The sequence below is a fragment of the Streptomyces sp. NPDC014891 genome (assembly GCF_043081085.1).
GTDB lineage: Bacteria > Actinomycetota > Actinomycetes > Streptomycetales > Streptomycetaceae > Streptomyces.
In genome coordinates, this window is the sequence record NZ_JBIBWF010000005.1 from 248,847 (window position 1) to 354,447 (window position 105,601).

The window sequence follows — 105,601 nt, forward strand, 5'->3', positions numbered from 1 at the left end:
CGTCCCGCTCCGCGAGCTCGAACAGCGAGTGCAGGGCGGCCTCTTCGAGGTTGGCGCCGACGGCGCAGCCGCTGGACGACTCGTAGAAGTAGTGCTTGCGGCCGGGTGTGCCGGCGGCGCGTGCGGCCCGGCGGTCGCGGCGGTGGTTGTACTCGTACTGGTAGAAGGCGTGGTCGGCGGGGACGAGCAGGGCCCGGCCGTCGTCCAGGTCGTGGCCCCACACCCAGTCCATCGGGGTGTCGGCGTCGAACGGCGTGGCCCGGCTGGTCGGGTGGGCGAGCTGCTCGGCGGTGTACTGCCCGAGCCCCGCCGGGTCGACGGCGTGGTCCGCGACCTCGGTGTACGAGCGGTGGGTGAGGACCGGGATGTCGTACGGGAAGCCCGCGAGCCGCTCGTACGCCTCCAGGACCGCCACGGGTCCGGTCTCGGCGAAGGTCCGGGCGCGGCCGTGGCCCATCGCCGGGGCGTCCGGCACGACGGCCATGCTCATCGCGAAGGGGGCCCGGGACTCGCGCAGGAGGGCGCGGACGGGACCGAAGCGGTCGTCGACCAGGCGGTCCTGGAGCACGCCGCGCTCGACGAGCCGGCTCGCGGCGGTGCGGGTGCAGTCGTCCGGGAAGGCGGGCCGGTCGGTCGGGGTGAGCGGCGCCGGGGTCCGGGTGCCGTCGAGGAGGGCGTCCGCCGGTCCGCAGAGCGGGCAGTGGAAGCTGCGGGCGATCCGGTGCCGGCGCAGGCCGCGCGGCGAGACGGAGAAGAGTTCGCCGGGCCCGAGCGGCCGCCTCGCCAGGTGCTCCAGGGTCGCCCGGAGCAGTTCGGGGAGGAGCGGCGCGCCCGGCCCGGGGGCCGCGGTCGCGTGGCGCAGGTCGCCGGCGAGCGGGTGGTCGGGGACGGTGCGGTCGCGGACCTCGGCGCAGCCGGCGCAGCCGGCGTCGGTGCCGGGCCGCCAGAGCGGTCCCACCAGGACCTCGTCGGCGAGGACGCGGACGGAGAGGTGGGGCCGGCCGGTGGCGGCGGCCTCGTCGAACCGCGCCCGCTCCCAGTCGAGGTGCCAGCCGCGGTCGACCGCGACGGTGCCCTCGGGGAGGAGGCCGGCGAGGGCGTCGAGCGCGGGGCGCCACGCCTCGTCGGCGGGGTGGACGTCGAGCCCAGGGCCCCGGGCGAGGGCGGGGGCGGGGGCGGGGACGGGGGTGAGCGTGTCAGTGGGCATCGTGGGCCTCCACGGGGCCGTACCAGAGGGGGAGCTCGCCGAGCACGGGGTCGTGGCGGTGGGCCTCGCCCCGGTAGGCGGTGCCGGTGCGGGCGGCCAGCTGGGCGCGGAGGGCGTCCAGGGCGGCGCGGTCGGCGAGGAGCAGGGCGTCGGTGGAGAGCGGGTCGACGGTGCCGGGGGCGTCCGCGGTCTGGACGCGGGCGAGAGCGGTGCACAGGGCGTACCGGGCGGCCTCGGCCGCGTCGGCGCCCCAGGCCCGGCCGAGCGCGGCGCCGTCGGCGGTCACCTCGGCGAGCCGCCAGTCGAGTCCGGTGACGGCGTGGAGCCGTATCGCGGGTTCCGTGGGCAGCAGGGCGCGGAGTCCGGCGAGGATCCGCAGCCCCTCCGCGTCGAGGCCCTCGCACGCCACGCCGCCCGCGGCCGCGGCGGGAGCGCCCGCCGGGAGGGCCGCGGGCGGCACGTGCGGGGTGTCGGTCTTCGCCGGAAGGGGCGCTGTCTCCTCGGCGAGCAGGCGCAGTGCGCCGTCGAGGAGCCAGTGTTCCCTCGTGAGCCCTGCCGCCGGGGTGGGATCCCCGGGGATGCGGGCGGGCGGGCCTGCCGCCGGGGTGGGAGCCCCGGGGATGAGGGCCCGCAGGGCCTGCAGGACGGCCGCCGCGGTGGCGGTCTCCTGGTGGGCGGCCCAGGCGAGGACCGTGGTCGTGGTGCCGCCGGTGCGGAGTTCGGCGGCGCGCAGGGCGAGCGGCATCTGGGGCAGGTCGGCGCCCTCGGCGAGGGCGAGCGGCCCGGTCCAGCGGGCGGTGAGCGGGGTCGCCGTCTCGCGTGCCTCGTCCGGTTCGGGGCGGGGATCGGCGGGGGCGGAGCCGAGGGTGTACGGACCCTCGGGGAGGGAGCCCGGTCGGCCGGTCGCGGCCGCCTGGTGGGCTCCCCCGACGGTGACCCGGTCGGAGGTCAGGTCCGTCCCGTGCACGACGTGGGCCTCGCCCGGGTCGGCGGTGCCGGTGAGGACGTCGACGAGGAGCTGTGCGCCGAGGGCGCCGGCGAGCGCGTCCGCCACGGGTCGGGGTGCGGGTGCGGTGGACTCGGCGTCGGCCCAGGCGCGGGCCCGGGTGTGGAACGCGTCGCGGACGGTCCGGTCCGAGGGATCGGTGAGGGCGGGGCCGACGAGGGTGACGCCGGTGCCCCCGAGGCGTACGGGGACGACGAGGGGCGCGTCGGCGGACGGTGCCGGGCTTCCGTCGTCCTCGCGGATGTCGAGGACGGCGTCCGGGACGGCGGCCGGGTCGCGCGGGTCGGTGAGGACCGTGCCGACCCCGGCCCGGCGCAGGCCGCGGGCGGCCGGTCCGGTGGCGGTGGGCGGGCCGGTGACCAGGACGGTCGCGGCGCGCAGCCGGGCGAAGGCCCCGTACGGGTCGTCGAGGAGGCCTTCGAGGCGGGCGAGTGCCTCGGCGTGCCGGGCCCGGACGTCGGCGGGCGGTTCGGGCGCGGTGTGTGCGGCCGGGTCGAGGAGCAGTCCGTTCTCGCGGAGCCTGTCGACGAGGAGGCGGACGGCGGGGCGGGCGCGCTCGGTGCCGATCTCGGCGACGAGCGCGTCCTCGTCGGTGCCGCCCTCCAGGAGGGGGACGCAGCCCTGGGCGACGGCGTGCAGGACCTCGGAGCCGCGCAGGACGAACCGGGCGCGGACGCCGCTGAAGTAGACGCCGCCGGGGACGGGCGCGTAGTGCAGGTCGGGGCGCGTCCTGAGCGCCTTCGCGGGCGTGGTCATCGCTCCTCCGCCTCGGTCGTCGGGTGGTAGGTGAAGCGGCCGCCGGCGGTACGGCCGACCTCGACGACCCACTCGGTGGCGTGGGTGCCGTCGACGACTCCGGGCAGCGCCTCCTCCAGGTAACTGCCGCCGGTGTCGGCGCCGCGGCGCTCCAGCATCCGGGGCAGGACGCGGGCGCCGAGCGCGCTGCTCAGGTCCACGTACTGGGGCTTCTGCTGGAGGCGCTTGGACTGGATGTCGGGGGCTCCGACGGAGAGCGGGCCCTCGTCCTCGGGGACGGTCTTGACGACGACCTCCTCGGGTACGCCGTACTTGGCGCGCCAGGCGTTGAGGGCGAGCAGCCGTTCGTGCTCCTCGGGGCCGGCGGCGAGGGCGGTGCCGAGTTCCTCTCCGCCGTACCAGCGTCGGCGGCCGATGAGGACGTCGCCGACGGCCATCCGGGGCGCGACGCGGGTGGCGGTGCGGTCCCAGGGGGTGGCGGCGTGCCAGCTGTTGGGGAGGGCGTTGAAGAGGCGGCCGCTGATGGCGAGGCCGGAGGCGACGGAGAGCGGCGGCGGGAAGAGGCCGGGGTGGCCGGTGCCGAGCGGGAGGACCCGCAGCGGGGCGCCGTCGGCGTCCTCGACGCGCAGGGAGTCGGTCTCGGGGTCGTGGGCGAGCCGCAGTCCGAACCAGTCGTCGGGGGTGAGGCCGCCGGGCAGGATCGGGGTGTGGGCGTTGACGTTGAGGCGGTGCAGGCCCAGGTCCTCGGTGACGCGGGCGCCGTCGTAGCCGTACACCCGGCGTACGTGGTCGGCGAGGCGGGGCAGGGCGCGGCCGCCGAGGCGGCGGTCGGCCTCCAGGAAGCGGGCGTAGAGCATGCCGTGGCCCGGCAGGCCGTCGTTGAGGACGAGGTGGCCGTCGCCGCGCTGGAGCAGGATGCCGTAGATCAGCGGGTCGCGGCGGAAGCGCTCCGGGAGGTCGCCGGTGAGGCCCGCGACCTGCTCCGGGCTGATGCGGAGGGTGTCGTCGCCGCGCTCGACGGCCTCTCCGATGAGGGCGTGGAGCGATGCGGTGACCTCGCGGCGCAGTTCGTAGATGCGCTCCAGTGAGCCGTCGGCGGGGCCGATGCCCTTGAGGGCGGTCGGGTCGCCGGGGCCGTCGGGGCCGTAGACGGCGGCCATGGCGGCGGCGCGGCGGGAGACCTCGCCGACGACGAAGGGGGCGTGGGCGGCGAGGGGGACGTTGGCCCCGGGGCCGAAGCGCTCGACGAACGCGGCGGTCATGAGGACGCGGACGTCGTGCAGCCAGTCGAAGACGGTGAGGAGCTCGACGGCGGGGCCGAGGTCCTTCAGGGACTCCTTCCAGGGTTCCGTGGCCACCTTGAGCGGTGGCATCACGTAGTCCTCCTCGACCGTGACGTGGGCGGGGCGGCCGGCGGCGTGGCTGAGTTCTCCGAGGGCTCCGCGCAGCTCGGCCAGGGCGTCGCCGCGTCCGGCGGCGGGTGCGGCGGTGAAGGCGGGCAGGCCCGCCTTGACGCGGTCGGTGAGCAGCTTCGTCACGGGACGGGGGTCGTCGGGGGTGAGCAGGACGTCGTAGTCGGTGGAGCCGTCCTCGGCCTCGTGGAAGGTGCAGAGGAGGCCCTGTGCGACGGCGCCGCGGACCTTCTGGTCGGCGTCCGCGGCGGCGATGCCGGAGCGTTCGGCGACGTGGGCGACGACGGAGACGAAGGGTCGGGGGCCCATGGAGACCGCGTCGAGGAGGTCTCCGGCGGGTCCGTCGAGGGCGACGGCGGCCCGGCGCATCCCCTCGGGCGAGGGCTTGAGGAAGAAGAGCTTGCCGGCCGCCGGGTCGGGGGCGGAGGTCGGCGGGAGGCCGATCCACAGGTCCTCGATCGCCCGGTCGGCGGGGTCGGGCAGGCCGCCGAGCACGTAGTTGAGCATCACGCGGTCGAGACCGGGGAAGGCGGTCGCGCCGCCGAAGCCCGCCTCGTCGGGGCCGGGCGCGGCCGGGTCGGGCTCGGCGATGCCGACGGCCGTGAAGCGGGCGAGGGGGCTCGTGCGGACCATGGCGCGGGTGACGTACTGGATGAGTCCGCGCTCGGACTTGCGGCTCTTGGCGGGGACCCGGCCGGGGGCCCGGACGGCGGCGCGGTAGCGTTCGGCCTCCTGGTGGACCTCGGGGGCGACGAGGGCGAGCGAGCGCAGCAGGTCGGCGTCGCCGAGGAGTTCGGCGAGGACCCCGCGCTCGCGTTCGGCAGCGTCGGGGTAGCCGTCGACCAGTTCGGCGCGGATCCGGTCGCGTTCCCGGCGGGCTTCGAGCCAGGCGCCGATCACGGGGCCGGCCTCCTCCGGGGTCGCCTTCGGGGCCTTGCCGCTGTTCACGGCGCGGCGCAGGGCGATGAGCGCCCGCCGGTCCGCGTCGTCGGTCGCGGCGCCGATCCGCTCGTACAGCTCGTCGGAGGCGGCGGCCGCGGCCTCGGCGAGGGTCTGCTCGGCGGCGGTGAGGAGGACGAGCTGCCGGCGCAGTCCGGCGTCGGCGAGCCGGGCCCGGCGCAGCGGGTTGACCCGCAGGAACCAGAGCGGCTCGGGTACCGGCGCCGACCGCGCGGGCGCGGAGGTCGGGGCGGGTGCCGGTGCGGTGGCCGGCTCGGGCGGCACGGCCCCGCGCGGGTCCGTCGGGCTGCCGATCACGGGGGCGGTCATCGAAGGGCTCCCTCGGGGGCGGTGCCCGGAGCGGCGCTCGGGGCGTGGGCGGCGGAACTCGTGCTCCCGGCGGGGTGACGTGCGGCGATGCGCTCGCGCCAGGAGACGCCGAGGACCTCGTCGACCGTCTCGGCGACGGCGAAGCAGGTGTAGTAGCGCTGCATCGGGGAGACGGTGAGCAGCGGCAGCTGCTCGTAGAAGAGGTTGGTGAGGAGGCGGAAGGAGGCGAACCACGGGGACGGGGCCGAGGTCACGCCGGCCTCGCCGACGGTCCGGTGGAAGTCGCTGTCGGGCTGCTCGCCCTGGGGGACGACGGTGGTCGCTCCGGGCGGGCCCATCTCCGAGCGGTCGAGTCCGGCGGTGGCGCCGTCGAGGAGGTCGAGGGTGAGGGTCCCGGCGGCGACGGCGCTCTCCAGCGCCCCCGCGCCGTAGGCGAGTCCGGTGCGCCAGGCGGCGGCGGTCGCGGAGACCTCGCCGCTGAGCCGCTGCTCGACGACCCGGCGGAGCACGGGCGCGTCCTGGGCGAGGCGCTGCTGGAAGACGGGGCGGACGTCCTTGGTCGGCGCGGCCCAGGCGAGGAAGGCCTCGACGTGGGACCGGGGGGAGAAGACCCCGTAGCCGAGGCCGAGGGTGTGGGTGTCGGCGAGGGCGACGAAGGCCTCGGCGAGCCGGAGCGTGCCGGAGCCGGTCTCGCCGGCGAGGTCGTCGATCGTCCGCAGGAGCGCGGGCGTCAGGGCTCCGTGCACGACGGTGCGGAAGCGGTCGAGGCGCGGGTCGCGGGTGACGGCTCCGCCCTGGCCGGCGCGCTCGATCCGCTCGACGGCGCCGTGCTCGCGCAGCGGCAGGTAGGGGGGCTGGACGGCCTCCAGGCGGCCGAACTCGCGGGCCTGGTCGAGGTAGGTCTCCTCGGTGAGGGCCCGGGGCGGGTCGAGCGGGCCGGCGTCCAGGGACCGGGCGACGCCCTCCCAGTCGGGGCCGCCGCCCGGGACGCCGGCGGCGTCCCGGGCGAGGATGTCGACGTGCGGCCCGTGCAGCCACCCGCGGCGCAGCTGGACGGCGGGAGCGCCCGCCTCGTTCAGCGCGCGGGCGACCGGTACGACGTACCGGGCGAGCCAGGCCGGTGTGACCGGCATCCGTGTGTGCAGCCGCACGCCCGTCAGGCCGTCGGAATCCGGCTTCACGGCAGTGCGCTCCAGCGCATCAACCCCCATGCTTTCGCACCTTCCGAGAATTCGAGAACAACGTCCTGGGCTTTCTTTGACTTCCGGCCGCAATCATGTGCCGGGGAATTGCGCGGGAAAAGGGGAAAGGGGCTCGGGCTGACATCTGTCACCCATTCCGTGACGCTCGGGCCATGGCTCGGTTCGCGTCGCCCCCGCGGCGGCCTGGCTGAAAACAGACAACGCGGTCGGATCATCGAGGAGTGTGGTTGTAGGGTCCGCGCCATGACTACGGAAACCACCGACGCCGAGTGCCTCGCACTCACGCGCAACCTGCGCCGCCGCGGGGCGATCGTCCTCGCCGTCTTCGCCCTCGTATGGGCCTTCGCGGGCGGTTCGGGAATAGCGGCGGTGCCCGTGTCCGTCGCGGTCGGGGTGGTCGCGGCCGCCGTGACCGCCGGCGCGGTGGTGCTCGCCTTCCGGGGCACCTCGGGTCCGGTCACCCGCCTCGTCCGCCTCCCGGAGAAGTGGAACCGGGGGGTCGGGCTGGTCAACGTGGCCGAGCTGGTGGCCATCTTCGCGGTGATCGCCGCGTCGAACGCCTCGGGCCACCCGGAGTTCATCCCGGTCGGGATCTGTCTGGTCGTGGGCCTGCACTTCTTCCCGCTCGCGCGCCTCTTCGACCAGGGTCAGTACACGTGGACCGCGGTCTTCCTGACGGCGGTCGCGCTGGTGGGGTTCGTCGTCCTGGCGGCCGGCACCACCGCGGAGACGATCCGCACCGTGGTGGGTCTGGGTGCGGCGGTCGTGCTCTGGGCCTCGTCCTTCCACGTGGCCCTGCGCGGCTGACGGGGCCGTGCGCGGCCGGAAGGGCCTGAGGACGCACGCCGGAAGGGCCTGAGGACGCACGGCGGAAAGGGCCCTGAGGGCTGACGGCCCGCACCCCCGGAAACACCGCGACGCACGCGAGGATGCGCCACCCGGCCTGAGCCGGGCGGTCGCATCCTTCGTGCGTCGTGCGTTCAGCCCCGGTTACTCGGTCAGCAGGCCGAGCAGGTCGAGGAGGACGACGACGAGGTGCCGATCGAGCCGCTGGAGGCACCCATCTCCGGGAGGGCCACGCCCTGGGCGACCTCGAGGGTCTCCAGCTCCGCGACGTCGAAGTTGTCGAAGGCCGCGTCGTCGCCGTTCTTGATGTCGTCGATGCTCATGGTGTGTTTCCTTTCAGCGTTTCGGTTGGGGGATGTTCAGCAGGCGGAGCAGGTGGAGGAGCTGGAGGACGAGGTGCCGATCGAGCCGCTGGAGGCACCCATCTCGGGGAGGGCCACGCCCTGGGCGACCTCGAGGGTCTCCAGCTCGTCGACGTCGAAGTTCTCGAACGCCTTGTCCGCGTCCTGGCCCTGCTTGATGTCGTCGATGCTCATTCTGAATTCCTTTCCGAATTCTTCTCGGCAACCGTTCGGCTGCAACACCAATAATGCTGACCCGCCCTGCCCCGCACCAGACTTTCCGAGTTCCGCCTGACGTTTATCACGCCCGGAATAACCGGCGTCATGCCGGAAGGGCTCAGGCGTTCTCGGGAAGGGACCACTCGGGGCTGTTGAGCATCCGCCACCCGTCACCCGGCTCACCTGCGACGGAGTCGTCCGGGCGCCGGCTGCCGAGCAGGAAGTCGCCCACCGAGGACTCCTGGAGGTAGTCCAGGCCGAGCACCCGCGCGGACATGTCGGCGTCGCCGTTGCCCAGGGCGCAGGGGGCCAGCCCGAGGGCCGTCGCGACCAGGTACATCGTCTGGTAGAGCACCCCGGTGTGCCGGAGCGTGGTCGCGTAGGCGATGGCCCGGTACTTCCACGACATGCGCTGGAAGCGGGCCGTGACGGTGACGAGGACGTCGGGACGCGCCTCCATGCCGGTGGCCCGGGAGGCCACGTGGAAGAGGGACTCGCGGTCGGCCTCCTCCTCGTTGCGCAGGACGAGCCGGTGGCCGACGGGGTCGTAGTAGTAGATGCCGGGGGCCAGGCCCGTGCAGCGCCGCACGGTGACGTACAGCTCCAGTTCGTAGCCCTGGCCGCCGCTGGGGTAGGGGCGGGAGACGACCTCGTCGCGGTCGCTGCCCGGCTCCGGCGTGTAGTGGGCGCGGACGCGGGCGACGCGGTAGAGGAACGCGCCGAGCTGGCGGGCGGTCATCTCCTGTTCGCCGTAGCCGCGGATGGACCGCCGGGTCTCGATCGCGGTGGTGAGGGACGGGTCGTGCGCGGCGATCTCCTCCCGGGTCGGCCGGTGGAGGGGGACGGCGGGGCCCTCCGGGACGGGGCGCACGGCCGGCCGGGGCTCGATGGCTCCGCGGTGCGGGTAGACGGCGCCGAAGACGTCGTCGTACCGGCCGGAGCGGATGCGCGAGTGGAAGAGGAGGTCGTGGAAGTCCCACTGGCGCAGCACGGGTTCGCCGTCGGAGGCGAAGACCCCTTCCTCGTCCGCGAGTTCGGCGAACCCGGCGCCCACGAGGTGGCCGAGGACGTCGGCGGTGCCGGCCTCGTCGAGTCCGGCGTCCGCGCCGAGCCGGGCGGGGGTGCCGGGCTCGCCGAGCGCGGCGGCCAGGGTCCGGGCCGCCGGGTCGGTGAGCACCGCCCGCAGCTTGACGAGCGGCGACTCCAGGACGAGGGCGCCGTCCCGGGTGCGGCAGAAGGCGAAGCGGGAGAGCCGCACGGTGGCGCCGGCGGGGACGCGGACCGGCTCGTACGCCGCGTCGCGCGCCACCGGTTCCAGGCGGAGCAGCTCGCGGCCGCCGCCGCGGGCGAGGACGGCGTGGGCGACCAGGTGCCGGGCGCGGTCGAGGACCCGGTCGAACTGGACGCGCTCGGCGGGGCGGAGTCCCTCGTACAACTCCGCGGCGGGCAGCGGCCCTTCGGCGAGCCGCTCCAGGGCGGTCCGGACGCCGTCCCGGATCGGGCGGAGAGCGAGGGAGGTGGCGGGTCCGGCGAGGGTCGCGACGTCGCCGTCGCCGGCGGTGAAGAGGACACGGACGCCGCCGGTGAACGCCGGTACGGCGTGGGCGGGTTCGAGGGGGCGGGGGCCGGTGTCCGAGGGGGTCTGCGTGGTCTGCACGGTGCCTCCGTGGGCGCGAGGATGACGGTCCGGCGCCGGGGCCGTGCGGGCCCCGGGGGCCGGCGGACGGAAGGGGCGCCGTACGCAGGGCAGACGCCGGGCACCACTCTCGCGCGGGGAGCCCGCGCCCGATCCGCGGCCGCCGGATCCGGTGACATTTCCCGGCGGGGGCGTGACGGACCGCATTTCGCGCCGTGACTCCCGTCATCCCGGAGTGCCTGATTCCCGTACCGACCGGCGGATATGACCGAGGTCATCGATCGCGTGACACATGCAAGAACCGGGGCGCCCGCGCTCGGAGTTCCGGCGATTCGCGCCCATGCTCGGAGAACGAATTCACCACCGTTCCCGGAACCCCGTCACGTTAGGAATCCGCTGTGTTCTCTCGCCGCAACGCGATACGACTCGGACTCACGGCCGGTGCCGTCGGCGCTGTCGGCGCGGCCGGCGGGGTGTTCCAGAGCCTCACCTCCGGTACGCAGGCGGTGGCCGCAGAGCCGCCCGCCGGCCCGCCCGCGGTCACCCCGTTCACCGTGCCGCTGCCGCGCCCCCGGGTCCTCGCCCCGTACCGGCGGACCCGGTCGGCCGACTACTACGCGGTCACCATGCGCCGGGCGCGCGTCGGGATCCTGCCCGGGCTGCGGACCGAGGTCCTGACGTACAACGGCACGTTCCCCGGCCCCACGATCCGGGCCCGCAGCGGGCGCACGACGGTCGTGAAGCAGATCAACGCCCTGTCCGCGCCGACCTCGGTCCACCTGCACGGCGGCAACAACCCGCAGGACCAGGACGGCGGGATGATGGACCTGATCCAGCCGGGCCGTTCGAAGACGTACGTGTACGCCAACCGCCAGGTGGGCGCCACGCTGTGGACGCACGACCACGCGCACCACATGGAGTCCGAGCACGTCTACCGGGGCCTGTCCGGGCTCTACCTCCTCGGCGACGAGGCCGAGGACGCGCTCGGGCTGCCCTCGGGGCCGTACGAGGTGCCGCTGATCCTCCGGGACGCGCACTTCGACGCGGCGGGGCAGATGGTCTACACGATGGACGACGCCCTCAACCGCACGACCCTCCTGGTCAACGGGGCTCCGTGGCCGTACATGAAGGTCCAGGCCCGCAAGTACCGCTTCCGGATGGTCAACTCCTGCAACCTGCGGATCTTCGTGCTGGCGCTCTCCGACGGCGGCCCGATCATCCACGTCGGCTCGGACGGCGGCCTCCTGCCGGCGCCCGCGCCCTCGCCGGTGGTCGTCCTCTCCCCCGGCGAGCGCGCCGACTTCGTCATCGACTTCTCCCGGTACGCCCCGGGCACCCAGGTCACCCTGGCGAACATGCTGGGCCCCGGGCCGACCGAGCTCGTCGGGCAGGTCATGCGCTTCGACGTCGGGGAGAAGGTGCCCGACACCAGCCGGGTGCCGGACGTCCTCGCCACCCTGCCGCCGCTGCCCGCGCCGACCGTGGAGCGGACCTTCGAGCTGCGGATGGACGAGCCGGGCACCGGCCACCTCGCCTACATCAACGAGAAGACCTTCGACCACGACCGGATCGACACCGAGATCGCCTGGGGGTCCACCGAGGTGTGGACGGTCAAGAACACCAGCACGACCGTCCCGCACAACTTCCACACCCATCTGGTGCAGTTCCGGATCCTGGAAAGGGACGGAATGCCGGTCTATCCGGCGGAGGCCGGCCTCAAGGACACCGTGCTCCTCTTCCCGGGGCAGACCGCGAAACTCCAGCTGACCTTCGACACCCACCGCGGCGTCTTTCCCTACCACTGCCACATGATCGACCACAGCGCCATGGGAATGATGGCGCAGATGCGCATCTCCTGAATTCTTCCGCACCACCGAACTCCTCGTTCCGGAAAGGAGGAACCATGTACGTACGCCGCATTCTCGACGCCCTCGGAAAGGACCCGGGGCGCGTGGTGATCCACCGCGCCGACGAGGCCGTCACCGCCGGCCGGCTCGCCGGCTCGGTGCGGGCCACCACGGCCCTGCTGCACTCCCGCGGCGTCCGCCCCGGTGACACCGTCGCCGTGCTGACCGGCCCCAACCGGCCGCTGATGCTCGGCGCCCGGTACGCCGTCCATCTCCTGGGCGCCACCTCCGTGTACGTGCGGTCGATGAACCCGCGGACCGACACGGAGACCTTCTCGGTCTCCACCCAGGCCCGACTCCTGGAGGACCTGCGGGTGTCGGTGCTGCTCGTCGACGACGAGAGCGCCGAGCGCGGCGACTGGCTCACCCGCCGCGTCCCGGCCGTGACCGCGCTGACCGTCCCCTGGGGGACGGCGGCCGGATCCGCCGAGGCGCTGCCGGCCCGGCTCCCCGAGCCGCGCCCGGAGGACCTCGCGACCGTCGAGTTCACCAGCGGGAGCACCGGACGGCCGAAGATGGTCGCCCAGCGGTACGACACGCGGGAGGAGCTCGTCAGCCGCCTCGCCCATGGCCTCGATCCCCGGGGACCCGCGACGCTGCTGTCCGTCACGCCGATCAGCCACACGACCGCGCCGATGGCCGACGCGGTGCTCGCGAGCGGCGGACGGGTCGTGCTGCACGACGAGTTCGACGCGGGCGGCGTCCTGGACGCCTTCGAGCGGCACGGGGTCACCGACGTGTACCTCGCCGTCCCGCACCTCTACCGGCTCCTGGACCATCCGGCCGCCCCGCGGACCGACCTGTCGTCCCTGCGCCGCATCACCTACAGCGGCACCCCGGCCGCGCCGGCGCGGGTGGCGCGGGCCGTCGAGCTCTTCGGCGACGTGCTCATCCAGGTGTACGGGACGACGGAGGCGGGCGGCATCAGCAGCCTCAACCCGCTGGACCACCGGGAGCCCGAGCTGCTCGGCTCGGCGGGCCGCCCCTTCCCCTGGGTGCGGGTCGAGATCCGCGGTCCGGGCGGCGGCCCCCAGGTGGAGCGGGGGGTGTCGGGCGAGATCTGGATCAGCTCGCCGACGGTCACGGCCGGCTACCTCGGCGACGAGGAGCGCACCGGGACGGTCTTCCGCGACGGCTGGCTGTGCACCGGGGACCTGGGGCACTGGGACCGGTACGGCTACCTCCGGCTCGACGGCCGGGTGGGCGACGTGATCAAGCACGGCGGGCTCAAGCTGGACCCGGCGGCCATCGAGGAGGCGCTGATGCGCCATCCGCAGGTGCGTCAGGCGACGGTGTTCGGGGTGCGGGACCGCGACTGGGTGGAGCAGGTGCACGCGGCCGTGGAGCTGTACTCGGGGGCCGGGCACACCTCCTGCGACCTGCGGGGCTACGTGGCCGCGGCGCTGACCCCGGAGCACACTCCGGTACGCGTCTCGGTCTGGCCGCGGCTGCCCCTCACCCCCTCGGGCAAGCCGGACCGCGCCTACCTCCGCTCCGTCTCGCCGCCGGACCCCGTCGCGTCGGGCGCCCTCGGCACCGCCGCGGGCGGACCGCGCGGCGGCGGGCCGGCCCTCAGCTCCCCGCGCGGAGCCACCGCGCGGGACGACCCCGTCCGCGTGAGCGGCGCGGGTCACCAGCCCGATCACGCCTCCTCGCGAACCAGAAAGGGCGTTCCATGACCGGTTTCGGCCACTTCGCCCGGTCGCTGCGGCTTCGGCGGCTCTACCGCCACAGCACGGCCGGCCTGATGATCACCCCTCTCGACCATTCGATCCACGACGGTCCCGTCGTGCCCAAGGGCACGACGCTGGACCAGCTCGCCGCCCGGATCGCGGCCGGCGGCGCCGACGCCGTCGTCGTCCACAAGGGCAGCGTCCGGCACATCAGCCCGGAGCGGTTCGCCGCGATGTCGCTGATCATCCACCTCAACGCGAGCACCAGCCAGGCGCTCGACCCCAACGCCAAGTACGTCGTCGCCGGCGTCGAGGAGGCCCTGCGCCTCGGCGCGGACGCGGTCAGCGTCCACGTCAACCTCGGCTCCGACGACGAGCGGCAGCAGATCGGCGACCTCGGCCGGATCGCCGACGCCTGCGACCGCTGGAACCTGCCGCTGCTCGCGATGGTGTACCCCCGCGGGCCGCGGATCAGCGACCCCCGGGACCCCGCGGTCGTGGCGCACGCCGTGACGATCGCCGCGGACCTGGGCGCGGACCTGGTCAAGACCGTCTTCCTCGGATCCACCGCGGAGATGCTCGACCTGACCGCGGCCTGCCCGGTGCCGGTGCTCGTGGCCGGCGGACCCGCCCTGGAGAAGGAGGAGGACGTCCTGGCGTACGTCCGGGACGCCATCGCCGGAGGGGCGGGCGGGGTGGCCATGGGCCGCAACATCTTCCAGGCCAAGGACCCGCGGGCGCTGGCGGCGAAGGTCGCCAGGATCGTGCACCACTTCCCCGAACAGCACTTCACCACCGGCCCGTTCAGCGAGGCGGGCGACCGGGAGCGGCTTCACAGCGAACGCCTCACCCCCGACCACCTCGACGGCACCCCGCTCGACGACCCGCACCACGACGACACCCACCACGACGGCCCGTCGCTCGACGGCACGTCTCTCGACCATCTGACAGGAGGTCCGCATCATGACGGACGCCAAACTGTGCTGGCTTGACATCCGTGAGGCCGGCGCCGCCACCGCCGCCGTCCTCGAGGAGGCCGTGCACCAGAAGATCGACGGCATCGTCGCCGCCGACCCGGCCGTGTTCGCCGGACTGCCGCCCACGGTCCGCAAGGTCCTGCTCTTCGAGGACGGCGCCGCCACCGTGCCCGCCGACCTCGGCGAGGCCGACGTCGTGATCGTCCCCGGCCCGCGGGACGCCCGCGCCGAGCTCGAAGCGGCCCACCCGGACGTGCAGTTCGGCCGGTACGTGGAGATCGTCGACGCCGACACGCTGGAGGACGCCTGCCTGGCGGCCCGGCTGGAGGCGTGGAGCGTCCTCGACTTCCGCGACCCGACGAAGATCCCGCTGGAGATCGTCATCGCGGCCGCCTCGGGCGCGCCCGGCTCCATCGTGACGACGGCCGCCGACACCGAGGAGGCCGAGATCCTGTACGGCGTCCTGGAGCACGGCTCGGACGGGGTCCTGATGCGGGGCCGCACCGTCGGCGACGCGACGGCCCTGCGGACCGCGGCGACCGCGCACGGCGGGGAGATCTCCCTGGTCGAGCTGGAGGTCACGGCGACCACGCACATCGGCATGGGCGAGCGTGCCTGCGTCGACACCACGACCCACTTCCGCAAGGACGAGGGCATCCTGGTGGGCTCCCACTCCAAGGGCATGGTCCTGTGCGTCAGCGAGACCCACCCGCTGCCGTACATGCCGACCCGCCCGTTCCGGGTGAACGCGGGCGCCCTCCACTCGTACACCGTGGGGCAGAACGGCCGCACCCACTACCTGAGCGAGCTGCACGCCGGCAGCTCCGTCCTGGCGGTCGACGTCGACGGCCGCACCCGGCCGGTCAGCGTCGGCCGGGTGAAGATCGAGACCCGGCCGCTCATCTCGATCGACGCGGTCGCGCCGAGCGGGCAGACGGTCAACCTGATCCTCCAGGACGACTGGCACGTCCGGGTCCTCGGCCCCGGCGCCTCGGTGCTCAACAGCACCGAACTCAAGCCGGGCGACCGCATCCTGGGTCACCTGCCGACGGCCGACCGCCACGTCGGCTACCCGATCAACGAGTTCTGCCTGGAGAAGTAGGAGCGCACGGAGCGCCCTGCTCCACCTTGTCGTGAAGCCCCGCCCCGGCACGCCCCGTGCCGGGGCCGGCGCGCGTCCGGGCCCCGCCGCCGCCCTCACAGCAGCCCGCATTCGGCCGCGATGCGCGCCGCGTCGAACCGGTTGCGCCCGCCCAGCTTCTTGATCGCCGCCGAGGTGAGGTTCCGTACCGTCCCCGCCGCGAGGTAGAGCTCGCCCGCGATCTCCTTGACGGTCGCCCCGCCGGCGGTCAGCCGCAGCACGTCCGTCTCGCGGACGCTGAGCACCGTCTCCCCCGCCGCCGGCGTCCGCAGCAGTCCCGGGTCGACGGTGAGGCAGCCTCCCGCGACCCCCACGAGGGTGGTGATCAGCTGCGGCAGCCGGGCCGTCTTGGGGACGACGCCGAGGGCGCCGGCCGCCACCGCCCGGTCCACCACGGACGGCGTGGCCGAGCCGACCATCAGCGCCACGCCGCAGGCCGGGTGGTGCGAGCGCACCTGGGTGGCGGCGTGCAGCGCCTTGCCCCCCATGGTGCTCTCACCGAGCAGGAGCACCGTGGGCCGGTGCCGCTGGACGGCCGGGAGCACCGCCTCGAAGGTCGTGGCGAGTCCCACGACGTCCAGGCCGTTGGTGCCGTTCAGGGTCTCGGCGAAGGCTTCCAGGACCAGTTGGTGGTCACCGGCCACGACGACGCGAATGGACATGTCTCTCCCCGTGGTGACTTCTGTGGCGGCGGCCCTCGCGGACCGCCGGTCTCAGCGGCTGGTCGCCCGTGCCGCGTCGGCGGCCAGGCTGTCGACGACGGAGCGGAGCCAGGTGCGGTCCCCGGCCGTCGTCGTCTCCGGTCCGGCCGCGGCGGCCGGGGTGCGCTCGATGTGCCGGGCACCGGGCGGCAGGGCGGCCGCGAGGGCGGCCGACACGGCGCGGAAGGCTTCCGTCAGTTCGCCGGGGGCGTCCGGCGCCGGCAGGACGACGACCGCGGCGTTCACCGGCGCCGCGTCGGCGGCGATCAGCGCGGGCAGCCGGCCGGCCTCGGCGGGATCGCGGACGTCGATCCGGTACGGCAGGGCGAGCAGCCCCGCGTCGCTGAGCGCCTTGCAGAGGAAGGCGGCGTTGGTGGCGGCGTCGTCGCCGCGGTCGGGATGGCCGGCGCCGACGACGGCGACGACCGCTCCGGCGGCGCTCAGCCGGGTCGCGAGCTCCCGGCCGACACCCGTGGTGGCGTCGACGACGAGGACGACGAGGCCGTCGAGCCGCGGCGGGGAGGAACCGGTCTGGAGCACGTGACGTCCCTTTCGAGGAGATCGTCGAACAGGTAGCGTGATGATCTGGTGAATGGGGTGGACCGGGGCGCTCGGGCGCATGGGGCACCGGCCCCGGTTCGGAACTCCGCCCCGATCGACCCCGGGGCGGTACGACCGTTGGGGGACACCGTGGACGAGGTCTCGTCGCTCGACCAACACACGCTGGGCGTGTACCGCGCGATCCTGTTCCACAAGGAGCACGATCCGGAGCGTCTGGCGAAACTGCTGAGCTGTACGACCGAGCAGGTCGCGGAGGCGCTCGACCTGCTGACGAGGCTCTCCCTGCTGGCCCCGTCCCGGGACACCCCGGGCCGGATGCGCGCGGTGAACCCGTCGCTCGGGCTGAAGGTGCTGCTCCAGCGCGAGGAGCGCGAACTCGCCTCGCGGCAGCAGCGGATCGAGCAGAACCGGGCCGCGCTCGCCGCGCTCGCCGCCGAGTACACGGCCTCGGGCCGGTCGGGCGGTCTGGACGGGGCGGAGCACCTCGACAACGTCGACGACATCCGCACCCGGCTGGAGGCCCTGGCCGAGTCCTGTACGCGCGAGTCGCTCGCCTTCCATCCCGGCAAGGCACTGACGGAGGAGTCCGTCGAGGCCGGCCGGCCCCTGAACGAGCGGGCCATGGAGCGGGGCGTCCGCTTCCGGACCATCTACCTGGACAGTGTCGCCGGCGACCGGGTCACCCGGGCGCACGCCCAGTGGATGGCGGAGCGGAGCAGCGAGATCCGCACCTCGCCGACGCTTCCGATGCGGCTGCTCATCGTGGACACGACGGCGGCGGTCGTGGCCGGGCTGCCGGGCCAGGCCCAGCCGTCCGCGCTGCTCTTCAGCAGCCAGCCGGTGGTCATGGCCATGCGCGCCCTGTTCGAGGCCTACTGGGAGCACGCCTCGCCGCTGAACGGGCCGGGGGACGCCCTTCCCGGCGGGCTCACCCCGCAGGAGCGCAAGCTGCTCCAGCTCCTGGCGAGCGGTCTCACCGACGAGGCCGTGGCGCGGGCGCTGGGCATCGGCGTGCGGACGGAGCGGCGGATCGTGGCCGACCTGATGGAGCGGCTGGGCGCGTCGAGCCGGTTCGAGGCGGGGGTGCAGGCGACCCGCCGGGAGTGGATCTGAAGCGGGGCGGCGGCCGTGGCGGCGGTCATGGCGTTCATGGCGGTCAGTCCCGGGGGGCGATGGGCCAGACGAAGTCGTCCGGGAGGTCGATGACGCAGGGCATGCCGGGCAGCGTCGGGACGCACGGGAGGTCGGGCATCTGCGGGTGCGGCGGGGTCGGCCAGACGAAGTCGTCGCCGCGCTGGGCGACGGTGTGCGGGGCGGCGGGGGCGGCCTCGGCCGGGGAGGCAAGCACCAGTCCGCCGAGGACGGCGGCGGCGACGGCGGCGAGGACACTGCTTGCGCGGCGGGAGCGACAGGACATGTGGGTCTCCGTTCCGGGTGCGGTACGAGTGCGGCGTACGTGCGTGTCTGGAGGTCCTTGGCGGCCGGTGGCTTTTCGGCCTCCCCGGCTGCACACCTAGAGGTAATCACCGGGGGGCCCCGGCTGTCCGCTTCCGGACAGGCCAGGAAGCTGCCTGGCAATGAGCTGCCTCACGACCTGCGCGGGAGCACGGGCCGAAGCCCTGGGCGGACCCTCGTCTTCCGGCCAAAAGGCCAGGTGGGGAGCGCGGCGGAGATCGTTCGCGCGCCGGGCCCGGATCCGGCCACCGGCATGTGATGCAGCGACGTGCCACGGGCACGGGGCGGACGGACGGGCGGCGGGGTCGCGCGGGGGTGTCCCGGAAGGCGTCACGGGAACGCACGGGGAGAGACGCCGTGCGGATCGGCGGAGTGCCGGGGGGTCAGGGGGCGGAACACGTCCGTGCGCGTCCGGGAGGTGTCACCGGACGGGCGTCACCGGGCCCCGGACGGGCGGCAACGCGGTGTTGCGGCCCGTCGGGGCGGGTGGGTCAGGCCTTGCTGTAGTGGGCCCAGAACTCGTCCCAGGAGAGGACGCCGTCGCCGTTGTCGTCACGCTGCTTGATGAGCACCTCGGCGACCGACTCGGTGACGTGGAAGTCGCCGTGCTGCGCCATGAGGCTCTTGTACTCCGCGGCCGTGATGAAACCGTCCCCGTCGGCGTCGAACCTGTTGAATGCCGTACGTGCCGAGTCGATGTCCGCCACTGCTTCCGCCCCTTCTTGGTGCTTCTCTGACGGGGGTCAGATTAGCTGGCCCGGCCCTGCCGGATGCGGGCGGTACGAGCGAGGCGGTGGCACGGCTCCCCCGGCGGTCCCCGGGCGGCGCCCGGGGCCGGTCAGCGGAAGACCCCCGTGTGGCCGAGCGAGTAGCGCCCCGGCTGCGGGTAGACGGCGAGGCCGTGCGGTCCGCTGCCGACCGGGATGCGGGCCAGCTGCTTCCCGGTCGCGGTGTCGATCGCGTACACCTCGGAGTCGTAGCGGCCGGAGAGCCAGAGGACCTTGCCGTCCGCGGAGACGCCTCCCATGTCGGGGGATCCGCCGTCCGGCAGCCACCACTTCTTCGTCAGCCGGTTCTTCTCGAAGTCGAAGACCGAGACGGAGCCCTCGCCGCGGTTGGGGACGTACATCTCGCGGGAGTCCCGGCTGACGTAGAGCCCGTGGGCGCCCTTGCCGGTGGGCATCAGGGTCGGGGTGGTGAACTTCTCGCCGTCGAGGACCCACATGCCGTGGGCCATCATGTCGGCGATGTAGAAGGTCTTGCCGTCCGGGGAGATCTTCACGTCCTGCGGCATGGCGCCCTGGAAGGGCAGCTTCTGCTGGCCGATCACCTCCATCTTCTCGGTGTCGACCTTGAGGAGTTCGCCGGAGAACTCGCAGGAGACGACGAAGTAGCGGCCGTCGGCGGAGAAGTCGGCGTGGTTGACGCCGTAGCAGCTGACCGGGACGGACTTCCTCCGCTCCATCGTGTGCGGGTCGCGGAAGACGAGTTCGCGGTCGAGGGAGGCCATCACGACGGCGTACCTGCCGTTGGGCGTGAAGTAGAGGTTGTAGGGGTCGTGGACCTCGACGGGCTTGCCGGCGCGGCCGGTGGCCGGGTCGATGGGGGTCAGGGTGTGGCCCCGGTTGTTGTTGACCCAGAGGGTCTTCAGGTCCCAGGAGGGCACGACGTGCTGGGGCTGGTCGCCGACGGGGATGGTCTCGACGACCTGGTAGGTGGCCGGGTCGATGACGGAGACCGTGTGGGAGTTGGTGTTGGGGACGTAGACCCGGGAGGGGAAGTCCTTGACGACCGGGGAGAGCTTCCCGGGCCGGTCGGCGGCGTACACGTCCTTCGGGTCGAGGAGCGGCGGCATCCCGGGGAGTCCGGCGGGGACCGCGGCGCGCTGAGGGACGGCGGGCGCGGCCTTCCTCACCGGGGCGGCGCCGCCCGGGTCCCCGCCGCCGCAGCCGGCGAGCGCGGCGAGCAGGGCGGCGGCGAGGAGGACCCTGGTCCGGCGCGCGAGGGGCGGCCGGGTGCGGTGGGGCCGCGCGGGGTGTCTCTGCGGGGGGTGTGCCATCAGGTCAGCAGCTCCGTGGTGGTGACCGCGCGCAGTCCGCGGCGGTCGAGTTCGGCGAGGAGGAGGGGCAGCGCGGCGGCGGTGTCGGGGTAGCCGAAGTGCAGGCTGACGACGGATCCGGCGCGGACGGACCCGGTGACGTTGCGGACGACGGCGGGGGCGCCCGGCGAGGTGAAGTCGAGGGAGTCGACGTCGTACGAGAGGACGTGGGGGTATCCGGCGCGTCGGGCGGCGCGCAGGACGGCGGGGGCCGCGTGCCGGGTGCGGGAGGGCCGGAACCAGGTGCCGATGGAGCCGGTGAGCCGGCGCAGCCGAACGGCGCAGGCCTCGATCTCGGCGAGGGCCTCGGTCTCGGTCATGTCGTTGACGTCGATGTGCCGCTGGGTGTGGTTGCCGAGGTCGTGCCCGCCGTCGAGGACGCGGCGGGCGAGGCCGGGGTGCTGGTCGAGCCAGCTGCCGACGGCGAGGACGGTGACGCGGGCGCCGGCCTTCTCGGCCTGGCCGAGGAGGGTGCGGGCGAGGGCGGGGTCGCCCTGGCCGTGGAAGGTGAGCGCGACCCGGGGCCGGTCGCGGGGGCCGTGGACGATCTCGGCCGGCTGTCCGGGAAGGCTGCGGGGGGCGGGGGCCGCGACGGGTGCGGGGGCGGGGCGCCGGGGGGCGGGCCCGGCGGGGCGGGGGTCCGTGCCGCAGGCGGTGGCGAGGGCTCCCGCGAGGGCCGCGGTCGCGCCCGCGCGGAGGACTCCGCGGCGGTCGATCGGCTTCACGCGACCATTTAAGGGCGGTACGGCCGGTTTCGTAACGATTACGCCAATTCAGGACGTTTGCGGTCACTCGGCGGACGTCCAGTATGCGGACGACCCCGAGGAACAATCATCGAACCGCATAGTCATTCATTGTTTGTAAGGTGAGTGCCACACGTCACCAACGATTCACTGTTAAAGTGTCCACCTTTAGACCGTTTTGCACCAGTAGGGACTTTTGGCGGTCGGGCCACCTGTCTGCCATAGTCGAGGGAACGACCCCCATTGACCCGGGCCAGGTCGACAGAGCGGCCGTGGATACACCCCCCCGTCCACGGCGCATCACACGAGAGCCCCCAGGGCGCCCCACCACGGCGCACGGGGGCTCACGTGCGTTCCGGGGGCGCTCCGCATCAGGGGCGCGCGGCTCAGGGACGGTCGGCGACCCGCATCTCGAACCAGGTCGTCTTGCCGCGGGGCGCCAGGTCCACGCCCCACCGGTCCGAGAGCTTGTCGACCAGGAAGAGGCCCCGGCCGCTCGTGTCGAGCTCGTGCACCGGCATCAGGCAGGGCAGTCCGCGCGAAGGGTCGCGCACCTCGACCCGGATCCAGCCGCGCCGCCGCTGCAGGCGCAGCGCGAAGACCCGCGCGCCGGTGTGCCGGACCGCGTTCCCGACCAGCTCCGACACCAGGAGCACCGCGTGCTCGGCGATCTGCGGGCCGAGCGCCCACTGCCGCAGCACCACGTGCTGGGTGAGCCTCCGGGCCACCCACGCGGACTCGGGCCGGGACGGCAGCCGTACGTCCTCCTCGGCCGGGTTGCCGTACAACTCGACTGTGTGGGCGGCCTGTTCGTCTTCAGCGGCCGGTGACCACCGCGCCGCGGCGGCGCCGGTGCGCTGCCACGGCTGTTCTCTACCCTCCAGGCCCGCCATGCCCCCCATCATGGCCGCACGGAGCCGGTCGCGGGGGCCGTTCCGGCGGAATCGGCCCCCACGGATGATGGTCTGTCACCTCAGGCGAACTTCGCCTTCCCCGGGCCCTCCTCGACGAAGCTGCGCATCCCGTTCTCGCGGTCCGCGGTCGCGAACAGGCCCGCGAACCAGGTGCGCTCGATGGCGAGGCCGGTGTCGATGTCGGCCTCCAGGCCCTGGTCGATCGCCTCCTTCGCGGCCCGCAGCGCGACGGCCGGGCCCTGCGCCAGCTTGGCGGCCCAGGCGTGCGCCTGCTCGTACACCTCGGCGGCGGGGACGACACGGTCGACCAGGCCGAGGGTCAGGGCCTCCTCGGCCTTGACCATCCGGCCGGTGAAGATGAGGTCCTTGGCCTTGGAGGGGCCGACGAGCCGGGCCAGCCGCTGCGTGCCGCCGGCGCCCGGGATCAGGCCGAGCAGGATCTCCGGCTGGCCGAGCTTGGCGTTGTCGGCGGCGATCCGGTAGTCGGCGCAGAGGGCGAGCTCGCAGCCGCCCCCGAGGGCGTAGCCGGTGACGGCGGCGACGACCGGCTTGGGGATGCGGGCGACGGCGGTGAAGGAGTCCTGGAGCGCTCGGGAGCGCTTGACCATGGCCACGTGGTCCATGACCTGCATCTCCTTGATGTCCGCGCCGGCCGCGAACACCTTCTCGCCGCCGTAGATGATCACGGCCCGCACGTCGTCGCGGTCGGTCGCCTCCTGGGCGAGTTCGCGCAGCCGGTCCTGGGTGGCGACGTCCAGGGCGTTCATCGGGGGGCGGTCGAGGCGGATCGTGCCGACGCCTTCGGCGACTTCGAGGTTCACAGTCATGGGAGGAAGGTTAGTGTCCGTTAACGCGGGAGGGCCCGGTGCCGTTGCTCACAGCACCGGGCCCTCCCGGACGGATCACGGGTGGACTACTTGATCCACTCCGACCAGTCCATGTTCCAGCCGTTGAGACCGTTCTCCGGCTGGATCTGCTTGTCCTTCGAGTTCTTCACGACGACCACGTCGCCGATGATCGAGCGGTCGTAGAACCAGGCGGCCGGCATCGAGCCGTCGCCCGCGCCCCGCGCGTCCTGGAGGCCGACGCAGCCGTGGCTGACGTTGGCGGAACCGAACGTGCCCGCACCGGCCCAGTAGTTGCCGTGCACGAAGGTGCCGGAGGTGGACAGGCGCATGGCGTGCGGGACGTCCTTGATGTCGTACTCGCCGCCGAAGCCGACCGTGGCCCCGTTCATGCGGGTCACCTTGTACTTCTCGCTGATGACCATCTGACCGTTGTAGGTGGTCGTGGACGGCGCGCCCGCGGTGATCGGGATGGTCTTGATGATCTTGCCGTCGCGCTCGACCTTCATCGTCTTGGCGCTCGCGTCGACGGTGGAGACCTGACGGCGTCCGATGGTGAAGCTGATCGTCTTCTTCTGCTTGCCGTAGACGCCCGGGCGGCCCTCGACGCCGTCCAGGTTGAGGTGCACCGTCACCTTGGTGCCCGCGGCCCAGTAGTTCTCCGGGCGGAAGTCGAGGCGGTCGTTCCCGAACCAGTGGCCCTCGATCGGCACGGACGGCACGGCCGTCACCTTGATGGCCTTCTCGACGGCCTCCGGGTCGGTGATGCCCCGGGTGAAGTTGATGGACACCGGCATGCCGACGCCGACGGTCGAACCGTCCTCCGGCGTGTACTGGCCGATGAAGGTGTTCTTGGGGACGAGGGTGGTGAAGGTGGTGTCCTTCGCCGACTCGCGGCCCTCGGCGTCCTTCGCGATCGCGTGGACCTTGTACTGCGTCGCCGCGGCCAGGTGCGCGGTCGGCGTCCAGCTGGCGCCGTCGGCCGCGATCCGGCCCTCGACCGCGGTGCCCTTGGAGTCGGCGACGGTGACCGTGGTCAGCTTGCCCTGCGCCGCGGTGACCTTGAGGACCCCGCTGGTGGCGACGGCGTCGGCACCGTCCTTCGGGAGGATCGTCACGACCGCCTGCGAGGCCGCGTTGTCCTGCTTGCCGCCGCCCTGCGCGGCCGGGCCCTGGCCCCCCGCACCGCCGTTCGCCGTCTCACCGCCGCCGCAGGCCGTGAGCACGAGGAGCAGCGCCCCCGCCGCCAGGGCCTGCAGCCTGACGCCCCCGCGCCGGCCGCGCCGCCCGGTCGCTCCGACCGATGCCCCCGATATCGGCTGCCCGTTCACTGTGGTGTTCTCCCCTCGCACGGCCCGGCACCGCCCGGCCCCACCCCCGTGCGCATCCGCTCGCGCACACGGCGCTAGATAATCACACCGCAGGACACGAAAGATCCTCGTGAATGTCACCGTTCCGTCCCGATCGACCTGCTAAGACGACGGGAGGGGCCGGAAGCGCCGGAGGGTGCGCGGGGGGCCGGAGGGGACGCCCCCCGGGTCAGTCCCGCGCGGAGCCCGCCCTCCATTCGTCCCAGGGCATGTTCCAGCCCCCGAGACCGTTGTCGGCGGCCACCTTCCGGTCGCGGGAGTTGACCACCTCCACCACGTCCCCGATCAGGGTGCGCTCGAAGAACCAGCCGGCCGGCGAGTCGGCGCTGCCGCCCTTGTCGTCCCGGAGGCCGACGCAGCCGTGGCTGACGTTCGCGGAGCCGAAGGTGCTCGGATCGGCCCAGTAGTTGCCGTGCAGGAAGGTGCCCGAGTCGGTCAGCCGGATGGCGTGCGGGACGTCCTTGATGTCGTACTCGCCGCCGAAGCCGACCGTGGCCCCGTTCATCCGGGTCACGTCGTACAGCTCGGTGACGACCATCTTCCCGTTGTACGTGGTCGTCTTCGGCGCCCCCGCGGTGATCGGCACGGTGGCGAGGACCTCGCCGTCCCGCCTGACCTCCATGGTGTGGGCGGCCGCGTCGACCACGGAGACCTGGGAGCGCCCGACGGTGAAGCCGACCTTCTTGTTCTGGATGCCGTAGACGCCGGGCGCCCCCTCGACGTCCCGCAGGGCCAGCTCGACGGTGACCTCGGTGCCCGGACTCCAGTAGGAGGCGGGCCGGAAGTCCAGCCGCTCCTTGCCGAACCAGTGCCCGACCACCTCCACCGGCGGAACCGAGGTGACGCGGATGGCCCGCTCGACCGCGGCCCGGTTCTCGATCGGCATGTTGAAGCCGAAGGAGACGATCATGCCGGTGCCGACCGTGGAACGGTTCTCCGGTTTGAAGTAGCCGATGAACCGGCTCTCGGGCACCGCGGTGGTGAAGGTGGTGTGCCGGGCCGAGCGGCGTCCGTGCGCGTCGAGCGCGACGGCGTCCACGCTGTACTTCGCGGCCAGCGCGAGCCGGGAGTCCGGCCGGGGCCGCCAGCGCAGCCCGTCGGCGGAGACCTCCCCGTCGACCCGGGTCCGCCGGCCGTCCTCCACCTGGACGACGGTCACCCGTTCGAGCCGCCCGCTGTCCACCTTCACCTCGACCGGACCCTCGGCCGGCACCCCCCGGCTGCCGTCCTCCGGACTGACCCGGATCACGTCCCCGGGAGCCCGCGCCTTGCCCGGCAGGCCGAGGTCGAGCCCGCCTCCGCCGCCCGCCCCGGTGCAGCCCACGAGGCCCGCCAACAGTCCCGCCACCACGAGGGCGTACCTCGCCCGCTTGCATACGAATGTCACGCTCGGCCCAACGACGGCCACCCTCCAGGGGAAACGTGCGTGCGGGTCATGTTGGGAGCCGCACCTGCCGGGCAGAACAGGGGGGAGAACCACGCGCGGGAGCGGCGGCCGGGACGCCGCCGCTTCCCCGCGTGCGGGCCCGACGAGCCGCTGGAGGCCGGGACGGTGACGAGCGCAGCCGAGCAGGAGGCGGTACCAGAGCATGCCCCGGAGCGGGCCGGGCCGCCGGTGTGGCCGGGCGCGCCCACGCCGCTCGGGGCCCGCTGCCGGGTCGGCCCCGACGGGGTGGCCGGGACGAACTTCGCCCTGTGGGCGGGCGGCGCGGAGGCGGTCGAGCTGTGCCTCTTCGCCCCGGACGGCACGGAGCTGCGGCTGCCGCTGACGGAGCTGACCCACGAGATCTGGCACGGGTTCGTGCCGGGGATCGGGGCCGGGCAGCGGTACGGCTACCGGGTCCACGGCCGCTGGGACCCCTGGACCGGGGCCCGCTGGAACCCGGCGAAGCTGCTCCTCGACCCGTACGCGAGGGCCGTGGACGGCGACTTCGCGCTGCCCCCCGAGGTCTACGGGCACGTGAGGGACTGGCCGCAGCAGCACGTCGCCGACACCGTCCGCGACGAGCGGGACTCGGCGCCGCACGTCCCCAAGGGGGTCGTCGTGCAGGACGACGACGACTGGTCCGACGACCGCAGACCCAAGACGCCCTGGCAGGACTCGGTCATCTACGAGCTGCACGTGAAGGGCTTCACCCGGCTCCACCCGGGCATCCCCGAGCACCTCCGCGGCACGTACGCGGGGCTGGCGCACCCGGCGGCGATCGACCACCTCGTCCGGCTCGGGGTGACGGCGGTGGAGCTGCTCCCGGTGCACCAGTTCGCGCACGAGGACCACCTCCTGCGGCGGGGCCTGCGCAACCACTGGGGCTACAACTCCATCGGCTACTTCGCCCCGCACGCCGCCTACTCCTCCTCGGGCACGGCAGGACAGCAGGTCGGCGAGTTCAAGCGGATGGTACGGGCCCTGCACGCGGCCGGCATCGAGGTCATCCTCGACGTCGTCTACAACCACACGGCGGAGGCGGGCGAGCTCGGCCCGACGCTCTCGCTCAAGGGCATCGACAACCGCGGCTACTACCGGCTCCAGTCCGACGCCCGCCGCTACGCCGACTACACCGGCTGCGGCAACACCCTGCACGTCGTCCAGCCGCAGGTGCTCCGCCTCATCACCGACAGCCTCCGCTACTGGGTCACGGAGATGGGCGTCGACGGATTCCGCTTCGACCTCGCGGCCGCCCTGGCCCGCTCCATGCACGACGTCGACATGCTGTCCCCCTTCCTCGCCGTGATCGCCCAGGACCCGGTGCTCCGCCGGGTCAAACTGATCGCCGAGCCGTGGGACGTGGGCAACGGCGGCTACCAGGTCGGCGCCTTCCCGCCGCTCTGGACCGAGTGGAACGACCGCTACCGGGACGCCGTACGCGACTTCTGGCGGGGGGCGCTGCCCGACGTCCGCGACCTCGGCTACCGGCTCTCCGGCTCCAGCGACCTGTACGCCTGGGGCGGCCGCAGACCGTACGCCTCCGTCAACTTCGTGACCGCGCACGACGGCTTCACCCTGCGGGACCTCGTCACCTACGAGCGCAAGCACAACGAGGCCAACGGCGAGGGCAACCGCGACGGCACCCACGACAACCGCTCCTGGAACTGCGGGGTGGAGGGCGAGACCGACGACCCCGGCGTCAACGGACTGCGCCTGCGCCAGCAGCGCAACCTCCTCACCACCCTGCTGCTCTCCACCGGCGTCCCGATGCTCGTCTCCGGCGACGAGATGGGCCGCACCCAGGGCGGCAACAACAACGCCTACTGCCAGGACAACCCGATCGGCTGGGTCGACTGGACCCTGCCGGACTCCCCCGGCCGGGCCCAGCTCCTCGCCCTGACCCGCCGGCTGCTCGCCCTCCGCCACGACCACCCGGTCCTGCGCCGCCGCGCGTTCTTCTCCGGGCGCCCGCAGGGCTCCGACGGGCTGCGGGACCTCGCCTGGTTCACCGCGGAGGGGACGGAGATGACGGAACCCGACTGGTACGCGCCCACGGCCACGCTCGGCCTCTACCTGTCGGGCCGCGACATACCGGGCCGGGACGAGCGCGGCGAGCAGATCACCGACGACAGCTTCCTCGCCGTCCTGCACGCGGGCCCGCGCCCGCTGGACTTCCGCCTCCCGGGCCCGCCGTGGGCGGAGACGTACGAACTGGTCGTCGACACCTCCCGCGAGGACCAGTCGGCCCCACCGGGCACGGAGCACGCGGGCGGCGCGGTGATCGAGGTCGGGGCCAGATCGGTGGTGCTGCTGCGGGTGCGGACGTAGGGGGGCGGCCCGGCCGGGGGCCCGGGGGCGGCTCAGCCGCGCCCGAGGATCCCCCGGTCGTAGCCGGCGGCCACCGCCGAGGCGCGGTCGTTCACGAGCAGCTTGGCGTAGATGTGGGTGAGGTGGGTCTTCACGGTCGCCTCGCTGATGAAGAGTTCCGCCGCGATCGCCCGGTTCGGCGTGCCCTTCGCGACGAGCGCGAGGATCTCGGCCTCGCGGGCGGAGAGTGTCCGGTCGACGGGTGCGGGCCCGCGGACCGCGCTGACCAGGCGCGAGGCGACGGCCGGGGAGAGGACGGTGCGGCCCTCGGCGGCGGCGCGGACCGCCGCGAACAGCTCCTCCCGGGGCGCGTCCTTGAGGAGGTAGCCGGTGGCGCCCGCCTCGATCGCCGGAAGCGTGTCGGTGTCCGTGTCGTACGTGGTCAGGACGAGGACGCGCGAACGGGCACCGCGCCGGGTGAGCTCGGCGATGGCGTCGACACCGCCGCCCCCGGGCATCCGCAGGTCCATGAGGACGACGTCCGGGTCGAGTTCCAGGGCGAGTTCGGCTCCCCGCACGCCGTCCGGCGCCTCGCCGAGGACGCGGAAGCCGGAGCCCTCCGCGGCGAACATGCCACGCAGGCCGTCCCGTACGACGGGGTGGTCGTCGACGATGAGCAGGGTGATGTCGGTCATGGTGCGCCCAACGGTACGCGGGCGGAGACCGCCGTGCCCTCGCCCGGGGCGGTCTCCACGGCGACGGAGCCCGCGAGCCGTTCCGCGCGGGCCCGCATGCCGGCGAGCCCGAAGCCGCCGCCGTCACCGCGTGCGGGGCGGGCGAGCGGGTCGAAGCCCCGGCCGTCGTCGCGGACGTCCAGGGTGATCTCGTCGCCCATGTAGGAGAGGGTGACCCCGGCACGGGCGGCTGCGGAGTGCCGGCCGGCGTTGGCCAGGGCCTCCTGGGCGATCCGCAGCAGCGTGGCGGCCACCTCGCCGTGCAGCGGCGCCTCGGTGCCGGTGACGGTGAACCGGGTCTCGACGCCCGTGCGTTCGGCCCACTCGGTGACCGTCTTGCGCAGGGCTTCCGGGAGGGTGTCGTGCTCCAGGGCCGCCGGGCTCAGGTTCCGCACCGAGCGGCGGGCCTCGCCGAGGCTCTCCCGGGCCAGGTCGGCGGCCCGCCGAAGATGGGTGTCCGCGCGGTCCCGGTCGGGGGCGGCGGACGCGGCCTGGAGCTGGGTGACGACACCGGTGAGCCCCTGGGCGATGGTGTCGTGGATCTCGGCGGCGAGCCGCCGCCGCTCGTCGGCGACCCCCGCCTCCCGGGCCTGGAGGAGGAGTTGTGCCTGGAGGGCCGCGTTCTCGGCGAGGGCCTGTTCCAGGCGACTGTTGGCGCGGCCGAGTTCGGCGATGGTGGCGGAGCGCTCGGCCGCCTGCTCCGCGTCCCTCGTGGCCAGGTGCGCGAAGCCCGTGACGAGCCCGGCGTTCAGGGCGAACAGGCCGCCGAGCGCGACCCACTGCGTGAGGGAGGCCGGCGGCAGACCGCCGGACTGCGATCCGGCCATGGTGACGGCGGTGGCGAGGAGCCCGGCGTGCACGAGGCGGCGGGGCAGCAGATGGGCGGCGTCGAAGTAGCCGACGCTCGCGTAGACGGCGAAGAAGGGGTTGAGCCAGGTCAGCGCGAAGGCCAGGGCGGTGCGGAGGGCGAAGTGGACGACGGAGGCGGGCCCCGGCGCGCCCGGCACCAGGACGGGTCCGCCGTCCGGCCGCTCGCCGACCGGGCCGGAGCGCGCCGCCGCCCGGCGGCAGTGCCCGTTCCAGACCAGGTGGAGGAGGAGGGCGGCCGCCGTCAGGACGACGGCGGCCGGCCGCTCCGCACCCGTCATGAGGGCGTCCGCGGACGCGGCGGCGATGGCCGCGCCGAGGCCCAGCAGTCCGTACGGTCCCCAGCGGAGGAACTGGCGCCAGCGTTCCTCGACGGTGGTGGCCACCCCGCCCCCTCTCACTCCCAGCGGAACCAGCGCACCGAGGCGCCGGTCAGCACAGCCGTCCACAGGGCCATCACCCCGAGTGCCGTCCACCCCGGCCAGCCGCCCGAGGCGGCCGCGTCGAGGGCCTCCGAGGCCGCCCCGAACGGGGTGAGCCCGACGATCCGCTGCAGCGTATCCGGCATCGCCTGGACGGGGACCCAGACGCCGGCCGTGAACATGGCGGGGAAGGCGACGGCGGAGCCGACGGCGTAGGCGACGCCCTGGGTCCGGGAGACCGCGCACACGGTGGCGCCGAGGGCGAGCCCGCCCGCCACCGTGAGCAGCAGGGCGAGGACGTACCCCGCGGGGTTTCCGGGCAGGGCGACGCCGAAGGCGAGCCGCCCCACGGTGATCACCAGCACCGAGGAGACCAGTGTGGCCGCCGCGTACAGCGCGATCTGAGCGGCGAGCAGCGTCGCGGGCCGGACCGGAGTGGTGGACATGCGGCGCAGGATGCCGCGTTCGCGATAGCCGGAGAGGACCGCGGGCATCGCCTGGACCGCGGCCATGATGAGGGCGAAGAGGACGGCGACGGGCACGTAGAGGTCGATGACGCGACGGCCGCCGAGGTCCTCGGACGCCTCCCGGAAGGAGGGGATCAGGCCGAGGATCACGATGAGCACGGTCGGCGAGACCATCACCCAGAACAGGGTGCCGGGTTCGCGGGTGAAGAGACGGACCTCGGTCCGCAGGACGGTGACGGCGGGGCTGCCGGTGGTCATCGGGGTTCGTCTCCCGTCAGGTCGAGGTAGGCGTCGTCGAGGGTGGCGTCGGAGACCCGGAGCTGCCCGGCCGTGACGCCCCGGCGGGCGAGGAGGGAGACGAAGGCGGCGACGGTCTCCTCCGTACCGCCGACGACCGTCCTGCGGTCCTTCGTCGTGACGCCGGCCACCCCGGGCAGGGCCCGCAGGTCGGCCGGATCGAGCGGGGTGTCGGCGGCGAAGGAGATCTCCCTGGCGGCGGCGGACCGGCCGATCAGCCCCTCCGGCGTGTCGAGCGCGGCGATCCGGCCCCCGTCGAGGACGGCGATCCGGTCGCAGAGGCGCTGGGCCTCCTCCATGAAGTGGGTGACGAGCAGGACGGTCACCCCGCTGTCCCGGATCGACTCGACGAGCTCCCAGGCCTCCCGGCGGGCCCGCGGGTCCAGGCCGGTGGTGAGTTCGTCGAGGACCACGACCCGGGGGTCGCCGATGAGGGCGAGGGCGATGAAGACCCGCTGCTTCCGGCCGCCCGACAGCTTCCCGAACCGGGTCCCCAGATGGGGCAGCAGCCCCAGCCGCTCGGCGAGCGCGTGCCGGTCGGCGGGGCGCTCGTAGAAGGAGGCGTACAGTTCGAGCGCCTCCCGGACGGTCAGCCTGGCCTGGAGTTCGCTCTCCTGGAGCTGGACCCCGAGGACCCCGGTGAGCTCGGAGCGCTGGGTCGTGGGGTCGTACCCGCAGACCCGGACCCGCCCCTCGTCGGGGGTGCGCAGGCCCTCGACGCACTCCACGGTGGTGGTCTTGCCGGCGCCGTTGGGGCCGAGGATGCCGAACACCTCGCCCTCGCCGACCTCGAAGGAGACTCCGTCGACGACCTTCCGGCCGCCGTACGCCTTGTGCAGTTCCCGCACCTCGATCGCTGTCATGCTCCCAGGCTGGCGGCCGGGACGCGGCGCCGGTATCGGCCGTACCGCTCGTCCCGGCCGTCAACCGATCGGTGGATGGCGGTACGACCCGCCGGCCGGCGCGAGGTGCTCCGGGGCGACCCGCGGGTGCTTCCGGTCGGCCGGGCCGTGCCTCCTTCCGGACGGGCCGTGCTCCCTTCCGGACGGGCCGTGCTCCCTTCCGGACGGAAAACGGGATGAGACGTGTCAGTGGTGAACCGTAGGGTCGGACCTGATGCCCGAGAAACCTGTCGCCCCAGAGCCCCCCGCCCCCGACTCCGACTCCGCGGGCCCCCGCGCCGACCGTGAGCGCTCCGCGGTGCGGAGTCTGCTGCGCCTCTGGCCGTACGTGCGGCCCGTGCGGGGGCGTTTGTTCACGGCCGCGTTCGTCGCGATCGTCGCGTCCTGTCTGTCGCTCGTCATCCCGCTCGTGCTGAAGTGGCTGGTCGACGGGCCGGTCGCGGACCGGGACCCGGGCGGCGTGTGGCTGGGCGCGCTCTACCTCCTGCTCCTCGGCATCGCCGAGGCGGTCCTCTTCGGGTACCGGCGGTGGCTGGTGGCCCGTCCCCTGGCGGGCGTGGAGGCCCGGATGCGGGCCGAGCTGTACGGCCGGCTCCAGCGGCTCCCGATCTCCTTCCACGACCGGTGGGCCTCGGGCCAGCTCCTCTCCCGCGGTACGACCGACCTGATGCTGGTCCGGATGTTCCTGGCCTTCCCGCTGACGTTCCTGCTGGTCAACGGCGTGACGATCATCGCGGGTTACGTCCTGCTGCTCGCCCAGGACTGGTCGCTCGGGCTCGTCCTCCTCACCCCCGTGATCCCCCTCGTCATCGTCTGCTCGATCTTCGAGGGCCGGTACGGGCTGGTCGCGCGGCGCGCCCAGGACCAGGTCGGCGACCTGACGACGGTGGTCGAGGAGAGCGTCCTCGGCATCCGGATCGTCAAGGGCTTCGGCCGCCACCGCAGCCAGGCGACCGCCTTCCGGGAGCTCTCCGGCCGGCTGCGCGGTACGGAGCTCGTCAAGGCCCGGCTGCTCGCCATGATCTGGGCGGTCATCACCTTCGTACCGGAACTGGCCATCGGGGCGGCGCTCGTCCTCGGCACGGTCCAGGTGGCGGACGGGGACCTCTCGGCGGGCACGCTCGTCGCGTTCCTGTCGACGGCCCTCGCGCTGCGCTGGCCGGTCGAGTCGATCGGCTTCCTGCTGGCGATGAGCCAGGAGGCGGCGACCGCGACGGAGCGGTACTTCGAGGTGATGGACGCCGAGGAGGAGCCCGGGACGGCCGCGGCCGGACCGGCGGCGGCCGGCGGCCCGGCCGGGGTGCGCTTCGAGGGGGTGTCCTTCCGCTACCCGGACGCCCCGGCCGACGCGCCGCCCGTCCTGGACGGCGTCGACCTGCACATCCGCCCCGGCGAGACGCTGGCCCTGGTCGGCGGCACGGGCTCCGGCAAGACGACCCTCACCGCCCTCGTACCCCGGCTGCACGAGGCGTCCGGCGGCCGCATCCTCCTGGACGGCGAGGACATCGCCCTGATGGAACGGGAACGGCTCCGGTCCCTGGTCTCGATGGCCTTCGAGGAGCCGACGCTCTTCTCCGCGAGCGTCGGGGACAACGTCCTGATGGGCACGGACGGAGCGGCGGGCGAGCCGGAACTGCGCCGCGCCCTCGGCGTGGCACAGGCGGAGGGCTTCGTCGGACGGCTGCCCGAGGGCGCCGCGACCCAGGTCGGCGAGCAGGGACTGAGCCTGTCCGGCGGCCAGCGGCAGCGGCTCGCCCTGGCGAGGGCGGTCGTCGGACGCCCCCGCTTCCTCGTCCTGGACGACCCGCTGTCCGCGCTCGACGTCCACACGGAGGCGCGGGTCGAGGCGGCCCTCCGCGAGGTCCTGCGGGACACCACGGCGCTCGTCGTGGCGCACCGCCCGTCGACGGTGATGCTCGCCGACCGCGTGGCGCTGCTGTCCCGGGGCCGGATCGCGGCCGTGGGCACCCATCACGAACTGCTGCGCAGCAGCGAGGAGTACGCCTGGCTGATGTCCGGCGAAGGCGAGGGCGGGAACCGATGACCGAGCAGCAGACCAGCGACCCCTTCGACCGCGACGACCTCCCGGCGCCCCCCGGGGCGACGGGCGCCCTGCTCCGTTCGCTGCTCGGGTCGCACCGCCTGCGGGTCGCGGTCGCGGCCCTGGTGCTCCTCGTCAAGGAGGCCGCGGTCCAGGCGGGCCCGCTCCTCGTCGCGTACGCCATCGACCGGGGCGTCCCGGCCTTCCGCGCGGGTGACCACGGCCCCGTCCTCGCGGTGGGCGTCGGCTACCTCCTCTGCGCGGCGCTCTCGGGGCTCCTCCAGTACGTCTTCGTGCGCGGGGCGGCCCGGGTCAACCAGGACGTGCTGCTCGACCTGCGCGGCCGGATCTTCCGGCACGCGCAGGTCCTCAGCGTCGACTTCCACGAGCGGTACACCTCGGGCCGGCTGATCTCCCGCTCGACCACGGACGTGGAGTCCCTGCGCGAACTCCTCTCGGAGGGACTCCAGGAACTGATCGGCGTGGTCCTCTCCTTCGTCTCGATCTCGGTGATCCTGCTCTGGCTCGACCTGGGCATCGGCGCGGTCGCGGTGGCGTCCTTCATCCCCCTGCTGGCGCTGGTGCGCGTGTACCGGCGCCGGGCGGGGGCGGTGTACTCAGAACGCTCCACGGCGATCGCGGGCGTGATCGTGAAGTTCGCGGAGACGATGAACGGGATCCGCCCGGTCCGGGCGTTCCGCCGGGAGCGGGTGAACAACGCCGAGTTCGCGGCGCTCAACCACCGGCACGAGCGCAGCAACGGCGACGCGCTCCTGGAGATGGCGCGCTATGTCGTGGGATCCCGTCTCGTCGCCAACACGGCGGTCGCGGGCATGTGCCTCTGGGGCGCCTACCGGGTCGCGTCGGGCTCCCTGGAACTGGGCGTCCTGGCGGCGGCCGTGCTGTACATGCGGCGGTTGTACGACCCGATCGACCGGCTCGGCATGTTCCTCAACTCGTACGAGTCGGCGGCCGCGTCCCTCACCAAGATCGCCGGCCTGCTGGCCCAGGAGCCCGGAGTGCCGGAGGCCGCGAACCCCCGCCCCCTGCCCGCCCGCACCGGAGCACCGGGCCGCGAGGTGGTCTTCGACGGCGTCCGCTTCGCCTACCGCACGGGCGGCGAGGTGCTGCCCGCCTTCGACCTGACGATCCCGGCCGGCCAGACGGTGGCGGTGGTGGGGGCGACGGGCGCGGGCAAGTCCACCCTGGCGAAACTCCTCGCCCGCTTCTACGACCCCACGGACGGCGCGGTACGGCTCGACGGCGTGGACCTCCGCGACCTGACCACCCCGGAGCTGCGCCGAGGCGTCGTCATGGTCACCCAGGAGGCGTTCCTCTTCTCGGGCACGGTCGCCGAGAACATCGCGATCGGCCGCCCGGACGCGACCCGCGAGGAGATCGAGGACGCGGCCCGCGCGATCGGCGCGCACGACTTCATCAAGGGCCTGCCGGACGGCTACGACACGGACGTACGCAAACGGGGCGGCCGCATCTCGGCGGGCCAGCGCCAGTTGGTCGCCTTCGCACGCGCCCTCCTGGCGGACCCGGCGGTCCTGATCCTGGACGAGGCGACCAGCTCACTGGACGTCCCGGGCGAACGGGCGGTGCAACGGGCCATGGACACGGTCCTGGCGGGCCGTACGGCGGTGGTCATCGCCCATCGCCTGTCGACGGTCGAGGTGGCGGACCGGGTCCTGGTGATGGAGTCGGGCCGGATCGTCGAGGACGGGGCGCCGTCGGACCTGGTGACGGGCGAGGGCCACTACGCGGGGCTGCACCACGCCTGGCGGGAGAGTCTCGTGGGTTAGAGGCCTGTCGACGAACTCCGAGCCGAGTGGGGGCCGTTCCGGGGGTCGCGTTCGGGACGTGAAACGTGATTTGTGGCGCAACAAGAGCGTTCACCGGAAACCGCCCCAGATGCGCCGTAAATCATGAGTCCCGAACGCGACCCCCGGAACGGCCCCCACGCCCCCCAGGAGCAGCAGGATCCAGGCATCTCCCACACCCACCGGATGGACCAGAACGAGCCACGCTTCGACGCGATCCGAGCGGACGGCTCACACCCGGAGCCGGCTTCCGCGGGAAGCGGCGAGGGGTTCGGTCTCGATCCGCGGACGCTCTTCGAATTCGGGCTCGGACGAACACTGGACGACATCGCGGCCTTGATCGACGAAACGTCCGCTTAACGAACACGGCCTTACGAGCAGCGAACGATTTCCGGCCAACTTGCCGACGCACTCCTGACAGGTCCCCGTCATTCCTGTCACTCTCTCCCCGGTTCTTCGCACCAGAGTTCGCCGCTTCACCCGAACGTGCTCCACAGCTCTGCTTGCTCCGCCCGGATGGACCACCCCAGTCCGCCGGTACCCCCCTCGCAAGAAGGAGTCTGCGTGAGATCCACGCCCAGCCGTCGCGCCACCGCGACCGGCGCTCTGATCGCTGCCGCCGCCATGCTCGCCGTGAGCGTCCAGACGGGTGCCGCCACCGCGGCGGACGCCCCCTGGAGCATCGCCCCCAAGGCCCAGCAGGGCACCTCGGCGAACCCCGGCAAGCTTCCCGCCGACCTCACCCCCGCCGAGCGCACCGCGCTCATCAAGGCGGCCGACGCCGGCAAGGCCGCCCAGGCCAGGGAACTCGGCCTCGGCGCCCAGGAGAAGCTGGTCGTCCGCGACGTCGTGCAGGACCGCGACGGCACCACCCACACGCGCTACGAGCGCACCTACGCCGGACTGCCCGTCCTGGGCGGCGACCTGATCGTCGCCGAGACCAAGGCCGGCAAGACCACCGGCGTCACCAAGTCGACGCGCGCGGAGCTCAAGAACATCCCGACCTCCGCCACGCTGGCCCCGGCCGCCGCCGAGAAGCAGGCCGTCGGCCTCGCCAAGGCGGACGGCTCCGACCGGGCCAAGGCCGACCGCGCCCCGCGCAAGGTCGTCTGGGCGGCCAACGGCAGCCCCGTGCTCGCGTACGAGACCGTCGTCGGCGGCCTCCAGCACGACGGCACCCCGAACGAGCTGCACGTCGTGACGGACGCGAAGACCGGCGCGAAGCTCTTCGAGTGGCAGGCCATCGAGACCGGCACCGGAAACACGCAGTACAGCGGCCAGGTGACCCTCGGCACCGCGCCCTCGTACACGCTGACCGACACCGGCCGCGGCAACCACAAGACGTACAACCTCAACGGCGGTACGTCCGGCACCGGCACGCTGTTCACCAACAGCACCGACGTGTGGGGCAACGGCACGCCGTCCAACAAGGAGACGGCCGGCGCCGACGCGCACTACGGCGCCGCGCTCACCTGGGACTACTACAAGAACGTCCACGGCCGCAGCGGCATCCGCGGTGACGGCGTCGGCGCGTACTCCCGGGTCCACTACGGCAACGCGTACGTCAACGCCTTCTGGTCGGACTCCTGCTTCTGCATGACGTACGGCGACGGCGCGGGCAACAACAAGCCCCTGACCTCCATCGACGTGGCGGCGCACGAGATGACGCACGGCGTCACCTCGAACACGGCCGGCCTGGTCTACAGCGGCGAGTCCGGCGGCCTCAACGAGGCCACCTCGGACATCTTCGCGGCGGCCGTCGAGTTCTACGCCAACAACGCCAACGACCCGGGCGACTACCTGGTCGGCGAGAAGATCGACATCCGCGGCAACGGCACCCCGCTCCGCTACATGGACAAGCCGAGCAAGGACGGCTCGTCCAAGGACGCGTGGTACTCCGGCCTCGGCGGCATCGACGTCCACTACTCCTCGGGCCCGGCGAACCACTGGTACTACCTGCTCTCCGAGGGCAGCGGCGCCAAGACCGTCAACGGCGTGAACTACGACTCGCCCACCTCCGACGGCCTGCCCGTCACCGGCATCGGCCGCGACAAGGCCTCGCTGATCTGGTTCAAGGCGCTCACCACCAAGTTCAGCTCGAACACCAACTACGCCGCGGCCCGCACCGGCACCGTCGCGGTCGCCACCGAGCTGTACGGCGCCAACGCACCCGAGACGCTCGCGGTCCAGCACGCCTGGGCGGCCATCAACGTCGGCACCCGGCCCGGCGGCGGCGAGCCGCAGCCCGGCAAGGTCTTCGAGAACACGGCCGACGTGTCCATCCCGGACAACGGCGCCGCGGTGACCTCCACGGTCAACGTCACGGGCATCACGGGCAACGCCCCCTCCGCCCTCAAGGTCGACGTCAACATCGTCCACACCTACCGCGGCGACCTCGTCGTCGACCTCGTCGCCCCGGACGGATCGGCCTACAGCCTCTCCAACCGCTCCGGCGGCAGCGCCGACAACATCGTCCAGACCTTCACCGTGAACGCCTCCTCCGAAGTCGCCAACGGCGCCTGGAAGCTCCGCGTCCAGGACAAGGCCGCGGTCGACACCGGCTACATCAACAGCTTCAAGCTCACCTTCCCGTAGGCCCCGCGAGGGCAGACGCGTGAGTGAGTGAACCCGAGTCACAAGTGCCGGACGCCCGGAGGGATCCTTCCCTCCGGGCGTCCGTGCGTCCGGGCCCCGACGGCTCCCTCCGTACCCCGGGACCCCTCCGTACCCTGGGACCCATGATCAGGGTGCTGCTTGCCGACGACGAGACGATGATCAGGGCCGGGGTGCGGGCCATCCTCGCCACCGACCCCGGGATCGAGGTGGTCGCCGAGGCCGGCGACGGCCACGAGGCCGTCGAGCTCGCCCGCGAGCACCGCCCCGACGTCGCCCTCCTGGACATCCGGATGCCCCGCCTCGACGGGCTCGGCGCCGCCGAGGAACTGCGCGGGGCCGTCCCCGGCACGGCCGTCGTCATGCTGACCACCTTCTCCGAGGACGCGTACATCGCCCGCGCCCTCGGCGGCGGGGTCAGCGGCTTCCTCCTCAAGTCCGGGGACCCGCGCGAGCTGATCGCCGGGGTCAGGGCGGTGGCCGGCGGCGGCGCCGCCCTCTCCCCCACCGTCGCCCGCCGGGTCATCGACACCCTCGGCGGCGAGCGCCTGACCCGCGCGGCCGCGGCCCGCGCCCGCCTCGACCGGCTCACCGGCCGGGAGCGGGAGGTCGTCGCCCTGCTCGGCGCCGGGCTCTCCAACCAGGAGATCGCCGACCGCATGTACGTCGTCGAGGGCACGGTCAAGGCCCATGTGAGCGCCGTCCTCGGCCGGCTCGGCCTGCGCAACCGGGTCCAGCTCGCGGTCCTCGCGTACGAGGCGGGCCTGGTGACCGGCGATGCGTGAGGCGGCTCGCGAACCGGTCCGCGAGCGCCTCTTCGACCTCCTCCTCTGGCTGCTGCTCTGCGTGCCGGTCCTGCTGAGGTCGGACCCGAACGACGGCGGCAGCTGGACCCTGGTGGCCGTGGGCGTGGTGGTCCTCGCGGGCTGCGTCGCGGTCAGCCGGTCGTGGCCGCTGGTGTCGCTCGCGGCCACGGTGGCCGCCAGCCTGCCGGCCACCCTGGAACTCTTCACCCCCTCGTACAGCCTGGCCCTGGTCGCCTTCGGCTACCTCGCGGGCCGCCGCCAGGAGCACACCCGGGCCGCGCTCTGGCTGTTCGGCGCGATCGCCGCCACCGGCCTGGTCCTCACCTGGATCACCCGCACCTCGCTCGGCCAGTGGTTCACCCTGCTGCTCGTCCTCGCCCTCGCCGTCGTCGCGCCCTGGCTGATCGGCCGGTACGTGCGCCAGTACGACCGCCTGGTGCGGAGCGGCTGGCAGCTGGCGGACCGGATGGAGCGCGAGCACGCGGCCGTCGCCGACCGCGAGCGGCTGCGGGAGCGGTCCCGGATAGCGGGCGACATGCACGACTCGCTGGGGCACGACCTGGCCCTCATCGCCATCCGCGCGGGCGCCCTGGAGGTCTCCCCCGACCTGGGGCCCGAACAGCAGCGGGCGGCGGGCGAGCTGCGGCGCGCGGCGGCCGACGCGACGGCCCGGCTGCGGGACATCATCGGCGTCCTGCGCGAGGAGGACGACACCGCGCCGACGAGCCCGGCCGGCGAGACCGTCGAGGAACTGGCGGCCCGGGCCCGCGCGTCGGGGCTCACGGTCACCCTCGCCGCGACGCCCGTGCCCACGCTGCCGGGGATGTCGGGGCTCGCCCTGCACCGGGTCGTGCAGGAGGGCCTCACCAACGCGGCCAAGCACGCACCGGGCGCGGCGGTCGCCATCGCCGTCACCCCGCAGGACGACGAGGCCGCGACGGTACGGGTCGAGGTGGTCAGCGGCCCCGGCACGGGCCCGCCCCCGCTCGGCTCCCGCTCCGGCGGGACCGGCCTCGTCGCCCTCGGCGAGCGGGTCCGCCTCGCCGGCGGCACCCTCGGCCACCGCGTCACCGGGGACGGCGGCTTCGCCCTGACGGCCGTGCTGCCGCGCCGGGCCCCCGCGCCGCTCCCGGCCGCCCCCACCTCGGCCAGGGAGCTGGACCTGGCGCGCCGCGAGGTCCGCAAGGGCCTGGCACGGGCGATCTGGATCCCGCTCGCCCTCCTCGCCGCGCTCGGCGCACTGATGCTGGGGGTCGCCGCGTGGACGCAGGCCCAGTCGTACCTGGAGCCGGACGACTTCGCGAGGGTCCGGCTCGGCCAGACGCCCGCACGGCTCGACGAGATGATCGACGACTGGCCCGAGCACCCGCTGGACGGCCCGCCGCAGCAGGCTCCTCCGGAGCCCTCCGGGATGGACGAGTGCCGGTACTACCGCTCGACGATGCTGGCCGCCGTACCGGTGTACCGGCTGTGCTTCGTCGACGGGCACCTCGCCGACAAGGCCGAGGTGCCCTAGAGAGCCGGGTCGTGGGGGGGGAGTCCGGTCCGGCCGGGCCGGACTCCCCGGTTCGGGGGCGCTACCGGAGCAGCAGGCCCGCCCCTTCGCCCGTCGTCTCCTCCGGCAGGGCGGCCAGGCCGAGTTCCGCCGGGTGGGCGAGGAGCGGGTGGGAGGGGCGGACCCGGACCGTGCAGCCGAAGGAGCCGGTGCGGTCGAGCGCCAGGGTGCCCGCGTACGGCTGCCTGCCCTCCAGGTCCGGGCCGCCCACCGGCTTCAGCGGGACGGCCCGGAGGTCGGCGAGGGTGTCGTCGGCGTCGACCCGGCCCGTGACGGCCTGCACCTCGACGTCGTCGGGGGCGAGCGCGCCGAGGGCGACCCGGACCCGGACGACCGGTGTCGCGCCGAGCTCCGCGTCGGCGAGGTCGTCCGCGAGGTCGTCGCCGACCTCGACGCGGTCGACGGTCACCTTGGGCCAGGCCTCCCTGACCCGCGCCTTCCACGCGGCGAGGTCCCGCGCCCGGTCCGGGGTGAGCGCCCGGTGCGCGGCGGCCGCCGGCACGTACAGCCGCTCGACGTACTCGCGGACCATCCGATCGGCGAGCACCTTGGGACCGAGGTCGGTGAGGGTGCGGCGGACCATCGACGTCCAGCCGGCCGGGACGCCGTCGGGGCCCCGGTCGTAGAAGCGGGGCGCGACGCGGCGCTCGATCAGCTCGTAGAGCGCGGCGGCCTCCAGGTCGTCGCGGCGGTCCTCGTCCGCGGCGGCCGCCCCGTCGGCGGTGGGGATCGCCCAGCCGAAGTCGGGCTCGAACCACTCGTCCCACCAGCCGTCGAGGACGGAGAGGTTGAGGCAGCCGTTGAGCGCGGCCTTCATGCCGCTGGTGCCGCAGGCCTCCAGGGGGCGCAGGGGGTTGTTGAGCCAGACGTCGCAGCCGGGGTAGAGGCCCCGGGCCATCGCCATCCCGTAGTCGGGCAGGAAGACGATCCGGTGCCGGACCCGGGGGTCGTCGGCGAACCGGACGAGCTCCTGCACGAGCCGCTTGCCGCCGTCGTCGGCGGGGTGCGCCTTGCCGGCGACGACGAGCTGCACAGGACGCTCGGGGTGGAGCAGCAGCGCCCGCAGCCGGTCCTTGTCCCGCAGCATGAGGGTGAGCCGCTTGTACGAGGGGACCCGACGGGCGAAGCCGATGGTGAGGACGTCGGGATCGAGGACGGAGTCCGTCCAGCCGAGTTCGGCGGCTGCCGCTCCGCGCTGCCGCCAGGAGGCGCGCAGCCGCTCCCGTACGTCGGTCACGAGCCGTTCGCGCAGGGTGCGGCGCAGGTCCCACAGCTCGCGGTCGGCGGGGTCGGGGCCGAGCCGGCCGACCTCGGGGGCGACCCAGGTGGGGGCGTGCACCCCGTTGGTGACCGAGGTGATCGGGACCTCCTCGGCGTCGAACCCCGGCCAGAGTCCGGCGAACATGGACCGGCTGACGGCTCCGTGGAGGGTGGAGACGCCGTTGGCGCGCTGGGCGAGGCGCAGGCCCATGGCCGCCATGTTGAAGACGCCGGGTTCGCCGCCCAGCGGGGTCTCGTCGCCGAGGGCGAGGACCTTCCCGGTGTCGACGCCGGGGAGCGCGCCGTCCTCGCCGAGGTGGCGGGCGACCAGCGTGCGGTCGAAGCGGTCGATGCCGGCCGGGACGGGGGTGTGGGTGGTGAACACGGTCCCGGCGCGGACGGTCTCCAGGGCGCTGTCGAAGTCGAGTCCCTCGCCCTGGAGTTCGCGGATGCGTTCGAGGCCGAGGAAGCCGGCGTGGCCCTCGTTGGTGTGGAAGACCTCGGGGTCGGGGGTGCCGGTGAGCCGGGTGTAGGTGCGGACGGCGCGGACGCCGCCGATGCCGAGCAGCATCTCCTGGAGGAGCCGGTGCTCGCTGCCGCCGCCGTACAGCCGGTCGGTGACGCTCCGTTCGCCCGGGGCGTTCTCCTCGACGTCGGAGTCGAGCATGAGGAGGGGCACGCGGCCGACCCGCGCGATCCACAGGTGGGCGTGCAGGCTGCGGCCGCCGGGCAGGGCGAGGGTGATCCGGGCGGGGCCGCCGTCGGCCTCGCGGAGCAGGGTGACCGGCAGCTCGCCGGGGTCGAGGACGGGGTACTGCTCCTGCTGCCAGCCGTCCCGGCCGAGGGACTGGCGGAAGTAGCCGTGCCGGTAGAGCAGGCCGACGCCGATGAGCGGGACGCCGAGGTCGCTCGCGGACTTGAGGTGGTCGCCGGCCAGGATCCCGAGGCCGCCGGAGTACTGGGGCAGGGCGGCGGTGACGCCGAACTCGGGTGAGAAGTAGGCGAGGGCGGCGGGCGCGGCGGGCGTGCCGCCGGCGGCCTGCTGGTACCACCGGGGGGCGTGCAGATAGGTGTCGAGGTCCTCTGCGGCGGCCCGGAGCCGGGCCAGGAAGTCCTGGTCGGCGGCGAGCGCGGCGAGCCGGGGGGCTTCGAGGGCGGCGAGGATCCGGACGGGGTCGGTGCCGCCGGACGGGGCGGTCCGGCCGGGGGGTTCGAGGGACTCGAAGAGGGCGCGGGTGGGTTCGTGCCAGGACCAGCGCAGGTTGTGCGCGAGTTCGGCGAGGGGTCGCAGGGTGTCGGGGAGGACGGGACGCACGGTGAATCGACGGATTGCCTTCACGCGTTCCACCTTCGCAGGCGAGTACGGAGCGGAGTGGACGCACCACGCTGTGCGTCCGTCGTTCCGCTCAGACGTTAGGGCACACCGGCCCCGCCGTGCGACGGCGCACGGGAGCGTGGGGCGCGTGTCAGCCGGCGGCGGGGAGGCGGACCTCGTACGGGGAGCCCTGGTTCACGGTCGCCGGGTCGAAGGCCCCGGTGGCGGCGTAGCGGTGGGCGACGGCGGCGAGTTCCTCGGCGGGGATGACGTCGTGGATGTCGGCGAAGCCGTGCGGGGCGCGGGCGTGCGCGAGGTCGATGACGACCTCGGGGCCCTGCTCGCGGTTGGCCCGCTGGAGGGCGGTGGTGACCGGGCGGCGGTCCCGCTCGTACGCGGCGAGGCCGTCCTCCGGGTCGGCGTGGCGGGCGAGGGCGTGGGCGAGGGAGCGCGCGTCGACGATCGACTGGGTCGCCCCGTTGGAGCCGATCGGGTACATGGCGTGGGCGGCGTCGCCGACGAGGGTGGTGCGGCCGTGGGTCCACCGGTCCAGGGGCTCGCGGTCGACCATCGGGTACTCGTACGCGGAGTCGGCGGCGCGCAGCACGTCGGGGACGCTGACGCCGTCGAACTCCCAGCCCTCGTAGAACGGGAGGAAGGTCTCCACGGGGACCGGCCGGTTCCAGTCGCCCAGGAACCGCTCCTCCGCGGACGCCGTCCCGGACCGGCAGGTGCGCTCCGCGGGGCGGGCGAGGGCCCAGTTCACCAGGACCTCCCGGTCGGGTCCCGTCGGGCGGCCCATCGGGTAGACGACGGCCTTCTGGCGGTCGTCGCCGGCGATGAGCATGAACGACCCGACGGCGCGGGCGGGCATCCGGGAGACCCCGCGCCAGACCAGCATCCCGTTCCACGGCGGTTCGCCCTCGTCGGGGTGGAGCGCCGCCCGGACCGTGGAGCGGACGCCGTCCGCGCCGACGAGCAGGTCGGGTTCGAGGGAGGCGCGGCCGCGCACGGCGCCGTCCCGGTGTTCGAGCCGCAGGCGCGGCCGCCCGTCCGGGGTCGGCTCCACCCCGCTCACCCGGACGCCGGTGACGAGGGCGGCGGGTCCGAGCCTGGCCCGTACGGCGCCCGCGAGGACCTGCTGGAGGTGCCCGCGGTGGACGGAGAGCTGCGGCCAGAGGTAGCCCGCGCCGAGGCCGCGGGGCTCGCGGGATATCAGCCCGCCGGAGCGGTGGTAGTAGCGCAGCTCGCGGGTGCGCAGGGCGCCCGCCTCCAGGGCGTCGAGGAGGCCGAGCGCGTCCAGTTCGCGGACGGCGTTCGGCATCAGGTTGAGTCCGGCGCCGACGGGCCGGATCGCGGGGGCCGTCTCGACGACCGTGACGCGCTGGAAGCCGGCGGCGTGCAGGGAGAGGGCGGTGGTGAGGCCGGCGACGCCGCCGCCGGCGATCACGATGTGCGGGCTCTCCCGGTAGTCCGGCGCGGGGCGGCGGCGGTGGGCCGGCGGGAACGCGGACGGGGTGTGGGGGGACATGACGACTGCTCCTTCGGCGCCGCTACGCGGCCGACGGCCCGACGGGGGCCCCTGCGGGACTGCGTCGCACGGTCGCGCGGCGCACCATGGTCTCGTTCTCCCTGGTCAGATCCAGGATCGAGCGCAGCAGCGCGACCGGGGCCCCGCCGCTGCCCTCCTCGTACAGCCGGGTCTCCTCGCTGTAGGCCTTGCGGGCGATGCCGAGGTGCCGGGCGCGGAAGGTCTTCAGGAGGCGCAGCACCCGGCCGAGTGCCTCCGCGGAAGCGGTCAGCGAGGGCGGCAGCCGGTCGGCGCCCTCCCAGCTGACGGCGGCGGAGAGCTTGCTGACCGCCGACACCCCGCCGCGGTGCCGGGCGTGGAAGGCGCGCCAGGCGGGCAGCGCGTAGGGCACGGACTCGGTGAGGAAGGCCTGGTAGGCGGGGTCGGAGCGGTCGCACTGCCAGAGGGTCAGGTCGATCAGCCAGAGCGGGACCTGCGCGGCGGCCGGTCCGAGGTAGTCCCGGCCGTCGACCTCGACCTCCTCGAAGTAGGGGCGCAGGACGGTCGCGAAGAACTCCGGCGGCACCTGGGCCACCGTGAGGTCGATGGAGTCGACCATGGCCCGCACGTGGCGGGCGACCCGGTCGAGGGCGGCGGCGAAGCCGGGGTCGTACGGTTCGAGCCGGGCGACGCGGCCGCAGTCGTCGAGTGCGGCGACGAGGCCGGGGAAGACCATCCGGACGGCGTCCTGGAGCCGGGCCTCCGTCGGATGGCCGGTGTACGTGCGGCGGCGCGGGCCGGGCGGGTTCCAGGTCGTGTAGTGGTGGACGGTGTCCCGGGGGATCATGTCGGTGCGTCGGCCGAGGAGTTCGAAGACGGGCAGGGCCTCGGGCACGGCGGCGAGGGGCTGGACGCCGTGGCGTTTCAGCGAGCCGAGCAGGATGCCGAGGTCGCGCATGGCGGCGAGTGCGTGGCCGACGCTCCACTGGGCGGCACGGTCCAGGTCCGGCACGAGGGCGCGGAGCGCGACGGTGAGGGCGGCGACGTCGGCGTCGGCGTTCATCGCGGGGACGGCGGCGAGCAGTCCGTCGGCGCCGAGCGGGTCGGCGGTGCGTATGTCCTCGGTGCGGTGGCGCGGGTCGCCCAGTTGCACGGGGGTTCCTCCTGTTCGGGGCTCGGTTCGCCGGAGAGGAACGGCTCACCCGCCGGTGGTCGGGGGGCAGTGGTGCTGGTGCGGGCGGTCAGCGGCGGTCGTTGATCCGTCTCCCGCGTGGCGGGGCCGGGGCCGGGCGGGGCGGGTGGAGGCGGAGGGAGGCGAGTGCGGCCGCGGCGGCGAAGGCGGCGCCGGTGAGGAGGGCGGCGCGGTGGCCGGCGGTCTCGGCGGCGGCCCGGGTCGCGTCGGCGGCCTCCGTACGGCCGGTGGCGACGGCCACCAGGACGGCGAGGCCGAGGACGGAGCCGAACTGCTGGCTGGTGTTGACGAGTCCGGAGGCGAGTCCGGTCTCCTCGGCGGTGGCGTCGGCCGTCGCCGCCACGTTGGTGGTGACCATGACCAGCGGCAGGGCGGCGCCGAGGACCAGGCTGGGGGCGAGGACGGTGTCCGCGAAGCCGCCGTCGGGGGTGAGGGCGAGGGCCAGCCAGAGGGTCCCGGCGCAGAGCAGGGCGAATCCCAGGGTCATGGTCCGGTGCAGGCCGAGGCGGAAGATGATCCGGCCGGTCTGCGGGGCGACCGCGACGACGACGAGGGAGAGCGGCAGCAGGCCGAGGCCGCCGCCGAGCGGCGACTGTCCGAGTACGTCCTGGAGGTAGAGGCTGACCAGGAAGAACATCGGGAAGAGGGTCGTCTGGGCGAGGGCGGCGAGGGTGTTGGACAGCCGGAGCGCGGGGCGGCTCAGCACCGCCGGCGGGACGAGCGGCGCGGCGGCCCGCCGCTCGACGGCGGCGAAGGCGAGCAGCAGGGCGAGGCCGGCTCCTCCGGCGCCGAGGGTGCGGGCGGACAGCCATCCGGCCTCGGCCGCGCCGACCAGGGCGTAGGCGAGGAGTCCGAGGCCGGCGGTGGCGGTGAGCGCCCCGGCGAGGTCGAAGCCGCCCGGGTCGGCGGCCCGGGTGGGGCGGTCCAGGATGCGGAGGGCGAGGGCGGCGAGAACGGCGGCGAGCAGGACGTTCAGCCAGAAGGTGGCGCGCCAGCCGAGGAGGTCGGTGACGACGCCGCCGAGGACGGTGCCGAGGACGCCGCCGAGGCCTCCCATGGCGGCGAAGGTGCCGAGCGCCCGGTGCCGGGCCGGGCCGTCGGGGTGGAGCAGGAGCAGCAGGGCGAAGGCGGCGGCCGCGGCGAGTGCGGCGCCGACGCCCTGGGCGGCGCGGGCGGCGACGAGGGCGTCGGTGCCGGGGGCCAGCCCTCCGGCGGCGGAGGCGGCGGCGAGCAGGCCGAGGCCGCCGAGGAAGACCCGCCGGTGGCCGAGGAGGTCGGCGACCCGGCCGCCGAGGAGGAGCAGGCCGCCTAAGGTGATGAGGTAGGCGTTGGCGACCCAGGAGAGTCCGGTGGAGCCGGCGGCGAGGTCGTCGCCGACGGAGGGCAGGGCGACGTTGACGATCGCGGTGTCCATGATGAGCAGGAGCTGGGTGGCGGCGAGCAGGGCGAGCGCCCCGCGTCGTGGCGCCGGGGCCGTCGTCACCGGGTCGTCCCGAGGCCGTAGCCGTCGAGGCAGGCCCGTGCGAGGTCCTCGCAGTCCTCCGCGGCGCCGGCCCGGGTCTGCATGGTCAGGTAGACGTGCGGGGCGCCGTGGTAGAGGCGCTCGTACTGCTCGTGGCGTCCGGCGAACTCGGAACCGAGGGCGTCCCAGGCCAGCTTGAGCAGCTTGACCCGGTCCTCGGCGGGGTGCTCGCGGGTGCCGAAGTAGCGGCGGACGAGGGGCCCGAGGTCGGGGTGCAGGAGGTCGCGTCCGCTGGCGGGGAGCTGGACGAGGGCGCCGCCCGCGAGGAGCCGGATGTCCTGGACGGCGCGGGGGTAGAGCTCGCCGGCCATGATCCGCTGGGCGAAGGAGATGTCCTGGCCGGGGCGGACGCCGCCGCGGCCGCCGTCGACCTCCTCGTACGAGGCTTCGGCGGCGAGGACGAAGGCCTTGGCCTGGGCGACCGCGCCGAGGAGCCGGCCGACGGCCTGGGTGACGGGCGGGAGGTCCTCGGTGCCGTTCGAGCGGGTGATGAGGATGGCGAGTCCGGTGAGGAACTCCAGTTTGGTCCAGAAGCGGGTCGCGGACTGGTGGACGAAGTTGAGGTAGGCGGGCGTCTGCCACCAGACGGCGCCGGTGGTGGCGGGGTCGCGGTGGGTGAGGACCCGTTCCCAGGGCACGAACACGTCCTCGCAGACCAGCATCGCGTCGTTCTCGTCGTACCGGGAGGACAGCGGCTGGTCGTAGACGGACCGGGAGCGTCCCTCGTAGGAGGTGCGGGAGATCAGTCTGAGGCCGGGGGTGTCGACGCGTACGGCGAAGGTGACGGCGTGTTCGGTGTCGTCGGCGGCGAGCGGTTCGATGGTGCCGACGAGGATCTCGTCGGCGAAGACGGCGCCGGTGCCGACGGTCTTGGCGCCGCGGACGACGATCCCGCCGTCCCGTTCGGCCACGACCCGCAGGGTGAGGTCCTCGCCGCCGTGGCCGGGGGCCGGGTTGCCGAGGGTGAAGGCGCAGTGCAGGTCGTCCTCGGCGAGCCGGCGGTGGAGGGCGAGGGCGTGTGCGGCGCCGTCGAAGGCCTCGCCGGTGAAGACGGCGGGCGCGGCGGCGAAGCCGGCCGATCCGGCGGCCATGTAGTCGGGGGTGCGGCCGAGGAAGCCGAAGCTGGCGCGGGCCGTGGTGCGGAAGGCGCGGCGGCGGGCGACGAGGTCCTCGTAGGAGCGGGGCACGCGGGAGGCGAGGCGTACCCCGTCGCGGACGAGGTCGGGGTGGTGGGCGGGGTCGTCGGCGAGGTCGTAGAGGCCGGCGAAGGAGGCCGCGGTGGAACGGAAGGCCGGGTGGGCGGTGACGTCCTTCACCCGTTCGCCGTCGAGCCAGACCTCGCGTCCGTCGCGCAGCCCCTCCAGATACTCCTGCCCGGACCTCGTCACCGGTGTGTCGCCTCTCCTCGGGTGTCACGGCTCTGCCGGTCCCGAGCCTGTCCGGGGCGACCCGTCCGGACAATGAGCGTCCGGCCAGGGGTCCTTAATAACCGGCCAGGGAGTCCCGAAGATGTCAGGTCGGCGGATCCGGGGCGAGGTCCCGGAGGTCCGCCGCGGGGCTCCCGGCGGCCGGCCGGTGCCGTCAGGCGGCCCGGTCGGCTCCCGCGCGGTACTCCCCCGGGGTGACGCCGAACCATTTGCGGAAGGCCAGGTGGAAGCCGACGGCGCTCTGGTAGCCGACGCGGGCGGGCACCGCCGACTGGGGGAGGCTGGTCTCGGTGAGGAGCCGGCCCGCCTCGTGCATCCGGCGGGCGGCGAGGTAGCGGGCGGGCGACTCGCCGACCAGGTCGCGGAAGGAGGCGGTGAACGCGGACCGGGACATGCCGACCTCGCGGGCGAGGGAGTCGATGGTCCAGGGGTCGGCGAAGCGGGTGGCCATCATGACGACGGCACGGCTGATGCCGGGGTGCCGCAGCAGCGGCAGTGAGGCCGGGTTGCCCGCGAGTTCGCGGAGCAGCGGCCGGAGAGCCAGGACCAGGGCCATCTCGAAGGCCCGCAGGGTGATGAGCCGGTCGCCGGGGCCGACGGGCCGGTCGGGAGCGGCCAGCAGCCGCAGGGTGTCGCGGAGCAGCGGCTCGCGGTCGACCTGGGGTCCGTCGAGGACGAGTGCCCAGGGCAGCGAGGTGTAGAGGTCGGTGGCGGCGCTGGCGTCGTAGTGCAGACCGGCGCAGAGGAGGCGGCTCTCGGGGCCGCTGCCCTCGATGACGATCTCGCCGGAGGTGCCGGGCTGCCGTTCGGGCAGGACGGCCTTGAGCGGGAGGCCCTGGCGCTCGGGCCGGTCGGAGAGGCGGTGCGCGGTGCCGGTCGGGAAGACGACGAGGTCTCCGGCGTGGAGTTCGAGGGGGGCCTCGTCCTCGGTGGTGATCCAGCAGTCGCCCTCGACGACGTAGTGGAGGACGGCGCAGCTGCGTTCGGCGTCGCCCTCGATGGCCCAGGGGGCGCGGACGTGCCAGCGGCTGTCGAAGACCCCGGTGAGCCGGAGGGGTTTGAGCAGTTCGCTCAGCAGGTCGTCCTGCTCGTCCTGGTCGGGCTGCTGTGCGTGACGGTCGGTTCCCACGATTGCCATGGACGATCCTTCAACTTCCGCCCCGGTTTGTTAATTGAACGGCCGAAGCCGTGGCGGCGAGCCTGGGGGGACGCCGACACGACAGCCGGGAAAGTCTATCGAAGGGCCTCAGAACACATGTCCAGTGAGAATCCGATGCGGGTGGCGGTCGTGGGCGCGACGGGTTTCCAGGGGGGTGCGGTGGCGCGTCTGCTGGCGGAGCGGCAGCACGGGGTGCGGACGCTGACGCGGCGGGCGTCGGCCGACCGGCCGCCGCTGCCGGGGGCCTTCTTCCTCTCCGGCGACCTGGGCCGGCCGGACGACGTGCGGCAGCTGTTCGAGGGGACGACCCACGCGTTCATGACGATGCCGCTGGTGTACGAGGCGGACCGGGTGGAGGCGTACGCGCGGAACGTGGCGGAGGCGGCCCTGGACGCGGGGACGGAGCGGCTGGTCTTCAACGCCAACACCCGGATCCCACTGGGTCCGACGGACGTGGCGGCCTTCGAGACGCGCCGGCTGGCGGAGCGGGTGCTGCGGGACAGCGGGGTGCCGCTGGTGGTGATCCGGCCGCCGGTGTACCTGGACAACCTGTTCTCGCCGTGGAACGGGCCGTCCCTGGTCGACGACGGGGTGCTCGCCTATCCGCTGCCGGCCTCGGCGCGGACGGCGTGGCTGTCGCACCGGGGTCTGGCGGAGGCGGCGCTGGCGGCGCTCACCCGGGAGGACCTGGAGGGCCGGACGTTCGACATCGGCGGCGAGCGCTCGCTGACGGGCGGTGAGCTCGCGGAGGCGTTCGGCCGGGGGCTCGGGCGGGCGGTGCGGTACGAGGAGCTGGATCCGGCCGCTTTCGAGCGGGGCCTCGCCGGGCTGCTGGGCCCGGCGACGGCGGCGGGCGTGGCCGGTATCTACCACTTCATGGCGAGCGGGGCGGATCCGCTGCTGATGGCGGACGACGACGGCGTGTCCACGGAGGTCCTGGGCCTCGAACCGGCTCCGGTGGAGGAATGGGTGGCGCGCCAGCCCTGGCAGGTGTGGTCCTCGGACACGTCTCCCCGGCACTGATCACGTCCTGGGCGAAACGGCCCCGTCCCGTCCGGGACGGGGCCGTTTCCGTGCCGCGGGCCGGAGCGGCGGGGAGAACGGCGCGGACCTTTCCCTGTCCGGTGTCCGGGGTTGCCGCCTCGGCTACGTCCTAGTAGTTAACAAAGCGCCTGGATTGCCCGCCCGAAGACCGTGGAAGGCTTTTGCGGTACCCCCTCGAACCCGTCTCCCTTCGACCTCTGTTCATCCCTGTGGACCCGCCATCCGAGTGAACGCGGACAGGAGCGGCCATGCCCGCAACCCGTCGGCCGTCGACGGAGCTAGAAAGAGCGCACAACCACCACCCGCACCCCCGTAACCCGTCAGGTGATGCTGTGAATCCGCTCATGGGACGCATTCCCGTGCTGGACGTACGCCCACTGGTCGACTGCGGCCGACGCCCCGCGAAGGCGGTGGCCGGAGAGACCTTCGAGGTGACGGCGACCGTCTTCCGCGAGGGGCACGACGCCGTCGCCGCGAACGTCGTGCTGCGCGGCCCGTCGGGCCGCCCCGGCCCCTGGACGCCGATGCGCGAGCTGGCGCCGGGCACCGACCGGTGGGGGGCCGAGGTCACCCCGGACGCCGAAGGCCTGTGGACGTACACCGTCGAGGCGTGGAGCGATCCGGTGGCCACCTGGCGCCACGTCGCGAAGATCAAGATCCCGGCCGGGATCGACTCCGAGCTCGTCCTCGCCGAGGGTGCCGAGCTGCACGAGCGGGCCGCGAAGGGAGTGCCCAAGAAGGGTGGCGCCCGGGAGGCGGTGCTCGCCGCGGCGGACGCGCTGCGTGACGCCTCCCGGCCGGCCGCCGGCCGCCTCGCGGCGGCTCTGAACCCCCGGGTCGTGGAGTCCCTGGACCGCCACCCGCTGCGCGAACTGCTGTCCGCCTCGCCCGCGTTGCCCCTCCGGGTGGAGCGGGAGCGCGCCCTGTACGGCTCCTGGTACGAGTTCTTCCCGCGCTCGGAGGGTGTCCGGACGGTCGAGGGCCGCACGGTCCCGGGCTCCTTCCGCACGGCGGCCGAGCGGCTCCCGGCGGTGGCCGCCATGGGCTTCGACGTGGTCTACCTGCCGCCGGTGCACCCGATCGGCGAGACCCACCGCAAGGGCCCCAACAACACCCTCTCCGCCGCGCCGAACGACGTCGGCGTGCCGTGGGCGATCGGCTCGCCGGAGGGCGGACACGACGCGCTCCACCCGGATCTGGGGACCTTCGAGGACTTCGACGCCTTCGTGGCGCGGGCCCGGGAGCTGCGGCTGGAGATCGCGCTGGACTTCGCGCTCCAGTGCTCCCCCGACCACCCGTGGGTGGAGAAGCACCCGGAGTGGTTCCACCACCGTCCGGACGGATCGATCGCGTACGCGGAGAACCCGCCGAAGAAGTACCAGGACATCTACCCGATCGCGTTCGACGCGGCCGCCGACAACATGGACGGGATCGTCGCGGAGACGGTGCGGATCCTGCGGCACTGGATGGACCACGGGGTGCGGATCTTCCGCGTCGACAACCCGCACACCAAGCCGGTGGTGTTCTGGGAGCGGGTGATCGGCGAGATCAACGCCGCCGACCCGGACGTGATCTTCCTGGCGGAGGCCTTCACCCGGCCGGCGATGATGCGGACCCTCGGCGCGATCGGCTTCCAGCAGTCGTACACGTACTTCACCTGGCGGAACACCAAGGAGGAGCTCACGGAGTACCTGACGGAGCTCTCCGGCGAGACGGCGGCGCAGATGCGGCCGAACTTCTTCGTGAACACCCCGGACATCCTGCACGCCTACCTCCAGAAGGGGGGCCGGCCGGCCTTCGAGGCGCGCGCGGTGCTCGCGGCGACGCTGTCGCCCTCCTGGGGCATGTACGCCGGGTACGAGCTGTGCGAGGGCACCGCCCTGCGGGACGGCAGCGAGGAGTACCTCGACTCGGAGAAGTACCAACTCCGGCCGCGTGACTGGGAGTCGGCGGAGCGGGCTGGGCGGACGATCTCCCCGCTGATCACCGCGCTGAACCGGATCAGGCGCCGCAACCCGGCGTTGCGGCGCTTGCGGAACATCACGTTCCACGACACGGACAACCCGCAGGTGATCGCGTACAGCAAGCGTTCGGGTTCGAACATCGTTCTGGTGGTCGTCAACCTCGACCCGCACCACACCCAGGAGGCGACGCTCTCGTTGGACATGCCGGAACTCGGCCTCGACTGGCACGAGACCGTGCCGGTGCGCGACGAGCTCACCGGCGAGACCTATCACTGGGGCAGGGCCAGCTACGTGCGCCTGGAACCGGGTGTCACGCCCGCGCACGTCCTCGTCCTGCGACCGTCCCCGCAGACCGGAGGGTCACCCACCTCATGACTGTCAACGAGCCCGTCCCCGACACCTTCGAGGACACCCCCGCCAAGGACCGCGATCCCGACTGGTTCAAGCGGGCGGTGTTCTACGAGGTCCTCGTCCGCTCCTTCCAGGACAGCAACGGGGACGGAGTCGGCGATCTGAAGGGCATCACGTCCAAGCTGGACTACCTCCAGTGGCTGGGCGTGGACTGCCTCTGGCTGCCGCCGTTCTTCAAGTCCCCGCTGAGGGACGGCGGCTACGACGTCGCCGACTACACGTCGGTGCTGCCGGAGTTCGGCGACCTGGCCGACTTCGTGGAGTTCGTCGACGCGGCCCACCAGCGCGGGATGCGCGTGGTCATCGACTTCGTCATGAACCACACGAGCGACCAGCACGAGTGGTTCCAGGAGTCGCGGCGCGACCCCGACGGACCCTACGGCGACTACTACGTCTGGGCCGACGACGACAAGCAGTACGCGGACGCCCGGATCATCTTCGTCGACACCGAGTCCTCGAACTGGACCTTCGACCCGATCCGCAAGCAGTACTACTGGCACCGGTTCTTCTCGCACCAGCCCGACCTCAACTACGAGAACCCGGCGGTGCAGGAGGAGATCCTGTCCGCGCTCAAGTTCTGGCTCGACCTGGGCATCGACGGCTTCCGGCTCGACGCCGTGCCGTACCTGTACCAGCAGGAGGGCACCAACTGCGAGAACCTCCCCGCGACCCACGCCTTCCTCAAGCGGGTCCGCAAGGAGATCGACGACCACTACCCGGACACGGTGCTGCTGGCCGAGGCCAACCAGTGGCCCGAGGACGTCGTCGACTACTTCGGGGACTTCCGCTCCGGCGGCGACGAGTGCCACATGGCGTTCCACTTCCCGGTGATGCCGCGGATCTTCATGGCCGTGCGGCGCGAGTCCCGCTACCCGGTCTCGGAGATCCTGGCGAAGACCCCGGAGATCCCCTCCGGCTGCCAGTGGGGCATCTTCCTCCGCAACCACGACGAGCTCACGCTCGAGATGGTCACGGACGAGGAGCGCGACTACATGTACGCGGAGTACGCCAAGGATCCGCGGATGCGGGCCAACATCGGCATCCGCCGCCGCCTCGCCCCGCTCCTCGACAACGACCGCAACCAGATGGAGCTGTTCACCGCGCTGCTCTTCTCGCTGCCGGGCTCCCCGGTGCTGTACTACGGCGACGAGATCGGCATGGGCGACAACATCTGGCTGGGCGACCGGGACGGCGTCCGCACCCCGATGCAGTGGACCCCCGACCGGAACGCCGGCTTCTCCTCCTGCGACCCGGGACGGCTGTACCTTCCGGCCATCATGGACCCCGTCCACGGCTACCAGGTCACCAACGTCGAGTCGGGCATGACCTCGCCGTCCTCGCTGCTGCACTGGACGAAGCGGATGATCGAGATCCGCAAGCAGAACAGGGCGTTCGGGACGGGCACCTACACCGAACTCCCCGCGTCCAACCCGGCGGTACTGGCCTTCCTCCGGGAGGACGGCGACGACCTGGTCCTCTGCGTGAACAACTTCTCGCGGTTCGCGCAGCCGACCGAACTCGACCTGCGGCGCTTCGACGGAGCCCAGCCCGTCGAGCTGATCGGCGGGGTGACGTTCCCGGCCATCGGCCAGCTCCCCTACCTCCTGACCCTTGCGGGACACGGCTTCTACTGGTTCCGTCTCAAGAAGGGCTGACCCACGGTCGGTTCTGATTCGTCCGAGGTGGGGCGGTTTCCTCCCGTCCCACCCTGGGCACTGTGACCCACACACGTTCCACCGCACGATTCAGGTCCATCCGGGCCTTCTTGCCGGGCCCATACGGATCTTCCCCCTCCGACACGTCCCGCACATCCGGACAGCCCCAGCCGCCATCCGGGACACTCTGCGCATTTGAACGCATACGACAGTTCTCTGCGCGCCCCGGGGAAAGGACGCGATGCCATGCCGGAGACCGCATCCACCACCCGGGCCCCGGACGCCCTCCTTCCGTCCCTCGCGCCCCTGCTCCACGAATGGCTGCCCCGGCAGCGCTGGTTCGCGGGCAAGGGCCGCCGGGTCACCGGATTCACGCTGGACGCGGCCACCGAGCTGCTGCCCCTGGACGGCGCCGGACCCGGTCTTCTCCATCTGCTCGTACGGGTCGAACAACCCGGCCGCCCGGCCGGAGCACCCGCCGACTGCTACCAACTGCTCCTGGGCGTACGGACCCAGCTGCCACCCCGCCTCGCCCCCGCCCTGATCGGGCGGATCCGGCAGGGGCCGCTCGCCGGACGCGCCGTGTACGAGGGGCTGCGCGACCCGCGGCTCGCCGGCCTCCTCTACGAGCGGCTGCGCAACCCGGGCCGGACCGGCCCGCTGCGCTTCCACGCCACCACGGCACTGCCGCCCGCACTCGCCCCCCGGGTGCTGGACGCCGAGCAGTCCAACTCGTCCCTCGTCTATGGAGATTCGTTCATTCTCAAGATCTTCCGACGGGTCAGTCCGGGGGCCAACCCCGACCTGGAGCTCCCCCTCGCCCTCGCGGGCGCCGGGTGCGCCCGGGTCCCGGCACCGGTCGCCTGGTTCGAGTCGGGCGCGGCGACGCTGGGCGTCCTCCAGCCGTACCTCCGCGACTCCCGCGACGGCTGGCGGCTCGCCCTCGACGCGCTCGCCGACGGACGGGACTTCGCCGCGGAGGCGCGGGCGCTCGGCCGGGCCACGGCCGAGGTCCACCTGGCCCTCGCGGAGGCGCTGCCCACCCGCCGGCTCGGCCGGGCCGAGACGGAGCGGCTGGTGGCCGCCATGGACCGCCGGCTGCACACGGCGGCGCAGGCCGTGCCGGCGCTGCTGCCGTTCGTCCCCGGCCTGCGCGCCGTCTTCGCGGCGGCGGGCGGCACGGCCGGGGAAGGGGTGGTCCAGCGCATCCACGGCGACCTGCACCTCGGGCAGACGCTGCGCGGGTCCGACGGCGGTTGGGCCGTCATCGACTTCGAGGGCGAGCCGGCGAAGCCGCTCGACGAACGGCGCAGCCCGCAGCACCCGGTCCGGGACGTGGCCGGCATGCTCCGCTCCTTCGACTACGCGGCCCGCACGCACCGGCCGTGGAACGCGGACTGGGCGGCGCGGAGCCGGGCGGCGTACTGCACCGGGTACGCGGAGGCGGCGGGCGAGGACCCGCGGACGGACCCGGCGCTGCTGCGGGCCTACGAGACGGACAAGGCGGTGTACGAGGTCGTGTACGAGGCCCGGCACCGGCCGGACTGGCTCCCGGTCCCGATGTCGGCCATCGAGCGCCTGGCGGCCCCGGAATGACCCCGCCACCCCGCATCCGCTCGCAGAGGCCCGGGCCGGGCCCGCCGGTCACGCCCCGTTCGGCGCAGTCGTTCGCACCCTCCCGCCTGCACCGACCCACCCGCCCCCGTTCGGCCGAGTGTCCCGTTCCCTTCCGACACCGTTGCGCATCCGTACCCCCCGTATCCCCCAGGAGGCATCCCGGTGACCGCCCGCCCCGCAGGCAAGACGGCCCGCAGCAGCACCACGACCGGCAAGCCGGCCAAGGCCGGCCGGACCGCCGCGCCCCCGGCGCCCCGGCAGGCGCCACCGCTCGACCCGGGCGACCGGGCCCGGCTGCTCGCCGGTGAGCACCACGACCCGCACGGCGTGCTCGGCGCGCACCCGGTCCGGGGCGGGGTGGTGGTCCGGGTGCTCCGCCCGTGGGCGAAGGAGGTCACCGTGCTCGCGAAGGGCCGGCGGATCCCGCTCCGGAGCGAGGGCGACGGGTTCTTCTCCGGGCTGCTGCCCCTGCTCCGCAAGGTCCCCGCGTACGAGCTGCGGGTCCGGTACGAGGACGGTCGGGACGAGCTCGCGGTCCACGACCCGTACCGCTTCCTGCCCTCCCTCGGCGAGCTCGACCTGCATCTGATCGGCGAGGGGCGGCACGAGGAGCTGTGGACGGCCCTGGGGGCCCGTCCGATGACCCACGACGGGGTCGCCGGGACCCGCTTCGCCGTGTGGGCGCCGAACGCCCGCGGCGTCCGCGTGACGGGTGACTTCACGCACTGGGACGGCACGGCGCTGCCGATGCGCTCGCTGGGTTCGACGGGTGTGTGGGAGCTGTTCGTGCCCGGGATCGGCGAGGGCGCGCTGTACAAGTTCGACATCACCCGGCCGGACGGGACGCACACCGTCCGGGCGGACCCGATGGCCCGGCGCACCGAGTGCCCGCCGAACACCGCGTCGATCGTGACGGCCTCGCACCACACCTGGGGCGACGCCGAGTGGATGGCCCGGCGGGGGACGCGGCCGCCCCACGAGGCGCCGATCTCCGTCTACGAGGTCCACCTGCCGTCCTGGCGGCCGGGGCTGAGCTACCGGCAGCTGGCGGAGCAGCTCCCCGCGTACGTCCGGGACCTCGGCTTCACCCATGTGGAGCTGATGCCGGTCACCGAGCACCCCTTCGGCGGCTCCTGGGGCTACCAGGTCACCGGCTTCTACGCGCCGACGGCGCGGATGGGCACGCCCGACGACTTCCGGTTCCTGGTCGACGCGCTGCACGCGGCGGGCATCGGGGTGCTGATGGACTGGGTCCCGGCGCACTTCCCGAAGGACGACTGGGCGCTCGCGGAGTTCGACGGCAGGCCGCTGTACGAGCACGAGGACCCGCGCCGCTCGCACCACCCCGACTGGGGGACGCTGGAGTTCGACTACGGCCGCAAGGAGGTGCGGAACTTCCTGGTGGCGAACGCCGTGTACTGGTGCCAGGAGTTCCACATCGACGGGCTGCGGGTGGACGCGGTGGCGTCGATGCTCTATCTGGACTACTCGCGGGAGCACGGCGAGTGGCTGCCGAACGAGTTCGGCGGCCGGGAGAACCTGGACGCGGTGGCGTTCCTGCAGGAGATGAACGCGACGGTGTACCGGCGCTGCCCGGGGATCGTGACGTTCGCGGAGGAGTCGACGGCCTGGGACGGTGTGACCCGGGCGACGGACCAGGTGGGGCCGGGCGGCTTCGGCGGTCTGGGCTTCGGGATGAAGTGGAACATGGGCTGGATGCACGACTCCCTGGAGTACGTGCAGAAGGAGCCGGTGCACCGGAAGTACCACCACCACGAGATGACGTTCTCGATGGTGTACGCGTACAGCGAGAACTACATCCTGCCGATCTCCCACGACGAGGTGGTGCACGGCAAGCGGTCGCTGGTGTCGAAGATGCCGGGCGACTGGTGGCAGCAGCGGGCCAACCACCGGGCGTACCTGGGCTTCATGTGGGCCCATCCCGGAAAGCAACTCCTTTACATGGGGCAGGAGTTCGCGCAGGGGGCGGAGTGGTCGGCGGATCACGGCCCCGACTGGTGGCTGCTGGATCCGGCGTACGGGGCGGAGCCCGACCACCGGGGCGTCCGGGACCTGGTCCGGGATCTGAACACGGTCTACCGGGCGACGCCCTCGATGTGGGAGCGGGACACCGCGCCGGACGGCTTCCAGTGGGTGGTCGGCGACGCGGCCGAGGACAACGTCTTCGCGTTCCTGCGTCTCGACGCGTTCGGCTCGCCGCTGCTCGCGGTGTCGAACTTCTCGCCGGTGGTCCGGCACGACTACCGGCTCGGTGTGCCGGACGCGGTGGTGGCCTGGTCGGAGGTGCTGAACACGGATGCCGGCCGGTACGGCGGCGGGGACGTGGTGGGGCGCGATCCGGTGAAGGCGGAATCGGTTCCGCACCACGGGCGGGCGGCCAGCATCCGGATGACGCTGCCGCCGCTCGCGACGGTCTGGCTGCGGCCGGCGTGACCGGTGGAGTGGGCGGCCGGGCGCCGGCAAGGCGGTAAAGAGCGCCACCTGTCCGATAAGTGACGCTCATTCAGTTGATGGTTCACGCGTTCGGGCAAATCGCCCGCTGTTCGGCTATGTTCGCTCTCCAGATCAGGCCGACAGGTCCAGATGGGCGGGCACATGACGCAGGACACCATCGAGCGGCGTCTGTCGCCGCAGCTCTGCCACCGGGTGCGCGGCGAGGACACCTTTCCCGTCGAGTGGCGACCGCTCGACGGGAGGGAGCGCTTCGCGGTCCGGGCCAGCTGGCCCACCGACCACCCGTTCTTCACCCCGGTCCGCCGGGGTGGGGAGCGGTGCCACGACCCGCTCCTGGTCGTCGAGACGCTGCGGCAGGCCACGATGGCGCTCCTGCACTCGGTCCACGGGCTGCCGCTGACCCGGCACATCCTGCTGAACGAGATCTCGCTGAGCTGCGACCCGGCGGGGCTCGACGTCAAGGGCGGAGTTCCGGACATCGAGATCCGGTTCGTCGAACTCGTCCTGCGGGGCGGCCAGTTGTCCGAGATGCTGGTGGAGTGGACCGTCCGGCGCGGGACGGGGGTGGTGGCGACGGGCGGCGCCCGGGCCCGGTTCGCCGGCGGCGCCGCCTACCGCAGACTGCGCGGCGGACGGGTCGAGGCCGGGGTCGTGCGCCCCGGACCGTGGACGCGCCGCGCCCCGGCGCCGCTCGCCGGGCGGGCGCGGGTGGACGACGTCCTCCTCGCCCCCACCGGCCGGGAGGGGGTGTGGGAGCTGGTCGTCGACACCGCCCACCCCACCCTCTTCCAGCGGCCCAACGACCACATACCGGGGATGCTCTTCCTGGAGGCGGGCCGGCAGGCCGTGTCGGCGGCCGTGTGGCCCCGCCCGTGCCTGCCGGTCTCCCTGCGGATCGCCTTCGACCGGTACGCCGAGTTCCACGGCGGCCCCTGTCTGCTCCGGGCGGTGCCCGCGGGCGGCGACGGCGCCGCGACGGAGGCCGGGGCGTTCGAGGTCACCGGCTACCAGGACGGGGCGCGGCTCTTCACGTGCGCGCTGCGGACCGGATGATCCCGAGCCGCTGGGTCGCCCGGGTCAGCGCCACGTACAGGTCGTTCGTCCCGTGCGCGGCCCCGGCCACGACGGCCTCCGGGTCGACGACCAGGACGGTGTCGAACTCCAGGCCCTTCGCCTGCCGGGGGTCGAGGAGCACGACCGGCCGGGTGAGGTCGGGGGCCGGGCCGTACGCGGCGTCCGGCAGGGCGGCGATCAGCCCGGGGTGCAGCTCGGGCGGGGCGATGACCGCGATCCGGCCCTCCTCGCGCAGCTCGTTCGCGACCGCGTCGGCGGCCTCCTTGACCGGGTCGTCCACCGTACGGTCCCAGGGCTCCACCCCGGTGGACCGCACCGAGCTCGGCGGCTCGAAGCCCGGGTCGTCGGCCCGCCGCACCGCGGCCGCGACGGCCATGATCTCGGCGGGCGTGCGGTAGTTGACGCCGAGCCGGACCAGTTCCCAGCGGTCCTCCACGTACGGGGCGAGGATCTGCTCCCAGGCCCCGACGCCGGCCGGGTCGCCGGTCTGGGCGGGGTCGCCGACCAGGGTCATCGAGCGGCTGGGGCTGCGGCGCATGAGGAGCCGCCAGGCCATCGCGGAGAGCTCCTGGGCCTCGTCGACGATGATGTGCCCGAAGGCCCAGGTGCGGTCGGCGGCGGCGCGTTCGGCGGCGGTGCGGTGGTCGGCCTCCTCGTGGCGCTCGGCGAAGCGCTCGGCGTCGATGATGTCGTGGGCGGAGAGCACCTCGGAGGCGTCCTTGTCGTGCTCCTCCTTGTCCTCGAACTCGTAGGTGCGGGAGGCGTAGGAGACGTCGAGGACGCCCTGCGCGTACTGGATCTGCTTCTGGCGCTCGGCCTCCTGGGCGGCCCGGGCCGCCGAGTCGTCCTCGCCGAGGAGTTCGGCGGCCTCGTCGAGCAGCGGCACGTCGGCGGGCGTCCAGGCGCCGCCGTCGCGCCGGATCGCGCGGAGGTCGTCCGCGTCGGCCAGGTGGGTGGGTTCGGCCAGGTAGTCGGCGAGGAAGTCCTGCGGGGTGAGCGCGGGCCAGAGGGTGTCGATCGCCGCGTACACGTCGGGGTTGCCCGCGATGCCCTTGGCGAGCAGGGCGATGTCGTCCGGGCCGAGGAAGTTGGGGCCGCCGTACGGGTCGGCGCCGATCCGGTCGGCGAGCTGCTCGGCGAGCGCGTCGAGGATCCGGAAGACGAAGTAGGGGCGGGCGAGGTTGTGCGGGAGGGCCGTCTCGCGGGCCTTGTGGCGGGCCTCCAGGGCCATGTCCCAGTCGATGACCAGGTCGCCGTCCTCGTGCGGGACGATCAGCGGCTCGCCGCGCCCGGGGACCTGCTGGCGGTCGCGGACCGCCGCGGCGAGCGCCTCGGCCATGGCGGCCGAGCCCTTGACGGCGGCGGCGCGGGGCGTGTCGGTGCCGGTGGCCCGTACGCCGGGGAAGAGCTCGGCGGGGGTGGCCAGGAGGACGCCGGTCTCCCCGAGGGAAGGGAGGACATTGCCGATGTAGCCGAGGAAGGCGGGGTTGGGGCCGACGATGAGGACGGCCCGCTTGGCGAGCTGCTCGCGGTGGGCGTAGAGGAGGTAGGCGGCGCGGTGCAGGGCGACGGCCGTCTTGCCGGTGCCGGGGCCGCCCTCGACGACCAGGACCCCGCGGTGCGGGGAGCGGATGATGGCGTCCTGTTCGGCCTGGATGGTCTGCACGATGTCGTGCATCCGGCCGGTGCGGGCGGCGTCGAGCGAGGCGAGCAGGACCTCGTCGGCGTCCCTGCTCTCGTGTCCGGTGCGGGTGGCGTCGGCGAGGTCGAGCACCTCGTCGTGCAGGGCCGTGACCGTCCGGCCGAGGGTGCTGATGTGGCGTCGGCGGGAGAGCCCCATCGGCTCGTACCCGGTGGCGAGGTAGAAGGGCCGGGCGACCTCGGCGCGCCAGTCGACGACCAGCGGGGTGCGGTGCGCGTCGTCCTCCCGGATCCCGAGCCGGCCGATGTGGTGGTCGCGCCCGTCCTTGAAGACGAGGCGGCCGAAGCAGAGCCCGCTCTCCCCCGCGTTGAGCGCGGCGAGCAGTCCGGACTGCTCGGCGACCATGACGTCCCGTTCGAGCCGGCCCTGGTTGCCGCCGACGCCCGGGGTGCGCAGGGCACGCTCGACGGCCGCCTCGGCCTGGTCCCTCAGGTCGTCGAGGCGCGCGTACAGTTCGGTGATGAATTGCTGTTCGTTCCGAAATTCCTCGGTTGACAATTCGACTCCCGGCGCGATACAGTGCGTTTATTGAACTTCTCTGCGCCCGTGGTGAATCCGGGCGCAGAATTCATTAATATACGCGATGAAATACCCCGACTGTCAATTGTAGTCGGGGTATTTCCGTATGCCCTGCCGAAAAGGCGGCCGGTCCGCCCTACCCGAGGACGTCCTCCAGATCCTGCAGCAGGCGGCGCTTCGGCCGGGCGCCGACGATCGCCTTCACGGGCTCGCCCGCCCGGAAGACCATGAGGGTGGGGGTCGCGAGGACCCCGTACGCCGCCGTGGTCCCCGGGTTCCGGTCGACGTCGATCTCGACGATCCGGAGCCGCTCCGCCTCCTCCGCCGCGAGCGCGGCGAGCACCGGGGTGAGCTGCCGGCAGGGCCCGCACCACTCCGCGGTGAACTTCACCAGGACCGGTCGCGCGGCGGCCAGCACCTCGGTCGCGAAGTCGGCGTCGGTGACCTCGGCCACCTCTTCCGTGTACGTCGTCATGTCTGTCGTCCCTCCGTCGTCGCCGCTTCCCCGTACCGTTCCGCACCGAGCTCGCACCGGGGCTCCGGACCGTGCGGCAGCTCCGCCTCGGCCCGCAGCAGCTGGGCGCCCACCTCGGCCCGCACCGCCCGCAGCTCGTCGATCAGCCCGTCCAGCTCGGCGACCTTCCGCCGGTAGACGGCGATCGACGCGGGACAGGAGTCCCCCGCCGGATGCCCGGCGCGCAGGCAGTCGACGAACGGCCGCGTCTCCTCCAGCTCGAACCCGAAGTCCTGCAGGGTCCTGATCTGGCGGAGGAGGCGCAGGTCGCCCTCGTCGTAGGTGCGGTGGCCGTTCTCCGTGCGCCGGGCGGCCAGCAGGCCACGGGACTCGTAGTAGCGCAGAGTCCGTGTGGTCGTGCCGGCCCGCTCGGCGAGCTCTCCGATGCGCATGCGCCGAACGTACGCCTTGACGCCGACGTCAAGGCAAGGACCGGACCGGGGGCGCCCCGGGACGGGTGTTGCAGGAGGGCGCCCCCGTTCGGAGGGCGCCCTTCCCTCCGGCCCCGGATCCGGCTCAAGGCCCGGGACCTGACTGTGGGGGGGTGTGCGGGGGGGCGGGGGGCGACAGGAGCGGCGGGTTCGGGCGGGGTGGGGAATCAGGTGCCGCTGCCCGGCTTCCTCCCCCACCGCGGGCCGTCCCGAAACCAGGGCCGGGCCCCCGGCGTCGGGGACTCCGCGGGCGGTACAGGCAGTGGGCCCGCCCCGCCCCCGGTCCTCAGACGCCCGCGCGCGCCTTCTCCTCGCCCTCCTCGGCCCGCTGGTCGGGCACCGGGGTCCCGTCACCGGCCGGCGCGTGGTCGTCCACCAGCGTCTTCTCGTCGAACGGCACCCGCCCCGCGAGCACCTCCGCCACGCGCTCCCGGTCGATCTCCTTCGTCCAGGTGCCGACGAGGACCGTGGCGACGGCGTTGCCCGCGAAGTTGGTCAGGGCGCGCGCCTCGCTCATGAAGCGGTCGATGCCGACGATCAGGCCGACCCCGTCGACCAGCTCGGGGCGGTGCGACTGGAGTCCGCCCGCGAGGGTGGCGAGACCGGCGCCGGTGACGCCCGCCGCACCCTTCGAAGCGATGATCATGAAGACGAGGAGGGAGATCTGCTCGCCCACGGAGAGCGGGTCGCCCATCGCCTCGGCGACGAAGAGCGAGGCCATCGTGAGGTAGATCGCGGTGCCGTCGAGGTTGAAGGAGTAGCCGGTCGGCACGGTGATGCCGACGACCGGCTTGCTGACCCCGAGGTGCTCCATCTTGGCGATGAGCCGCGGCAGCGCGGACTCGGACGAGGAGGTGGAGAGGATCAGCAGGAACTCGCGGCCCAGGTACTTCAGGAGGCTCCAGATGTTGAGCCCGGCGACCACCCTGAGCAGCGCCCCGAGGACCACGAACACGAAGATCGCGCAGGTCAGGTAGAAGCCGATCATGATGACGGCGAGGGACTTCAGCGCGTCGACGCCGGTCGCACCGACGACGGCCGCGATCGCGCCGAACGCGCCGACCGGCGCGACCCACATGATCATGCCGAGGATGCGGAAGACGAGCCGCTGGATGTGGCCGATCCCGCGCAGCACCGGTTCGCCCGCCGCCCCCATCGCCTGGAGCGCGAAGCCGGCCAGCAGGGCGACGAGGAGGGTCTGGAGCACCTCGCCCTCGGTGAAGGCGGAGACGATGGTCGTGGGGATGATCCCGAGCAGGAAGTCCGGCGTGGACTCGCTCGCGCCCTCGGCCTGCTTGGCGCCCGCCTCGGCCAGCTCCTTGGTGAGGTGCAGCCCGGAGCCGGGCTCCAGGAGGTTGCCGACGACGAGGCCGATCCCGAGCGCGACGGTCGACATCAGGAGGAAGTAGCCGAGGGCGAGGCCGCCGACGGCGCCGACCTTCGCGGCCTTCCGGACCGATCCGACGCCGAGCACGATCGTGCAGAAGATGATCGGCGAGATCATCATCTTGATCAGGTTCACGAAGCCGGTGCCCAGCGGCTTCAGCTCGACGGCGACGCCGGGCGCCAGGAAGCCGACCGCGATGCCGAGCACCACGGCTCCGATCACGGCCAGATAGAGATAGTGCGTACGGTCCCGTCGTGCGGCCACGGGGTCCTCCTCGTGCTGATGGGTGTCCACGTCCCGGTGGACTCCGAGAGCATCCATCAGCCTGTGACCGGGGTCACGGTTGCGTACGTTTCGTTCACGACCGAAAGGTACGGAGGGAGGGACGGGCGGCCCGGCCAGGGCACGATTCGGGAACGCGATGCGCCGGCGCACGGTCCCACGTGCACACTTACCCGCATGCGTCTCCCCCTCCCCCGTCCCCGCAGCCTCGCCGGCCAGCTCTTCGCGATGCAGGTCGTGCTCGTGGCCGTCGTCGTGGCCGGGTGCGCGGTCTTCGCCTACCTCACGGACCGGGCGCAGGCCGAGGAGACCGCGCGGCGCCAGTCCACGGCCACCGCCGCGGCCGTCGCCGACTCGCCCTCGGTGGTCGCCGCGGCCCGGTCGGCCGAGCCCACGGCGGTGCTCCAGCCGTACGCCGAGGCCCTGCGCCGCCACGCGGGCGTGGCCTTCGTGGTGATCATGGCGCCGGACGGTACCCGCTGGACCCACCCCGAGCCGGAACAGATCGGCCGGACGTACCTCGGTCACATCGAGGAGGCGGCGGCGGGCCGGACGTACTCCGAGACGCACCTGGGGGTGCTCGGTCCCTCCGTGCGGACGGTGGCGCCCGTCTTCGACGGCGGTCGCGTCGTCGCGCTGGTCAGCGCCGGGATCACCATCGACAAGATCAGCGAGCAGGTACGGGAGCAGGTCACCGCGCTGCTGGGGATGGCGGGTGCCGCGCTCGCGCTCGGCGGGGCGGGGACGTACGTGGTCAACGCCCGGCTGCGGCGCCACACCCACGGCATGAACGCGACGGAGCTGAGCCGGATGCACGACTACCACGAGGCCGCGCTGCACGCGGTCCGCGAGGGGCTCGTGATGCTCGACGGAGGGCGGCGGATCGCGCTCATCAACGACGGGGCGCGGGAGCTGCTCGGTCTGGACGACGGGGTCGTCGGCCGTCCGGCCGCCGAACTCGGCCTCCCCGCGTCGCTCACCGGCGCGCTGCTGTCCTCGGAGCCGCGGGTCGACGAGACCCATCTGACGGCGGACCGGGTCCTGGTGGTGAACACCCGGCCGGTGGTGGGGGGCGAGCGCCGCGGCACGGTCGCGACCCTGCGGGACCGCACCGAACTCCAGTCTCTCTCCGGGGAGTTGGACTCGGAGCGGGGGTTCACGGAGGCGCTCCGCTCGCAGGCGCACGAGGCGGCGAACCGGCTGCACACGGTCGTGTCCCTCATCGAGCTGGGCCGGGTCCAGGAGGCGGTGGAGTTCGCGACGGCCGAGCTGGAGCTGGCCCAGGCGCTGACCGACCGGGTCGTGGACGCGGTCGGCGAGCCGGTGCTGGCGGCCCTGCTGCTGGGCAAGGCGGCGCAGGCGAACGAGCGGGGCGTGGAGCTGGTCCTCACCGAGGACAGCCGCATCGACGACGGCCTGGTGCCGGCGGCCCTGCCGTCCCGGGACCTGGTGACGATCCTCGGCAACCTGATCGACAACGCGGTGGAGGCCGCGGGTGGCAGCCCGCAGGCGCGGGTGACCGTGACGGTCGCGGCGCGTGCGGGGGACGGCGAGCTGCTCCTGCGGGTCGCCGACACCGGTCCCGGCGTCCGCCCGGCCGACCGCGACGCGGTCCTCGGCCGGGGCTGGACGACCCGGGGCCCCGGCCGGGGGCTGGGCCTGGCCCTGGTGGGCCAGGCGGTGTCGCGTGCCGCGGGCACGCTCGACGTGGCGGACGCGGAGGAGGGCGGGGCGAAGTTCACCGTACGGCTTCCCCTGCCGGCGCCCGGGCCGGACACGGCCCCGGTGCCGCCGCCCCGGGACGGCGCGCGCACCCGCCCCGCCGGACACTCCGGCCCCGGCGGCGCCCCCGGCAGGACACCCTCCGGCTCCGGCGGCGACCCCGGCACGACACCCCCCGGCTCCGGCGGACGGCCGCCGCACGACGCCCCGGAGGTGGTGGCGTGAGCGCGCCTCCCCTGCGGGTGCTCGTCGTCGAGGACGATCCGGTCGCCGCGGACGCCCACGCCCTCTACGCGGGGCGGGTCGACGGCTTCACCGTCGTCGGCGTCGCGCACTCCCGGGCCGCCGCCGTGCGCGCCCTGGAGCGGACCCCCGTGGACCTGATCCTGCTCGACCTCTACCTCCCCGACGGCCACGGACTGCAGCTCCTGCGCGCGCTGCGCGCCGCCGGGCACTCGGCGGACGTGATCGCCGTGACCTCCGCCCGCGACCTGGCGGTCGTCCGCGAGGGCGTGTCGCTCGGCGTCGTCCAGTACGTCCTGAAGCCCTTCGCCTTCGCGACCCTGCGGGACCGGCTCGCCCGGTACGCCGAGTTCCGGGCGACCGCGGGCGAGGCCTCCGGGCAGGACGAGGTCGACCGCGCGCTCGCCACCCTCCGGGCCCCGCACCCGACGACGCTCCCCAAGGGGCTGAGCGCGCCCACCCTGGAGTCCGTCACGCGGACCCTGCGGTCCACGCCCGGCGGGCTCACCGCGGCCGAGGCCGGAACCGCCGTCGGGATCTCCCGGATCACGGCCCGCCGGTACCTGGAACACCTGGTCACCGAGGGGCGGGCCGTACGCGCCCCGCAGTACGGGCAGATCGGCCGGCCGGAGCTCCAGTACCGCTGGCTGGAGGGACCGGCCCGCGGTCACTGATCGTCCCGAAGCCCACCACCCGCGGTTACCGACCGGTTCCCATGTTCCTACGACTTCGCATGTTGGGGGAACGCACCGTAGCCAGCCGTCACCCTCCGCTCTACGGTGACCGGGTGCACCAACCCTCCCCACCCTTCAACGCCCTGGCCGCGCGACGCCTGCGCGAGGGTCTCGGCATGGCCCACGGTCACGTCGCGTACGGCCTGCGCGCGCAGTACGGCCTCTTCGTCACCCCCGACACCGTCGTCGCCTGGGAACGCGGCCGCCTGCTCCCGAGCGAGCAGGAGCTCACCGCGCTCGCGGGCGTCCTGTGGTGCGCCCCCGCCGAGCTCATCTCCGCCGCCTCGACGCTGCGCGAGCACCGGATGGCGCGCGGTCTCGCCCCGGAGGAGCTGGCCCGGCGGATCGGTGTCGCGGCCGCCGCGTACCAGCGCATGGAGGACGAGGGCAGCTGGCGCGGCACCGAGCGCCAGACGGCCGCGCTGGCCGAGGTGCTCGGGCTCGGGCCGCGCGCCCTGATCACCGCCACGGGCGGCGACGAGGCCCTCGCGGAGCTGCTGCGGAACGCCGCCACCACCCACCGCTGGCAGGCCTACGTGAAGCCGGCCGTGAAGCTGCTGCCGCTGCCCCGGCAGACCCTGGAGCGCGTGCTCCAGCAGCTGCACGCCGACTACCACGCCCGGATGGCGGCGACGAGCAGCTGGGGCGCCTCGGGCGGCACCGGCAACGAGGGCCGGGCCTACCTCGACGACATCACCGGCCACTTCTGGGCGGCCGTCGGCGCCTGAGGGGCTCGGGGATCGGGCGACGGCGGCCGTCGGCGCCCGATCCGTGTCCACGGCCCCGGGGCGCGGGGCTCAGGCGAGGACGGCCGAGTAGCTGTCGAGCGTGACCCAGGTGATGTCGTTGGCGGCCGTGCCGCCGAACACCGTGACGCGGCCGGTCGTGTGGACCTCCACGCGGCAGGAGTTGATGCCGGCGGAGTTGTTGCGGGGACAGACCGCGCGGACCACCTTGGGCACCGTGATCGTCGTCGGCATGGCGCCGATCACGGTGTCGGCCGTGAACTGGCCGGTGAATCCGCCGCGCATCTGGAGGAAGTCCGTACCGGCGATCTTCACGACGCGGACGGCCGGGACGTCCACGGCGGCGGTGACCCCCGAGGCCAGGGTGAGCGGCTGCCAGTCGTGGACGACGACGATGCCGCCGGGGGCGTCGGCCGCGGCGGGGGTGGCGAGCAGGGGGGTGCCGAGGGTCGCCGCGGGGACGGCGACGGCGGCGGTGAGCAGGCTGCGGCGGCTGGTGCCGTTGCGGGGCATGGTGGGTCCTCCGGGAGCGAAAGGAAGGCGGCGGGCGTGCGGACGGGCCGTCAGCGCCAGGCCGCGGAGAAGTTGTCGAGACCGATCCAGGTGATCCGGTTGTCGGCCGTCGGGCCGAACACGGAGAGCCTTCCGCGGGAGTCGACCTCCACGCGGCAGACGCAGCGGCCGCCCTGGTTGTTGCGGGTGACCTCGGCCCTGACCGTACGGCTGGGGGTCAGCGTCGGCGGGAGCTGGGCGAACGGGCCCTCGGCGGTGATGTCGCAGTCGAAGCCGCCGCGGAGCTGGAGGAAGGTGGTCCCGGCCAGCGAGACCAGGCGCCCGCGCGGGCTCATCAGACCCGTCTGCGGGGTCGCTCCGGACACCCCGGTGAGCGGGGTCCAGTCCGTCAGGAGCTTCACGCCCTGCACCGGCGCGTCCGTCGAGAGGAAGCAGATCGTGGCCTCGCGCGGAGTGGTGAGGCTGCCGCTGAAGCCGAACAGGAGCCGCGCCTCGTCGCCCATCGGCTCGATGCACATGCCCTCCGGCTCCCGGCGGTCGAGGCCGGGCACGGCGGTGATGTGCTGGGGCCCCGCGACGAAGGAGCCGTCCGCCCAGGACACCGCGGTGATGTGGGTGTTGTTCTTCTCGGGACTGCCCGTGTAGAGGTAGAGGTACTCGCCCAGCGACGCGAACCCCTGCGGGGTGGGCGACTTGTGGTTCACGAAGAACCCGCCGAGGGGCAGCTCGATCGTCCTCGTCGCGGTCCAGGTGACCGCGCCGGTGACCGGGTCGATGGGGTACTGGCGGAAGAAGACCCGCTCCGCGCCCGCCGCACCGGTGATGTACCGGACCGTGAGGCGGTGGTGGATCGGGTCGACGTTCGGCGAGGACTGCTCGGCGTCGGGCGTGGGGCGGAAGGGCGCCGTCACCCCGGGCGAGGACGGGGAGAGCGTCTGCCCCGGGCGGTAGGGGACCCGGGCGACCCGGGTGCCGTAGTCGCCGGACAGCGGCCCGGCGTCCGTCCAGAGATGGGTGGTGCCGTCGAGGTGCTGCGCGCCGATCTGGTTCCCGTGGCCGAAGCCGGTGAGGTGCATGGTGTCGATCGGACGCCCGGTCCTGCGGTCCATGCGGTAGACGCACAGGTCCCCGTCCGTGGGCACGCCCCGCACCTGCACCACGAAGAGCTCGTGCGTGACGGGGTCGACGGCCATGGACTGGCCCGCCCGCGTATGGGTCTCGTGATTCAGGGGCGTACCGCTGAGGATCCGGCCCCAGGGTCCGGTCAGGTCGATGAGATCCGAATGAGCCACGAAGAAGTCCCTCCCCTGCGGCCCGGAGCGGACCGCAGGGCAGATTGTATGTGACACGCATCCGCCGCCCCTCGACGCGTGCGGCGCCCTGTGGCGCCGGCGGACGGCCACGGCCGGGGACTCTCGAATGCCGCTGCCCGGCACGTACATTGGCGCGGTGAGACGACACATCCCGTTCCAACGCCTCCACAACTTCCGTGACCTGGGCGGCTATCGGACCACCGACGGCGGGACCGTGCGGTGGGAGACCCTCTACCGCTCCGACTCCCTCGCCAAGCTCGCGGGCCCCGACCCCGCCGATCTGGAACGCTTCCGCGCGCTCGGCGTGACCACGGTGATCGACCTGCGCTACCCGTGGGAGATCGCGGCCAAGGGGCGCCTGCCGGAGACCGAGGAGGTCTCCTGGCACAACCTCTCCATCGAGCACCGCCCCTACGACCAGGCGGAGATCGACCCGGAGCTCGACCCCTGGCGCTACCTCGCCGACCGGTTCGCCGAGGTCGCCGAGGACGGCGCGGTGGAGCTCCGTACGGCCCTGGAGGTCATCGCCGCCGCCGACGGCCCGCTCGTCTTCCACTGCGCCTCCGGGAAGGACCGGACGGGGCTGCTCGCCGCCGTCGTCCTCTCCCTCCTGGGCGTTCCCGACGAGGACATCCTGACGGACTTCGCCCTGACCGAACGGGCCACGGAACGACTGGTCGCCGACTGGCGCGCCGCCCACCCGGGCCGCGCACTCCGCTGGCCGTCCTACGGCCGGGCACCCGCCGACGTCATCCGGCTGTTCCTGGAGGACCTGCGCGCGCGGCACGGCTCGGTGGACGCGTACGTCACCGGCCACGTCGGTCTCGACCCGGCGGTCGCGCCGGCCCTGAGGGCCCGTCTGGTCGAGCGGCCCTAGGGAGCTGACGTCGGCCTGACCGCGAGGCCGGCGGTCGTCCGGTTTCCGGCCGGGGGCCTTCGGGGCGTGCGCCGTCCGGTCGCCGTCCGGATGCGCTCGGGGTGCGGTGTGTCGGCCGGTCGGTGGCGGTCCGGGTGCGGTGCGCCGGCCGGCGGCTCAGTCCCGGCGCTCGAAGGAGAAGAGCTGGCCCGCCGCGTCCGGCACGCAGGGCGCCTGGGCCAGTCGCGCCCCCGCGGCCGAGCGGTCGCCGACGACGGTGACACAGGTGCCGCGGGTCGCCGAGCCGACCGGCACGATCCGGTAGCCGCGCACGGCACCCCCGGCAGGGACGTACGGCTCCAGGGCGAAGGACTCCACCCGGCCGGGGTCCCCGCACCCGGAGTCCTCGAACGCGGCGTCGGGTATCCGGCCGCCGGAGGGTATCCCGGAGCATCCGGGGCCGAAGTCGGGGTGGTCGGAGGCGATCCGCCACCGGCCGGCCCCCGCCCGGACGAGCGAGTAGCGGGGGAAGTCCGGTTCCGTGCACGGCACTTGATGGACCTGTCCGGATCGGGTGCCGCGCCGCTCGCCGAGACAGAAGGCGGTGCCGGCCACCCGGACGCGGACGTCTCCGGCGGCGGGCGCCACGGCGGCGGTGACCGCCGCGGTGGGGGTGCCGGACGGCCGGCCGGCCTGGCCCGTGCCGCCGCCGCGGAGCAGGGCGAGGACGCTGAACCCGGCGAGGACGAGTCCGGTCACGGCGACGGCGGCGACGAGCGCGCGTCGTATGCGGGCCGGGGTGCCGGACGCGTCCCCCGGCGGCCGGACGGTGTCCTCGCCGACGGGCCAGGAGGGCGGCGGCCCGACCGGCTCCGGCCCGCCGGGGACGTCTCCGGGGCCCTCGGGGATCGCCATGGCTCCGGCCCCGCGGCCTCCGGTGACGTGCGGTGCTTCCGCGGCCGACCCGGCCACCGGAGCCGCCGACGCCACGGGCGTCTCCGCCGTCGGCGCATCCGTCCCCGCCGCCTCCGCCGTTTCCGGCGCCTGCGCCGCCGCCGGGAACTCGCCCGAGGAGGACGCCTCGGCGGGGGTGTGCGCGCCCCGCGGGTCGGGGGTGTGCCGCCCCGGTGCCATCCGTGCCTCTCCCCCTCCGACGCACGCCGCCGGACTCCGCCACGCCCCTGCCGGACTTCGCCGGACTCCCCCGGACACGGGTTGGGACATGTCCGGGACAAGCCCCAGCCTTGTTGATCCCGGCCTCGGGCTCAAGAGTGGATCCCGGCAATCGCGGGGGTGACGCCGCGCACAGCGGAGTGGCCCCGACCGTCACGGGGGGACGGTCGGGGCCACTCGGGTATGCGCGGGTCCCGGCGGAATCCGGGACGGTTCGGGACGAAGGTCCCACGCGGAGCGCCGTACGGCCCCGGACCGGAAGGCCGGCCCCACGACGGCCGACGGGACGGCCGCCGGAGTCACCGGCGGCGCGCGTCGTGGGATCGGGCGGCGGGTCCGGCCGCGGGGCTAGAAGACCGACTCCGCCTCGCGGATGCGGTCCTCCGGGACCGTCTTCAGACGGGTGACCGCCTCGGCCAGCGGGACCATCTCGACGCCCGTGCCGCGCAGCGCCGTCATCCGGCCGAACTCGCCGCGGTGCGCGGCCTCCACCGCGTGCCAGCCGAAGCGGGTCGCGAGCACCCGGTCGTACGCGGTCGGCGTGCCGCCGCGCTGGACGTGGCCGAGGATGACCGGGCGGGCCTCCTTGCCGAGGCGCCGCTCCAGCTCGACGGCGAGCTGGTTGCCGATGCCCTGGAAGCGCTCGTGGCCGAACTGGTCGATCTCGCCCTTCTGGTACTCCATCGAGCCCTCGACCGGATGGGCGCCCTCGGCGACGCAGATGACGGCGAACTTCTTGCCGCGGGCGAAGCGCTCCTCGACCATCTTGACCAGGTCGTCGACCTGGAAGGGGCGCTCGGGCAGGCAGATGCCGTGCGCGCCGCCGGCCATGCCGGACTCCAGGGCGATCCAGCCGGCGTGGCGGCCCATCACCTCGACGACCATCACGCGCTGGTGCGACTCGGCGGTGGTCTTCAGACGGTCCATCGCCTCGGTGGCGACGCCGACGGCGGTGTCGAAGCCGAAGGTGCGGTCCGTGGACGAGATGTCGTTGTCGATCGTCTTGGGGACGCCGACGACGGGCATGCCCGCGTCGGAGAGCATCCGGGCGGCGGTCAGGGTGCCCTCGCCGCCGATCGGGATGAGGACGTCGATGCCGTACTCGCGGGCCAGGTCGGGGGCGGACGCGGCGGCCTCGGCCAGCCGGTTCCGCTCCAGGCGGGCCGATCCGAGGATGGTGCCGCCGCGGGCCAGGATGCCGCTGACGGCATTGAGGTCGAGGGGGCGGAAGTGGCCGTCGAGGAGGCCCTTGAACCCGTCCTCGAAGCCGATGACCTCGTCATTGTGGCCGGTCAGCGCCCGGTGCACGACCGACCGGATCACTGCGTTCAGGCCGGGGCAGTCGCCGCCTGCGGTGAGAACTCCGATGCGCATCGTGCTGTGTCTCCTGCTCGGTCGCGTTCCTTGGTGAGCCACAGCGATTCTCACACGTTCGGCCCGAGGGGTGCGCTCACGGACGCTCCGCGCGTCCGCCCCCGAACGGCCGGGGAGGCCTTTGGTCCCGGGCTCCGAGGCCCTTCGCCCGGCGGGCGGCCTAACCACCGGCGGGGGTATTGTCAAGGGGGTAATGCCGCCCTTTCGGGGCTTTCTGAGCACCGCCGATGGACGCGAGGTTCGACGGCGTCGGTCGGCGTACGGGCCGCGAGCGTGCCGTGAGGGCGCCGCTCGCCCCCGCTCCGTGAGTCCCGTCTTCCGCAGGACTGGACAGGAGACCACGGCGTGACGCGCAGCGTGTACGTGACCGGGATCGACCGCGGTGACGGCCGCCAGGTCGTCGAGCTGGGAGTCATGGAGCTCCTCACCCGCCAGGTGGACCGGGTGGGGGTGTTCCGGCCGCTGGTGCACGACGGCCCCGACCGGCTCTTCGACCTCCTGCGCACCCGCTACCGGCTCTCGCAGGACGCCTCGACGGTCTACGGCATGGACTACCACGAGGCCTCCGCGCTGCAGGCCGAGCGGGGCACCGACGAGCTGGTGTCGCAGCTCGTCGACCGCTTCCACACGGTGGCCCGGGACTACGAGGTCGTCCTCGTCCTCGGCACCGACTTCGCCGCCACCCAGCTCCCCGACGAGCTGGCGCTCAACGCCCGGCTCGCGAACGAGTTCGGCGCCTCGGTCATACCCGTCGTCGGCGGCAAGGGCCAGTCGGCGGAGTCCGTGCGGGCCGAGGCGCGCAACGCCTTCCGGGCGTACGACGGTCTGGGCTGCGACGTGCTCGCCATGATCGTCAACCGGGTGGCGGGCGAGGACCGCGAGGTCATCGCCGAGCGGCTCGCCGCCCGGCTGCCGGTGCCCTGCTCCGTCCTGCCGGACGAGCCGGCGCTCGCCGCGCCGACGGTCGCGCAGATCAAGCACGCGCTGGGCGCCTCCGTCGTCCTCGGCGACGACGCGGGGCTCGCCCGCGACGCGCTGGACTTCGTCTTCGGCGGAGCGATGCTGCCGAACTTCCTCAACGCCCTGACGCCGGGCTGCCTGGTCGTCACCCCCGGGGACCGGGCCGACCTGGTCGTCGGCGCACTGGCCGCGCACTCGGCCGGCACCCCGCCGATCGCCGGGGTGCTGCTCACCCTGAACGAGCGGCCGAGCGACGAGATCCTGACCCTGGCGGCCCGGCTCGCGCCGGGCACCCCGGTCCTCTCCGTCCCGGGCAACAGCTTCCCGACCGCCACCGAACTCTTCGCCCTGGAGGGCAAGCTGAACGCGGCCACGCCGCGCAAGGCGGAGACGGCCCTCGGCCTGTTCGAGCGGCACGTGGACACGGCCGACCTGCTCAAGCGGATCTCGGTGGCGCGCAGCGGCCGGGTCACCCCGATGATGTTCGAGCACGAGCTCATCGAGCAGGCGCGCGCCGACCGGCGCCGGGTGGTGCTGCCGGAGGGCACCGAGGAGCGGGTGCTGCGGGCCGCGGACGTACTGCTGCGCCGCGACGTGTGCGACCTGACCCTGCTCGGCGACGTCGAGGTGGTCCGCAAGAAGGCCGCCGACCTGGGCATCGCGCTCGGCGACACGCAGCTGATCGACCCGGCGACCTCGGAGCTGCGCGACACGTTCGCCGAGAAGTACGCGGCGCTGCGGGCCCACAAGGGCGTCACGGTGGAGCTGGCGTACGACGTCGTGTCCGACGTCAACTACTTCGGCACGCTGATGGTCCAGGAGGGCCTCGCCGACGGCATGGTGTCGGGGTCGGTGCACTCCACGGCGGCGACGATCCGGCCCGCGTTCGAGATCATCAAGACCAAGCCGGACGCCTCGATCGTCTCCTCGGTGTTCTTCATGTGCCTCGCCGACCGGGTCCTCGTGTACGGCGACTGCGCGGTCAACCCGGATCCGAACGCCGAGCAGCTCGCGGACATCGCCGTCCAGTCGGCGGCCACCGCGGCCCGCTTCGGTGTCGAGCCGAGGATCGCGATGCTCTCGTACTCGACCGGCACCTCGGGTTCGGGCGCCGACGTGGACAAGGTGCGGGAGGCGACGAAGCTGGTCCGCGAGGCGCACCCGGAACTGCGGATCGAGGGGCCCATCCAGTACGACGCCGCCGTCGAGCCCTCGGTAGCGGCGACGAAGCTGCCGGACTCGGAGGTGGCGGGGCAGGCGACCGTGCTGATCTTCCCGGACCTCAACACCGGCAACAACACCTACAAGGCCGTGCAGCGTTCGGCCGGCGCCGTGGCCGTCGGCCCCGTGCTGCAGGGTCTGCGCAAGCCGGTGAACGACCTCTCGCGCGGCGCGCTCGTCAGCGACATCGTCAACACGGTCGCCATCACGGCGATCCAGTCCCAGGTCCCCGTCCAGGGTCAGGAGCTCCCCGCATGACCGCCCATCCCTCTCCCGCCTCTCCCGACTCCCCCACCGCCGGGCCCACCCGGGTGCTCGTCCTCAACTCCGGTTCGTCCTCGGTGAAGTACCAGCTTCTCGACATGCGCGACGGCGAGCGGCTCGCCCAGGGGCTCGTCGAGCGGATCGGCGAGGAGACCTCGCGGCTGGTGCACACCCCCCTCCAGGGCGGCGGCGGGGAGAAGCGCGAGCAGACCGGCCCGATCACCGACCACGCGGCCGCGCTGAAGGCGGTCGCCGCGGAGCTGGCGGCGGACGGGCTCGGGCTCGACTCACCCGAGCTGGCGGCGATCGGTCACCGGGTGGTGCACGGCGGGCTGCGGTTCACCGAGCCGACGGTCATCGACGACGAGGTGCTGGCGGAGATCGAGCGGCTCGTGCCGGTGGCGCCGCTGCACAACCCGGCGAACCTGACCGGCATCCGGACGGCGGCGGCGCTCCGCCCCGACCTGCCGCAGGTCGCGGTCTTCGACACGGCGTTCCACACGACGATGCCGGAGGCGGCGGCGCGGTACGCGATCGACGTCGAGACGGCGGACGCGCACCGGATCCGGCGGTACGGCTTCCACGGCACCTCCCACGCGTACGTGTCGCGGGAGACGGCGCGGCTGCTCGGCCGGGAGCCGGAGGAGGTGAACGTGATCGTGCTGCACCTGGGCAACGGGGCGTCGGCCTCGGCGGTGCGGGGCGGCCGGTGCGTGGACACCTCGATGGGCCTGACGCCGCTGGAGGGCCTGGTGATGGGCACCCGCTCGGGCGACATCGACCCGGCGGTCACCTTCCACCTCAAGCGGGTGGCGGGCATGTCGGCCGACGAGATCGACACGCTGCTGAACAAGAGGTCCGGCCTGGTGGGGCTCTGCGGCGACAATGACATGCGGGAGATCCGCCGGCGGGTGGACGAGGGCGACGAGCGGGCGGCGCTCGCCTTCGACATCTACGTCCACCGGTTGAAGAAGTACATCGGGGCGTACTACGCGGTGCTCGGCCGGGTGGACGCGGTGGCGTTCACGGCGGGGGTCGGGGAGAACGCGGCCCCGGTGCGGGAGGCCGCGATCTCGGGCCTGGAGGAGCTGGGGCTCGCGGTGGACGCGGACCTCAACGCGGTGCGGTCCGGCGAGGCGCGGCTGATCTCGCCGGACTACGCGCGGGTGGCGGTCGCGGTGGTGCCGACGGACGAGGAGCTGGAGATCGCCCGTCAGGCCTTCGCCCTCGTGGGCGGAGCGGTACCCGGGGGCCGGCCGGGTACACGGTCGGACACGCGGTCGGAGAAGTGAACGCCTGAGCGACCCCGCGCCCATTTGTACTTTCCGCCAGCCGGAATATTCCGCAGTGAAACAAACGGATAGGATCCGCCTCATGCGCCGTTCCAAAATCGTCTGCACGCTGGGCCCCGCCGTCGACTCGTATGAGCAGCTGAAGGCTCTCATCGAGGCCGGCATGAACGTGGCCCGATTCAACTTCAGCCACGGTTCCCAGGCCGAGCACCAGGAGCGGTACGACCGCGTCCGGCAGGTCGCCGCGGACACCGGTCGCGCCGTCGGTGTGCTCGCCGACCTCCAGGGCCCCAAGATCCGGCTGGAGACCTTCGCCGAGGGCCCCGTCGAGCTGGTGCGCGGTGACGAGTTCACCATCACCACCGACGACGTCCCCGGTGACAAGTCCATCTGCGGCACCACCTACAAGGGCCTGCCCGGAGACGTCTCCAAGGGCGACCAGGTCCTGATCAACGACGGCAACGTCGAGCTGCGGGTCGTCGAGGTCGACGGTCCCCGGGTCAAGACGATCGTCGTCGAGGGCGGCGTCATCTCCGACCACAAGGGCATCAACCTGCCCGGCGCGGCCGTGAACGTCCCCGCCCTGTCGGAGAAGGACGTCGACGACCTCCGCTTCGCGCTCCGCATGGGCTGCGACATGGTCGCCCTCTCCTTCGTCCGCGACGCCGACGACGTCAAGGACGTCCACAAGGTGATGGACGAGGAGGGCCGCCGGGTCCCCGTCATCGCCAAGGTGGAGAAGCCGCAGGCCGTCGAGAACATGGAGGCCGTCGTCGCGGCCTTCGACGCGGTCATGGTGGCCCGCGGCGACCTCGCCGTCGAGTACCCGCTCGAGAAGGTCCCGATGGTGCAGAAGCGCCTCGTGGAGATGTGCCGCCGCAACGCCAAGCCGGTCATCGTCGCGACCCAGATGATGGAGTCGATGATCACCAACTCGCGGCCGACCCGCGCCGAGGCGAGCGACGTCGCCAACGCGATCCTGGACGGCGCCGACGCGGTCATGCTGTCGGCCGAGTCCTCGGTCGGCGCGTACCCGATCGAGACCGTCAAGACGATGTCGAAGATCGTCGCGGCGGCCGAGGAGGAGCTGCTCTCCAAGGGCCTCCAGCCCCTGGTCCCGGGCAAGAAGCCGCGCACCCAGGGCGGTTCCGTCGCCCGTGCGGCCTGCGAGATCGCCGACTTCCTGGGCGGCAAGGCGCTCGTCGCCTTCACCCAGTCCGGCGACACGGCCCGCCGCCTCTCGCGCTACCGCGTGCAGCAGCCGATCCTCGCCTTCACGACGGACGAGAACACCCGCAACCAGCTCACCCTGAGCTGGGGCGTCGAGTCCTTCGTCGTCCCACACGTGGACAACACGGACGCGATGGTCGACCTGGTCGACGCCGAGCTCCTGAAGCTCCAGCGCTACGGCGCGGGCGACACCATGGTCATCACCGCCGGCTCGCCCCCCGGCGTCCCCGGCACCACGAACATGGTCCGCGTCCACCACCTGGGCGGAGCCCAGCAGGCCTGACGCTCCTCACGAGAGCCTCTGTAGGGCGGTGGGTCGCACCCTTCCGGGGGTGCGACCCACCGCCGTCCCCTGTGTCTGCGCACCGGGGACGGCTCTCTCCTTGCCTCAAATGGTCAGCTGACGCTCCCCGATTCCGCCGGGAATTCCGGTGGCCAGGGCGATTCGAACAGCACTTCCCGCCCGCCCATCAGAGCGTACTCCGCCTCCCGCCAGCTCGGATTGGCACTGACGACGAAGCTCTCGCCGTCCGGATCCAGCATCCAGGTGTACTCGGCGTTCGCCGCCGGAATGCCGTGCCGTTCGCTGAGCACACTGAACTCGGCGTCGGTCGCCCGCCGGATGTGGAGCCCGTTCCGGTACAGGGGCTTGAGGAACATCAGCTCCACATGTCCGAAGGCGACTTCAACCCTCGTAGTGGTCCGGTCCACGAGCACGGCCTCACTGATCAGCAAGAGCTCGCGGTGTGAGGCATGGAACCCGCTGACTCTGAAGAGCCGTCCCTTCCGGACGAAATCCGTCACGCCCATCATCTCCTCATCAGTCGGCGACCGGGGTCCCGTTGGCATACTTCCACCTCTCCGGATAGACCCGGACGACCTTGCCCTCCGAGTTGGTCATCCACCAGTCGATGGACTTCCATCCACGGTCCTGCATTCGGACGGACGAGCGGAGCTTGGTCATCTCCCAGGCGGTTCCGTTCCTCCTGATGGTCTCCCAGTCGGTGGGCGCGATCGTCTCCCCACGCTTCAGATGCCCGTTCAGCGCCTCGTCCGCGGTCTTAGCGCCCGGGACGCCGTCCAGGGACACCGAGATCTTCACAGTGCCGTTCGACACCGCCCGCTCCACTCCCACCGTCCAGATCGGGCGCACTCCCATCCCCATGTCCTTCGGCAGCTGAATGCCGAAGTCCTGGTTGTTGAAGGTGCGGCCGCCGGTGATCTTGGCCAGATCGTCCGAGTAGGGGTTGATTCCGAGGACGATGCGCTCGCCGTCCTTGACGATGTCGTCGAGGATCGCCTGGCATTTCTTGATCAGGTCGTCGTCGGCCGAAGCGACCGAGAGCAATCCGGCCTCGGCACCCACGACCTTGAAACTCGCAGGGTTTGCAACCGTGCACGCTGCCCCAGCCTTCTGAAAGATCCGGCTGAGGATCCCTTGAATAGCTGCTTCGGTCAGGCCCACGGTGCGGAGCGCCCGATAGGCGTCCATGAACCCGACGCCCGTCTTGAGGGCTGCGTCCAGCGCCGTCACCGCGGCCTTGCCCGCCCGGAAAAGCGGACCCGCGACGAACCAGCTGGCCGCCCAGGCACAGTCCCCCCAACTGCCCCCGCTGCCGCCCGGGGTGATCAGCTTGGCGCAGCCGATGAAGTCGCCGAGAAGGACGTCAACCGGGTCGATGCCTGAGTTGAACTGGGCCATCGTCAGCGTGATGGACATGCGCTGGGACTTCGCGTCCGTGACCTCAGGACCGAGGTAGAACGTGTCCGCGCGCGGGCAACTACCGGCGTACGTCTCCGGCGCCGCCAGGCACATGAACAGGTCGACGTGCGACTTGTAGGTGACGGTCGCCGTGATCCTGCAGTCCCCGACGTGGACGATCGGGTTGCAGTTGTCCTTGACGACGTTCTGCGGCTCGCCGATGTACTCGATGTGATCCAGAACGGCCCACACCCCACCGATCCCGGTGGTGACGCCCTGCGAAATCTGCTCGTTGCTGCCGTTCGTCTCGGTGCGGTCCGCGGAAGCCTGTGCCTCCTCCGCCGACTCCCTGGCCCGGGCCGCGGCTTCCTCAGCCGCTGTGGCGTCAGATTCCGCTCGGGCAGCCGTATGCCGGGCGCTGGCCGCGTCTTCCTCTGCCTCAGAGGCGGCCAACCGGGCCGAAGCGGCGTCCTTCTCCGCTTCGGTGGCTGCCGCATCGGCCTCAGCGGCGTAGGCCGAAGCCGTATCGGCAGACGCCTGGGCGGCGGCGGCGTCCTCCACCGCATCCTGGTGGTACTTCACTGTGTTCGCTTCGGACTGCTGCGCGGCCTTGGCCGATGCATCGGCCGCACTCGACGACTTCTGGGCCGCCTCAGCGGAAGCAAGCGCCTGGGCGCTGGAAACCGCCGCTTCCGCAGCCGCCGCTGCCGCTGCCTTGGCGTCGGCGCCCGCCTCCGCGGCAACCTTCTGGGCCAATTTGGCGGCCGCAGAGGCCTGGTCGGCTTTGGCCTTGGCCAAAGCCGCCTGCTGGGCGGCAGCCGTCTTCGCCGCCTGCCCTGTCAGTACGGCCAGACCGGCCGACGTGTCTGTGTCCTGGTAGGGAGCTCCCAGTTCAATGGCGTCATTGGCCGGCTTGATCACCGTGAGAGCGGACTCGCCTGCAGCCTTCGCCGCCTGAGCCGTGGCGTGGGCGAAGCCAGCTGCTCGGACAGCCTCTCTGCCTGCCAGAATCGCTTCCGAACGGGCTACAGCCGCATCAGTCTTTGCCTTACGCGCATTGAGCTGTGCCGTCTCGGCTTCCGCCTTGGCAACCGCAGCGTTCCCCTTGGCCGCTCCAGCGGCGTCGATGGCCTCGGCTGCGGCGGCATGTGCGGTCCGCATCGCGGACTCGGTGGTGGCCACATCCCGCTTTGCACCATCAGCGAGGGCCTGAGCCCTCTTCGCCGCGCCCTCTGCCCGCGTCGCGGCCTCACGTGCCTTGGTCGCTGCTTCGGTGGCGTCACCGGCGGCCGACCTGGCAGAAACAGCGGCGGCAGTTGCGTTGTCGGCGGCTGTCCGGGCTCTGGACGCAGCATCGCGGGCCTCAGTCGCTGCCTCCGTACCGTCAACTGCGGCCAGCAAGGCCTCTGCAGCCTCCGCCTTGGCCACGAGGCTGTCACGGCGGAGCTGGGCCTCGCGTGCGCCGTCGCGGGCTTTGCTCGCCCGGCTTTCAGCGGCCAAAGCCGCGTCCTTCTTGGATGCCGCTGTCTCTCCTGCGGTCTGCGCGGCGGCCAGCTGATCCGCCGCTATCTGCCTCTCGTTCCTCGCCTTCGTCTCCGCGGCAGAGGCCTTGCCTCTCTCCGCGTCCGCCAACTCCTTCTGGGACTTCGCGTACGCGGCCTCCGCCTGAGCCTTGACCCGCTTGGCGTCGGCAGCCTCGGCTGCGGTCTTCGCCTTGGCCTCGGCCTCCTTCGCCTTGGTGGCGGCAGCCTTTGCCTTGGCCGCATTCTCAGATGCCTTCGCAGCCTGGGCGGCAGCCCCCTCAGCCGCGGCCTTGGCCTGCCGGGCCGCTTCCTCCGCGGCTTCGCGACGGAAGTCGGCCTTCGCCGCGTGCGCCTGTGTCATCGCCAGGGCGGAGAGAGTCTTGGCATCCGCTGCCGACGCCCGGGTGGCGTGGAGCGCCGTTTCCGTGGACTTCGTCGCGGCCGCGACCGCCGCGGCGGATGCCTTGGTGATCTGTGCCGCCTGCTGTCCGTACATGAGGCCACGACCGCGCGGCAGGCCGGCCGCGTCGGCTATGGCGTACGCCTCGGCCTGCGCCTTGTCCACCTTGGCGACCTGCGCGTTGGCATCGGTCATGGCACGGCCGGCGACGTAGAGACGTCCGCCGGCACGGCCCTGCGCGTGCTGGATGTTCCTGTCGACCTCGGCGAACTGCGCGGCGGTCGGGTAGTTGTCCGACTGCTGGTTCTGCGTCGTCCAGTAAGCCCGCCACGCGGAGAGCCGACTGGCGATCATGGACTGACCAAGGGCCTCACCCATCGCCTGGGTGGCCGTCTGGAGCGCCTTGTTCGCCTGCGCTTCGGCGGCGAGGATCGTGTCCCTCTGGAGACGCTGCCCCCGAAGTTCGTCCTGCCACTCGACGGACGCGACCGCCACCTCCGCACCGAGGACACCGTGTGGGTCCGGCGGATTGTGGCTGGTGCACGAGGCGAAACGCGCCTTCAGGTTCTCCACGTCGATCCGGAACTCGGTGGAATCCGGATCCGGTGCGCTGGTCGGGAATCCGCCGTACTGGAGGACCAGGCGAATGTCGTCGGCGTAAAGCCATTCACGCGACGGGAAGTTCATCCTCGTCCACGCGTCCCAGTCCTTCGCGTCCTCGTACCCGTTCGGTGAGTACCGAGACGTGATGACCTTGGTCGCCGCGTCTGCCGCCTCCAGACCAGCGCGCGGTGTCACGTTCTCGTAGAAGCTGCTCTCCGAGGTCCAGAACTGGTCGGCGATCCAACCGGAGAAGCCCGTCTGGCTGAAGATGTCGCCTTCGTCATCTCCCGGATGCCCGGGCGGCCAGTTCTGGTATCCGGGAACGAGGGGAAAGCCGGCGAGATCGATCTGGCTCTGCCAAGCTTTCTGACGATCCGTGGACAGCTCCTCGCCCTTCGCGAGCGCGTACCTCCAGTCCTTCTGGTACGCGGTGTGAAGCGGGGTGGTGTCCTCCCAGAATCTCTCGTTGGCCGCCGTGTGGAGTTCCTCGTCCGTCCCGGCGAGGCCGCCTCGCGCGACTGCCTTCATCGCCGCGCCGCCCTTACGCAGGACGTAGTTCAGTCTGCACTGGTCGGTGCGGACCGCAGCGGCTTGCTGGGGGTCGAAACCTGCCGGATCCTCCTGGGTCGACGCGATGCTGCTCAGCCTGAGCGGGAGCGGTTGCTGGAGATCGCTCCCCGCGATCGCGACCATCAGTGCCGTCGGCAGAGCGGTCGCGGCGACGAGCGCTCTTCCCGCACCTCTTCGGCGCAAGAGCGCCATGGTTCTTTTACGCATGGGTGAACTGCCGTTCCGATCAGAAGAGGTGGTCGAAGGCGGCCCAGCCGCCGGTGCCGATCTGAACCCGTGGCGCGAAGGGTGCACTGGAATTCCCCGTGCCCTTGAAGAGCCACAGCGGTCCGGCAGTGTCCGCGGCAATCAGGTCAGTCTTCCCGTCCCCGTCGTTGTCGCCCGTGGAGACGATCAGCTTGTGGATGTTCCATCCGCCGCCCACGGTGATGCGCGAGCCGAGCACTCCGTCCGCCACGAGGTTCCCGGTGCCGGGGTAGATGTAGAGCGTGCCGTCCGCGGAGCGCGCCACCAGGTCGGTCTTGCCGTCCCCCGTGTAGTCGCCGCGCCCTGCGAGTGCGGTCATCCCGCTCCATCCGCCGCTGCCGATACGCATGCGCGCCTGGAGGGTGCCATCGCCCTTGCCCTGGTAGAGCCAGAGGGTTCCGTCCGTATGACGGGCGACGAGATCGGGTTCCGGCGACCCACCCATGTTGCCGACGGAGACGATCATGTTGTAGATCTGCCAGCCGCCGCCTACGACCTTCGTGTCGTTGCCGTGCTCAGCCGTGTAGAAGAGCGTGGTACCCAGACGGTGGTAGACGTCGTTGCCTCTGCCGCCCTCTGAGATGTTGGCCTGGACGAGGGCGTCCGCCTCCCCCCATCCACCGCCCATGTCGACCATCGGCGCCACGCCTCCGGTCCCCTTGGGCTCGTAGTCGTAGAGTCGGCCGGACTTTCGGGCGAACAGCGGGAACATGACGGGGCCCGGCGCGGCTTGAGCCTGTGCGGCCACGCTCCCGGTGCGGTCATTCCATGGAGAGGATGGGCTCATGGCCGTGAGAAGCGCGGCCAGCAGGGCGCTCAGTACAGCTACGCAGATCGCCGCCCGGCGGAGCGGGCGGTCGAGTGGACGAAGCATGGATCTGGTGGGTCCTCACAGGGATTGCCTGCGTGGACGCAAGGAGGAACGCTGCACGACGGCCGCCCCCCGACGCCCGCGCGCTGAAGCGGATCCGCTTCAGCCATGATCAAAATAGAACATCAGTTTGACCCTGTGAAGATTCTTTCAAGTCTTTGTGAACGCCGCAGTGGCCCGCACGCAAGATAAGCGCGGGCCACGGGCGGCTGTGCGGCGTTCGCAGCAGTCCGGGATCAGCTGGGCTCGATCGTGTTGCGGAGGCCCGGGACCCGCAGGGTGCCGCCGAACTGGCCGGCCTGCATGACCGTCACGTCGGTGAAGATGGCGAGGGGGACGTCCAGCGGGGGCGGGGTCGCCGGGCTGAAGGTGACCGGGAAGAGCCCGAAGAGGTTACCCTTCAGGGACTCCGTGTACATGGTCACCGTGCCCTCGGTGATGGTCGACTCCTTGCCCGGGGTGGACCGGACGTGGGCCGACCGGCCGTCGGAGTGGACCGTCGTCTGGTGCAGGTCCTTGATCTTGACCTTGGACGCGGTGAACTTCAGCGCCTTCTTGATCTTGCCGCTGCCGGTCCTGACCTCGACGATGCCGTGGTAGTGGAGGCCTTCTAGCGTGAGCTTCGTGCTGTCCAGCCGCCACGGCTCGTCCGGGAGCAGCGGGATGCCGGGCTCCAGTTCGGCCGCCGCCAGCGCCTCGGGGTCCGGGACGGCGCACGGGATGTGGGGCTTGGCCCCGTCGGGTATGTCCTCGTCCTTCTTGGCGTCGAGGCCCTTGGCGCCCTCCGGCAGTTCCTCGACCTCGGCGCCGGCCTTCTCCGCGGCCTGCTCGATCTCCCGCTTGGTCTTCTCCGCCGGGTCGTCGGCCGGCTTCGGGGAGTCGGCCGGCTTCGGCGCGGTGGTCGCGGCGGGCTCGTCGGCGGTGTCCGGCTTGTCCGCGGGAGGCGTCGTGGAGGCGCTCGGGGTGGGCGCCTGGGTCGTCGGGGCCGCCGTGGTGGGCGTCTCGGACGGCTTGGGGTCCGGGCCGTCGAACAGGTCCTTGAGGGCGTCGCCGAGGCCCAGCGGGTCGAGCGGGTTCTTGGACGTGGTCGGCGTGGGCGTGGCCGTCGGCGTCGCGGTCGGTGCGGCGGTGGCCTTCGCCCGGTCGCCCGTCTGCTCGGTGGTCGCCTGCCCGGTCTCCGTCGCGGTCGGCGTCGGGCTTCCGGTGGCGGTGGGGGCCGCGGTGGCGGTGGGCGCGGTCGCCGAGGGGGTCGCGGTGGGGGTGTCGGACGGCTTCGGCTTGGCCGTCTCCGCCGGCTTGGTCGTCTCCTCCTGCACGGGCTCGTCCGAGCGCGTCACGCAGGGGCCGGGGGCGAAGGGGATGTCCTTCTCGTCGGCGAGGGCGAGCTTGGGCGTGAGGCCCATGCCCACGAACACCGCGGTCGGCATGGCGGCGAGCGCCATCGCCTTGCCCGCGGGTCCCTGGATCCTGTTCAGCAGCGACCTGCGGGGGGCCGCGTGCCGCGGGCCCTCCTTCGCGAGCGCAGACTGGGTCTGGTCACCCCGCACTGTTCCTCCCGCCCTTGGCGTCGATCGTGGTGTCGGTCAGCGGCTTCTGGCCCTCGCGCTGCTCCGGGAACACGGCGGCGACCATGGCCTCGGTCTCGGGGTCGAGGGCGGGGGCGGCCTCACCGGCGGCCTCCGGCCTGCTGTCGTGCTCTGCGTCGGGCGTCTCCTCCTCGTCGGTCTCCTCGGCCGGCGGGGCGGGGGCCCACGCGGCGGACATGCCGCCGCCGATGACCGCGAACAGGTAGCCGATGACCAGGCCGCCGAAGTTCGAGACCGGAATGGAGACGAGCGCCAGGACGATCGTCGCGACACCCGCGAACACCCGGACGATGGGCTGGAACCACATCGTCAGACCGAGCGTGATGAGCAGGACGCCGATGATCAGCGCGCCGGCTCCGGCGGTCGTCTGCATGGCGAGGGTGACATTGCCGAGCCGCATGTCCCCGTACGGAAGGTAGGCGATCGGCACGCCGCCGATCATGGTGAACAGTCCCGCCCAGAAGGGCCGGGTCTGCCGCCAGACCTTGAACCGGTTCTCCTTCGTGGGGACTTCGCGGGAGGCGGGGATCTCGGCGCTCATGGAACAGCTCCCTGGAAGCGGTGTTGCTGAGAAGTTGAAGAGAGGGTGCCTGGCGGGTGGGACCGCACGGGGCGGCCCCACCCTCAGGGCGATCCGGTCCTCATGGACCGGTCAGTCCTGGTAGCACTCCTTCGACGTGCCCCGGTGCAGGGACAGGTGAAGGTCGGGGAGCTTGAAGGTGCCGGCCGTGGTGGCCCACGCCTTCTGCTCCACGTTGTTCAGCGTGGCCTGCTGGGCGCGCTGGCCGAAGCCGTACGGGTTGGCCTTGGTGTTGGGCTGGATGCCCGGCTTGCCCGGAACCGGCTTGCCGTCGGGGCCCGCGTTGAGCTGGCCGGCCGCGACGCCGATGTCGATGTTGCTGAACTCGGCGTCGGCCTTGAGCTCGGAGACATCGAGGTAGATGTCCTTCGCGTAGACCTTGTCCTGGGGCTTGCCGGTCTTGGCGGCCTCGGTGCCGGCCTCCAGGCGGAGGGTGACGTCACCGATGAACGGCACCTTCGGCGTGACGACCGACTGGCACATGTTCGTGATCCAGGCCTCGGAGAAGCCGGACACCGCCACCGGGGCGGCGAAGTCCTTGCCCTCGAGGTCCTTGCCGGCGTCGACGCTGCCGTACTGGACGAAGTCCGTACCGACGAGGCTGTTCGCCTTAACCTTGAACTCCTGGCCGGAGATGCTGAAGGACGCGGCCAGCGCGCCCTGGGCCAGGCCGACACCGATCGCGGCCGTCGCGGCCACACTCGGGACCATGACGACGGCGAACCGCTTCCATCTGGTCCCGCCACGAACCTGGGACTTCATGAGAATTCCTCCTTCTCGGACGTACATCTCCGGAAGGGCCCGGGGCCCGTCCTGGGATGGGAGAAGAGCTACGTCCTCGGGAAGGGGAGCGCCGAGGCATCAGGCGGCGCGTTGCGCGTCCGAATCACCGGCGATCACCCCCGAGCGACAACCATGGGCCGCGCCTTGGCGCGCGACCTGATTGGACAGGCCCCGTTCGGTGAGAGCGGGAACCCCCCTGTCCACGACCGGTGCCGGAACACCGGTCCGCCCGGTGGGGACCCTCGCCGCGTCCCGGGTGGTTGCCGGGGTGGTGCGGTTCGGACCGAGCGTCGCCGATCGTGGTCCATTCCGGGCCCCCGCACAAGGGGGTTCGTTACTGGCTAGTAACGGGTGGATAACCACGCCATGGCGGGGTGGGGCCGAACGGGCACGGAGGGTGCGTTCGCGACACAGGGAATGTCGTCAGATGACCGGAAGAATACGGACAGAACAACAGGTTCGATTTACTGCAAGTAACAGCGGCCGCGATTACCAAGTTTTGGTAAAGCGCGGCCGCCTTTTGTCACTCTGCTGCCAAATCGTCGGACGATCGGGCGCACGGGACGGGGCTAGAAGAGCACCCGCGCCAGGGCCTGCCGGGCCGCCGTGACCCGCGGGTCGTCGGCGCCGATCACCTCGAAGAGCTCCAGGAGCCGCAGGCGCGCGGCGTTCCGGTCCTCTCCGGCCGTGCGGCGCACGGTCTCGACGAGACGCCCGAAGGCGTCCTGCACGTGACCGCCCACCAGATCGAGGTCGGCGGCGGCGATCTGCGCGGCCACGTCGGCCGGACCGTCGGCGGCGGCCTTGCGGACCGCGGCCGGGTCGAGGTCCTGCACCCGGGCGAGGAGTTCGGCCTGGGCGAGGCCGAGCTTGGCCTCCGGGTGGGCCGGGTCGTCGGCGAGCACGTTCTTGTACGCCTGCACGGCACCGGCCAGATCGCCCGCGTCGAGGGCGGCCATGGCCGCCTCCAGGATCGCGTCGTACGGGCCGGCGGGCCGGCCGGCCTCGGCCGCCTCGCCGTCGGGGCCCGCGCCGTCCGCGTCCACGACGATGCCGGTCAGACCGAAGCGCTCCTCGCCGATCTGGATCAGCTGGTCGAGGGTCTCGCGGATCTGGGCCTCGGGCACGGCGCCCTGGAAGAGCGGCAGCGCCTGACCGGCGACCACCGCGAAAACGGCCGGAATTCCCTGGATGCCGAACTGCTGCATCAGCATCTGGTTGGCGTCGACGTCGATCTTCGCGAGCAGGAAGCGGCCGTTGTACTCGACGGCGAGCCGCTCCAGAAGCGGGCCGAGCTGCTTGCAGGGCTCGCACCACTCGGCCCAGAAGTCGAGGACGACCGGGACCTCGGCGGAACGCTGGAGCACATCGCGCTCGAAGCCCGCCTCGTCGACGTCGATCACCAGGGCGGACGGGGGCACGGCGGCGGGGCCGCCCTGCCGGGCGGCGGCGGCGCGCGTCTGCTCCGCCTTCGCCTTGGCCTCTCCGGCCGCCTTCACCGCGGCGAGGTCGACGACGCCGCTCATGGACATGTTTCGGGGCTGCATACGTACATCCTCCCCCCTCCGCGTGCGTAACCGGTAAGCCATGGCTGAACCGTGCCGTCCACACGTCTCCCGCCGGTGTGCGAGACGTGGGGCGACACGGTTCTTCGTCTTCGCTTCACACCGGATCCCCATCCGGTGCCTGCTTGCGCCGGGTCCCCACCCGGTGCTTGGTTGTCGCTCGGGCCGCTCAATGCCTTTCGCTACAGGTCGTAGCGTAACTCCCCGGGGTGAGCCGGGGGGAGGGCGCGGGCCGGATCCGTACGGTGAACTGCCTCACACGCCGCCCCTCTGGCGCCGTACCTACCGGCGGGTATGGTCGACCTCCATGTGTAGCCGCACCGACCGCATCACCCGTACCGGGCGTCCCCGCTCCATCGAGGCCGACGCGGCCATCCTGGAGGCGACCCGGGCGGCCCTGGTGGAGCTGGGTTGGTCCAAGCTCACGATGGGGGACGTGGCCGGCCGGGCCGGGGTCGCCAAGACCACCCTGTACCGGCGCTGGGCCAACAAGAGCGAGCTCGTGGTCGACGCCGTCGCCGTCCTCTTCGATGAACTCGAACTGCCCGACCTGGGTTCCCTCCAGGCCGACATCGAGAACGTCGTCCTGCAGTTCGCGGCCCTGCTCGAACGCCCCGAGACCAAGACGGCCCTGATGGCGGTGGTGGCCGAGTCGACCCGTGACGAACCGCTGCGCGAGCGGATAAGGGCCTCGATCGTCGACCGGCAGAAGCGGCTCGTCCTGGAGGGCCGGATCCGGGCGCAGCGGCGCGGCGAACTCCCGGCGGACCGGGACCCGGTGGCGGTGGACGCCACCGACGACCTGATCTTCGACGTGATCGCGGGTGCGGTCGTGCACCGCGCGCTGGTGAGCGCGGAGCCGGTCGACGGACCGTGGGTGGCCCGGCTCTCGGCGCTCCTGGTGGGCGGCCTGGGGGCGGCGGCCGCCGTAGGCTGAGGCGCTCCACGCGTCGGGGGCGGTACGGGATGTCCCGTACCGCCCCCGACGCGTGAGGGCGCGAGCCGGACGGCCCGGGCAGGGGCCGTCGCGGGCGGAGGATCAGAAGCCCGGGGGCTCCGTGTAGACGCCCCACTCGTCCCGCAGGGCGTTGCAGATCTCGCCGAGGGTGGCCTCGGCGCGGACGGCGTCCAGCATCGGGGCGATCATGTTCGAGCCGTCCCGGGCCGCCGCCAGCATCGCGTCGAGGGAGGCGCGGACCCGGGCGTCGTCGCGGCGCTCCTTGCGCTCGCCGAGGACCCGGACCTGCTCCCACTCGACCTCGTGGCTGACGCGGAGGATCTCCAGGTCGCCGGTGACGGATCCGTGGTGGACGTTGACGCCGACGACGCGCTTGTCGCCCTTCTCCAGGGACCGCTGGTACTGGAAGGCGGACTCGGCGATCTCGCCGGTGAACCAGCCGTCCTCGATGCCGCGCAGGATGCCGGAGGTGATCGGCCCGATGGGGTGCTGCCCGTCGGGGTGGGCCCGGCGGCCGCGCTCCTTGATCTGGTCGAAGATCTTCTCGGCGTCGGCCTCGATGCGGTCGGTGAGCTGCTCGACGTACCAGGAGCCGCCCAGCGGGTCGGCGACGTTGGCGACGCCGGTCTCCTCCATGAGGACCTGCTGGGTGCGCAGGGCGATCTCGGCGGCCTGCTCGCTGGGGAGCGCGAGGGTCTCGTCGAGGGCGTTGGTGTGGAGGGAGTTGGTGCCGCCGAGGACGGCGGAGAGGGCCTCCACGGCGGTCCGGACGACGTTGTTGTAGGGCTGCTGGGCGGTGAGGGAGACGCCGGCGGTCTGGGTGTGGAAGCGGAGCCACTGGGCCTTGTCGGTCCGGGCGCCGTACACCTCCTTCATCCAGCGCGCCCAGATCCGGCGGGCGGCGCGGAACTTGGCGATCTCCTCGAAGAAGTCGAGGTGGGCGTCGAAGAAGAAGGACAGGCCGGGGGCGAAGACGTCCACGTCGAGGCCGCGGCTGAGGCCGAGCTCGACGTAGCCGAAGCCGTCGGCGAGGGTGTACGCGAGCTCCTGCGCGGCCGTCGCCCCGGCCTCGCGGATGTGGTAGCCGGAGACGGAGAGCGGCTTGTACGCGGGGATGCCCCGCGCGCAGTGCTCCATCAGGTCGCCGATGAGGCGCAGGTGGGGCTCGGGCTCGAAGAGCCACTCCTTCTGCGCGATGTACTCCTTGAAGATGTCCGTCTGGAGGGTGCCGTTGAGCACGGCGGGGTCGACGCCCTGGCGTTCGGCGGCGACGAGGTACATGCAGAAGACGGGCACGGCGGGGCCGGAGATCGTCATCGAGGTGGTGACGTCGCCGAGCGGGATGTCCTTGAAGAGGACCTCCATGTCGGCGGCGGAGTCGATGGCGACACCGCAGTGGCCGACCTCGCCGAGGGCGCGGGGGTCGTCGGAGTCGCGGCCCATGAGGGTGGGCATGTCGAAGGCGACGGAGAGGCCGCCGCCGCCGGCGGCGAGGATCATCTTGTAGCGCTCGTTGGTCTGCTCGGCGTTGCCGAAGCCGGCGAACTGGCGGATGGTCCATGTCCGGCCGCGGTAGCCGGTGGCGTGGAGTCCCCGGGTGTAGGGGTACTCGCCGGGCCAGCCGATGCGCTCGAATCCCTCGTAGGTGTCGCCGGGCCGGGGCCCGTAGACCGGCTCGACGGCGTCGCCGGAGAGCGTGGTGAAGTCGGCGTCCCGCTTGCGGGCCTTGTCGTAACGGGCCTGCCAGCGACGGCGGCCTTCCTCGATGGCGTCAGCGTCCATGCTTCGAATTTACTAGGACGTCCTAGTAAATGTCGATGGGAAACCCCCGCACATCAGTGCGGGGGTCCGTGTCAGGCCTTGACCGGCTCCGGCCGGGCGCCGTCGATCAGCGGCAGGGTCTCGGCGACGACCTTGCGCTCGACGAAGAACGCGGCGAAGGGGATGGTGCCCGAGACCAGGACCCAGAGCAGCTTCCCGAACGGCCAGCGGGCCTTGGAGCCCAGGTCGAAGGCGAAGACGAGGTAGATGATGTAGAGGACGCCGTGGGCCTGGGAGACCGCGAAGGTCACGTCCTCGCCCATGTCGAACCCGTACTTGAAGACCATGCAGGTGCACAGCACGAGCAGCATGACGGCGGTGATGTACGCCATGACGCGGTAACGGGTCAGCACGCTGGATTTCATGCCGTCGAGCGTAACGGCACGTTCCGGGCGATCTTCGCGCGGGTCCGGTCCCGACGGGCCCCGGCCGCCGGGCGCGGCCGGCCGGGCCGCCCGGCCCCCGCGGCCGGGCGCGTCAGCTCTCGTCGAAATCGTCCGCCGCGACCCGCAGCGGGCGCAGCATCGCGAAGATCTCGGCGCACTCCTCGGCGTCGTAGGCGCCGAGCCCGAAGTCCATCCCCATCAGGTCGCGGGTGGCGGACTCGACCACCTCACGGCCCTTCTCCGTGATGGAGGCGAGCGTTCCGCGGCCGTCGTTGGGGTTGGGGCGCTTGTCGACCAGACCGGACTTCACGAGCCGGTCCACCGTGTTCGTCACGGACGTCGGGTGGACCATCAGCCGCTCGCCGATCTTGGACATCGGCAGCTCGCCCGCCTTGGAGAAGGTGAGCAGCACCAGTGCCTCGTAGCGCGCGAAGGTCAGCCCGTACGGCTTGACGACGGCGTCCACCTCCGCGAGGAGGATCTGGTGGGCGCGCATGATCGAGGTGATCGCGGCCATCGAGGGGACCGGGCCCCAGCGCTTCTGCCAGAGTTCGTCGGCGCGGGCGATGGGGTCGAAGGGGAGACTGAGCGGCTTCGGCACGCGTCGACCTTACCGACTGGTCACATGCCGGTCAGCCCCGTCTCGCCTTTCGGTCGCCGGCCACCCCCGCCGGTCCGCCTCCGCCGTGCCCCCACCGGCGCGCCCGCCACCCCGGCAGCCCGCAGCTCGGCGGCGGCGGCGAGCAGGCAGAGGGTGCCGAGGACCCCCGTGCCGGCGACGACCGCGTGCACCGGGACGAACTCGGCGGCGAGGCCGGCTCCCGCCATCCCGACGCCCTGGACGGTCATCATGCCCGCCGTCATCAGGGTCATGGCCCTCCCCCGCTGCTCCTCCGGGACGGCGGCGACGAACCAGGCGTCGAGGCCGAGGGTGTACGCCCCGGTGGCGCCCGCCAGGAAGAGGGCGGCGGCCGCGAGGGGCACGCCGGGCTCGGGGGCGTACAGCAGGTACGGCAGGACGCCGGCCACGGCGAGCGGCAGCACGATCCGGGAGCGGGTCGCGGCGGACAGGAAGGCCCCGGCGAACAGCTCGCCCGCGATGGTGCCGACGGGCAGCGCGCACATGAGGAGGCCGAGCGCCGCGGTGGAGACGCCGATCCGGTCGGCGTAGGGCGCGGCGAGCGCCTCCGGGACGACCGCGAAGAGCGGCGGCGCCCAGAACATCAGCATCAGGGCGCGGACGCGGCGGTCGCGCAGGACGGCCCAGGTGCCGGAGAGCCCGCTCCCGGCCGTCCGCCCCGTCCCGGACGCGGGGGCGCGGGCGGGCCGGCGGACCGTGCCGAACCGGAGGAGCAGCGCGGAGACGAGGAAGGTGGTGGCGGTGACGGCGAGCGCGCCGCGCGGCGGGAGGACGGTGAGCAGGACGCCGCCGACGGCGTAGCCGGTCAGCAGGGCGCTCTGGGAGACGATCCGGAGCAGGGAGCGGCCCAGGACGAAGAGGTCGCCCTCGCCCAGGATGTCGGCGAGGGTCGCCATCCGGGTGCCGTTGAAGACGGGCGAGACGACGGCGATGGCGCAGCGCAGCACGAGCAGGACGGCGACGGGGGTGGAGGGGACGACCATGAGCGCGACGCAGGCCGCACAGAAGAGGTCGCAGACCACCAGGATCCGGCGGGGCGGGAACCGGTCGGTGAGCCCGGCGAGCAGGGTGCCGCCGACGAGGTAGGGGAGGAAGCCGAGGGCGAAGGTGAGGGAGGAGAGGAGCGGGGAGCGGGTGAGGTCGTAGACGAGGACGGTGAGGGCGAGTTCGCTGACGACGACGCCGAGCAGTGAGAACAGGTGCGCCACGAAGACGACCCGGAACTCCCGCACCCGGAAGACGGCCCGGTAGCCGGGCCGCCCGGCGGGAGCGGGGGCGACGGCGGGGTCCGCGGACGCGGCCGGCGGCGCGCAGGCGGCCGCGGGCGCGGACGCGGACGCGGGCGCGGGCGCGGGCGCGGGCGCGGACGCGGGCGCGGGGACCGTCGCAGGGGCGGGCGCGGGCGCGGGGACGGGCGCGGGTGCGGGCGCGGGGACGGGCGCCGGCGCGGGTGTGGTCGGCCGCGGTCCGGTCCCGGGGGGCGCGGTGGCGGGGTCGTCGTGGGTGGGCATGGCAGGCAGCGTGCCGTCGGCGGGGCGGCCCGCCCTAGACTTTCGGACCCAGGCGAATCTTCCGCTCGTCCGCTCGTCCCGCCCGGAGGGCCCGTGCCGTACCACCTGCGCTTCGGCGAGGCCGATCCGCTGCGGATCCGGTTCGCGATCTCCCCCCTCTGGGAGACGCACTCCGCCGTACGGGTCCTGGCCCGGCCCGGCAAGCAGGGCTATCACCTGCCCTGGATGCGGCGGATCTCGTCCGCCGCGCGGGACCTCGACCTCGGGCCGCTGCACCTGCTGATGCCCCTGCACGGGCACAGTCCGGACTTCCTCTACCCGCCGCCGCTGGGACCGGCCGCCGCCTTCGAGGACGAGATCGCGGCGGTGCGGGAGACCGATCCGGCGCTGGTCCTGACCGACTTCGAGCGGGCGCTCGCGGACACCCCGGGGGCCGCGGAGACGCCCGAGGGACGACGGCTCCTCGCCGATCCCGCCGGGGCGGTGCTGCGGCTCGCCGAGCTGCTCAGGGCGGCGTGGGAGGCGCTGATCGCCCCGGACTGGCCCCGGCTGCGGGCCCTCCTGGAGGCGGACGTGGCCTACCACTCGCGGCGGCTGGCCGAGGGCGGGCTCGAACGGCTCCTGGACGAGCTGCACCCGGCCTTCGCGTGGGACGCGCAGGCCGCCACGCTGCGGGTCGCCTACCGCGGCGAGCACACCCGACCGCTGGAGGGGCAGGGGCTCGTCCTGATGCCGTCGGTGTTCACCTGGCCGGACGTGGTGAGCGGCTTCGATCCGCCGTGGCAGCCGACGGTGGTCTACCCGGCGCGCGGGATCGGCGGACTGTGGTCCGGGGCGGGCGACCGCACCCCGGAGGCGCTCGGGCGGCTCCTCGGCCCGGTGCGGGCGGACGTCCTGTGCGCCCTGGCCGAGCCGATGGGGACGACGGCGCTCTCGCACCTGCTGGGCCGGGCCCCGTCCACCGTCTCCGCGCACCTGGCGGTGCTGCGGGACGCGGGACTGCTGACCTCGCGGCGGTACGGCCACCAGGTGCTGTACGAGCGGACCCCGCTGGGGATCGCGGTGTCGCAGCCCGGAACGGACTGACCCGCCTGTCACGACGGCCCGCCCCGGCGTCGGCGGCCCGCTCCGCCTCGTGCGGTTCGCGCCCGAAGGCGAGCAGCCCGGTGAGGCCGCCGACGGCGGCGAGCCGGTCGCGGTGCCGCGCGACCCGCTGCTCGGCGCCGTACCGGCAGGCCTCGGCGGGCATCTCGTCGACCGGGCCGAAGCGGTGGAGGACGAGGGCCTGGTCCTCGGGGGTCGGGAGCGGGGGCCTCAGCCCTCCAGGTAGCGCTCCACCGTGGCGACCTTGCTGGTCAGGCCGTCCGTGACGCCGGGGCGGATGTCGACCTTCATGACGACCGAGACGCGCGGCGCCCGCGCCTCCACGGCGGCGACGGCGCGCTTCACGACGTCCATGACCTGGTCCCAGGTCTCGCCCTCGACGGAGGTGAACATGGCGTCGGTGCGGTGGGGGAGGCCGGACTCGCGGACCACGCGGACGGCGTCGGCCACGTACTCGCCGACCTCCTCCCCCACGCCCAGCGGGGTGACGGAGAACGCGACGATCACGCCTTCACCGCGCCCTGGGCCTGCTCGGCGCGGGCACGGGAGGCGATGACCGCGTCCTGGGCTTCGCGCTTCAGCTTCCGCTCGGCGTAGAAGCCGCCGAACGGCAGCACGGAGAGGACGAAGTAGAGGGCGGCGGTCCCGAAGCTCCACTTGGTGCGGTTCCAGGCGTCCAGCCAGAACAGCACGTAGAGGACGAACAGCAGGCCGTGGATCGCACCCATGACCGGCACCGCGTTGAAGTCCGTCGTCCGCTTCAGCACCGAGCAGACGAGCAGGAGCAGGAACGAGACGGCCTCCGGCGCGGAGACGAGCCGGAGCCGGTGGAGGGAGGAAGCGGTCTTGATGTCCACGGAGGGGGTCACCTTCGTTCGATCTTGTGAACGGATGCACAAGGGCCCGTCCATTGTGCATGCCGACTTTGCTGTCTCTTTATCCGGGTCCCCAGTACCTTCAGCGGGTGGCAACGTTCCGACTCCAAGGCAGCAAGGTGCTCGCCGTCTCCATGACCGGCGACGCCGTCAAGGCGAAGAACGGCTCGATGGTCGCCTACGACGGCCAGATGGCGTTCAAGAAGATGAGCGGTGGCGGTGAGGGCCTGCGCGGCATGGTCACCCGCCGGCTCACGGGTGAGCAGATGGAGGTGATGGAGGTGCGCGGCCAGGGGACCTGCTGGTTCGCCGACCGGGCCTCCGAGATCAACCTCGTCTCGCTGCACGGCGACAAGCTCTGGGTCGAGGCGAGCAATCTGCTCTGCACCGACGCGGGGCTGCGCACCGGCACCACCTTCACGGGCCTGCGCGGCGGAGCGACCGGCAACGGCCTCTTCACCACGACCGTGGAGGGGACGGGCCAGGCCGCGATCATGTCCGACGGCCCGGCGGTGGTGCTGCGGGTGACGCCGCAGTACCCGCTCCAGGTCGACCCCGGCGCGTACATCGCCCACCAGGGCAACCTCCAGCAGCACTTCCAGTCGGGTGTGACGTTCCGCACCTTCATGGGCGAGGGCGGCGGCGAGGCCTTCCAGATCCGGTTCGAGGGGGACGGCCTCGTGTACGTCCAGCCGAGCGAGCGCAACACGGTCGGAGGGGACGTCTAGTGCCGTTCCGTGAGATCAACTCGAAGATGATCGAGGCGACGGTCGTCCCCGGGCAGCGGATGTTCAGCCAGCGTGGCGCGATGCTCGCCTACCGCGGCGACGTCACTTTCACGCCGAACACGGCCGGCGGCCAGGGCGGTGTGATGTCGATGATCGGCCGCCGCGTGGCCGGCGAGGCGACGCCGCTGATGACCGTCGAGGGCAACGGCACGGTGATGTTCGGGCACGGCGGTCACCACATCCAGGTGGTCGGGCTGACCGGCGACACCCTGTTCGTGGAGGCCGACCGGCTGCTGGCCTTCGACGGCACCCTGGAGCAGGGCACGATGTTCATGGGCTCGCAGGGCGGGGTCATGGGCATGGTCCGCGGCCAGGTGACCGGCCAGGGCCTCTTCACCACCACCCTCAAGGGGCACGGCGCGGTCGCGGTGATGGCGCACGGCGGCGTGATCGAGCTGCCGATCACCCCGGGCCGCCCGGTCCACGTGGACCCGCAGGCGTACGTGGCCCACCACGGCGACGTGCGGAACAAGCTCTCCACCGCGCTCGGCTGGCGCGACATGGTGGGCCGCGGCTCGGGCGAGGCGTTCCAGCTGGAGCTGAGCGGCAGCGGTGCGGTGTACGTGCAGGCCTCGGAGGAGAAGCTGTGACCGGTCCCGTGATCCACGACCCGGCGACCCTGCCGTCGGACGACAACGTGAACGCGTACACCTTCTGCGTGGAGCTCAAGGGCTCCCAGTGGTTCCTGCAGAAGGGCAAGATGATCGCCTACTACGGGCGGATCGAGTTCAACGGCATCGGGCACGGGCGGCTGGACCGCCTGGTCCGGACGTCCTTCCACTCGCCGCTGCACGCGAGCGACTGGGTGGTCGCGGAGGGCAGCGGCAAGATGCTGCTGGCGGACCGGGCCTTCGACGTGAACTCGTTCGACCTGGACGAGGGCAACCTGACGATCCGCTCGGGGAACCTGCTGGCCTACCAGCCGAGCCTCGCGCTGAAGCAGTCGATCGTGCCGGGCTTCGTGACGCTGATCGGCACCGGCAAGTTCGTGGCCGCGTCGAACGGCCCGGTGGTCTTCATGGAGCCCCCGATGCGGGTGGACCCGCAGGCGCTGGTCGGCTGGGCGGACTGCCCCTCCCCCTGCCACCACTACGACCACGGGTACATGACGGGTGTGATGGGGGGCGTGCGCGCGCTGACCGGCCTCGGGGGCACCTCGGGCGAGGAGCACCAGTTCGAGTTCGTGGGGGCGGGGACGGTCCTGCTCCAGTCGACGGAGATCCTGATGGCGGAGCGGGAGATCGGCGGGCCGCCGGCCCAGGCGGGCGTGCCGGGGGGCCATGGATCGCCCGGTTCAGGCCAGTCCGTGCAAGGCTCGGTACCGCGCCTTCCCGGCCAGCTCGGTGACCTCCAGCGTCGCTTCGGGCTGTGAGCGGTAGTCTGCGGAGTGTGACGTCATCGAACGCACGCTCCCAGACTTCGTCAAGTATTCAACTTCTTAGGTAGAATCCATACATGGAGACCGAGACCGCCACTCCGTGGCTCACCGACGCCGAGCAGTGTGCGTGGCGCACATTCCTGGACGTCAACAGAATGCTGACGTACCAGCTGGAGCGGGACCTCCAGCCCTTCGGCCTGACGATGAACGACTACGAGATCCTCGTGAACCTCTCGGAGTCGGCGGAACGGCGACTGCGCATGAGCGACCTGGCCGCGGCCACGCTCCAGTCGAAGAGCCGGCTCTCGCACCAGATCACCCGGATGGAGAACGCCGGACTGGTCCGGCGGGAGAACTGCGAGTCCGACCGGCGCGGGCTGTACGCGGTGCTGACCGACGCGGGCATGGCCACGATGCAGAAGGTCGCCCCGCACCACGTCGAGTCGGTGCGCAAGCACTTCATCGACCAGATCGGCCCGGACGCCCTCGGCGACCTGCACGAGTCCCTCAAGCCGGTCGCCGACCAGCTGCGCGGCCGCCGCGGCAAGCCGTAGCCCCGACGGACCTGACGGAGAAGGGCCCCACCGGTCGTCCCGGTGGGGCCCTTCTCCGCACCCGCGGGGCCGCGGCCCCGCTCAGTTGCCCGTCAGGCTCGCGACCAGCTCGTCCGAGGCGGCGTACGGGTCGAGGTCGCCCGCCACGATCCGCTCCGCGAGGGCGTCCAGACGCCGGTCGCCGTGCAGGTCGCCGATCCGCTCCCGCAGCGCCGTGACCGCGATGGTCTCCACCTCGCGCGCGGCGCGGACCCGGCGGCGCTCCGCCAGGACCCCGTGCTCCTCCATCCACGCGCGGTGCTTCTCCAGGGCCTCCACGACCTCGTCGATGCCCTCGCCGCGCGCCGCGACCGTCTTCACGATCGGCGGCCGCCAGTCGCCGGGCCCGCGCGCCTCGCCCAGCCCCAGCATGTGGTTGAGCTCCCGGGCGGTCGCGTCCGCGCCGTCCCGGTCCGCCTTGTTCACCACGTACACGTCACCGATCTCCAGGATGCCCGCCTTGGCGGCCTGGATCCCGTCGCCCATGCCCGGCGCGAGGAGGACGACGGAGGTGTCGGCCTGGGAGGCGATCTCGACCTCCGACTGCCCGACGCCGACCGTCTCCACCAGGATCACCTCGCAGCCGGCCGCGTCCAGGACGCGGATCGCCTGCGGCGCCGACCAGGCGAGTCCGCCCAGGTGGCCGCGGGTGGCCATGGAGCGGATGTAGACGCCCGGATCGGAGGCGTGGTCCGCCATCCGGATCCGGTCGCCGAGCAGCGCCCCGCCGCTGAACGGCGAGGACGGGTCGACGGCCAGGACGCCGACCCGTTTGCCCGCCCGCCGGTAGGCGGAGACCAGCGCGGACGTCGACGTGGACTTGCCGACGCCGGGCGAGCCGGTCAGGCCCACCACGTACGCGCCGCCGGTGAGCGGTGCGAGCGCCGCCATGACCTCGCGCAGCTGCGGGGACGCCCCCTCCACGAGCGAGATCAGCCGGGCCACGGCCCGCGGCCTGCCCTCCCGTGCCTGGGCGACCAGAGCGGGGACGTCCACCATGTGCTGAGCTCCTTGCCTGACCTTGCCGAGGTGACTTACTTGCCGGCGACGCGGACGATCAGCGCGTCGCCCTGACCGCCGCCGCCGCACAGGGCCGCCGCGCCGATGCCGCCGCCGCGCCGCTTGAGCTCCAGGGCCAGGTGCAGCACCACGCGGGCGCCGGACATGCCGATCGGGTGGCCGAGGGCGATGGCGCCACCGTTGACGTTCACCTTCTCGGGGGTAACGCCGAGGTCCTTCATTGACTGGACGGCCACCGCGGCGAAGGCCTCGTTGATCTCGATCAGGTCGAGGTCGTCGACGGTCAGGCCCTCCTTCTTGAGCGCGTGCAGGATGGCGTTGGACGGCTGCGACTGGAGCGAGTTGTCCGGGCCGGCCACGTTGCCGTGGGCGCCGATCTCGGCGATCCACTCCAGGCCCAGCTCCTCGGCCTTGGCCTTGCTCATCACGACGACGGCGGCGGCGCCGTCGGAGATCTGCGAGGAGGAGCCGGCCGTGATGGTGCCGTCCTTGGCGAAGGCCGGGCGGAGCTTGCCGAGGGACTCGGCGGTGGTCTCCGCGCGGATGCCCTCGTCCTTCGAGAAGACGACGGGCTCGCCCTTGCGCTGCGGGATCTCGACCGGGGTGATCTCGGCCTCGAAGATGCCGTTCTTCTGGGCCGCGGCGGCACGCTGGTGCGAGAGGGCGGCGATCTCGTCCTGCTCGGGGCGCCGGATGCCCAGGCGGGTGTTGTGCCTCTCCGTGGACTCGCCCATGGCGATGTTCTCGAAGGCGTCGGTCAGACCGTCGTACGCCATGGCGTCGAGCATCTCCACGGCGCCGTACTTGAAGCCCTCGCGGGACTTGGGCAGCAGGTGCGGGGCGTTGGTCATCGACTCCTGGCCGCCGGCCACGACCACGTCGAACTCACCCGCGCGGATCAGCTGGTCGGCGAGCGCGATGGCGTCGAGACCGGACAGACACACCTTGTTGACGGTGAGGGCCGGGACGTTCATCGGGATGCCGGCCTTGACCGCGGCCTGGCGGGCGGGGATCTGCCCGGCACCCGCCTGGAGCACCTGGCCCATGATCACGTACTGCACCTGGTCGCCGCCGATGCCCGCACGGTCGAGGGCGGCCTTGATCGCGAAACCGCCGAGGTCGGCGCCCGAGAAGGACTTGAGCGAACCGAGCAGGCGACCCATGGGCGTACGGGCGCCCGCGACGATCACTGAGGTGGTACCGGTCGTTCCAGACATGAGGCACGGCCCCTAGGGATGAGAAGTGAACGAGGGTTTACCGCCAATGTACTGAGCGGCGGACCGCCCGGTCATCGGCAGGTCGGTGTGACGGCGCGCACGTTGCGTAACCACCCCGGCGGCGCTGCACTGGAGGCATGCTGACGCGAATCGACCACATCGGGATCGCCTGTTTCGACCTGGACAAGACCGTCGAGTTCTACCGTGCCACGTACGGTTTCGAGGTCTTCCACTCCGAGGTCAACGAGGAGCAGGGCGTCCGCGAGGCCATGCTCAAGATCAACGACACCTCGGACGGCGGGGCCTCCTACCTCCAGCTCCTGGAACCCACCCGGGAGGACTCGGCCGTGGGCAAGTGGCTGGCGAAGAACGGCGAGGGCGTGCACCACATCGCCTTCGGAACGGCCGACGTCGACGGCGACGCCGAGGACATCCGCTCCAAGGGCGTCCGGGTCCTCTACGACCAGCCGCGGATCGGCTCGATGGGCTCCCGGATCACCTTCCTGCACCCCAAGGACTGCCACGGCGTCCTCACGGAACTGGTCACCTCGGCAGAGCCGTCGGCTGACCACTCCTCAGCGGAGCACTGACCTCCGGATTCCCGGCCCGGTAGAGTGGGCGACTCCGGGCCGGGGCCGGTCGGGGCCGCTCCGTGCGGCACCGTAGTCGGGATGTCGGGGTCGTCCGATCTGCCACGATTCCCCGGGGGTCCGTCCTCAGCCGTGAGGCCGGACTCGTCGGAGTTGCGAACAGGGTTGGGGTCTCCCCTGCTCGAAGAGCTCGGGGAAGGATGGACCGCGCAGTGCGGGGCTACGAACGCCAGGAGAGCCACCGAGCTGAAGACGACCATCTCGCCAGGTTCGAAGCCGAGATGGACCGGCTGAAGACCGAGCGCGAGAAGGCCGTTCAGCACGCCGAGGATCTCGGATACCAGGTCGAGGTCTTGCGCGCCAAGCTCCACGAGGCGCGGCGCACCATCGCGTCCCGGCCCGCCTACGACAGCGCGGACATCGGCTACCAGGCCGAGCAACTGCTGCGGAACGCGCAGGCGCAGGCCGAGCAGCTCCGCCAGGACGCCGAGCGCGAACTCCGCGACGCCCGCGCGCAGACGCAGCGCATCCTCCAGGAGCACGCCGAGCACCAGTCCCGGCTCCAGGCCGAACTGCACAACGAGGCGGTGCAGCGGCGCCAGCAGCTGGACCAGGAACTCAGCGAGCGCCGCCAGACCGTCGAGGCGCACGTCAACGAGAACGTCGCCTGGGCCGAGCAGCTCCGCGCCCGCACCGAGTCCCAGGCCCGCCGCCTGCTGGAGGAGTCCCGCGCCGAGGCCGAGCAGTCGCTCGCCACCGCGCGCGCCGAGGCCACCCGGCTCGCCGAGGAGACCAGCCGCCGCGTCGGCTCCGAGGCCGAGGCCGCCCGCGCCGAGGCCGAAGCGATTCTGCTGCGCGCCCGCAAGGACGCCGAGCGCCTCCTCGGCGCCGCCTCCAGCCAGGCGCAGGAGGCCACCAGCCACGCCGAGCAGCTCCGCTCCAGCACCGCCGCCGAGACCGACCAGGCCCGCCGCCAGGCCACCGAGCTCTCCCGCGCCGCCGAGCAGCGCATGCAGGAGGCCGAGGAGCGGCTGCGCGCCGCCCGCGCCGAGGCCGAGAAGGCCCTCGCCGAGGCCAAGGACGCCGCCGCCAAGCAGCTCTCCACCGCCGAGTCGGTCAACGAGCAGCGCACCCGCACCGCCAAGACCGAGATCGCCCGGCTGGTCGGCGAGGCCACCAAGGACGCCGAGGCGCTCAAGGCCGAGGCGGCGGAGAAGCTGCGCGAGGCGACCGCCGAGGCGGAGAAGCTCGTCTCCGAGGCCTCCGAGAAGGCCCGTACGGTCGCCGCCGAGGACTCCGCCGCGGCGCTCGCCAAGGCCGCCCGCAACGCCGAGGAGATCCTCACCAAGGCGTCCGACGACGCCCGCGAGACCACCCGCAAGGCCTCCGAGGAGGCCGAGCGGATCCGCCGGGAGACCGAGGCGGAGATCGACCGGCTGCGCTCCCAGGCCGAGGAGCAGGCCGACGAACTGCTCGGGTCGGCGAAGGACGACACCAAGGAGTACCGCGCCAAGACGGTCGAGCTGCAGGAGGAGGCCCGCCGGCTGCGCGGCGAGGCCGAGCAGCTGCGCGCCGAGGCCATCGCGGAGGGCGAGCGGATCCGCGGCGAGGCGCGCCGCGAGGCCGTCCAGCAGATCGAGGAGGCGGCCAGCACCGCCGAGGGACTCCTCACCAAGGCCCGTACCGACGCCGACGAGCTGCGGACGAAGGCCGGCGCCGAGAGCGAGCGGGTCAAGTCGGAGGCCGTGGAGCGCGCCCAGACGCTCCGGGCCCAGGCCGAGGAGACCCTGGAGCGCACCCGCGCCGAGGCCGAGCGGCTGCGCGCCGAGGCCGAGGAGCAGGCCGAGTCGGTCAAGGCGGCGGCCGAGGAGGCCGCGGCCGGGCTGCGCGCGGACGCCGAGCGGGCCGCCGAGGCCCGCCGCGCGGAGGCCGCCGAGGAGCTGACCCGGCTGCACACCGACGCCGAGGCGAAGGTCGCGGCGGCCGGGGAGGAGCTCACCGACGCGCGCGCCGAGGGCGAGCTGATCCGGCGCGAGGCCGCCGAGGAGACGGAGCGGCTGCGGACCGAGGCCGCCGAGCGCATCCGTACGCTCCAGGAGCAGGCCGAGCAGGAGGCCGAGCGGCTGCGGGCCGAGGCCGCGTCGGACGCCTCCGCCACCCGGACCGAGGCGGAGAGCGCGGCGGGACGGCTGCGCACCGAGGCTGCCGAGGAGGCCGAGCGGCTGCGGTCGGAGGCCCAGGAGACCGCCGACCGGGTCCGCGCCGAGGCCGCGGCCGCGGCCGAGCGGGTGGCCGCGGAAGCCGCCGAGGCGCTGGCCGCCGCCCAGGACGAGGCCGTCCGGCGCCGCCGGGAGGCCGAGGAGACCCTGGAGTCGGCCCGTTCCGAGGCCGGCCGGGAGCGCGAGCACGCCCGCGAGCAGTCCGAGGAACTCCTCGCCGCCGCCCGCAAGCGCGTCGAGGACGCTCAGGTCGAGGCGCAGCGCCTGGTCGACGAGGCCGAGGCGCGGGCGACCGAGATGCTCACCACGGCCGAGCAGACCGCCCAGGAGGTGCGGGACTCGGTGGCCGGTCTGCGCGAGCAGGCCGAGGAGGAGATCGCCGGGCTGCGCAGCGCCGCCGAGCACGCGGCCGAGCGGACGCGTTCCGAGGCGCAGGAGGAGGCGGACCGGGTCCGCGCCGACGCCTACGAGGAGCGGGAGCGGGCCGCCGAGGACGCCACCCGCACCCGGACGCGTGCGCAGGAGGAGACGGACGCCGCGAAGGCGCTGGCCGAGCGGACGGTCGCCGAGGCGATCGCCGAGTCGGAGAAGCTGCGGACGGACACCGCCGAGTACGCGCAGCGGGTGCGCACCGAGGTGACGGACGCGCTCGCCGCGTCCGAGCAGGACGCGGCCCGTACCCGCGCCGACGCCCGCGACGACGCGAACCGGATCCGTTCGGAGGCGGCCGAGCGCGCCGATTCGGTCGTCGGCGAGGCCCGCACGGAGGCGGAGCGGATCGCCGCCGAGGCGGAGCAGGTCCTGGACGAGGCCCGTCAGGCGGCGGACAAGCGCCGCGGCGACGCCGCCGAGCAGGCGGACGCCCTCCTCGCGGAGGCGACCTCGGAGGCGGAGCGGCTCACCCGCGAGACGGCCGCCGAGGCCGAGCGGCTCACCGCCGAGGCGGTCGAGCTCATGGAGACGGCCGAGCAGGACGCCCGGCGCCTCCGCACCGAGGCCGAACAGGTCAAGGCCGACGGGGAGGCGCACGCGGAGGCGCTGCGGGCGGCCGCGGTCGCGGACGGCGAGCAGGTCCTCGACGAGGCCCGCAAGGCCGCCGACAAGCGCCGCGCCGACGCCGCCGAGCAGGCCGACGCCCTCATCGCCGAGGCGACCTCGGAGGCCGAGCGGCTCACCCGCGAGACGAACGCCGAGGCCGAGCGGCTCACCGCCGAGGCGGTCGAGCTCATGGAGACCACCGAGCAGGACGCCCGGCGCCTCCGCACCGAGGCCGAACAGGTCAAGATCGACGGGGAGGCGCACGCGCAGGCCCTGCGGAACGCGGCCCTGGCCGACGGCGAGCAGGTCCTCGACGAGGCCCGCAAGGCCGCCGACAAGCGCCGCGCCGACGCCGCCGAGCAGGCCGACGCCCTCATCGCCGAGGCGACCT

84 protein-coding genes and 1 pseudogene (1 of these 85 running past the window's edge) are annotated in these 105,601 nt (G+C 73.0%); 34 read left to right on the forward strand and 51 right to left on the reverse strand.

Annotation, left to right across the window (positions count from 1 at the left end):
- The 4 genes in view from ACF09E_RS16460 to ACF09E_RS16475 are tightly spaced (each overlapping or abutting the next) and all read right to left on the reverse strand, a layout consistent with a single transcriptional unit that may run on beyond the window.
- Positions 1 to 1,207, reverse strand: the 5' portion of a protein-coding gene (locus tag ACF09E_RS16460; RefSeq protein ID WP_392205813.1) for a TOMM precursor leader peptide-binding protein. It extends 740 nt beyond the left edge of the window; 1,207 of the gene's 1,947 nt are visible here — the first part of the coding sequence; the start codon lies at positions 1,205 to 1,207; its stop codon lies off the left edge, out of view.
- Positions 1,197 to 2,969, reverse strand: a complete 1,773-nt coding sequence (locus tag ACF09E_RS16465; RefSeq protein WP_392205814.1) for a hypothetical protein — start codon at positions 2,967 to 2,969, stop codon at positions 1,197 to 1,199. Before ACF09E_RS16465 ends, ACF09E_RS16460 begins: the two co-directional genes overlap by 11 nt.
- The gene (locus tag ACF09E_RS16470; protein ID WP_392205815.1) at positions 2,966 to 5,650 is read right to left on the reverse strand and encodes a hypothetical protein; all 2,685 of its coding nucleotides are present in this window, start codon (positions 5,648 to 5,650) and stop codon (positions 2,966 to 2,968) included. Before ACF09E_RS16470 ends, ACF09E_RS16465 begins: the two co-directional genes overlap by 4 nt.
- The gene (locus ACF09E_RS16475) at positions 5,647 to 6,861 is read right to left on the reverse strand and encodes a hypothetical protein (protein ID WP_392205816.1); all 1,215 of its coding nucleotides are present in this window, start codon (positions 6,859 to 6,861) and stop codon (positions 5,647 to 5,649) included. Before ACF09E_RS16475 ends, ACF09E_RS16470 begins: the two co-directional genes overlap by 4 nt.
- A 234-nt stretch (positions 6,862 to 7,095) precedes the next feature.
- Between ACF09E_RS16475 and ACF09E_RS16480 the strand changes: the two genes are divergently transcribed.
- Positions 7,096 to 7,659, forward strand: a complete 564-nt coding sequence (locus tag ACF09E_RS16480) for a DUF7010 family protein (protein WP_392205817.1) — start codon at positions 7,096 to 7,098, stop codon at positions 7,657 to 7,659.
- Positions 7,660 to 7,850: 191 nt separating this feature from the next.
- On the opposite strand, the gene ACF09E_RS16485 is transcribed toward ACF09E_RS16480, so the two are convergent.
- The 3 genes from ACF09E_RS16485 to ACF09E_RS16495 form a co-directional block, all read right to left on the reverse strand.
- Entirely contained in the window at positions 7,851 to 8,021 is a 171-nt protein-coding gene (locus ACF09E_RS16485; RefSeq protein WP_015036315.1) for a thiazolylpeptide-type bacteriocin, read from the reverse strand.
- A 36-nt stretch (positions 8,022 to 8,057) separates the two neighbouring features.
- A complete protein-coding gene (locus ACF09E_RS16490; RefSeq protein WP_073912617.1) occupies positions 8,058 to 8,234 on the reverse strand; it encodes a thiazolylpeptide-type bacteriocin in 177 nt (58 codons plus the stop codon).
- A 142-nt stretch (positions 8,235 to 8,376) separates the two neighbouring features.
- Entirely contained in the window at positions 8,377 to 9,915 is a 1,539-nt protein-coding gene (locus ACF09E_RS16495) for a SagB family peptide dehydrogenase (protein WP_392205818.1), read from the reverse strand.
- A 377-nt stretch (positions 9,916 to 10,292) separates the two neighbouring features.
- Here ACF09E_RS16495 and ACF09E_RS16500 point away from each other — a divergent pair, with 377 nt between their 5' ends.
- From ACF09E_RS16500 to ACF09E_RS16515, 4 genes are read left to right on the forward strand one after another with little or no spacing between them, the layout of a single operon-like run.
- Positions 10,293 to 11,753, forward strand: coding sequence for a multicopper oxidase family protein (locus tag ACF09E_RS16500; RefSeq protein WP_392205819.1), 1,461 nt, complete (start codon positions 10,293 to 10,295; stop codon positions 11,751 to 11,753).
- A 44-nt stretch (positions 11,754 to 11,797) separates the two neighbouring features.
- The gene (locus ACF09E_RS16505; protein ID WP_392205820.1) at positions 11,798 to 13,480 is read left to right on the forward strand and encodes a class I adenylate-forming enzyme family protein; all 1,683 of its coding nucleotides are present in this window, start codon (positions 11,798 to 11,800) and stop codon (positions 13,478 to 13,480) included.
- On the forward strand, positions 13,477 to 14,466 hold the full coding sequence (locus ACF09E_RS16510; RefSeq protein WP_392040605.1) for a 2-amino-3,7-dideoxy-D-threo-hept-6-ulosonate synthase: 990 nt from the start codon (positions 13,477 to 13,479) through the stop codon (positions 14,464 to 14,466). Before ACF09E_RS16505 ends, ACF09E_RS16510 begins: the two co-directional genes overlap by 4 nt.
- Positions 14,438 to 15,553, forward strand: coding sequence for a 3-dehydroquinate synthase II family protein (locus tag ACF09E_RS16515; RefSeq protein ID WP_015036309.1), 1,116 nt, complete (start codon positions 14,438 to 14,440; stop codon positions 15,551 to 15,553). Before ACF09E_RS16510 ends, ACF09E_RS16515 begins: the two co-directional genes overlap by 29 nt.
- A gap of 95 nt (positions 15,554 to 15,648) precedes the next feature.
- On the opposite strand, the gene ACF09E_RS16520 is transcribed toward ACF09E_RS16515, so the two are convergent.
- Positions 15,649 to 16,254: a response regulator transcription factor gene (locus tag ACF09E_RS16520; protein ID WP_361857691.1), complete on the reverse strand. Its 606-nt coding sequence runs from the start codon at positions 16,252 to 16,254 to the stop codon at positions 15,649 to 15,651.
- Positions 16,255 to 16,305: 51 nt separating this feature from the next.
- On the reverse strand, positions 16,306 to 16,833 hold the full coding sequence (locus tag ACF09E_RS16525; protein WP_392205821.1) for a hypothetical protein: 528 nt from the start codon (positions 16,831 to 16,833) through the stop codon (positions 16,306 to 16,308).
- A 150-nt stretch (positions 16,834 to 16,983) separates the two neighbouring features.
- Between ACF09E_RS16525 and ACF09E_RS16530 the strand changes: the two genes are divergently transcribed.
- Positions 16,984 to 17,967 (forward strand): LuxR C-terminal-related transcriptional regulator, encoded by a 984-nt coding sequence (locus ACF09E_RS16530; RefSeq protein WP_388793639.1) that lies wholly within the window; start codon positions 16,984 to 16,986, stop codon positions 17,965 to 17,967.
- A 43-nt stretch (positions 17,968 to 18,010) separates the two neighbouring features.
- On the opposite strand, the gene ACF09E_RS16535 is transcribed toward ACF09E_RS16530, so the two are convergent.
- From ACF09E_RS16535 to ACF09E_RS16570, 8 genes are all read right to left on the reverse strand, one after another.
- Positions 18,011 to 18,271 carry a hypothetical protein gene (locus tag ACF09E_RS16535; protein ID WP_361857698.1) on the reverse strand — a complete coding sequence of 87 codons (261 nt, stop codon included), beginning with the start codon at positions 18,269 to 18,271 and terminating at the stop codon, positions 18,011 to 18,013.
- Positions 18,272 to 18,800: 529 nt separating this feature from the next.
- Positions 18,801 to 19,016: an EF-hand domain-containing protein gene (locus ACF09E_RS16540; RefSeq protein ID WP_148000972.1), complete on the reverse strand. Its 216-nt coding sequence runs from the start codon at positions 19,014 to 19,016 to the stop codon at positions 18,801 to 18,803.
- Between the two features lie 131 nt (positions 19,017 to 19,147).
- Positions 19,148 to 20,368 carry a YncE family protein gene (locus tag ACF09E_RS16545; RefSeq protein ID WP_392205822.1) on the reverse strand — a complete coding sequence of 407 codons (1,221 nt, stop codon included), beginning with the start codon at positions 20,366 to 20,368 and terminating at the stop codon, positions 19,148 to 19,150.
- Complete coding sequence (locus tag ACF09E_RS16550; protein WP_392205823.1) at positions 20,368 to 21,132, reverse strand: polysaccharide deacetylase family protein; 765 nt, start codon at positions 21,130 to 21,132, stop codon at positions 20,368 to 20,370. The genes ACF09E_RS16545 and ACF09E_RS16550 overlap by 1 nt, the downstream gene beginning before the upstream one ends.
- A 404-nt stretch (positions 21,133 to 21,536) precedes the next feature.
- The gene (locus ACF09E_RS16555; RefSeq protein WP_392205824.1) at positions 21,537 to 22,043 is read right to left on the reverse strand and encodes an ATP-binding protein; all 507 of its coding nucleotides are present in this window, start codon (positions 22,041 to 22,043) and stop codon (positions 21,537 to 21,539) included.
- Positions 22,044 to 22,123: 80 nt separating this feature from the next.
- Positions 22,124 to 22,891, reverse strand: coding sequence for an enoyl-CoA hydratase-related protein (locus ACF09E_RS16560; RefSeq protein WP_361852206.1), 768 nt, complete (start codon positions 22,889 to 22,891; stop codon positions 22,124 to 22,126).
- Between the two features lie 86 nt (positions 22,892 to 22,977).
- A complete protein-coding gene (locus ACF09E_RS16565; protein WP_392205825.1) occupies positions 22,978 to 24,240 on the reverse strand; it encodes an Ig-like domain-containing protein in 1,263 nt (420 codons plus the stop codon).
- A gap of 208 nt (positions 24,241 to 24,448) precedes the next feature.
- Positions 24,449 to 25,627, reverse strand: coding sequence for an Ig-like domain-containing protein (locus ACF09E_RS16570; protein WP_361852212.1), 1,179 nt, complete (start codon positions 25,625 to 25,627; stop codon positions 24,449 to 24,451).
- Positions 25,628 to 25,831: 204 nt separating this feature from the next.
- Here ACF09E_RS16570 and glgX point away from each other — a divergent pair, with 204 nt between their 5' ends.
- Positions 25,832 to 28,033 (forward strand): glycogen debranching protein GlgX, encoded by a 2,202-nt coding sequence (gene glgX / locus ACF09E_RS16575; RefSeq protein WP_392205827.1) that lies wholly within the window; start codon positions 25,832 to 25,834, stop codon positions 28,031 to 28,033.
- Between the two features lie 32 nt (positions 28,034 to 28,065).
- On the opposite strand, the gene ACF09E_RS16580 is transcribed toward glgX, so the two are convergent.
- From ACF09E_RS16580 to ACF09E_RS16595, 4 genes are read right to left on the reverse strand one after another with little or no spacing between them, the layout of a single operon-like run.
- Entirely contained in the window at positions 28,066 to 28,707 is a 642-nt protein-coding gene (locus ACF09E_RS16580; protein ID WP_392205829.1) for a response regulator, read from the reverse strand.
- Complete coding sequence (locus tag ACF09E_RS16585) at positions 28,704 to 29,999, reverse strand: sensor histidine kinase (RefSeq protein ID WP_392205830.1); 1,296 nt, start codon at positions 29,997 to 29,999, stop codon at positions 28,704 to 28,706. The genes ACF09E_RS16580 and ACF09E_RS16585 overlap by 4 nt, the downstream gene beginning before the upstream one ends.
- Before the next feature lie 11 nt (positions 30,000 to 30,010).
- The gene (locus tag ACF09E_RS16590; protein WP_392205831.1) at positions 30,011 to 30,760 is read right to left on the reverse strand and encodes an ABC transporter permease; all 750 of its coding nucleotides are present in this window, start codon (positions 30,758 to 30,760) and stop codon (positions 30,011 to 30,013) included.
- A complete protein-coding gene (locus ACF09E_RS16595; protein WP_392205832.1) occupies positions 30,757 to 31,662 on the reverse strand; it encodes an ABC transporter ATP-binding protein in 906 nt (301 codons plus the stop codon). Before ACF09E_RS16595 ends, ACF09E_RS16590 begins: the two co-directional genes overlap by 4 nt.
- A gap of 253 nt (positions 31,663 to 31,915) precedes the next feature.
- Here ACF09E_RS16595 and ACF09E_RS16600 point away from each other — a divergent pair, with 253 nt between their 5' ends.
- The 6 genes from ACF09E_RS16600 to ACF09E_RS16625 all read left to right on the forward strand — a co-directional run bounded on the left by ACF09E_RS16600 (position 31,916) and on the right by ACF09E_RS16625 (position 40,503).
- Positions 31,916 to 33,745, forward strand: coding sequence for an ABC transporter ATP-binding protein (locus ACF09E_RS16600; protein WP_392205833.1), 1,830 nt, complete (start codon positions 31,916 to 31,918; stop codon positions 33,743 to 33,745).
- Positions 33,742 to 35,550, forward strand: a complete 1,809-nt coding sequence (locus tag ACF09E_RS16605) for an ABC transporter ATP-binding protein (protein WP_392205834.1) — start codon at positions 33,742 to 33,744, stop codon at positions 35,548 to 35,550. The genes ACF09E_RS16600 and ACF09E_RS16605 overlap by 4 nt, the downstream gene beginning before the upstream one ends.
- A 204-nt stretch (positions 35,551 to 35,754) precedes the next feature.
- Positions 35,755 to 35,928, forward strand: a complete 174-nt coding sequence (locus ACF09E_RS16610) for a hypothetical protein (protein WP_392205835.1) — start codon at positions 35,755 to 35,757, stop codon at positions 35,926 to 35,928.
- Between the two features lie 204 nt (positions 35,929 to 36,132).
- Positions 36,133 to 38,163: a M4 family metallopeptidase gene (locus tag ACF09E_RS16615; RefSeq protein ID WP_392205836.1), complete on the forward strand. Its 2,031-nt coding sequence runs from the start codon at positions 36,133 to 36,135 to the stop codon at positions 38,161 to 38,163.
- A gap of 143 nt (positions 38,164 to 38,306) precedes the next feature.
- Positions 38,307 to 38,966, forward strand: coding sequence for a response regulator transcription factor (locus tag ACF09E_RS16620; protein ID WP_361852233.1), 660 nt, complete (start codon positions 38,307 to 38,309; stop codon positions 38,964 to 38,966).
- Entirely contained in the window at positions 38,959 to 40,503 is a 1,545-nt protein-coding gene (locus tag ACF09E_RS16625; RefSeq protein WP_392205837.1) for a sensor histidine kinase, read from the forward strand. Before ACF09E_RS16620 ends, ACF09E_RS16625 begins: the two co-directional genes overlap by 8 nt.
- Before the next feature lie 61 nt (positions 40,504 to 40,564).
- On the opposite strand, the gene glgP is transcribed toward ACF09E_RS16625, so the two are convergent.
- The 6 genes from glgP to ACF09E_RS16655 all read right to left on the reverse strand — a co-directional run bounded on the left by glgP (position 40,565) and on the right by ACF09E_RS16655 (position 49,906).
- Positions 40,565 to 43,141, reverse strand: coding sequence for an alpha-glucan family phosphorylase (gene glgP / locus ACF09E_RS16630; RefSeq protein ID WP_392205839.1), 2,577 nt, complete (start codon positions 43,139 to 43,141; stop codon positions 40,565 to 40,567).
- Positions 43,142 to 43,268: 127 nt separating this feature from the next.
- On the reverse strand, positions 43,269 to 44,648 hold the full coding sequence (locus tag ACF09E_RS16635; protein WP_392205840.1) for an FAD-dependent monooxygenase: 1,380 nt from the start codon (positions 44,646 to 44,648) through the stop codon (positions 43,269 to 43,271).
- A 22-nt stretch (positions 44,649 to 44,670) separates the two neighbouring features.
- Entirely contained in the window at positions 44,671 to 45,780 is a 1,110-nt protein-coding gene (locus ACF09E_RS16640) for a monodechloroaminopyrrolnitrin synthase PrnB family protein (protein ID WP_392205841.1), read from the reverse strand.
- A gap of 88 nt (positions 45,781 to 45,868) precedes the next feature.
- Positions 45,869 to 47,302 (reverse strand): MFS transporter, encoded by a 1,434-nt coding sequence (locus ACF09E_RS16645; protein WP_392205842.1) that lies wholly within the window; start codon positions 47,300 to 47,302, stop codon positions 45,869 to 45,871.
- Complete coding sequence (locus ACF09E_RS16650) at positions 47,299 to 48,729, reverse strand: 4-hydroxyphenylacetate 3-hydroxylase family protein (protein WP_392205843.1); 1,431 nt, start codon at positions 48,727 to 48,729, stop codon at positions 47,299 to 47,301. Before ACF09E_RS16650 ends, ACF09E_RS16645 begins: the two co-directional genes overlap by 4 nt.
- Positions 48,730 to 48,922: 193 nt before the next feature.
- A complete protein-coding gene (locus tag ACF09E_RS16655) occupies positions 48,923 to 49,906 on the reverse strand; it encodes an AraC family transcriptional regulator (RefSeq protein ID WP_361854254.1) in 984 nt (327 codons plus the stop codon).
- Between the two features lie 117 nt (positions 49,907 to 50,023).
- Here ACF09E_RS16655 and ACF09E_RS16660 point away from each other — a divergent pair, with 117 nt between their 5' ends.
- From ACF09E_RS16660 to ACF09E_RS16685, 6 genes are all read left to right on the forward strand, one after another.
- On the forward strand, positions 50,024 to 50,950 hold the full coding sequence (locus ACF09E_RS16660; RefSeq protein WP_392205844.1) for an SDR family oxidoreductase: 927 nt from the start codon (positions 50,024 to 50,026) through the stop codon (positions 50,948 to 50,950).
- Positions 50,951 to 51,315: 365 nt separating this feature from the next.
- Positions 51,316 to 53,310, forward strand: a complete 1,995-nt coding sequence (locus tag ACF09E_RS16665; protein ID WP_392205845.1) for an alpha-1,4-glucan--maltose-1-phosphate maltosyltransferase — start codon at positions 51,316 to 51,318, stop codon at positions 53,308 to 53,310.
- Entirely contained in the window at positions 53,307 to 55,001 is a 1,695-nt protein-coding gene (treS, locus tag ACF09E_RS16670) for a maltose alpha-D-glucosyltransferase (protein WP_388793600.1), read from the forward strand. Before ACF09E_RS16665 ends, treS begins: the two co-directional genes overlap by 4 nt.
- Before the next feature lie 246 nt (positions 55,002 to 55,247).
- The gene (locus tag ACF09E_RS16675) at positions 55,248 to 56,597 is read left to right on the forward strand and encodes a maltokinase (RefSeq protein WP_392205846.1); all 1,350 of its coding nucleotides are present in this window, start codon (positions 55,248 to 55,250) and stop codon (positions 56,595 to 56,597) included.
- A gap of 183 nt (positions 56,598 to 56,780) precedes the next feature.
- Positions 56,781 to 59,072, forward strand: coding sequence for a 1,4-alpha-glucan branching enzyme (gene glgB / locus ACF09E_RS16680; RefSeq protein ID WP_392205847.1), 2,292 nt, complete (start codon positions 56,781 to 56,783; stop codon positions 59,070 to 59,072).
- Positions 59,073 to 59,234: 162 nt separating this feature from the next.
- Positions 59,235 to 60,146 carry a ScbA/BarX family gamma-butyrolactone biosynthesis protein gene (locus ACF09E_RS16685; RefSeq protein ID WP_392205848.1) on the forward strand — a complete coding sequence of 304 codons (912 nt, stop codon included), beginning with the start codon at positions 59,235 to 59,237 and terminating at the stop codon, positions 60,144 to 60,146.
- Here ACF09E_RS16685 and ACF09E_RS16690 read toward each other — a convergent pair.
- The 4 genes from ACF09E_RS16690 to ACF09E_RS16705 all read right to left on the reverse strand — a co-directional run bounded on the left by ACF09E_RS16690 (position 60,121) and on the right by ACF09E_RS16705 (position 65,041).
- Positions 60,121 to 62,367: a HelD family protein gene (locus ACF09E_RS16690; protein WP_392205849.1), complete on the reverse strand. Its 2,247-nt coding sequence runs from the start codon at positions 62,365 to 62,367 to the stop codon at positions 60,121 to 60,123. The genes ACF09E_RS16685 and ACF09E_RS16690 overlap by 26 nt on opposite strands.
- Before the next feature lie 157 nt (positions 62,368 to 62,524).
- Positions 62,525 to 62,863, reverse strand: a complete 339-nt coding sequence (locus ACF09E_RS16695; RefSeq protein ID WP_392205850.1) for a thioredoxin family protein — start codon at positions 62,861 to 62,863, stop codon at positions 62,525 to 62,527.
- Entirely contained in the window at positions 62,860 to 63,294 is a 435-nt protein-coding gene (locus ACF09E_RS16700) for a MerR family transcriptional regulator (RefSeq protein WP_392205851.1), read from the reverse strand. Before ACF09E_RS16700 ends, ACF09E_RS16695 begins: the two co-directional genes overlap by 4 nt.
- A 325-nt stretch (positions 63,295 to 63,619) precedes the next feature.
- Positions 63,620 to 65,041 (reverse strand): cation:dicarboxylate symporter family transporter, encoded by a 1,422-nt coding sequence (locus ACF09E_RS16705; RefSeq protein WP_392205852.1) that lies wholly within the window; start codon positions 65,039 to 65,041, stop codon positions 63,620 to 63,622.
- Between the two features lie 138 nt (positions 65,042 to 65,179).
- Here ACF09E_RS16705 and ACF09E_RS16710 point away from each other — a divergent pair, with 138 nt between their 5' ends.
- The 3 genes from ACF09E_RS16710 to ACF09E_RS16720 all read left to right on the forward strand — a co-directional run bounded on the left by ACF09E_RS16710 (position 65,180) and on the right by ACF09E_RS16720 (position 68,429).
- The gene (locus tag ACF09E_RS16710) at positions 65,180 to 66,949 is read left to right on the forward strand and encodes an ATP-binding protein (RefSeq protein ID WP_392205853.1); all 1,770 of its coding nucleotides are present in this window, start codon (positions 65,180 to 65,182) and stop codon (positions 66,947 to 66,949) included.
- Positions 66,946 to 67,641, forward strand: coding sequence for a response regulator (locus ACF09E_RS16715; RefSeq protein ID WP_392205854.1), 696 nt, complete (start codon positions 66,946 to 66,948; stop codon positions 67,639 to 67,641). The genes ACF09E_RS16710 and ACF09E_RS16715 overlap by 4 nt, the downstream gene beginning before the upstream one ends.
- Before the next feature lie 176 nt (positions 67,642 to 67,817).
- Entirely contained in the window at positions 67,818 to 68,429 is a 612-nt protein-coding gene (locus ACF09E_RS16720; protein ID WP_392206113.1) for a helix-turn-helix domain-containing protein, read from the forward strand.
- 69 nt (positions 68,430 to 68,498) lie between these two features.
- Here ACF09E_RS16720 and ACF09E_RS16725 read toward each other — a convergent pair whose 3' ends face one another.
- Both ACF09E_RS16725 and ACF09E_RS16730 read right to left on the reverse strand, forming a co-directional pair.
- Entirely contained in the window at positions 68,499 to 68,960 is a 462-nt protein-coding gene (locus tag ACF09E_RS16725; RefSeq protein WP_392205855.1) for a hypothetical protein, read from the reverse strand.
- Positions 68,961 to 69,010: 50 nt separating this feature from the next.
- A complete protein-coding gene (locus ACF09E_RS16730) occupies positions 69,011 to 70,252 on the reverse strand; it encodes a hypothetical protein (RefSeq protein WP_392205857.1) in 1,242 nt (413 codons plus the stop codon).
- Positions 70,253 to 70,409: 157 nt separating this feature from the next.
- On the opposite strand from ACF09E_RS16730, the gene ACF09E_RS16735 reads away from it, so the two are divergent.
- Positions 70,410 to 71,150 carry a tyrosine-protein phosphatase gene (locus ACF09E_RS16735; RefSeq protein WP_392205858.1) on the forward strand — a complete coding sequence of 247 codons (741 nt, stop codon included), beginning with the start codon at positions 70,410 to 70,412 and terminating at the stop codon, positions 71,148 to 71,150.
- A 156-nt stretch (positions 71,151 to 71,306) separates the two neighbouring features.
- Here ACF09E_RS16735 and ACF09E_RS16740 read toward each other — a convergent pair whose 3' ends face one another.
- Positions 71,307 to 72,263, reverse strand: a complete 957-nt coding sequence (locus ACF09E_RS16740; RefSeq protein WP_392205859.1) for a hypothetical protein — start codon at positions 72,261 to 72,263, stop codon at positions 71,307 to 71,309.
- Positions 72,264 to 72,650: 387 nt separating this feature from the next.
- Positions 72,651 to 73,676 carry an ATP-dependent 6-phosphofructokinase gene (locus tag ACF09E_RS16745; RefSeq protein WP_392205860.1) on the reverse strand — a complete coding sequence of 342 codons (1,026 nt, stop codon included), beginning with the start codon at positions 73,674 to 73,676 and terminating at the stop codon, positions 72,651 to 72,653.
- A 345-nt stretch (positions 73,677 to 74,021) separates the two neighbouring features.
- Here ACF09E_RS16745 and pta point away from each other — a divergent pair, with 345 nt between their 5' ends.
- The 3 genes from pta to pyk all read left to right on the forward strand — a co-directional run bounded on the left by pta (position 74,022) and on the right by pyk (position 78,926).
- Positions 74,022 to 76,115 (forward strand): phosphate acetyltransferase, encoded by a 2,094-nt coding sequence (pta, locus tag ACF09E_RS16750; protein ID WP_392205861.1) that lies wholly within the window; start codon positions 74,022 to 74,024, stop codon positions 76,113 to 76,115.
- A complete protein-coding gene (locus ACF09E_RS16755) occupies positions 76,112 to 77,413 on the forward strand; it encodes an acetate kinase (protein ID WP_392205862.1) in 1,302 nt (433 codons plus the stop codon). The genes pta and ACF09E_RS16755 overlap by 4 nt, the downstream gene beginning before the upstream one ends.
- A gap of 82 nt (positions 77,414 to 77,495) precedes the next feature.
- On the forward strand, positions 77,496 to 78,926 hold the full coding sequence (pyk, locus tag ACF09E_RS16760) for a pyruvate kinase (protein ID WP_392040682.1): 1,431 nt from the start codon (positions 77,496 to 77,498) through the stop codon (positions 78,924 to 78,926).
- A 113-nt stretch (positions 78,927 to 79,039) separates the two neighbouring features.
- Here the strand turns inward: pyk and ACF09E_RS16765 are convergent, their stop codons facing one another.
- From ACF09E_RS16765 to ACF09E_RS16795, 7 genes are all read right to left on the reverse strand, one after another.
- A complete protein-coding gene (locus tag ACF09E_RS16765; RefSeq protein WP_392205863.1) occupies positions 79,040 to 79,447 on the reverse strand; it encodes a hypothetical protein in 408 nt (135 codons plus the stop codon).
- A 16-nt stretch (positions 79,448 to 79,463) separates the two neighbouring features.
- Entirely contained in the window at positions 79,464 to 83,633 is a 4,170-nt protein-coding gene (locus ACF09E_RS16770) for a polymorphic toxin type 27 domain-containing protein (protein WP_392040688.1), read from the reverse strand.
- A gap of 34 nt (positions 83,634 to 83,667) precedes the next feature.
- Entirely contained in the window at positions 83,668 to 84,435 is a 768-nt protein-coding gene (locus tag ACF09E_RS16775; RefSeq protein ID WP_392205864.1) for an FG-GAP repeat domain-containing protein, read from the reverse strand.
- A 359-nt stretch (positions 84,436 to 84,794) separates the two neighbouring features.
- The gene (locus tag ACF09E_RS16780) at positions 84,795 to 86,105 is read right to left on the reverse strand and encodes a hypothetical protein (RefSeq protein ID WP_392205866.1); all 1,311 of its coding nucleotides are present in this window, start codon (positions 86,103 to 86,105) and stop codon (positions 84,795 to 84,797) included.
- On the reverse strand, positions 86,095 to 86,685 hold the full coding sequence (locus ACF09E_RS16785; RefSeq protein WP_392040697.1) for a DUF6114 domain-containing protein: 591 nt from the start codon (positions 86,683 to 86,685) through the stop codon (positions 86,095 to 86,097). Before ACF09E_RS16785 ends, ACF09E_RS16780 begins: the two co-directional genes overlap by 11 nt.
- A gap of 111 nt (positions 86,686 to 86,796) precedes the next feature.
- Positions 86,797 to 87,486 (reverse strand): DUF6230 family protein, encoded by a 690-nt coding sequence (locus tag ACF09E_RS16790; protein WP_392040700.1) that lies wholly within the window; start codon positions 87,484 to 87,486, stop codon positions 86,797 to 86,799.
- Positions 87,487 to 88,076: 590 nt separating this feature from the next.
- Positions 88,077 to 89,054, reverse strand: coding sequence for a tetratricopeptide repeat protein (locus ACF09E_RS16795; protein WP_361858002.1), 978 nt, complete (start codon positions 89,052 to 89,054; stop codon positions 88,077 to 88,079).
- 325 nt (positions 89,055 to 89,379) lie between these two features.
- Here ACF09E_RS16795 and ACF09E_RS16800 point away from each other — a divergent pair, with 325 nt between their 5' ends.
- A complete protein-coding gene (locus ACF09E_RS16800) occupies positions 89,380 to 90,009 on the forward strand; it encodes a TetR/AcrR family transcriptional regulator (RefSeq protein WP_392205868.1) in 630 nt (209 codons plus the stop codon).
- A 102-nt stretch (positions 90,010 to 90,111) separates the two neighbouring features.
- On the opposite strand, the gene ACF09E_RS16805 is transcribed toward ACF09E_RS16800, so the two are convergent.
- The 4 genes from ACF09E_RS16805 to ACF09E_RS16820 all read right to left on the reverse strand — a co-directional run bounded on the left by ACF09E_RS16805 (position 90,112) and on the right by ACF09E_RS16820 (position 94,388).
- Entirely contained in the window at positions 90,112 to 91,812 is a 1,701-nt protein-coding gene (locus ACF09E_RS16805) for a methylmalonyl-CoA mutase (protein WP_392205869.1), read from the reverse strand.
- A gap of 71 nt (positions 91,813 to 91,883) precedes the next feature.
- Positions 91,884 to 92,216, reverse strand: coding sequence for a DUF3817 domain-containing protein (locus ACF09E_RS16810; RefSeq protein WP_361863178.1), 333 nt, complete (start codon positions 92,214 to 92,216; stop codon positions 91,884 to 91,886).
- 112 nt (positions 92,217 to 92,328) lie between these two features.
- Positions 92,329 to 92,838, reverse strand: a complete 510-nt coding sequence (locus ACF09E_RS16815; protein WP_392205870.1) for a MarR family winged helix-turn-helix transcriptional regulator — start codon at positions 92,836 to 92,838, stop codon at positions 92,329 to 92,331.
- A 20-nt stretch (positions 92,839 to 92,858) separates the two neighbouring features.
- Entirely contained in the window at positions 92,859 to 94,388 is a 1,530-nt protein-coding gene (locus ACF09E_RS16820; protein WP_392205871.1) for an MFS transporter, read from the reverse strand.
- A 93-nt stretch (positions 94,389 to 94,481) separates the two neighbouring features.
- Here ACF09E_RS16820 and ACF09E_RS16825 point away from each other — a divergent pair, with 93 nt between their 5' ends.
- Positions 94,482 to 95,474 (forward strand): DUF5937 family protein, encoded by a 993-nt coding sequence (locus ACF09E_RS16825; protein WP_392205872.1) that lies wholly within the window; start codon positions 94,482 to 94,484, stop codon positions 95,472 to 95,474.
- 34 nt (positions 95,475 to 95,508) lie between these two features.
- On the opposite strand, the pseudogene ACF09E_RS16830 reads toward ACF09E_RS16825, so the two are convergent.
- The 3 genes and pseudogenes from ACF09E_RS16830 to ACF09E_RS16840 all read right to left on the reverse strand — a co-directional run.
- Positions 95,509 to 95,679: pseudogene (locus ACF09E_RS16830) on the reverse strand (TetR/AcrR family transcriptional regulator); the annotation flags it as partial.
- Positions 95,680 to 95,702: 23 nt separating this feature from the next.
- Positions 95,703 to 95,999: an MTH1187 family thiamine-binding protein gene (locus ACF09E_RS16835; protein WP_361853513.1), complete on the reverse strand. Its 297-nt coding sequence runs from the start codon at positions 95,997 to 95,999 to the stop codon at positions 95,703 to 95,705.
- The gene (locus ACF09E_RS16840) at positions 95,996 to 96,349 is read right to left on the reverse strand and encodes a DUF3817 domain-containing protein (RefSeq protein ID WP_392205873.1); all 354 of its coding nucleotides are present in this window, start codon (positions 96,347 to 96,349) and stop codon (positions 95,996 to 95,998) included. Before ACF09E_RS16840 ends, ACF09E_RS16835 begins: the two co-directional genes overlap by 4 nt.
- A gap of 107 nt (positions 96,350 to 96,456) precedes the next feature.
- Between ACF09E_RS16840 and ACF09E_RS16845 the strand changes: the two genes are divergently transcribed.
- The 4 genes from ACF09E_RS16845 (at position 96,457) to ACF09E_RS16860 (ending at position 99,087) form a co-directional block, all read left to right on the forward strand.
- On the forward strand, positions 96,457 to 97,095 hold the full coding sequence (locus ACF09E_RS16845) for an AIM24 family protein (protein WP_221745145.1): 639 nt from the start codon (positions 96,457 to 96,459) through the stop codon (positions 97,093 to 97,095).
- Positions 97,095 to 97,745: an AIM24 family protein gene (locus ACF09E_RS16850; protein WP_392205874.1), complete on the forward strand. Its 651-nt coding sequence runs from the start codon at positions 97,095 to 97,097 to the stop codon at positions 97,743 to 97,745. The genes ACF09E_RS16845 and ACF09E_RS16850 overlap by 1 nt, the downstream gene beginning before the upstream one ends.
- Positions 97,742 to 98,527 carry an AIM24 family protein gene (locus ACF09E_RS16855; RefSeq protein ID WP_388793542.1) on the forward strand — a complete coding sequence of 262 codons (786 nt, stop codon included), beginning with the start codon at positions 97,742 to 97,744 and terminating at the stop codon, positions 98,525 to 98,527. The genes ACF09E_RS16850 and ACF09E_RS16855 overlap by 4 nt, the downstream gene beginning before the upstream one ends.
- Before the next feature lie 83 nt (positions 98,528 to 98,610).
- Positions 98,611 to 99,087: a MarR family winged helix-turn-helix transcriptional regulator gene (locus tag ACF09E_RS16860; RefSeq protein ID WP_392205875.1), complete on the forward strand. Its 477-nt coding sequence runs from the start codon at positions 98,611 to 98,613 to the stop codon at positions 99,085 to 99,087.
- 81 nt (positions 99,088 to 99,168) lie between these two features.
- Here the strand turns inward: ACF09E_RS16860 and meaB are convergent, their stop codons facing one another.
- Positions 99,169 to 100,125, reverse strand: coding sequence for a methylmalonyl Co-A mutase-associated GTPase MeaB (gene meaB / locus ACF09E_RS16865; RefSeq protein WP_392205876.1), 957 nt, complete (start codon positions 100,123 to 100,125; stop codon positions 99,169 to 99,171).
- Between the two features lie 35 nt (positions 100,126 to 100,160).
- Positions 100,161 to 101,363 (reverse strand): acetyl-CoA C-acetyltransferase, encoded by a 1,203-nt coding sequence (locus ACF09E_RS16870; protein ID WP_392205877.1) that lies wholly within the window; start codon positions 101,361 to 101,363, stop codon positions 100,161 to 100,163.
- Positions 101,364 to 101,500: 137 nt separating this feature from the next.
- Between ACF09E_RS16870 and mce the strand changes: the two genes are divergently transcribed.
- Positions 101,501 to 101,953, forward strand: coding sequence for a methylmalonyl-CoA epimerase (mce, locus tag ACF09E_RS16875; RefSeq protein ID WP_055602101.1), 453 nt, complete (start codon positions 101,501 to 101,503; stop codon positions 101,951 to 101,953).
- Between the two features lie 212 nt (positions 101,954 to 102,165).
- A partial coding sequence (scy, locus tag ACF09E_RS16880) for a polarized growth protein Scy (RefSeq protein ID WP_392206114.1) occupies positions 102,166 to 105,601 on the forward strand: 3,436 nt, incomplete at its 3' end.

What these genes read in the sequence shown, in the direction of transcription:
- ACF09E_RS16465 (WP_392205814.1), bottom strand. Translation starts at nt 2,969, where the DNA reads ATGACCACGCCCGCGAAGGCGCTCAGGACGCGCCCCGACCTGCACTAC.
- ACF09E_RS16470 (WP_392205815.1), bottom strand. Translation starts at nt 5,650, where the DNA reads ATGACCGCCCCCGTGATCGGCAGCCCGACGGACCCGCGCGGGGCCGTG.
- ACF09E_RS16475 (WP_392205816.1), bottom strand. Translation starts at nt 6,861, where the DNA reads ATGGGGGTTGATGCGCTGGAGCGCACTGCCGTGAAGCCGGATTCCGAC.
- ACF09E_RS16480 (WP_392205817.1), top strand. Translation starts at nt 7,096, where the DNA reads ATGACTACGGAAACCACCGACGCCGAGTGCCTCGCACTCACGCGCAAC.
- ACF09E_RS16485 (WP_015036315.1), bottom strand. Translation starts at nt 8,021, where the DNA reads ATGAGCATCGACGACATCAAGAACGGCGACGACGCGGCCTTCGACAAC.
- ACF09E_RS16490 (WP_073912617.1), bottom strand. Translation starts at nt 8,234, where the DNA reads ATGAGCATCGACGACATCAAGCAGGGCCAGGACGCGGACAAGGCGTTC.
- ACF09E_RS16505 (WP_392205820.1), top strand. Translation starts at nt 11,798, where the DNA reads ATGTACGTACGCCGCATTCTCGACGCCCTCGGAAAGGACCCGGGGCGC.
- ACF09E_RS16510 (WP_392040605.1), top strand. Translation starts at nt 13,477, where the DNA reads ATGACCGGTTTCGGCCACTTCGCCCGGTCGCTGCGGCTTCGGCGGCTC.
- ACF09E_RS16515 (WP_015036309.1), top strand. Translation starts at nt 14,438, where the DNA reads ATGACGGACGCCAAACTGTGCTGGCTTGACATCCGTGAGGCCGGCGCC.
- ACF09E_RS16520 (WP_361857691.1), bottom strand. Translation starts at nt 16,254, where the DNA reads ATGTCCATTCGCGTCGTCGTGGCCGGTGACCACCAACTGGTCCTGGAA.
- ACF09E_RS16535 (WP_361857698.1), bottom strand. Translation starts at nt 18,271, where the DNA reads ATGTCCTGTCGCTCCCGCCGCGCAAGCAGTGTCCTCGCCGCCGTCGCC.
- ACF09E_RS16545 (WP_392205822.1), bottom strand. Translation starts at nt 20,368, where the DNA reads ATGGCACACCCCCCGCAGAGACACCCCGCGCGGCCCCACCGCACCCGG.
- ACF09E_RS16555 (WP_392205824.1), bottom strand. Translation starts at nt 22,043, where the DNA reads ATGGCGGGCCTGGAGGGTAGAGAACAGCCGTGGCAGCGCACCGGCGCC.
- ACF09E_RS16560 (WP_361852206.1), bottom strand. Translation starts at nt 22,891, where the DNA reads ATGACTGTGAACCTCGAAGTCGCCGAAGGCGTCGGCACGATCCGCCTC.
- ACF09E_RS16580 (WP_392205829.1), bottom strand. Translation starts at nt 28,707, where the DNA reads ATGACCGACATCACCCTGCTCATCGTCGACGACCACCCCGTCGTACGG.
- ACF09E_RS16590 (WP_392205831.1), bottom strand. Translation starts at nt 30,760, where the DNA reads ATGACCACCGGCAGCCCCGCCGTCACCGTCCTGCGGACCGAGGTCCGT.
- ACF09E_RS16595 (WP_392205832.1), bottom strand. Translation starts at nt 31,662, where the DNA reads ATGACAGCGATCGAGGTGCGGGAACTGCACAAGGCGTACGGCGGCCGG.
- ACF09E_RS16600 (WP_392205833.1), top strand. Translation starts at nt 31,916, where the DNA reads ATGCCCGAGAAACCTGTCGCCCCAGAGCCCCCCGCCCCCGACTCCGAC.
- ACF09E_RS16605 (WP_392205834.1), top strand. Translation starts at nt 33,742, where the DNA reads ATGACCGAGCAGCAGACCAGCGACCCCTTCGACCGCGACGACCTCCCG.
- ACF09E_RS16610 (WP_392205835.1), top strand. Translation starts at nt 35,755, where the DNA reads ATGGACCAGAACGAGCCACGCTTCGACGCGATCCGAGCGGACGGCTCA.
- ACF09E_RS16620 (WP_361852233.1), top strand. Translation starts at nt 38,307, where the DNA reads ATGATCAGGGTGCTGCTTGCCGACGACGAGACGATGATCAGGGCCGGG.
- ACF09E_RS16625 (WP_392205837.1), top strand. Translation starts at nt 38,959, where the DNA reads ATGCGTGAGGCGGCTCGCGAACCGGTCCGCGAGCGCCTCTTCGACCTC.
- ACF09E_RS16635 (WP_392205840.1), bottom strand. Translation starts at nt 44,648, where the DNA reads ATGTCCCCCCACACCCCGTCCGCGTTCCCGCCGGCCCACCGCCGCCGC.
- ACF09E_RS16655 (WP_361854254.1), bottom strand. Translation starts at nt 49,906, where the DNA reads ATGGCAATCGTGGGAACCGACCGTCACGCACAGCAGCCCGACCAGGAC.
- ACF09E_RS16660 (WP_392205844.1), top strand. Translation starts at nt 50,024, where the DNA reads ATGTCCAGTGAGAATCCGATGCGGGTGGCGGTCGTGGGCGCGACGGGT.
- ACF09E_RS16665 (WP_392205845.1), top strand. Translation starts at nt 51,316, where the DNA reads ATGGGACGCATTCCCGTGCTGGACGTACGCCCACTGGTCGACTGCGGC.
- treS (WP_388793600.1), top strand. Translation starts at nt 53,307, where the DNA reads ATGACTGTCAACGAGCCCGTCCCCGACACCTTCGAGGACACCCCCGCC.
- ACF09E_RS16675 (WP_392205846.1), top strand. Translation starts at nt 55,248, where the DNA reads ATGCCGGAGACCGCATCCACCACCCGGGCCCCGGACGCCCTCCTTCCG.
- ACF09E_RS16685 (WP_392205848.1), top strand. Translation starts at nt 59,235, where the DNA reads ATGACGCAGGACACCATCGAGCGGCGTCTGTCGCCGCAGCTCTGCCAC.
- ACF09E_RS16695 (WP_392205850.1), bottom strand. Translation starts at nt 62,863, where the DNA reads ATGACGACGTACACGGAAGAGGTGGCCGAGGTCACCGACGCCGACTTC.
- ACF09E_RS16700 (WP_392205851.1), bottom strand. Translation starts at nt 63,294, where the DNA reads ATGCGCATCGGAGAGCTCGCCGAGCGGGCCGGCACGACCACACGGACT.
- ACF09E_RS16705 (WP_392205852.1), bottom strand. Translation starts at nt 65,041, where the DNA reads ATGGATGCTCTCGGAGTCCACCGGGACGTGGACACCCATCAGCACGAG.
- ACF09E_RS16710 (WP_392205853.1), top strand. Translation starts at nt 65,180, where the DNA reads ATGCGTCTCCCCCTCCCCCGTCCCCGCAGCCTCGCCGGCCAGCTCTTC.
- ACF09E_RS16720 (WP_392206113.1), top strand. Translation starts at nt 67,818, where the DNA reads ATGGCCCACGGTCACGTCGCGTACGGCCTGCGCGCGCAGTACGGCCTC.
- ACF09E_RS16725 (WP_392205855.1), bottom strand. Translation starts at nt 68,960, where the DNA reads ATGCCCCGCAACGGCACCAGCCGCCGCAGCCTGCTCACCGCCGCCGTC.
- ACF09E_RS16740 (WP_392205859.1), bottom strand. Translation starts at nt 72,263, where the DNA reads ATGGCACCGGGGCGGCACACCCCCGACCCGCGGGGCGCGCACACCCCC.
- ACF09E_RS16745 (WP_392205860.1), bottom strand. Translation starts at nt 73,676, where the DNA reads ATGCGCATCGGAGTTCTCACCGCAGGCGGCGACTGCCCCGGCCTGAAC.
- ACF09E_RS16755 (WP_392205862.1), top strand. Translation starts at nt 76,112, where the DNA reads ATGACCGCCCATCCCTCTCCCGCCTCTCCCGACTCCCCCACCGCCGGG.
- pyk (WP_392040682.1), top strand. Translation starts at nt 77,496, where the DNA reads ATGCGCCGTTCCAAAATCGTCTGCACGCTGGGCCCCGCCGTCGACTCG.
- ACF09E_RS16770 (WP_392040688.1), bottom strand. Translation starts at nt 83,633, where the DNA reads ATGGCGCTCTTGCGCCGAAGAGGTGCGGGAAGAGCGCTCGTCGCCGCG.
- ACF09E_RS16785 (WP_392040697.1), bottom strand. Translation starts at nt 86,685, where the DNA reads ATGAGCGCCGAGATCCCCGCCTCCCGCGAAGTCCCCACGAAGGAGAAC.
- ACF09E_RS16790 (WP_392040700.1), bottom strand. Translation starts at nt 87,486, where the DNA reads ATGAAGTCCCAGGTTCGTGGCGGGACCAGATGGAAGCGGTTCGCCGTC.
- ACF09E_RS16795 (WP_361858002.1), bottom strand. Translation starts at nt 89,054, where the DNA reads ATGCAGCCCCGAAACATGTCCATGAGCGGCGTCGTCGACCTCGCCGCG.
- ACF09E_RS16800 (WP_392205868.1), top strand. Translation starts at nt 89,380, where the DNA reads ATGTGTAGCCGCACCGACCGCATCACCCGTACCGGGCGTCCCCGCTCC.
- ACF09E_RS16805 (WP_392205869.1), bottom strand. Translation starts at nt 91,812, where the DNA reads ATGGACGCTGACGCCATCGAGGAAGGCCGCCGTCGCTGGCAGGCCCGT.
- ACF09E_RS16810 (WP_361863178.1), bottom strand. Translation starts at nt 92,216, where the DNA reads ATGAAATCCAGCGTGCTGACCCGTTACCGCGTCATGGCGTACATCACC.
- ACF09E_RS16820 (WP_392205871.1), bottom strand. Translation starts at nt 94,388, where the DNA reads ATGCCCACCCACGACGACCCCGCCACCGCGCCCCCCGGGACCGGACCG.
- ACF09E_RS16860 (WP_392205875.1), top strand. Translation starts at nt 98,611, where the DNA reads ATGGAGACCGAGACCGCCACTCCGTGGCTCACCGACGCCGAGCAGTGT.
- meaB (WP_392205876.1), bottom strand. Translation starts at nt 100,125, where the DNA reads ATGGTGGACGTCCCCGCTCTGGTCGCCCAGGCACGGGAGGGCAGGCCG.
- ACF09E_RS16870 (WP_392205877.1), bottom strand. Translation starts at nt 101,363, where the DNA reads ATGTCTGGAACGACCGGTACCACCTCAGTGATCGTCGCGGGCGCCCGT.
- mce (WP_055602101.1), top strand. Translation starts at nt 101,501, where the DNA reads ATGCTGACGCGAATCGACCACATCGGGATCGCCTGTTTCGACCTGGAC.